We start from the raw sequence: 112,024 nt of genomic DNA, 5'->3' as shown, positions 1-112,024 counted from the left end.
GACGTGCTCGACGGCCTGCGCTTCGAAATCGAAGACCGAAACGCGACGATCGAAGTCGACGATCTGCCGACGGTTTTCGGTATCGATCACCTGCTCCGGCGGCTCTTTCAGAACCTCCTCGCGAACGCCCTCGAGAACGCAGGCGAGACTGCCCCCGACGTGACCGTCTCCGGGGAACGAAACGGCGAGCAGTGGGTGTTCACCGTCAGTGACTCGGGCATCGGCATCGAACCGGAATACGCCGACCGCGTCTTCGATCTCTTCGAGCGTGGGGACAGGACGGGGACCTCCGGCGGAACGGGAATGGGACTGTCCATCTGTGAGAAAATAGTCACGGTACACGGTGGCACGATCGAACTCGATTCGACACCGGGCGTCGAGACGTCGGTGACCGTCTCTATCCCCGTCGACCCGCCGGGCGGATGATCAGTTCCCCGACCGATCGGCGAGTTCGTCCGCGACCGCTTACCCTGCCCGTCTCGAGCGGCCGAACCGGTCATCGGTCGTCGGTCTCGAGGCGATCACACAGGTCGGCGTAGGCCTCGTTCTCCTCGAGTCGGACCTGTGGATACGCCGCTTCGAGCAATTCGCGTCTGGCACTCAGCGACGCTCGTTCGCGGTTCTCGGCGGATTCACCTCGGCGCTGGAGCTGTTCGTCGATAGCCTCACGGACGGTTTCGCTGACGATCGGCTTTCGAAAGAGCGCGTCGCAATCGACGTCGATCAGGTCGAACGCCGGCCGATCGCCTACGAGGAGAATCGTTCGACACGTCGGTGGGACCGATTCCACGAGGTCGGCGGGAGTTACACCCGGGAGATCCTCGTCGAAACAGACGACGTCGACCGACTCGTCGAGTTTCGAGGCGAACTCGTCGTCGTCGTGCGCTCGACGAACGGTGTATCGATCGACAAGCCACTGACTGTACATGTCAGTCATACGATGGTTCGCGTCGGCGAGCAACACCGTCGGCGTCACCGCCTCGAGGTGACGTTCACCCCATTCGCTGAGCGCCGAAAACACCGGCTGAAGATCCTCGCCCGCGTTCGTCAGCGCGTACTCGACTCGGAGCGGGGACTCGCTGACGACCGTCCGCTCGACGAGTTCCGCGTCGGCAAGCCCTTCGAGCGTTTCCGAGAGAACCTTTCCCGAAACGTCGGGGATCGCCGCCAGCAACTCGTTGAATCCAGCTGACCCGCGGTGGTGGAGCGTAAGAACGACCACCGGGTGCCACTTCTTCGATAGCAGTGACAGTGCCTCGAGTGCCACGTGCGAGGAAATCGGTACGTCGGCTACGTGAGTCGGCATGGAATCGATTCCAAGCGACACTTCATAACTGTTCGGTCTATTGATGTCCGAGCTGGCGGTTCCCAGCGCCGAAGTAATCACCGACGACGGGGTAATTCCGTAACACATAGTTTCACTCGGTTCGAGGCGTGTGGTATGGATTCCACGGGTGGCGTCGATCTCCTGCTCGTCGAGGACAACCCCGACGACGCCCGCTTTGTCGAGCGGTTGCTCGTCGAACACCGGGCCGAGTCCGACGCCTCCACCGGCGAAACGGCGCTGACGATCGAAACGATAGAACACGTCGGTTCGCTCGACGGTGGCCTCGAACGAATCGATACGGAGCCGCCTGACGTCGTACTGCTCGATCTCATGCTCCCGGACAGCGGCGGACTCGAGAGCGTCGACGCAGTAGTCGGGCACGCGCCGTCGGTTCCGGTCGTCGTACTCACCGGTCGAGACGACGCCGACGTCGGTGCACGCGCGATTCGCCGCGGCGCACAGGATTACCTCGTCAAAGGAACGATCACGGCCGAATTGCTGCTGCGAACGCTTCGATACGCGATCGAGCGGGCCCGGACCCAGCGTGAGCTGCGCGATCGAAACCACCGCCTCGCGCTGTTGAATCGCCTTCTCAGAACGGGTATCCGTGACGATATGAGCATGATCGTCGGCTGGGGCGACCAACTCCACGAACGGGTCGACGACCGTGAGGCTGCCGTCGTCGACGAACTGCTTTCGGCCGCAGAACACGCCCTCGAACTGACGGATACCGCCGCGGATCTGGTCGACGTCCTCTCGAGCGACGCGGACCTCGCCCGCGGACCGGTCGACCTCTCGTCGATCCTCGATGCGGAGATCGCTCACCTTCGAGAGGATGCCGACGTCGACGTTTCCATCGAACGATACGGTCCGGAAGAGCGGGTTCTCGTCTCCGGGTCGCCGATGCTCGGATCGGTATGCAGACAACTCCTCACAAACGCGACGGCCCACACGGAACGCGAGACGGTACGTATCACCGTCGAAGTCGAGACGGCCGACGATCGGGTCTCCCTTTCGATCACCGACGACGGCGTCGGCGTTCCGGACGCACAGAAACGGTCACTCGCAAACTCCAGCCGGACGACCGACGATCCGATCGTCGGGGCAGGTCTCTTTCTGGTGTCGACGATCGTCGAAGAGCTGGATGGTGAGTTCGAAATCGAGGACAACTATCCCCGCGGAACCGTCGTTACGGTCACGTTGCCGACGGCATCGGCGGGGCGACGAACGTAGCGGCCCCCTCCGGACGCGTCGGCCGTCGGCAGCGACGCCGCCGAACGCGATGGGGATGGCCTACGCTCGTTTGTGGCTCCAAAAGTTTGTGGCTCCAAAATGACGTACCCACGTCCTCGGGTCCGCAGCGGGTCGCGGTCCGACAGTATATAGTCCTCGCCGGCGTTCGGTTACCAACGGAATGCGACTGATCGCTCATCGAGGATTCGCCGCAACCGGTCCCGAAAACACGATCGCTGCCGTCCGATCGGCGGCCGAACGCGCGGACGCCGTCGAGTTCGACGTACGCCGGTGTGGATCGGGGGAACTCGTCGTAATTCACGACGAAACCATCGACCGCGTCACCGGCGGCGTCGGAGCGGTTGCCGACACCAGCCTCGCGGAGTTACAGACACACACCGTTCTCGAGTCGAGCGAGCACATCCCGACCCTCGAGGAGATGCTGACGGTCGTGCCGCCGGACGTCGAAATCAACCTCGAGATGAAGGAACTCGACATCGCGGAGGACGTCCTCGCCGCCATCGACGGCGTCGACAATCGCGTCGTCGCGACGTCGTTTCTCGTTCCGGAACTCCGGCGGATGCGCGAACTCGACGCCTCCCAGCCGACCGGCCTGCTCGCGAGTCGGCGACTCGACTCGCCCGTGACGACTGCGGTCGAACTCGGCTGTGACGTCATCGGGGCGAACTACTGGCGGTGTCTGGGAACGCGACTGGTCCCGCGCGCCAAGACCGTCGGGCTCGAGGTTCACGCGTGGTCGATCGAACGACGCACGACCGCAGCCGCACTCGAGTTGCGAGGAGTCGACTGCATCTCGGCTGATCGACCGATTCCGCTCGGCGACTGATCACGGCGGCCGGCTACTCGACGCGATCGCCGCCCGAACTGTTCGCCACGAGTGTCGAAATCCGTGCGTTTTCCTTGATCCGCAGTCCATCCCCCGCGACCGAAAGCGGAATGAGCGGCAGGTGAGACGCCACCAGCATCGACGGGTGCGATCCGCCACGGGCGAGGAGTTCGTTTCGCGGCTGGAGCTGGAGAGGCTCTTCCAGGTCCGTCAGAAACTCGTTGTGCTGGACGACGTACTGACCGCCGTCGAGGTTCCACCAGCCGAACTCGTCGTCGGGATTTCGAAGCTCCGTCGGGACTGGCTCGAGGTCCGCATCCTCGAGTTCGTCGCCGCCGAAATCGATTCGACCCGGGGCCGCGACCTCGTAGACGGCACTGACCGTCAGATCGACCCCGTGTTCGTGGACCTGTGCCGGTTCGTACACAAGATTGTCGATGTACTCGACGAGAGGGGGTTCGGCGGACATTTCGGGTAAACGAACGGTACGTGGGAGCAAAAAGGATACCGATCGCTCGAGAGCGCTCGCTCACTCGTACTTCGTATCCCGTCGTACTCCGTAACCCGTGTAACTTACGCCGGCGTAACTACACGAGTTACTCCAAACTCATCTATCACTTTTGGTACCCGAATCAGAAGGGGCTCTCCATGGTACTTCACTTCGCCAAAGCCACGAGCATATTCGTCAAGACCCTTCCGTTCGTATTGCTCCGGATCGGAGTCGGGCTCTTGCTGGGAATCGCTGCGGTGTGTTACTTCGGTATCGTCGTCTGGCTGGGGGTCAGGCTCCTGGAGGCGGGAACGATCTCGGGCCCGATCGGCGGGATCGGACTCCTGGTATCGGTACTCGTCTTCGTCGTCGCGTGGCGGCTGTTCAGTAGGTACGTGCTGTACCTGGTGAAAGCGGCCCACATCGCCGTCATCGCACACATCGTCGAAACCGGGGACGTGCCGTCGAACCAGGTCCAGTTCGGCAAATCACAGGTTCGCTCGCGGTTCTCCGAGACGAGCGCGCTGTTCGCCGTCGATCAACTCGTGAAAGCGATCATCAAGCAGTTCAACAACGCGGTCGTCTCGTTTTCGAGCCTGTTTGCGTTCCACTCGGGCCTTCGAAGCGCCGTCAGGCTCGTCGGGCGTGCGATCGCGCTCGCGGCGTCGTACATCGACGAAGCGATCATCGCCTACATGTTCACGGCCGACGAGGAAAACCCCTGGCGAGCAGCCAGAGACGGCGTCGTCCTCTACGGAAAAAACTGGAAGCCGGTTCTCGGCTCGACGCTGGTGATCGTCCTCGGAATGTACGCGGTCGCCTTCGCCTTGCTCCTCGCGATGACCCCGCTTGCGAGCGTTCTCGGGGGTCTGTCCCCCGCCCTCGAGGTGGCCGGCTGGGTCGTCGTCGTCGGGGTTGTACTCTCGGTGTACGCGGGAGTTCTCAAACCCTGGGTGAAGACCGTCGTCATCACGACGTTTCTTATCGAGTCCCGATCGGATACGCCCGACAGCGAGACGGCAGACCGGATCGCGAGCAGATCGAAGAAGTTCCGCGAGTTGACCGACGAGGCCGAAACCCGGGACCGAGAGCCAGCGGTCGCGCCGGCGGATTGATCGATCCCGCGCTTCCGATAGTCGTACGTCGGATAGATATGTTCGAAGATCGGTCGCCCTCCTGCGGCCGTTGCCACGGGAGACGACTGCGAATTCGCGACCGACATCTCACTGACCGCTGTCCCACAGTATCACCACCCCGATCGAAACGCGCCATTCGAATGCACCCGACCCGGCTTATCGCACCGACAGCCGGACGACCCCAATCCGGAGGAAAAGGCGGTTGGCCCCCATTCCTGATCCAAACCCTTTAGCAAGTATCCTTATAAGGGTGGTATGGATAAAGGGAGACGAGTACGCTATCTAATGTTCGACGTATCCGTTTGTGAACGACGGTATTCGTGGTGATCGATCGATGACGAACCGACTCGACGAACCGATGGAAATACTGCTGGTCGAGGACAATCCGGGCGACGTTCGGCTGACCCGAGAAGCGTTCAGAGAGGTGCCGACCGACGTGACGCTTTGTGTCTGTACTGACGGGGACGATGCGCTCGAGGAGTTACGCGACCGATCCACGTCGGATTCGATCCCCGTTCCAGACCTCACCCTTCTGGACCTCAATCTCCCGCGGACGAACGGATTCGAGTTTCTGGAGGAAATTCAGGACGACCCGGTACTCGCTCGAATCCCGGTCCTGGTGTTGACGAGTTCGAACGCCGGCGACGACATCCTCGAGAGTTACGAACTCGCCGCGAACGCATATCTCACGAAGCCCACCGATCCCGCGGAGTTCAGTACGATGGTCGAAGCCGTCGTCGACTTCTGGTTCAGGCAGGCGACGCTCCCGCCGGCGACGGCGTAACGACTGTCGGCTTCTACAGGCGGGGCAGGCCGAGTGCCTCGGGATCGTACGGAAATCAAAGATTTCCGTGACTGAGCGGAGCGAAGCTCCGCGAGGTCCGCGAGACCGCCGGTCTCGCTTGATGACGAGACGTCGACGGCGTCTCGAACCACTTGACCCCGAGGGGGTTTACCCTGGCAATTGATGCAGTCGGCTGTCACAGCTTACGGTATGTCACCACAGACCGCGTTCGACGTCGACTTCGATGGAACCGTCGCAGTGATCACGGGTGCGAGTGGGGCGCTGGGAAGCGCCGCCGTCGAGCGTTTCAACGCGGCCGGCGCGACCGTCTGCGGCGTCGACGTCGTCGCTCCCGACGCCGACGACAGCCTGCTCGAACTCGAGGAGGACTCGGGATTTTCCTTCTACGAGGCCGATCTAACCGACGAAGATGACGTCTCGAGGCTCGTCTCCGAAATCGTCGACGACCAGGGGCGGATCGACCACCTGCTCAACGTTGCCGGCACCTGGCGTGGCGGCGATCCGATCGCGGAGACCGACCTCGAGGAGTTCGAACTCCTAATGGACGTCAACCTGAAGACGGCCTTTCTCGCCTCGAAACACGCCCTTCCCCACCTCCGTGAATCGGATGGAGCCATCGTCAGCGTCAGCGCGCGGTCCTCGCTCGAGGGCGGCGAGGGCGACGGTCCGTATCGGATCACGAAAGCCGGCATCCGGCTGCTGACCGAGACGCTCGCGGAGGAAAATCGCGGTACGGTTCGAGCGAACTGCGTGATGCCGAGCGTGATCGATACGCCGATGAACCGCGAAATGATGCCGGACGCGGACCACGAAAGCTGGGTCGACCCGGCCGAAATCGCCGACGTGATGGCGTTTCTCTGTAGCGACGGCGCGACCGTAACCAGCGGCGCAGCCGTCCCGGTCTACGGCGAGGCGTAAACGCGAGCCTGCGGATGGGGACTTCCGTCCGGACACCCGTACTCGAGCGGTGGTCGCCGTCACTCGAGGGAGCAGGGTAATACTGCCGGACAGAACTATTTGAAGATCGGTCACGCTCCTGCGGCCGTCTTCGATGGCGACGACCGCGAATTCGTGACCGACGTCTCACTGACTTCTGTCCGACAGTATAAGGACCGGGACGGCGAACGGACGTCTATGAGTCTCCCGATCGACCCTGCGACGATCGATCCCGACGACTTCGGCGAGAAACAGGCCGTCCTCGAGATGGACCACGAGGAGGCGATCGAACACGTCCGGTCGGTCTGTGAGGACGTCGGTTTCGGCATTCCGGTCGAGTTCTCGCCGTCGGAGCTGTTAAACGAGAAGGTCGACGCCGACCGCGACCCGTACTACGTCCTCGGGGCCTGTAACCCCGACATCGCCGACCGTGCGCTCGAGGAGACGATGCGGATCGGCGGCTTTTTCCCCTGTAACGTGATCGTCTGGCAGGAAGAGCCGGGCCGCCAGCGCGTCTACCACGTCTCCATCATGAAAGTCGCCCGACTACTGGGAATAGCACCGGACAACGACGCCTGGGCCGACATTCTCGACGCGACCGGCGATCTCACCGAGGACGCCTTCGATCGGCTGGAGTCGATCGAAACCGAGACGACCGATTGATACTGTCGGACAGATCTATTTGGAGATCGGTCGCGCTACTGCGGCCGTCCCCGAAGGTGACGGCCGCGAATCCGCGACCGACTTCTTACTGACTGCTGTCCGACAGTATGGGGCGAACTGCTGGCAGTCATTTCCGGAGACCGGGCGCGGTCCCGTGGTTTCCGGTAGACAGTGACAGCAATCCGTATGAGACTCCGACAGCCGGCTTTGGTCGACGCGAGAACGCGATGGCCGGAGAGATGTCAACGTTTACGTATCGACCGCCGCACAACGGTGTATGGACGTTCGAACCGCCTTTTTCGCCCTCCTGCTCGTCGTCCTCGGTGCTATCGCGACCCTGATGATCGCCCCGCTGTTGCAGTACGTGATGGCCGCCGCGCTCCTCGCGTTCGTGCTCTATCCCGCCTACGAGCGACTCGAGCCGCGGCTCGGATCGAAGCTGGCCGCACTGGCGCTGACCGGCGTCGCCGTCGTTGGAGCCGTGATTCCACTCCTTCTCGTCTCGCTGGTCGTCCTCCAGACGGTCGTCTCGTTTCTCGGGACCGTCGACGGCGAGGTCATCGGCGAACGAGCGCGTGAGATCGCCAGAAACGACCTCGGACTCGGCGACGAGTACGTCCGGGCGCTCGAATCGGCGATCCTCGCGGAGGTCGACTCGTCGCTCTCCGGTGCGCTCGAGATCGCGCTGCTCGAGCTGGTCGGACTCGTCAACACGAGCATCGAAATGGGGCTCGGCCTGATCGTGTTCGTCTTCCTGTTGTACTACCTGCTCGCCGACGGCGAGACGTTTCTCGACTGGTTTCGGGACGTCGTCCCGCTCGAGGAGGGGATTCGATCCGAACTGTTCGCTGAGATCAACGTCGTCACCTGGGCGGTGATCAAGAGCCACGTGCTCGTCGCGGTCGTCGAGGGCATTCTGGGCGGGATCGGCTTTTACCTGCTCGGCATCCCGAACGTCGCGTTCTGGACGATCATCATGGTCATCGTCTCGTTCCTGCCGGCGATCGGCGTCTGGCTCGTCTGGGCCCCGGCGGTAGGGTATCTCGCGATGACCGCCGGACCCGTTCCCGCCGTTGTGCTGTTACTCTACGGGATTTCGGTCCTCTCGCTGGTCGACAACTACCTCCGGGCGCTGTTCGTCGATCGGGGTTCCGGACTCCACCCGGCCGTGGTCATCGTGGGCGTCATCGGCGGGATCTACCTGCTCGGAATCATGGGGCTGTTTCTCGGCCCGGTCCTCCTCGCGGTGTTCAAAGCTGGTCTCAACGTATTCAGCAGGCATAACTTCGAAACGCCAACTCCCGCGGCCCCAGACGGGGAGACGCCGATTGCCGAGGAGACGCCGCCGGCCCCCACGGAGTAGCGTTCACACCGCCTCGAGCGCCATCGTCCCGGTCGATTCTCCCAGTCGCACAGGTTTGGTCGTACCACTGCGCCAGAGTGGGTGCGATTCACTCCAGGGAGAACTCGGGAACGGAAATCCCGACCAACGAGTTACGGATCGACTTCCCGCTCGTCGGACCCAGCCTCCCGAGAACCGTGGTCGTCGCTCTCGATCCGTTCGCTCTCCTCGAGTTCCTCGATGTAGCGTTCGGCGTCGTATCGCACGTAGCCGGTGTACAGCATAACGAGCGAGAAGAGGATCAACGGAACGCCAAACAGCAAGAAGAGCGCAGCCAGAATCGTCAGGAGGTCGGTGGGAAGCGCCATACGCCCGCTCGGTTCCGGTCGACTAAAGGCGTTCCCCTCGAGGACACTCCATCGGCGGCCCTGTACCAGCCGTTTCGCAGTGCAGGGAACGTTCGTGAATGCGACGATCGGCCGTCCCTCACAGGCCCCCGTCCTACGGAGTCTTCGAACCGGAAAAGGCGTCGAGACTCGACTGCAGTCCGGCAGCGAGTTCGGATTTCCGACGCAACCGGTCCAGTGAAACCGGGAGCTGGGTTGTGACCGCCGAGACGGCGTCGTGGAACGTTTCGGCCTCGCCGTACTCGCCGGCGAGCGATTCACGCTGACCGAACTCCCGGCCGCCCGCGCTTCCGGGAGCCTCCTCGAAAGCGTTCCGGACGCTCTCGCGGACCTGCCAGACGCCGACGGGGGCCCAGTAGTCGTCGGACACCTCCCGGAGGACGAGACACTTCGCCTGGCGGCCGATCGACTCGAGGTACTCGAGGACGCCGAGTCGGGCGGCGTAGTACGCACCCGCGGTCTCCTCGACGTAGCTCGAGCGTCCCTCGTACCCCTCGCTGGCGCTCGCCATCCAGACGTCGTCGTGTGGGTCGGGGTTCCAGATACTCCCGGGGGCTTTCATCTCGACGAGTTCGAACTCCCAGCGTCCCGGCGCGAGGACGATCCAGTACCGGTTTCCCACGTACTCGTTCGCCCAGACCTGGACCTCGTCGATGCTGGGTGCGTTTCGAATCCGTCCGCGGAGGTACTGACCGACGGTGTCGTCGACCGCGGTGATCGACCACCGCGTGGGGACGAGACGACGCTGTTTCGCCTCGCCCAGCGCGCCCGCAGAGAGGATCGAGTTGATGTCGTAGACGTCGAACCCGCGCCGGTAGAGGTAGGTCATCGCTCCCTGTGCCTGCCAGTCGTCGTCCTCGAGCGTCTTCTTCACCGGTCGCGGAACGTACGGGTTCTCCCGAAGCTCCGCGTTCCGGGCGCTGGCCCGCGGTCCGCGGGGCGTCGCGACGTCCGTCCCCGCATCGAGACCGAGATCCGGCGCGTCGTCGAGCCCGATCTCGAGGTCGACCGGTCGATCCGCGATGGCGACCTCCCGCTGGACGCCGACGAAGCCGTCCCACGCGTCGTGGACGGACGGCGTCAGCCGACTCGCGATGCTCGGCGAGTCGACGTTCGCCCGCTTGCTCGAGTTCAGCAGACCCGTCCGGCGCTGTAACACGTCGTCGATGGCGTACCCCTGCCGGTACCAGTTTCCGTCGGTGACGTACTCCTCGGCCGACTCCTCGTCGCCGACCGGAGAGAGCAATCCGATCGGAATGTCGGGGTAGTTCGAACGCCCGACGAAGATCGATGGCGACGTGGAGCCGACGAGAGTGTCGCCGCTCAGTGCGTCGTCGAACCGCTGCTCGAACTCCGCCAGGTGATCCGTGATCGCGTACGACTTCTCCTTTGCGAGGCGGCGTCGCTCGGCCTCCTCGTCGGGCTCGAGTTCCTCGATGTAGTCGTCGAGGCGCATTCACTCGAGATTGAACGGGGGACCGTTTGAATGTTGAGTTCCACACAGCGAGAGCGGTGGCGCCTCCGGAGTGATACTGTCGGACAGAAGTCAGTGATACGGTTTACTGTACGTCATTGCCGGTGCACCCGCGACTCAGGCGGCGGGTGCGCCGGTACACAGGTACAGTAATCCGTATGAGACGTCGATCACGAATTCGCGGCCGTCGCCGTCGGAGACGGCCGCAGGAGAGCGACCGATCGTCAAATAGTTCTGTCCGACAGTATGAACGGCCGATGGCCCCCGAGGGACTCCCCACCATTGCAATCCGCTTGTAGGTATGACAGATTTCTTATAGAAGTGCCCGGTCACTTGCAGAGACGACCGATCAGCGCCGGCTACTTTCCCAGTGTGGGAAATCGAAGATCGTGGCGGATCTCGATCCGCACAGACTCGACGAACAATCGAGGGGAAATTTGGCTTGAGTATACGTATCAGTAAATCAGGTGAGAGCGCTCGAGGTCGGCGACGCAGTACGAAACAGAAGTGTCAGAGGCACGGCCCAATCGGCGACCGGGCAGTTCACCGACTCGGTGGGCCGCACCTCGAAGGTCAACCCGAGAGATGAAATAGGTATACCCGTGTTTTCTGATTCAGAAAATACCCGGCTAACACAACGGCGGTACCGGCTCACTGCAGTCCCGTTCGAGAGGGGCGACGCGCTCGGTTCTCAAAAGACAACGGTTAAAAACGACGGGCGGGAAGAGCAGAGTATGAGCACCACCGACGATCGAGAGACGCGATCCTGCGTCTCCTGTGGGATCAACATCGCCGGCACGAACGCCGCCGCGTTCAAGTGCCCGGACTGTGGCACCCAGATCTACCGCTGTGCCAAGTGCCGAAAACAGAGTAACCTCTATGAGTGCCCCGACTGCGGGTTCACCGGTCCGTAATCCACTACCACTATGGGAAAAGTAGCCGCCAAAATCAAGGTCATGCCGAACAGTCCCGAAATCGACCTCGACGCACTCCAGGAGCGTCTCGAGAGCTCCCTCCCCGAAGGTGCGAAGATCAACGGCGTCGAGCGAGAAGAGGTCGCGTTCGGCCTCGTGGCGCTCTACCCGACCGTGATCGTTCCCGACGGATCCGGCGGTACCGAAACCGTCGAAGAGAACTTCACCGGCGTCGACGGCGTCGAAAGCGTCGGCGTCGAGAACGTCGGCCGAATTTAGTCCCGGGTTTCCGTTTCCCTCGGGCCCCCGTTTCTAATCAGCCGCGTTCACCTCGAGCAACGCCGATTCCCGCCGGAAGAGGCGGTGTTCGATCACAATCCTTACCACTCCCACCCCGGAAGAGCGGAGCGTGACCGTCCTCACCGACCCCACGAAACGCCGGTGGTTCGCGTGGGGAGCCCTCGCTATCGTCTTCTTGCTCGTCAATCTCCACCGGCTCTCGACGGCCGTCCTCTCAGAGCAACTCACGGCTGATTTCGGAACGACGGCGGCCCAGCTCGGGACGCTCCACGCGTCGTTTTTCCTGATTTACGCGGCGATTCAGATTCCGACCGGGGTGCTCGCCGACCGGTTCGGTCCCCGGTCGGTCGGATCGATCGGCGGGGTCGTCCTGAGTACCGGGGCGATCGGGTTCGCGATCAGTGACGGCTACGTCGGTGCGGTCGTCTCCCGGTCGCTCATCGGTCTGGGCAGTGGCGTCATCTTCGTCTCGATCCTCCGGTTCTGTGCGAACTGGTATCGAGCCGACGAGTTCGCGACGATGACGGGCCTGACCGCCGGCGTCGCCGGCCTCGGTGCGATCCTCGCGACGACGCCGCTCGCGGTCACCGTCGACGCCGTCGGGTGGCGACCGACCGTCCTCGGGTTAGCCGCCGTCGGCTTTCTCGGCGCGACGGCCGTCTTCGTTCTCGCCCGAAACTCGCCCGCCGACGCCGGACTCGAGCCGATCGAGGGCGTCCCCGAACAGCGCTCGATCACGCTCTCGGAGACGAAAACCCATCTGTACAGACTCGCTCGGGATCCGGACCAGTGGCTCCTGTCGGCGATCTTCTTCGCCGGAAACGGAGCGATACTGACGCTCATCGGACTCTGGGGCGTTCCGTACCTCGTCGTCGTCTACGACCTCGACGTGACGACGGCTTCGTTCTACACGTTGCTCGGATCCGCTGGAATCCTCGTCGGTTCGCCCGTCATCGGCTGGATTTCGGACCGGGTGGAACGGCGGATGCTTCCGCTTTCGATCGGGCTCGGGCTGTTCGCGATCGTGTTGAGCATCGTCCCGGTTTTCGGTCGGCCACCGCTTTTCGTCGTCGCCGGAAGCTACCTGCTCAGCGGCCTGCTTTTGGGCACGGTCATGCTCACCCTGTCGATCGTCAAAGAGCGCTACCCCGCGGATGCAAGCGGCGTCGCGACGGCGACCGTCAACGGGGCCGGTTTCGTCGGCGCGACCGTGTTGCCGACCGCGATGGGCGTCGTCCTCGACGCGTACCGGACCGGCGACACCGTCGGCGGCACCGTCGCCTACACCGAACTCGGCTACCGGATCGCGTTCGGACTCCTTTCGGCCGCCGTCGCCGTCGCGTTCCTGTGTTCGCTGTGGCTGTCCCGTCGAACCGAACGAGAGCGTGGCCGCGCTCATCCTGGTGGTCGTGACGGCTGACGGGCATCGACGACACGCCCGCCACACCGCGTTCACGATCACTACCCGGTATTTCTCGCGCCGATCCGAGACGAGGGCGTCGGTTTCGGTCTCGGTCTCGTGATCCTCGAGCGATTTCCGGTTCGCCAAGACAACTGGAGGTCTTCTCCGACGATCAGCCCGGAGGGATGTGGATCGTCGGTTCGTCGGAGACGGTCAGCGTACTCCTCGGTGGGATTCGTGAACCGGCCGGTCGTGACTCGAGACGTCGATACCGCTCGAGCGTCGCAGTGTTACGCTTTTCGTGCCCGTAGCGCTCGAGCGCGGTACTCGAACAGCGAGCGGTGTTCCTCGGGAACGCCGACCGTTTCGGCGTACGGCTCGAGCGTCCGGCGGACGACCTCGACCTCCTCGAAGCCGGCGTCTCGAGCGATCCCCTCGAGGTCGTCACTCTCGTAGAACTCGAGCCGCGATGCGAGCGGTTCGGGTGCGGCGACGGTCCCCCGCAGTTCGGGGTCACTTCCCTCGACGACGATCCGGCCGCCGGGCTCGAGCACGCGGTGAAGTTCTTCGAGGGCAGCGGCCGGATCCGGGAGGAGGCCAAGTACCTTCGCCATCGTCGCACAGGTGAAGGTGTCGTCGTCGAACGGGAGGGCCTCGGCATCAGCCTCATCTACGCGAAGCCGGCCCTCGTCGACCGCCTCGCGGTTGGTTCGGCGGGCGACCTCGACCATCTCGCGGCTGTGATCGACAGCGGCGGCGTGACAACCAGCCTCGAGGGCTAGTTCGAGGAACGCGCCGCCGCCGCAACCGATCTCGAGCAGGTGGTCGTCGGGCGAAAGGTCGAGTTCGTCGAGCAACAGGTGAAAGGCCGGGTAGTGATACAGGGGTTCGCTGTAGGTCTCGCGGGCGTGCTCGCCGGCAGGAGTCCGCGCCTGTCGGTCGGTCAGCCAGTCGCCAAACGACTCGGGGGCCGTGGCCTCGAGCAGCGGCGCGACGAGTTCGTCGGCACACCAGCCGACGAGGTCGGTCGAGTCGTCGATCAGCCGTCCCCAGCCGCGGTGTTCGACCGTGACCTGCGTCCCGTCCTCGAGTTCTTCGAAATCGACGGCGAGTTCCGTCAACTCCTCGGGCGCCCAGGACGCCCCGCACCACTCGAGGACGATGGACTCCCCGGGTTCCCAGACGGTGACCCGGCCGACGTCGAATCCGTCCTCGGCGATCCGTCCGTCCGGACCCGGTTCGAATCGAAACCCGCGTCGGTGAAGACTCGTCTCGAGTTCCTCGATGGTCGTTTCGAAAACCTCGGCGGGCGCTCCGGGCACCGTGTAGCTCGTCGTGATCGTCGTCTCGGTTCGGTCGCTCGCTCGTGATGGATCGGTCATATGTCGCCAGTTTGACTGCAGTCTCTTTCGTTTCGTCACACGTTAGCACTGCCCGTGACGTGTTCTCGGATGTGAAATCGAGTCCTATCCTACAAGGGTTATTATTGTTGGAGTGGAGTTTAATATACTGGAAGGCGTTTCGGCTCGGACGTTCGATATCCCTCCCCGTCCGGACGAGCGTGAGCCGTCGTGTCGAGATCGGTACGCCGGTTCATTGACTCGGTCCGTCGTCACCGGTCCGCACCCACTCGAGGGCTCTGAAGCGCTCCGACGGGTCGTAGTAGCGCATGGCGCCCGGACTGACGGGGAAGACGGGAGCGACAGCTTTCCATAGGTGATACAAGGCAGATGCCCAGATCGAATTGCCGACCGCCGCATACCGACCGATGTCGAACTTCGGTCCGTATCGCAAGTCGGGAATGAGGCCACGGTAGTGAGACAGAAACGTCGAGACTGTCCAGTTCGGTACCTCTTCGTAGAGGTGAACCGATCCGTGATTAGCAGTCTTCTCGACGAGCAGTTCGTACAGTGCCCGGTACCCGTCGCGAGTCCCGTCGGCCACGCCCACTGCGACCACGTTGTCGTCCGTCGCCTCGAGCAGTTCGAACATCCGGGAGTGCGATCGATCCGTCGTGTCGAACACTGACGGTTCACCTGTCATCGTCGTTCGAGTGGGCGTTTCGGGACCAGTGAGCGTGGCCGGGGGAAGGCGAAACCGCCGACGCCGGTGCAACACAGTTCGCGACCGGACTCGCGCCCATCGGGCGGAATTGGAGTCGGCTGTAATGCGTCAACCTGCTCGGTGGGGTGTTCGCCCAGACTCGTACACAGCATACGAAGTGTCGTACTGCCTACTCGTTTTTCTCCCTGTTCACTTCGAATGTGGTGGTTTTCGAGGGTGATTCTTTGGATTCCAAACCAGTTACCCGTCGGCACGTGGCCGAGGGTGACACAATACGTATAGTAACAACTGAAACGAGTTACACACCGATCGCCGATTCGTCCCGCGATCGGGTGTCCAATGACGTTCAGTGGCTACTATAGTTCACCCTCGAGACAGATCGTCGCCGAGTTCTTCAGTTGTCGCTCCAACACGAATCCGTCCGGTGACCACGTGCCGTCGCGGCGCGTTCAGCCGTCCCGGTTCCGATTCGCACCGAGGTCCGCCTGCGAAACGATCTCGGCTCCCGGTTCGGAGAGTTCGACGGTGACGTCCCCGTGGACGGCCTTGCTGATCTCGTCGACGTTACCGGCCAGTACCGTCAGGATGTCGCGGGGGTTCGAGTACAGGAGCATGTTTCCATCCTGGCCCTCGGCGACGAGTTGCGTGTCGTTCAGGACGATCTGATCGTTCTGGATCGTGGCGGCGACGACCGGCAGCGCCGCGGGTTTTCCGTGTTCGTCGTCGCGTACCTTCCGGATGTGGACTTCCTCGAGGTCGATGACTTCTTTGTACTCTTTGATTCGCTCGGCACAGGCGACCATGTCCTCTAATAGTGCCGACTTTTGTGCCCCTGGCTCGTGGTCGCCGTCGAGACAGTGCTGACAGACGCGCAGTTCGATTCGCATTGTGAGTAGGTTGTCACTCGAGGCCGATGAGGATTCCGTTCTGGAGACCGGACGCCGGAGTCAGCGGGACTGTCGGAAACCAGTCCCGGTGCCACCTCGATCGGACTGGGGGTACACCGGTCAATCGGGACACCAATCCCTATTCGATCGCCCGATTAGCAACGTCCCGGATTGCGTCGGTGCCCCGGTCGACGTAGCCGCCGTGGAAACAGATCGTCCGATCGATCTCGAGGGTCGCGAGTTCGGCGACCGACTCGAGGGCCCGATCCATTTCGGGCGTAAACTCGGGTTTCGGCCCCGAGAGCGGTTCCTCGCCGTCGGCCACGAGCGCGTCGCCGGCGATCAGCAACCCGCCCTCGGGAACGTAAAGCGACACGTGCCCGGGCGCGTGGCCGGGCGTCTCGACGACTTCCATCGGTCCAGAGAGCGTCGGAATACGCACCCCGCCGGTGAGTTCGACGTCGACTGCAGCCGGCGGGTAGCGGTCCCCGCTTCCCTTGATCGGATCGCGTGAACCCGTCACGAACGGCGCTTCCTCCCGGTGTGTCGCGACGACGGCGTCGACTCGCTCGAGCAGTTCCGAGAGTCCGCCCGCGTGATCGCCGTCGTGATGTGTCAGGACGACCAGCCACACGTCGGCCAGTTCGTACCCCAGGCTCTCGAGGTGAACGGAGAGCGGGTCGACGGCTCCCGGTGGCCCGACGTCGATCAGAACGAGTCCGCGGTCGGTCTCGACGGCCGTCGGCGTGATCGTGAGTTCGCGGCCGCCGTACTCGACGCTGATCGGAAGGACGTGAACGCCCGCCTTTTCTTCGCGTGGCATACGGGTACGTTCACAGAATAATCGAGGCGGATGCCACGGGGCTTGACCCCGTGGAGGAAGCTGACACTCCATTCGACAAACCACGTTTGATGACAAGTTCGACTCTCCCTATCCTACACGTAAATTTTTATTAGGCAGTAGGTGTAAATATAAATCACGGATGGACGTCGCGCCACGACGCACCGTCAAAATCAAACTCGACGTACCCAGAGAGCGTCGTGGCGACCTCCATCAAACCAAAGACCAGTTCTTGCACTGCACCAACCGAACCTCGGAGTGGGCGTGGCGCTACGACGACTACTGTGTCACCAGCAAGAACAAAGCCGAAAACGCCCTGTACGACGAGTTGCGCGAGGAAACCGACCTCACTGCCAACCTCGTCCAGAAAGGCATCAGACGCGCCATCGAAGCTGTCCAAGGTGGCGTCGAGAAGTTGAAGAAGGGCGAAAAGACTAGCCAACCCGAGTTCGACTCGTGGAGCGTCGTCTACGACAAACGCTCCGCAACGTTCAACACTGACCACGCCACGCTGTCCACGCCGAACGCCAGAGTCACCTGCGAATACGTATTCCCGCTCAAAGAGGAGCGAGAAGACACGCCATTCGGCAGGTACTACGAGAACGACGATTGGGATGCGTCGAGTGCCACGCTTCAGTACGACGAGCAGGACGACACGTTCTACCTGCACGTTACGCTGAAGAACCCCGACTACGAGGGTGACGGAACGGAACGCCAAGAAGCCAGTCACGATGATGATGGTGCCGAGAACGGAGTGGTTCTCGGCGTGGACTTGAACGTGACTGGCGCGTTTGCCGTCACCAGCACGGGCAAATTCATCGGCAGTGCGGACTACCTCACCCACAAACGCGACCAGTACGAACAACGCCGCGCCAAACTGCAACAGACGGGTACTCGCTCCGCGCATCTCACGATTCAATCCATCGGCAGCAAGTTCAGTGATTGGTCGTTGGACTGGCTCCACAATCGGGCGAACAACCTCATCGTGGAAGCCCAGAGAGCGGATGTGGACGGCATCATTTTCGAGAAGCTTGACCACATCCGCGAGAACATCGCCAACGGCAGTAAGTTCCAGCAGTGGGCGTACGCGAGGTTCGTGGAACTCGTGGAGTACAAAGTTGAATCCACGGCGTTGTTCGTGGATACTGTGAATCCTGCGTACACGTCGCAGCGTTGCTCTTGCTGTGGGTTTACCCACGAGAATAACCGCAACGACAAGCAGTTCGAATGCGTGGATTGTGGGTATGAGGTGAACGCGGATTACAACGCGGCGAAGAACATCGCCAACCGATACTGCGGGTATATCCATCGCGGGCAGAAGTCTCGCGGTGGATGGGCCACCAGTCAACTGGCCCTCAAGTCAGGGACGCTGAACGTGAACGGTGCTTACACACCTGCCGAGTTACTCGGGTAGAACGGGAGTCCACTGACAAGCCTCGGGGCTTGACCCCGAGGCAGTTGACGTGCGCCACGTATGTGTTTACGGGCGTCAGGGGGAGCCCTTAGGGTTCGGAGACGGACTCGAGTCAGTTCGACCGCATTCAGTCGCTGACCCCGGATCGAGAATCAACACTGGATCGGTGCCAGAAACCAGTCCGGCGTCGAGAACCTACGAAAGCGCCGTGTAGATCGCTCCCTCGAGGTCCGCGATCAGGTCGTCGGCGTGCTCGATGCCGACGCTCACCCGGATCAGCCCGTCGGTGAGGCCGGCCTCGAGGCGTTCTTCCCGCGGTATTGCGGCGTGAGTCATCGGTGCGGGCTGTTCGATCAAACTCTCGACGCCGCCCAGACTCTCCGCCAGCGTGAAGACGTCAGTGTTCGAGACGACCGCGCTCGCCTCCTCGAGGCTCGCGTCGAGTTCGAAACTCAACATGCCGCCGAAATCGGCCATCTGCTCGTCGGCGATGTCGTGGCCGGGGTGGGACTCGAGTCCCGGGTAGTACACACGATCGACGTCTGGATGACCCTCGAGCCACGCCGCGAGCACGTTGGCGTTCTCACAGTGGCGATCCATCCGGACGGGGAGCGTCTTGGTGCCTCGCAACACGAGGAAACACTCGAACGGGCCCGGCGTCGCCCCGACCGCGTTCTGGTAGAAGCCGAATTGCTCGTCTAACTCCTCGTCGTTGGTCACGAGCGCACCGCCGACGACGTCGGAGTGGCCTCCGAGGTACTTCGTCAGGGAGTGTGAGACGACGTCCGCACCGAGATCCAGCGGTTGCTGGAGGTACGGCGTCGCGAACGTGTTATCGATCGCACAGAGCGCGTCGTGTCCGTGGGCGATGTCTGCCGCCCCTTCGATATCGACGATCGACATGAGCGGGTTCGTGGGCGTCTCGAGCCAGAGGAGTTCCGTCTCGTCTCGAAACGCGTCCTCGATCGCCGAGAGGTCCGTCATATCGACGAACGAGAACTCGAGGTCGTACTCCTCGTAGACCTGCGTGAAGATGCGGTGGGTGCCGCCGTAGACGTCGTTGCCGGTCACGACGTGATCGCCAGCCGAGAGGAGGTTGAGCACGGTGTTGATCGAAGCCATTCCGCTCGAAAAACACCGGCCGTACTCGGCGTTCTCGAGGCTCGCCAGGTTGGCCTCGAGATCGGTTCGCGTCGGGTTTCCGGTCCGGGAGTACTCGTACCCGCGGTGTTCGCCCGGGGCGTCCTGTTCGTACGTCGAGTTGGCGTGGATCGGCGTCATCAACGCGCCGGTTTCCTCGTCCGGATGCTGTCCGGCGTGGATCGATCGCGTTTCGATCCGGTACTCGTGGCCATCGGCCGGGTCGTCGTCCATATCCACCCCGAGGGGTCCAACCCACGTCACGTTTACCCCGTCCTGCTCGTCGACGCGGGCCCGTGCCGACCGATCCGGAACGTGCGTTTTATAACCGTCACCAAGTAAGAGGGTCGTACGACTATGCCCAACTCTAATGGCCCTCGTCAGGGAACCCGGAAGAAACTCGCGAACGCTCCTCGAGATCGCGGCTCGTCTCCGCCACAGCGTGCGATCCAGCAGTACGAAGCGGGTGAAAAAGTCCACCTGAAGATCGACCCGAGCGTCCCCAAGGGTCGATTCCACCCGCGCTTCGACGGTCGAACCGGCGAAGTGATCGGGAAACAGGGGAACGCGTTCAAAGTCGAGATCACCGACGGAAACAAGAAAAAGACCCTGATCGTCACCGCGCCCCACCTGCGCGCCCAGGACCGCTCCGAAGACCGGGTCTGATCCGAGACTGGTATGACGATCTTCAAAGAGATCGTCGACGAGGAGTTCCTCACGGTTTCGGAAACGAAGGAACTGCTCGCCGACATCGAAGCCGAACGCGCAATGGACGAGGACCGCGAGTTGCCGTACGAACTCGCACGAGCGATCGAGCACGCCAATCGATTCGCAGTCCTCGAGCCGGCAGACGCACAGCAACTCGTCGACGACTTACAGGAGGTAGAGAAAGTCGACGAGCCGACCGCGTACAAGATCGCCAATCTCCTGCCGCGAAACCGGGACGAGTTGCGGTCGGTGTACGCCCAGCAGCGGTACTCGCTGTCAGGGGACGAACTCGACGAGATACTCAACGTCGTCGCACAGTACGCCTGATTCGGTCGGGCTCCAGCGGGCCGAGAGCGGGCCGACTCTTTAAGTATGCCGTCGCCGTATCGGGTGACAATGAGCGAAGCCGACAGCGACGAGACGGACGTTCGACGCGCGGTCGTGTTGGATTACCTCGCACACGGTCTGTCGGACGACGGACGACCGCAGTACGAAAAGTCACCGGCAGGGTACGCTATCGACGTCGACCACTTCGAACTGTACCAGGTCGCCTTCGACGAAGACGAACGGTTGACGATCGGTAGCACCGTCGTCGTCGAACCCCCCGAAGAACGCGACGTCGTCACCCAGTGTCGACGGGTCGAGTACGAGGACCTCTCCTCGGGATCCAAGTCCGAACTCGAGTACGTCGTACAGGACGTGGTCGAGGAGGACGAAGAGCGGTTCGTCGACTTTTACAACGAGGCTCAGCCGATCACCCTGCGGCTCCATCAGCTGAACCTGTTGCCCGGTATCGGGAAGAAACTCCGCAACGGCATCCTCGACGAGCGAAAGCGCAAGCCGTTCGAGAGCTTCGACGAACTGTCCGAACGCGTTTCCGGACTCCACGACCCGGACGAGATTCTCGTCGAGCGCATCTTAGAGGAGCTACGCGACGACGATCTGAAGTATCAGACGTTCGTGGGCCGGGACGAGGACCGATCGTAGCGGCCGGGTCCGGGCACTACCTGCGTTCGAATTCGATTTCGTGCACATTTAAGAGCGCAGACACGAAGGGGAGAGTGATGATCGAAACCGTTTTGCTCGCAGTCGGACCGGGTGACAGCGACCGCGTCGAGGAACTCACGACCCAGACGATAGCCGTCGCCGAACCGACCGGCGCGACGGTCGTACTGGCCCACGTCATCTCTGCCGACGAGTACGAAGACGAACTCCGGAGCTATCACGACGCGATCGACCGGATGGGACTCGATATCGAACACGGAGACGTACCGCCGGAGTCGCTGGCACGGGAGACGGAACCAGTCGGCGAGATTGCGAAGCGACTCGAGGAAGCCGACCTCGAGGTCGACGTCCGCGGTGTCGTCGGCGATCGAGCGGAAGAGATCGTCGCGTTGGCCGAGAAGACGGATGCGGACAACGTCGTCGTGGGCGGCCGGAAGCGATCGCCGACCGGAAAAGCCGTGTTCGGCAGCACCGCCCAACAGGTGTTGCTCACGTCGCCCTGTCCGGTGACGTACGTCCGCGAAGGGACCATCTAACCTCGGTCCGGCTACTGTCGTCGACCCGGTCGGGGTTCGACCGGTCAGTATCTCGATTGGAAGCGACGCACAGACGAGCGAAGACGGTGCGTTTACACGCGACGGCCTCGAAGCGGGGTCAATGAGGGACCCCGATCGACTGCTCGCCAGGGCGGGCGTCCGCGGCGATCCGGACCGCGACCAGCACTTTCTCGTCGACGATCGCGTACTCGACCGACTGCCGACGTATATAACGGAGATCGACGCGGACGCGTCTCACCTCCTCGAGATCGGCGGTGGGACCGGTGCGCTGACGGATCGGTTGCTCGCGTTGGCGGGCGACGACGGCAACGTGACCGTCGTCGAACGCGACCGCGATCTCGCGGCGTTTCTCCGCGAGGAGTTCCGTGAGGAGATCGACGCCGATCGGTTGACGGTGATCGAGGGCGACGCCCTCGAGGTCGACCTCCCCGCGTTCACCGCCTCCGTCTCGAACCTTCCGTACGGCGTCTCGAGTCAGATTGCGTTCCGGCTGTTGCCCGAAAAACGGCCGCTCGTGTTGATGTTTCAACAAGAGTTCGCCGAACGGATGGTCGCCGAACCCGGAACGTCCGAGTACGGACGGCTCTCGGTGTCGACCCAGCACTACGCGGACGTCGAACTCGTCGAGACCGTTCCGAAGGAGGCGTTTTCCCCGCCGCCGGCCGTCGAGAGCGCGGTGATCCGTGCCAGACCTCGCGACCCGGACTACGAGGTCGACGACGAGGAGTTCTTTTTGCGGTTCGTGAAAGCGTTGTTCACCCAGCGTCGGAAGACGATTCGAAACGGGATCCGGAACACGGCACACATATCCGGGCTTGAACGCCCCGATGCGGTCGTCGACGCTGCCGACGAGGACGTCCTTCGGAAGCGACCGGACGCGATGTCACCCTCGGCGTTCGCCGAACTGGCACAGCTCGCACTCGAGGTCGACACCCCCGCTGTCGACGGCTGAAACTGACGGCGTGGCAAGCCACCGACGAATCGCCGACCGACGGATACTCAAAGCTGGACGGACGACAGGCCGAGACAGCGTTCACCATGTCCGAGGTACTGGCGGTGCTCGACTGGATGGCCGAGACCGTCGAGCCGATCGAACTGAAACTCGCCGTTACCTTCGCGGCGGTCGGGATCTTGCTGTTCGTCTTGCTCTCGTATCGGCAGTTGCAGACGGCGATCAGCGACCGAGCGAAACCGCTGTACGGCGACATCGTCTCGACGACGGTCCTTACGACGACGTTTCTTCTCAGCCTCGCCGTCGTCGTCGGCGTCTGGGAGCAAACCGATACGATCCGCGAAGGCTACGCACAACTCGACATCGGCGGGGAAATCGTCGCTCGAGCGATCGTCTCGTTCATCTTGCTCGTCGGAACCGTGATTTTCAGGCGGTTCGTCAAGCGGGCGCTCGACGAAATCCTCGGGTCGGCATCCGCAGTGACCGCCCACCAGCGCGAGATCAGCCATCGGATCGCACAGGTGATAATCTGGTCGATTTCACTCGTCATCGTCCTCGGCGTCTGGATCGACGACCTGAGCGGGCTGCTCGTCGGGGCCGGCTTCCTCGGAATCGTCGTCGGGATGGCAGCCCGCCAGACCCTCGGGACCGTCCTCGCCGGTTTCGTCCTCATGTTCGATCGCCCGTTCGAGATCGGCGACTGGATCGAAGTCGAGGACAGAGAGGGGATCGTCACCGACATATCGATCGTCAACACGCGAATCCGTTCGTTCGACGGAGAGTACGTTATGGTCCCGAACGACGTGATCTCGACGAGTATGGTAACGAATCGGTCGAAACGCGGCAGGTTGCGGATCGAGATCGACGTCGGCGTCGATTACGAGGACGACGCCGAGCACGCAGCGGCGGTCGCCGAACGGACCGTCTCCGATCTCGAGCACTCGCTGTCCGCGCCGGGTCCCCAGGTGGTCACGAAGGAGTTCGGCGACTCCGCGGTCGTCCTCGGTGTGCGGTTTTGGATCGACCGACCGAGTTCGAAACGCCGGTGGCGGGCCCGAACCGCCGCGATCAACGCGATCAAACGCGAGTTCGCGGCGGAGGGGATTGGGATCCCGTTCCCCCAGCGCGAACTCTCGAGTCGACCCGGCGCGGGTGCTCGAGTCGAACCGGGAGACGAAACCCCGGACCGCGGCTCCGAGGGCTCTATCGGCGGAGAAACCGCCGCTCACGACGACTCGCAACCGGACGACGGTGAACAGTATCGGATGACGGGGCCGGAAGAGCGATGACGGATCTCGCGACGAGGCGGGGACTGGAAACCGACGTCTACCAGCCCGCCGAGGACTCGGAACTGCTTGCCGACGCCGCCTGTAGCCGCTTGCCATCCGGCGGAGACGGGGGCGACGAGGATCGGCCGCTCGTCCTCGAGGTCGGAACCGGGTCGGGCTACGTCGCCGCCCGCGTCGCCGAGGAGACCGAGGCCCGCGTGATCGCGTCCGACCTGAACCCACACGCGGTCGGGCAGGCCGCCGATGCGGGTCTCGAGGCCGTCCGGGCCGATCTGGTCTCTCCGTTCGCCGACGGCGCGTTCGACGCCGTCCTGTTCAACCCGCCGTACCTGCCGACCGATCCGGACAACGAGTGGGACGACTGGATGGAACGCGCGCTCTCGGGCGGCGAAGACGGGCGGGCGGTCGTCGATCCGTTCCTCGAGCGCGTTGGCCGCGTGCTCGCGCCCGAGGGCGTCGTTTACCTGCTCGTCAGCAGTCTCGCGGGCGTCGAGGAGATCGTCGACCGTGCGGGGGAGGAAGGATTCAGCGCCGCCGCCGTCGCTGACGAGTCGTTTCCCTTCGAGACGCTGACGGTACTCGAACTGTTTCGCTAACCGCGCCGCCGTGTTGGTTCGGTCTCGAGTGCAGATCCCGAGCCGAAGGCGGATCTAGAGCGTGTAGTCGTGGTCGCCGGCCTCGCTCTCGAGGAACGCCTCGAGCAGGTCGATCGTCGCGGCGACGTCGTCGACGTGAGCCGCTTCGGTGACCGTATGGAGGTACCGCGTCGGGACGGAGATCGCTCCGACCGGTTTCGCGCCGGCGGAGTGTTGAAACCCCGCAGTGTCGGTGCCGCCGGCGGGCAACACCTCGAGTTGGTACTCGATCTCCGCGTCCTCGGCGACGGTCTTCATCCGGCGGTGAACCTTGGGGTTCGTGATGACGCTCGAGTCCTTGAGCTTGATCGCGGTTCCGTCACCCAGTTTCGTGACGTACTCTCCGGCGTCGAACCCGGGGACGTCGTTGGCGACGGTGACGTCCAGCGCGACCGCAAGGTCGGGATCGACGTCGACGCCGAGCGCGCGAGCGCCGCGGATGCCGACCTCCTCCTGGACAGTCGCACAGAAGTGAATCGTCGCCTCTGGCTCCTCGAGGCGACGAGCCGCCTCGAGCATCGCGAACAGACAGACTCGATCGTCGAGCGCCTTGCCGGTGACGGTCTCGCCGACCAGTTCGGTCGTCTGATCCATCGTGACGAGGTCGCCAGGCGAGACGCGTTCCTCGAGTTCGTCCGTCGGGAGACCCACGTCGACGAAGACGTCCTCGACCTTCGGCGTCTTCTCGCGTTCGTCATCGTCGAGCGTGTGCGGCGGCGGCGAGCCGATAACGCCCGGAAGGTCGCCGTCTTCGGTGTGAATCGTCACGCGCTGGGCTTTCAACACGCGGGCGTCCCAGCCGCCGAGCGCGTCGAGTTCGAGAAAGCCGAAGCCATCCTCGTCGCCGCGGACGTGCCGAACCATAAACCCGATTTCGTCCATGTGGGCCGCGACGGCGACCGAGTAGTCGGATTCGCCCTCGAGCGTCCCGACGACGTTTCCCATCGCGTCGGTCCGGACGCGGTCGACGCTCTCCTCGAACTCTCGAACGACGATCTCGCGGATGCGGTCTTCGTATCCCGGAACGCCACTCGTCTCCGTGAGCTCTACAAGTAAGTCGAAATCGAACGGTGTCGACGTCATACGCACACCAGTTCGTCAGTTTTGATAAATCCGTGGTCGTCCATACGCGTCGGACACACCGCCTCAACGTTCGCTGCCCCCGTCGACCCGTTCCGTCACATATCCAACCGCGGACTATTAACCGATCGACCCGTTAGAACACGTCATGAGCGAGGTACGTATCGCAGGAACGGGGCTAACCCCGTTCGGGAACGTCCCCGAACGCACCGGGCGGGACCTCTTCGCCCAGGCGAGCGCCGCGGCATTCGAGGACAGCGGCGTGCCTCGAGACGACGTCGAGGCCGTCTTCTACGGCAACTTCATGGGCGAACTCGCCGAACACCAGGGTCACCAGGGACCGCTGATGGCCGAAGCCGCGGGCGTCAGAGCGCCCGCAACCCGCTACGAGTCGGCGTGTGCCTCGAGCGGAGCCGCAATCAGGGACGCCGTCGTCCGGATCCGCAACGGCGAAACCGACGTTGCACTCGTCGGCGGTGCCGAACGGATGACCAACCTCGGGACTGCTGGGGCGACCGAGGCGCTCGCCATCGCCGCCGACGACCTCTGGGAGGTACGGGCCGGGATGACGTTTCCGGGGGCGTACGCGCTGATGGCGCAGGCGTACTTCTCCGAGTACGGCGGCGGGCGCGAAGAGCTGGCCCACGTGGCGGTCAAGAACCACGAGAACGCGCTCACGAACGAGAAAGCCCAGTACCAAAGCGCGATCACGGTCGAGGACGTCCTCGAGGCTCCACAGGTCTCGAGTCCGCTTGGTCTCTACGACTCCTGTCCGATCTCCGACGGCGCGGCCGCGATCGTTCTCACGAGCGAAACCTACGCCGAAGAACACGACCTCGACGCACCCGTCGCGATCACGGGGAGCGGACAGGGCGGCGATCGCATGGCCCTTCACGACCGCGAGTACCTCGCACGCTCCCCGGCGGCACGCGAGGCGGGCGAGGAAGCGTACGCTGACGCCGGAATCGACGCGACCGACGTCGACCTCGCGGAGGTCCACGACTGCTTTACGATCGCCGAGGTCCTCGCGCTCGAGGCACTCGACATAGAACCGATCGGCGAAGGGATCTCCGCCGCTCGAGACGGTCGGACGACCGCCGACGGCGAGACGCCGATCAACCTCTCGGGCGGCCTGAAGGCGAAGGGCCACCCCGTCGGCGCGACCGGCGCATCACAGATCGCAGAGGTCGCAACCCTCCTGTCCGGCGAGCATCCAAACAGCGAGTACGTCGCCGAGGCGACGACCGGCGTCGCCCACAACGCGGGTGGCACGGTCGCGAGTGCGACGGTCCACGTACTCGAGGAGGTGGGACGGCCATGAGCGACGCCGGAGACGACGTTCAGAACGCGGGCTACGACGGCTGGCTCGATGCCGCCGAATCGGGCGAGGCGTACTATCTCGAGTGTCCAAACGGCCACGGCTCGCTCCCACCGCGGCGAGTCTGTCCCGACTGTGGCGCGACGGACCTCGAGCGAGTCGGGCTTCCGGAGACGGGCGAAGTCGAGACGTACACCGTCACGCACGTTCCGACGCCCGCCTTCGAAGACGACGCCCCCTACGCGACGGCCATCGCGGACTTCGGACCGGTCCGGATCACCGGGCAGATCGTCGGCATCGATCCGGAGACCGTCGAGAGCGGTCTCGAGGTCGAACTCGAGGTCGCGGTCTCGCAGACGACGGACGACCGGATTCTCGGGTTCACGCCAGTTTCGGGCTGAGAGGGGCCATTGTAGTTCGTCCAGTGGCGTTCGCCGAAGCCGTCGCTGAGTGACCCTTCGAAACTGAATCGAACCCCTCGAGCGACCGCCGCCCGTTACTCGCCGCGGTCGGCGTGGATCAGCTGTGCGGTCAGGTACTCGACGAACTGCTCGGGGTGTTCGGCGTGTGGGAGCTGGGTCGCGTAGTCGATGACGACCAGCTCGAGGTCGGCGGCTTCGGCGAGGTCCCGTCCGTTACGCAGCGGGACGAGTTTCGCGTCTCGCCCCCAGACGAGCGTCGTCGGGGTCTCGAGTTCGGCGAGTTCGGTCGCGAGGTCGAAGTCGGGGTCGAGCGTTCCCGAGGCGAACGACGCCGGTGCGTACCGGGCACCGGGTTGATGGGCGCTGTCCCACGCGTAGGCGACTTCTCGCTCGTCGATTCGGTCCGAATCGTAGTAGCCGTCCCGATCGTAGAAGTACCGAATCGAGGGTTTGCTCGCGAGGAGGTTGTAGATCGTCGTCCCGACGATCGGCGTCCGAACGAGGGTCCGCAGCCACGGGCGTTCCGTCGCCGTCTCGTCGGTCGGACAGATCAATACGAGCGCCTCGAACTCCGTTTCAGTCGCTGCGTCGGCTGCGAACGCACCGGTGAGCGAGGAGGCGACGACGATCGGCTCGTCGGTGACTTCCGATGCGAAATCCCGGACGAACTCGGCGTACAGCGTCGGCGAGTAGACCAGCGGCGGCCGTTCCGACCGCGCGAAGCCGGGCAGATCGACCGCGACGACGTGGTAGTGTTCGGCCAGTCGTTCGAACACCGGCTCGAACTCGTGGCTGCTCGCGCCGGCGTGAACCCCGTGTAACAGGAGCATATCCGGATCGCTGGGGTCGCCCGCGACGGTGTAACTCGCTTCGATTCCGCGCCATCGATACGTCCGCTCGACGCCGGGGAGCGGGTTCTCGAGGTCGCCTGCACGCGTGGCGAGGAGGCGGTTGCCGACGACGGCTGCCCCGACGGCACCGACGGCCCCGGCGAGGACGTTTCGGGCTTTCATACGACGACTATTCGACGGCAACGCTCTTAGAAGTGAGGATCGGAGAAGGGACGATCGCTTCCTCGCGGTGTCAAAACGGGTTCTCGCAGTCACCCGGTTCGACGGGGTCAGTTTCGGGTCGGACGCTCCGTCTCGAGGCGTTCGAGGCAGCGTTCGACCGGGGAGAGCAACTCGTTCGCGATCGTGTACGGATCGGTTTCGCCGCGACGGACGTCGTCCGCGAGCTCGTCGACGCCGCCGGATCGCTCGAGTTGCGCCTCGAGCATCGTGTGAACGTCTTCTCTGAGCAGCGTTCGAATTTCCTCGGCGTGGCGCTTCCGACTCCGGGAGGCACGCTCGCCCGATTCGACGAGGTACGTCCGGTGGCCGGCGAGTTCGTCGACGAGGGCCTCGACGCCGTCCCCGGTAGTGGCGACCGTCTCGACGATGGGAACCGTCCATGCGCTGTCGCGCTCGCTTTCCCCCTCTGGCGAACCGTCGTCTCCTCCGTGGTGAGTCGACGCGTCCGGACCGTGGTGGCCGCCCCCGAGTCCGCCGCCGTCGTCGAGCGCGATCATCTCCCGAAGCTCCTGGACCGTTCGGTCCGCTCCGTCGCGGTCCGCCTTGTTGACCACGAACACGTCGGCGATCTCGAGGATACCTGCTTTCAGCGTCTGGATGTCGTCGCCCGACCCCGGCGGGACGAGGACGGCCACGGTGTCTGCGGTGCGGACGATGTCGATCTCGTTCTGGCCCGCGCCCACGGTCTCGATGATGATCTTGTCCTTCCCGAAGGCGTCCATCGCCTTGACGGCGTCTGCGGTAGCGGTCGAGAGGCCACCCAGCGTTCCGCGTGCGCTCATCGATCGAACGAAGACGTCCATGTCCCCGACCGTCGACGCCATCCGGATGCGATCGCCGAGCACCGCACCGCCCGTAAAGGGCGAGGACGGATCGATAGCGATGATGCCGACCGTCTCGCCCCGTTCGCGGTAGGTTTCGGCGAGCTTGTCGACCAGCGTCGACTTCCCCGCGCCGGGACTGCCCGTGATACCGATCACGTCCGCGTCGCCCGTGTGTGCGTACAGTTCGGAGACGAGATCGCGATACCCCGGTGACCTGTTCTCGATTTTCGAGATGGTCCGGGCCAGCGCGCGGTGTTTGCCCGAGAGCAACTCCTCGAGCAGCGTTTCGTCGCCCGTACTCATCGTTCGGGTGCGTTCTCCCGGACGTATTCGACCGTCTCCTCGATCGACGTCCCCGGTCCGAAGATGGCCGCCACACCCTCGTCTTTGAGCCCCTCGCGGTCTTCCTCGGGAATGACGCCGCCGACGAGGACGAGGGTATCGTCCTTGGCGTCGTACTCCTCGAGCCCGTTCATAACCTTCGGGACGAGCGTGTCGTGGGCTCCCGAGAGGATCGAGATGCCGAGAACGTCGACGTCCTCCTGGACCGCCGCCTGCACGATCTCCTCCGGTGCCTTGTGGAGACCGGAGTAGATGACCTCGAAGCCGGCGTCGCGAAACGCCCGTGCGATGACGTGTGCACCGCGATCGTGGCCGTCGAGACCTACTTTCGCGACGAGGCACCTGATCTCTCCTTGCGTGGTGGTCATACACACAGTTCCGGGGCCGTCTGTTTGACTTTAACGGAAATTCAGGCGCGAGTCCGAGGGCGCGTCGAAACCGAACTCGTTTCCCGAACCGGTCACGTATTCGAACAGTCCCGAGAGGAATCAGTCCCACGAACCAAAGGCTAAAGAGCGAAACTACCGAACATTCTCTCAATGACTATCGTTCGTCTATTGCGGAGGGATCTCTCGTGGGCGTCGAAATAAAAGAAAACAGGGTATCCGATGCCGAGTTCGAGGAGATGAAAGGGTTCGTCTTCGAGTACCTCGCGGCCAGCGTCGAGAAAGAAGAAGAAGGTGGCCGTATGCGCTGGTATCCGTGGCACTCCGCGGAGTATCGCCACAACCACATCCTCAACGTGGTCGATCTCGCCGAAGAGATCGCCCGCAAAGAGGGTGCAGACGTCGACGTCACCCGCGTCGCCGCCCTCTTTCACGACGTGGCCAAACTCGAGACCGATCAGGAACTCCACGCCGAAGCCGGCGCTCGCGTCGCCCGCGAGTACCTCGAATCGCGTTCGGAGTACCCCGAATCGTTCATCACACAGGTGTGCCAGGCGATCGAACACCACTCCTACCAGGGCGACCTCGAGGACCTGGGGCTCGAGACCCAGTGTCTCATCGAGGCCGATCTGCTGGACAAAATCGGCGCGAACGGCACCGCGTTGATGCTGTTGCGCATGGGCTACGAGGCTCGCACGCACATGGACGCCGACGAGATGGTCGAACGTGTGCTCGAGCGGGGGTACGACGCCGCCTCGCGCGTCCAAAGCGACACCGCAGAGAGTATCGCCCATCAGCGGCTCAAACGCGTGAAGTGGTTCCGCGAGTGGCTCGAGGACGAAATCGCTGGAATGGGTTGACATCCTCCCCGCCCGCCGGCTGATACGGTTTACTGTAAATCAGTACTGGCGCACCCGTCGCCCGGGTCGCGGGTGCGCCGGTACACAGTGACAGTAATCCGTATGCCGTGTCGGGTTTCTGGGACAGTCCTAACGCGGTGTACAGTGAGCCGTTGACATTCTCCACCACCGTATCAGAAGCTATTTCTTTCGTCGGCATGGTTAGAATACTAACATGTACGCAGTCGACAACCTGGATGACGCTGGCGGGCTGACGAAGCAGTATCTCGGCTCCCTCGGCGCGTCCGGGTGGCTCAAACTCGCCCTCGTCGTCTTCGTCGTCTACGCCCTCGAAGTCAACACGCAACTGTTCAGAACGCCGCCAGACACGGGGACGGCCAGTACTGCGCTTCCGGAGTGGGCTCCGCTCGAACTTCTGGTCCCCCTCGTGGCCCTCGGCGTCTGGCTCGCGTTCAGGTATCTCGCCGCGCTCTTCGAGTTCGTCTTCGTCGAATCGCTTCGCTCGAGGTCGTTTTCGATCCGACGGTACGCTCGAGAAAACCTGTTGCTGGCCCTGTGGCTGCTGTTATTCCGGATCGTGCTGTGGATCGGGTTGCTCCTTCTCGTCGCGGTCCCCGTCGTCGCCGTCGTCGTCTTGGGTGACGTCAGTTCGATAGACGACGTAACGGCTGGGCAGGTGGTTCTGACGGCGTTCGTCGCACTCGGCGGGTTCCTCGCCCTGTGGGTGGTGTCCACCCTCACGAACGCGTTCGTCGTCCCCGTAATGCTTCTCGAAGATCGGAATCCGTTCAGTGCCTGGGTGGTCGTCGGATCGTCGATCCGGTCGAATCTCGCCGGCACGCTCGGGTTTCTCGCCGTGGCGTGGGTAGCCGGCTTCTCTCTCTGGATCGTGTTCGCGTTCGTCGGCTTCTTCGTCACGATGTTCGGCGGCATGGTGTTTCTCGTCTCGAGCATGATGGCGATGGAATCCGATCCGGCGCTCGGGTACATCGTGTTCGCGCTGGGTGTTCTCGCGTACTTCTTCTATCTCTACCTCCGCTCGTTCGTCGAGGCACCGGTCCGAAGCTACGTCCGATACTACGCGCTGTTGATCCTCGGTGACACCGAGGAGCGTCTCGATCTCGTTCCCGACCAGCGTGCGGCGATCCGACCGGGTGGAACCACCTCGACTGCAGGTTCCACACGGGACGATCACGGCCGCTCCAGCCGGACGGACGACTCGTGGGACGGTGGGGGTTCGACGATCACGACGGGTACCGAAGACGCCGCACGCGACGACTCGTCCGATCGCGACGGGGACGAGTCGGCCAGCTGGGAGGGCCCGCCGGCCTGGGACACCCCCGTCGACGATCGTGACTCGAGTGCGTTGGACGGCGGTTCATCCCACTCCAGTGACCAACTCGACCGATAACGCGAGAGAGTCGTCGTTTCGGCGGCCGATCAAAACACTCGAAGCGCTCCCGTCGCCAGAAAGATCAGTCCGAACCCGGCCAGGACGAGCGCGCTGAGCGCCGCGACCGCCGGAGCGAACGCGTCGACGCGGCGGCCGGCCGAGACGAGCACTGCGGGGAAGACGACGATCCAGACGGCGATACCCGCGAAAAAGCCGATCAGGAGCGAGGGGGATCCGGTCTGGACCACCAGGACGCCCGCGAGCGACTCGCTCCCGCCGGGCAGGTACGAGAGGACGTCGAGCCGACCCGACTCGAGCAAGCCGACGCCGACGGTGAGCCAGAAGCCGATCTGGTAGGGGTTCGAAAGCGACAGGGCGAACGTCTTACGAAAGCCCGTGGATTCGCCGCGGTCGTCGTCGGTAAACGACGCCGCGGATCGGGCCTCCGCGACCGCACCGATGGCGAAATACAGCATGAGGACGCCGCCGATCACGTAGAGTGCGGGTCGAACCGGTGGATACTGGTCGACGACCGCCACGACGCCAGCGAGTGCGAGGACGAAAAAGAGGACGTCCGCGAGCATCGCACCGAGGCCGGCTCGAAAGCCGGCCGCCCAGCCACGGAGGACGCTCTCCTCGGCGATGATGGCGTTCATCGGGCCGGGCGGTGCGGCGAGGGCGAGTCCGAAGACGACCCCCGCGAGCGCCGTAATTACCACAGTCACGATCGAACGGGAATCGGTGCAGGGAGGTAACGCTGTCGGACAGAAGCGAGTTCGAACGGCCTAATACGGTCTACTGCAGGGCATAGCGATTGTCGTAGCCTACCGGGGGTTTCGAAACCGGGCCTTCGGCGCTGTGTCTCGGTTCTTCAGCGGGAAACTATGAACTCCGACGATAATCCCTATCAGTACCGATAGGACCGCGACCGAGTGTCGTCCCGCGATCGCTCCGGAACTGACGTACGGCAAACCGTATGAGCTGCTCGGTCGAGGACCCATCCGGCTAATTCAACGTCTGATACGAGTGACCGCGTTTTTAGCGCTGGAGCGCGTAAACGCGGCCGGAGTTGTGGACCCCTGTCACACGCTCCATGACTCCGTCCCCGGTTGTCCGTGCGGGTTTTATCACTGTTCATCGACACGGCCGCGGACGGTATGGGGCCACCCCAGCACCGAGATGGTGTCGACGACGGCCGTCACGGCGACGAGTTACGCCGTCACCGCGGTCAGCAACCCCCTCGAGAGACGGTCGGCCGGTCGGCCCGTACCGGAACGGTTCCAGATCCCTTCTTTCGGGGGTCGTACCAGTGAACCCTTTTATCGTCACACCGTACTGTCGTGTATGACCGGTCGTCGATGTCGAAACTCGCCATGGGGCCGACTTCCGCAGTGCGATCAGGGGAGAGCATCGAAATGAGACGACGAGACCTCGTCGCCGGCGTCGCGAGCGTCGGCGTACTCGCCGGAGCTGGCGCGATTGTCCTGGGCGGATTACCGACCGGTGGGACCGACGGCGATGGCGCGACCGACGACGACGCTGCAGCCGACGGCGACGCCGCAGCCGACGACGAAGCGGACTCGTCGACGGAACCACTCGAGATCCGGACGATCGACGCACAGGGAAGCGAAGCCGGGACCGTCTCCGTCCCGAACGACGGAGTGACCGTCGTGATGTTCTTCGTCACCGGCTGTGGGAACTGTCAGGCCCAGATGCCGCGTCTCGCCGAGGCACGATCACAGCTCGTCGACGAGTACGGGGACGAGCTGACGGTCGTGTCGGTGACGTACCAGACGCCGGAGACGATGCCCGAGGACGAACTCAGAGCGTGGTGGGCCGACCTCGGTGGGGACTGGTACGTCGGGTACGACTCGAGTCCCAGCCTCGCCACGAGGTACGGCGTCGTCGGCTACCCGGTGACGGTCGTCATCGACGAAGCCGGCGAGAAACGCTGGGACGAACTCGGCGTCATCGACGCCCGTGATATCGTCGGGGCCGTCGAATCCGTCTTCGGGGTCGAGACCGGTCTCTAGGCTTCAGCCTGCCAGTTTCGCACTCTGTCTGCACTGATACCGTCGACGCTCTCCGCGACGTCGTCCGGATCGGCATCGGTCAGGTCGTCGATGCTCTCGATTCCGGCGTTGGCGAGTTTCTCGACGGTTTTCGCACCGAGCCCGTCGAGGGCCTCGAGGTCGGAGCCACTGGAACTCTCGCGGGCCTGGAACTCCTGATAGTTACAGATCGGACAGCCGAGCTCCCAGGGCTCGTCGCCGTTGTGGATCACGAGTTCGGGCAAGTCGTGCTCGTCACAGCGCTCGTCGGTGACTTCGATGTCGCCACGACGGGGCAGCGGGAGTGAGTACTCACAGTCGGGATACCGGGTACAGCCGACGAGCCTGGAACCGCTCTGGAGGGTCTTGACGGCGAGTTCGCCGCCGTGTTCGTCGGCGGTTTCACCGCCTTCGTCTCGCGACGTCTCCGACGTCGCGCTGTCACCGCAATCGGGACACTCACCCAGGATCGGCCCCTCGCCGGCCTCCTCGGCCTTGCAGAGCGGACAGCCGTGAACGAACGTCTGGCGACCCGCCAGCATCTTCACCTCGTTCAGCCCGTGGTCGTCACACTCCGCTTCGAGGATGAGCGGCTTGCCGGTCGAGGGCAGCGGGAGCGTGTACTCACAGTCCGGATAGCCGTCGCAGCCGACGAAGTACGAACCGTGGCGGCTTCGGCGAACGAGCAGGTCCTCGCCGCACTCTGGACACGGGCCGAGGCGCTTGTCGTCTTTGAGCGACTTCCGGAGGTGGTCGCCGATCTCCTCGCGCGAGTCGACGAGGCTCTCGAAGATGTCCCCGAGCATCTCGCGGGACTCGTCGGTAACGTCCTCGAGTCCCGCCTCGCCGGAGGCGATTGCGTCCATGTCGGCCTCGAGTTGGGCGGTCATCTCCTCGCTGACGACCCGATCGGCGTAGTTCTCGGCGGCGTCGACGACGGCCATCGCGAGTTGCGTCGGCCGCGGCGGGTCGCTCTCGATGTAGCCCCGATCGTACAACTTTTCCAGCGTATTGTGTCGCGTACTTTTCGTCCCCAGCCCCTGATCCTCCATGGTCTCGATGAGCCGGGACTGGCCGTACCGCCGGGGCGGCTGCGTCTCTTTTTCCTCGAGTTCGATGCCCGACACCGATAGCTGCTCGCCCTCGTCGACGTCGGGAACGTAGTTCTCCGTGGTGCTGAAATACGGATAGACGTCGTGGTAGCCGGGCTCGACGAGCCGCTTCCCGTTTGCTTTGAGCCGGCAGTCGTCGACGTCGGCGACGACCTTGAGGTGTTCCCAGACGGCCGCCTCGGCGACCGTCGCGTAGAAGCGCCGCACCACGAGTTCGAAGACCTCCCACTCGTCGTCGGAGACGTCGCCGCGGCTCGGAATCTCGCCCGTCGGATGGATCGGCGGGTGGTCGGTCGTCTCCTCGTCTCCCTCGGTCGGAGCGATATCGTCGGCCTCGAGCAGCGCCTCCGCGGACTCGCCGAGCGTCGGATGGCCGACGAACTCGTCGAGCAGCGCCTCCGGTTCGAGGTCGTCGGGGTAGACGGTGTTGTCGGTCCGCGGGTAGGTGATGTAGCCGGCGGTGTAGAGGTCCTCGGCGATCGACATCGCCCGCTGGGCGGAGTAGCCGAGCGAACTCGCCGCGCGGATGAACTGCGTCGTGTTGAACGGCGTCGGTGGACTGTCGGTCCGCGTGCGCCGGTTGACGTCGACGACGGTCGCCCCGGACGCACTCGAGAGCGTCTCGTAGACCTCTTCGGCGGCAGCCTCCTCCCAGACGCGTTCGGCCTCGTTGTCGTCCTCGTCGCGATAGAAGTACTGCGATTCGAACGACTCCGCCTCGTCGTCGGTCTTCGTCAGGTCCGCGAACAGCTCCCAGTACTCTTCGGGATCGAACGCCTGAATCTCGCGTTCGCGGTCGACGATCAACTTCAGCGTCGGCGACTGGACACGGCCGACGGAGATGAAGTCGTTGCCGAGCTGGCCGGCCGAAAGCGAGAGAAACCGGGTGAGCGCGGCTCCCCAGACGAGGTCGATGATCTGCCGAGCTTCGCCCGCGGCGGCGAGGTCGAAGTCCAGTTCGTCGGGTTCGGCGAACGCGCTCTGGACCTCGTTTTCCGTGATCGAAGAGAATCGAACCCGCCGGATCGGCACGTCGTCGTTGACGTCGCGAACGATCTCGTAGGCCTCCTTGCCGATGAGTTCGCCCTCGCGGTCGTAGTCGGTCGCGATCGTCACGCGGGTCGCTTTGCGAGCGAGGATCCGCAACGTCGCGACGATGTTCTCTTTCGTCGGCGTCTTCTCGATGTCGGCATCGATGAGTTCGACCGGCTCGACGTTTCGCCAGTCGGAGTACTCCGACGGGAAGTCGACGCCGACGACGTGACCCGACAGTCCCACGCAACGCTTGCCGCCCCACTCGTAGACGTTGACCCCGTTCTCGCGACTCGAGTCGTAGCTACCGCCGCTCAAGATGTCGGCGATTCGTCTCGCAGCGTTGTCCTTCTCGGTGATTATCAACTCCACCGGAGATCACCTCCGTCCTCTCGAGCGATCGGCTCCGAAGCGAGCGGGCGAGTATTCGGCATCGTGGCTCGCTACGATTGAGGATCTGATAACGCTTTCGCCAAAACGCCAGACAGCGCGGGCGTGCATGCGTTCGCGACGCGCGTGAGCCGGTTCGAGCCGTCGGCCAAGCGGCTACGCGTTCGGCCAAACAGCTACGCGTTCGGCCAAGTCGCCATGCGTCCGGTCAACCCGTTACGCGTCCGGTCAACCCGTTACGCGTCCGACCAAACCGTTACGCGTCCGACCAACCCGTTACGCGTCCGATCAAACCACCACGCGTCGGCCGACGCCGTCGCGGATCGAATACGATGGCGTGTTGTCACGTACCGGCGTCGTCCTCGAGTCGCCGGCGACCCATCGGTCGATACGGCCCTCCCGGTGGCGGCAACCCGCGACGTGAGTCGATCCCTTTTCAACGACTCGGGAACGACACTCATCGGAGCACAATACGTGGCAGAGTCGGACACAGGATCTGAGCGAAAGCGAGTGGACATGACGACGGGAGCGATCCCGCCGAAGCTGTTACACCTCGCGTGGCCGCTCGTGCTTGGCAATCTCCTTCAGACGTTCTACAATCTGGCGGACATGTTCTGGGTCGGCCGCATCGGCGACGGCGGCGTCTCGGTCGCGGCCGTCTCGTTGATGTTTCCCCTCTCGTGGATGTTCGTTTCGACGGCGATGGGGCTGACCGCGGCCACGATCGCCCTCGTCTCGCAGTACGTCGGTGCCGACGACGATCGGATGGCAGACAAGGTCGTCGCCCAGACGATCCTGCTGGCGCTTGCGGTCTCGAGCGTGCTCGCGGCAGCTGGACTGTACTTTCGGCGACCGCTAGTGTGGCTGATCGGCGCTCGAGACCAGGTGTACGTCGAGTCGCTCGCGTACATCGAGGTGATCTTCCTCGCATTACCGCTTACCTTCCTGTTTTTCGCGTTTCGGTCGTCACTCCAGGGAGCGGGTGATACGAAGACGGCGATGTGGCTGGTGTTCGTCTCGGCGGGCATCAACGTCGTCATCGATCCGTTTTTCATCCTCGGGTGGGGACCGTTCCCAGCGATGGGAACCCGTGGGGCGGCGATCGCGACGTTCATCGCTCGAGGCGTCGCGGCCGCGGCGGGCATATACATCCTGCTGGACGGTGGGTTCGGCATCCGATTGCGACTCGGTGATCTCGCCCCCGACTTCTCGATCCTGCGGCAGTTGATCCACGTCGGCTATCCGTCGTCGATCGACGGCTGGGCCCGGAGTTTCGCAGCGGTCGCGATGGCCGGGTTCGTCGCCCGGTTCGGGGCCGCACCGACCGCGGCCTACGGGATCGGCGTGCGGCTGATGTCGGTCACGTGGGCGATCTCGGGTGCCGTCGGTAACGCGACGGCGACCGGCGTCGGACAGAACCTCGGCGCGAGGACGCCCGATCGGGCAGCGGCTGTGACGCGGACGGCGACCGCGGGAACGATGATCGCTATCTTCGCCATCGCGGCCGTGTTGGTCGCCTTTCCGGCACAGGCCATGCGAATCTTCGTCGCTGACCCCGAGGTGATCGCGGAGGGAGTCGTCTTCCTTCGAATTATGGCACCCTTCTGGGCGCTGTTTGCCGGCGTGATGGTCATCCAGGGCGCGTTCCGCGGTGCCGGCAACACCCGAGAAGCGATGGTTCTCTCGTTTCTCTCGCGGTGGATCTTCCGGATTCCGGTCGCGCTCGTCCTCGCGTTCGCCTGGACGGTGACCGTTCCCGGAACCGGAATCGCGATCGCCGCGCTCGAGTGGGGTATCGAAGGAATCTGGTGGGCGTACGCCTTCGGTATGACCGTCTCTTTCGTCGTCGCGGTCGTCTGGTTCCGCCTCGGAACGTGGAAAGAAGGCGTCATCGACGAGTCCGAATCCGGGGACGAACCGCCTCGAGACGGGGGGCCGGCCGACGAGTCGTCGACTCACGAACACGCCCCCGAGGGGGACGCGGAGTTCGTCGACGACTGATACGGTTTACTGTAAGTCATAGGGATTATCGTCGGAGTTCATAGTTTCCCGCTGAAGAACCGAGACACAGTGTCGAAGGCCCGGTTTCGAGACCTCCGGGAGGCTACGATAATCCCTATCAGTACCGGTGCAACCGGACGCCGTCCCGCGGTCGCTCCGGTACACAGTTACAGCAATCCGTATGATGGATCGTTGTACCGGTTTGCCGGTGATGACGGGGGCGATTCGAGGTTTCACCGACAAAACTCGTGGCAGTCCTACGAGACGGCCACTGTGTTGCTTACCGGTCGAACGGCCCGACAGGGAGCCACTTCTCGAGTGTCGGGCTGAATTCGGCGGCCATCTGTACGTCCGCGTCGGTAAACGAGTCCGTCACGATCAGCGTGATCGCGTACGTCCCGATGACCACGATCGGAAGTCCCGCGACGACGAGGAGGTCGGACTCGAGGAAGTAGACGACGGGAGCGCCCGCGATCGTCGCCGGAACTCCGGCACCGACGATCTTCGCGAAATCGCGTGTGAACGGGTGGATTCCGTCGAGATAGTACACCTCGAACAGGGTCAATCCACCAACCAGAAACAGCGCCGTCGCCGAGCCGATCGCCGCCCCTTCGATGCCGATGATTGGAACGAGTGCCATCGAGATGAGGAAGTTCGCCCCGAACAGGGTGAGCGTGTTCGCGAAGACGATCCGCGAGTAGCCCATCCCCTGGAGCAGCGAGCCGTCCGGTCCACCGAAAGTCACGTTGAACAGGAACGCGCCGGCGAGCAATGCGACGACGGCGTTCGCTTCGGCGTACTGAGGGGTATAGAGGACGGCGAGGTACGAACTCGCCCCCAGCGAGAGAACGATCGCGATCGGGAGCGTGATCGCGGCGATCCAGCGGGCCATGATCCGGAACCGCCGTTCGACCAGCGCGATGTCGTCTCTGGACTCGGCGATAAGCGGTTTGAACACCGGAGACAGGGAGTTGAAGATGATCATCAACCCGGAGCCGAGCATGTAGCCGACGCGGTAGATGCCGACGTCGTCGGAGGCGAGAAAGTAGCCGAGCACGAAATAATCGACGTGGCCCATCAGGACGAAGACGACGCTGGTCAACGCGAGGGGAAGGGAGTACGTGACCAGCGGCCCGGGTGCGACGAACTCGAGGTTCCGCGAGAGCAGGTCCCAGGCCTTGTAGACGAAGACGGCCGAACCGATCGTGATCGCGACGAACAGTCCGACGACGTAGCCGGCGATGAGTCCGAGCAGTCCGTAGCCGACCAGCAGGAGGCCAGCGGTGACGCCGAACCGGACGATCGGGCGGACAAGATCCCGCATAATCACCCGATACTGGAGTTTCTTGATGCTGTAGTAGGAGGTGAGCAAGACGTTGTATATCGCGAGCATGGGGATCGTCACCGAGAGGAGCAACAGCGCGATCCGCATCGACGGCTCCCGAAAGAGTTGGCCGAACGCCTCCGAACTCATCGCGAGGACGAACGCCACGATCGACGACGTGACGAGGACGGTCGCAGTCACCTGGACGATGACTCCTTTCGCTTTTCCGTACTCGCCTTTATCCAGGTATTGAGGAACGAAATAGTCGATCGCAAGCGGCAGTCCGAGATTCGCGAACACCTGCATAAACAGGATGACGGACGTCGCGAGCACGAACAGCCCGTAGACCGAGGGGCTGACGAACCGCGTCATCAGCATCACGATGGCGAAGCCGAACACGCCGTTGACGACGTTTCCGACGAAGGTGATGCTACCTTGCTTTGCGAGCGTCGAAACGCCCTCGTCCTGATCGGTCATATCCCGTGCTGGTTGTTTCGCTCGCCGGGCGCATCGTCACCGGATCTGGCCCGGCGTCGCCGTCGTCGGATCCGCCGGCGTGTTTGCGAGTCGGCTCGTGGTCCGTGTGTTTCGCCCCTGTGACCCCATCAGACTCCCGTCGCCGGCTCGAGTTCGTACGTCGCGACGGCCGCCGCTCGCTCGCCGAAATCCGGAAACTCCACCTCGAAGGACCACTCCTCGCCGGAGGTGACGTCCTCGTCGACGTTCTCGATGACGCTCTCGAGTTCCTCTCCCTCCTCGTCGTAAAACGTCGCCCGGATCTCGACGTAGTTCAGCGTTCGTTCACCCACGTTTCGAACGACGCCCCACACGTAGACGCGTTCGTCCTCGGTTCCGGGGTCGTCACGCAGGAGATCGGACCAGATGACTTCGACGTCGCCCGGTTCCGTGATCTCCTCTCCGTTTCCATCGATGTACTCGAGACACCCCGGGAACAGGATCGCAAGCGAGAGGAACGCGCGACGATGCATCTGTTCACCGTTCGGTCGGGCGAGTCTTGAGCGTTCTGCACGATCACCGGCGGCGGAGACTCGTGGTGCGCCGACTGGCACTCGGTCGAAAGGTGCTGTCAGCACGTATCCTCGGGTGCTGTCAGTACGCATCTTCGATCGTATTCGTGGGTAGTGTGCGTCCATACTGGTCGATTCATGCAGGCGGCGGTCCATCTGGATCTACAGACGGGGAGCCGTCCGGGGGCGTCCTCGGACAGGTACGCGTATCCTGCACGAGCCCGTACGCACTCGCATGGACCTGCCATCGGAACCGGAAATCCTCCTGACGAACGACGACGGGATCGACGCGCCGGGGATTCGTGGCCTCTTCGACGCACTCTCCTCGGTCGGGTCGGTCACCGTCGTCGCACCGGACCGCGATCGCAGCGCAGTCGGACGGTCGCTGTCTTACGGCCGGGTGGAGTCGGCGAGCCCCGACGAGGATACGGACTCCGCCGAAAACCGAACGTCGTCGATCGACATGGCCGAAGCGGCGTTCACGTCGCCGGTACCGCATACGGATCACGAACTCGGCTACGCGGTCGACGGAACGCCCTGTGACTGCGCGATCGTCGGCGTCAACGCCCTGGATCCCGCGCCTGATCTCGTCGTCTCCGGTTGCAACGACGGGGCCAACCTCGGCGCGTACGTGCTCGCTCGCTCGGGGACGGTAAGCGCCGCGATGGAGGCAGCGTTTCTCGGCGTGCCCTCGATCGCGGTCTCGATGGACACGCTCGGCTACGACGAGACCCTCTCGCCGGCGGAATTCTCCCGAGCGGGGGAGTTAACTGCTTCAATCGTCGACGCCGCACCCGGTACGGGACTGTTCGACCGGATCGACTATCTGAACGTCAACGTCCCGCGCCCCGATCAGTCGTCTCCGAGCCTCGAAATCACCCGGCCGACCGACGTCTACGAGATGGACGCGACCCTCGAGGACGGGCAGTTTCGGCTGACCAACCGTCTCTGGCAGCAGATGGCGAACCGCGACATTCCCGATCCACCGGATACCGATCGACACGCGCTACTCGAGGGCAACGTTTCGATTTCACCCCTGCGGATCCCCTACGAGGTGGTCGACACGCCTCCCGTCAGGAACGTACTCGAGGGGATTCTGTAGCGGCGATCCGACCCTTGAAGGGTCATAGCGCGAGTCGGCACCCGTACCGTCCTCGTCGTGGCGATCGGTTACCCGCTCCCGGATCGAAACGCGTTGGTTTTACAGTTCGGTCGACAATTCCCGGTATGGAGTGTCGTCATTGTGCGTCGCCGCTCGAGAAGCCCGGCGACTTTTGCCTGGTCTGTCGGGAGGCAAACACGGAGACGATCGTTCTCGAAGCGGGACGCGATCGGGCGACGCTGACGATGCTCGCGGACGAGGACGACGAAACGATTCGGGACGACGAGAGCCCGGTGATCGGGGAAACGACGATCACGACGACGCCGGAAGACGGCGAAAACGAGACCGTCGAACTCCGAAACTTCGCAGGGCGGATCGGCGACGAGATACGGCGCAAACGACCCGAAGAGGTCTACGCCGGCGGCACGCGGCCGGTAATCCGAACCGTTCGCGAACAGGTCCACCATCCGTTCTACCGCGTCGACGGCGACGATCCCGTCGAGACCGTCCTCGAACGCCGAGGGAACCGTGCACTGGACGTCGTCGAGACGCCACCGGCCGAGAAGATCGGCGGGAGCCACTCGACGCTCATCGGCGGCCGGACGGGAATTCGGGCGATTCACATCGTCGCCGACCACCCACACGTCAAGAAGGTCATTCCGGGTCCCATCGACGCCGGCGGAACGGGATCCCAATCGGGACTCCGAGCGAAAGTCACGCGTGCCGACGACGGCGGAAACGTTCGCATGCTCCTCCGGGACGGCTCGAGCGTACAGGAGAACCGTGTGGTGACGACGGCCAGAGATCGCGAGATGGGCGAACGGATCCGCGACGATCTCAACGACGTTCTCACGAACGCCGAGTTCCAGTAGTTCACGAACACCGAATTCCAGTGATCCCGCCACCGACGGGGAAACGGTTACCGGCTGGGCCGTCCTCGAGACGCGTATGGCTGACCGGAGCGCTCGAGCCTCGAGCCGGACCGACCGCGAGATCTCTCACCCCGCGTTCGCCGCTGTCTACGACCTGCTGCCGAACGCGCTTCTGTTGCGATCGCACCGTGAGTGGCTCGCGCGGGACCTCTCGGGCCGGGTCCTCGAGATCGGTGCCGGCGACGGCGCGATGTTTCCGTACGTCGCCGGCGAGAACGTCGAGTACCACGCGATCGAACCCGATCCACACATGCGCCGGCGGGCAGTCGAGGCCGCTCGGGACGGCGACTTCGCGGTCGACATCCGGGGTGCTCGCGCCGAGTCGCTTCCGTACCCCGACGGGAGTTTCGACCTCGTCATCGCGTCGCTCGTGTTCTGTACGATCGAGGACCCCGACGCCGCACTCGAGGAGGCTGCGCGCGTGCTGAAGCCCGGGGGCGAGTTTCGATTCCTCGAGCACGTCCGCGCCGGCGGCTGGCGCGGGCGGGGCCAGGACCTGCTGGATCCGCTCTGGACGCGCGCCGCGGGTGGCTGTCACCTGAACCGCGAGACGGTTCCCCGATTCGTTTCCCACGACGCCTTCGCGCTCGAGGAGGTCGAACGCGTCCGATTCGGCGTCTTTCCGGTGACCCCGTTCGTCCGCGGGACGCTGACCAGAACGGGTTCCGGGGCGCGTCTGCTGGGTTGATACGAACCGCTGCCGGCGACGCTCCATCCGAATCGGAACCGACGGAGGCCGGGACGACGCGTCGGGATCGAATTTATCGTCCCGGCGGTCCGCGGTGTAGCCATGGGATCCGAGAGACTGCGGATGACGCCGGGACCGACGGAGATACCGGACGCAATTCGGGATCGAATGGCCGAGCCGATGCCCAACCCCGACGTCGAGCCCGACTACTTCGAGTCGTACCGGGAACTGCTCGACAAACTCGAGCGCATCTTCCGGGCGGACGCGGCCGGCGCGCCGACCGGAACTGGCGACGCGGGGATGGACCTCGTCGTCCTCGGCGGCGAAGGTATCCTCGGCCTCGAGGCGGCCGTCGCCTCGCTGGTCGGGGAGGGAGATCGAGTGCTATGTCTCTCGAACGGCACCTACGGCGACGGGTTCGCCGACTTCGTCGAGTCCAACGGCGGCGAGGCCGTCACCTGTCGCGTCCCGGACGACGAAACGCTCTCGGCCGACGCCGTCGCGGACGAACTCGCCGACGCCGACTACGACGTCGCGACGATGGTCCACTGCGAGACGCCGACGGGGACGCTGAACGGCCTCGAGGAGATCCTCGAACTCCTCGAGGACCGCGGCGTCGTCTCGATCGTCGACGCGGTCTCGTCGCTCGGCGGCGCTCCGGTTCCGACCGAGTCGATCGACGTCTGTATCGGCGGCAGCCAGAAGTGCTTCAGCGCGCCGCCGGGACTGACGATCTGCTCGATCAGCGACCGCGCCTGGAACCGGATGGAGTCCGTCGAGAACGCCACGTTCTACACCGATCTCGAGCCCTGGCGGACCGCCGTCGAGGACGAGTGGTTCCCCTACACCCACCTCACCGCCAACCTCGCCGGTCTCGACGCGGCCGCCGATCTGTTGCTCGAGGAAGGCATGGAATCAGTGTTCGAGCGCCACGAGGCGGCCGCTCGACGCTGTCGCGAACGGGCCGCGGAACTCGGCCTCGAGCCGTTTCCGGCAGACGAGAACGACTGCTCGCCGACGGTGACCGCGCTCGCGGTCGACGACGCGGGCGACCTCCAGCGGACGATCCTCGAGGAACACGGCGTGGCGCTGGCCACCGGGCTCGGCGACCACGAGGACGACGTTCTTCGGATCGGCCACATGGGCCACAACGCGCGCGTCGAACGCGTCGACCGGGCGATGGACGCGCTCGCGGCCGTCCTCGAGTGACGGCCCCGTGATCGATCGCCCAGCCCGGCGACCTCGCGGCCCGGAGTCTGCAGGTGGAACGGTTTCCCTCCCGCCGATCCAAGTACGGGTATGTCCGAACCCGATCGAGAGCCGACCGAGACGCCCACGACTGACAAGCAGGAGGCCGAGAAGGAGGGGCAGCGGATGGCTCGCAACTGGGTCGGGATCGCGGTCGTCTCGATACTCGCGATGCTGTTGGTCGTGATCGCGCTGATGCAGGCGACGGGGCTCGTCGACGTCTTCGCGCCGGTCGCGACGACCGAAACGCAGCAGTGGGGTGCGTTCGTCGTCCTCGCGGTGATCGTCGTCGCGATCGCCGGCTGGAGCTGGAAGGCAATCGCGAGCTAACCGGCGTCACCGACAGTACGACCAGTCGCGTGACCGACGGGACGACTCCTCGCGCTCGAGCGTCGACTCGTCCGGGAAACAGGTCTTGCTGCAGTAGTGAGTCGCGGTCGTCTCGGTTCCGTCCGTCACGATTCTGCTGAGTCGGTACGCTCGAGGACCGATCGCCGCCCCGCAGGTCCCACAGCGAGCGACTCCGGAGCCGTCGCGCGAAGCGCTCGAGGCTGGCGACGGATCGTCGTCGTCCCGCCCCGACTCGTCGGTTTCGGGAACGACCGCGTCGCAGCCGACCGACGCTCGGTCGTCGCGGTCCGGTTCGTCGGGCCGCGGTAGTGGTTTGGCAGTCGGCACGGGATCGGTGTCGGAGCTCATACGACCAACATCCACAGCGGCTTACAAATAAGTCGTGCAGACTGTCACTGTTTGATGACGGTATCGACGAGTAACCGGTTCGGTCTCGTCCGCGAGTCGGCTGATTCGGATCGATGTCGTCTTTTAGCGCTGATTGTCCGGATGAGGTCGGCGATCACCGGTACTGATACTGTCGGACAGAAGTCAGTGAGGTCGCAAATTCGCGGCCGTCGCCATCGGAGACGACCGCAGGAGAGCAACCGATCTTCAAATAGTTCTGTCCGACAGTATGAACGACAACTGTCCGATAAGCCACGTGATCGCACACCAATGTGCCCGCAGACAGTAACCCGTTTAGGCGGGCCATCCCAGAGACGAGTAATGAGTACGGATTTCCGGATCGGACTCGTCGGCAAACCCTCCGTCGGCAAGTCCTCCTTTTTCAACGCGGCGACGATGAACGACGTGCCCGAGGGGGCCTACCCGTTTACGACGATCGATCCGAGCGTCGGCGAGGCGTACGTTCGCGTCGACTGTGCGGCACCCGAGTTCGACGAGGAGTGTACGCCGAACGTCGGCTTCTGTGCCGACGGCACCCGCTTCGTCCCGACGAAACTCGTCGACGTCGCAGGGCTCATCCCCGGCGCCCACGAGGGTAACGGCCTCGGGAATCAGTTTCTCACCGACCTGAACGAAACCGACGTCCTCGTCCACGTCGTCGACTTCTCGGGGACGACCGACCTCGAGGGCGAACCCACCGAAGGCCACGACCCGCGCGAGGACATCGCGTTCTTAGAGGAGGAACTCGACCAGTGGTATCTCGGCGTCTTAGAGAAGGGGATCGAACGCTACGAGTCGGGGTACACCACCGAGGACGACGCTATCGAGGAGGAACTCGCCACTCAGATGAGCGCGTTCAAGACGAACGAAGACGAGATCAAGCGGCTCATCCGCCGGACCGACGTCGGCTTCGATCCCGACGAGTGGGACGAGGCGGACAAACTCGCACTCGCCCGCGAGATCCGGATGGAGACCAAGCCGATGCTGATCGCGGCGAACAAGATGGACACGCCCGAAGCACAGGCGAACTACGAGGAGATCACGGCCGACCCCGACTACGATCACCTCACGATCGTTCCCTGTAGCGCCCACGCCGAGAAAGCGCTCAAATCCGCCGACAAGGCGGGCGTCGTCGACTACCGACCCGGAGACGACGACTTCGCCATCAGCGGCGACGTCTCCGACGAACAGGAGGAGGGCCTCGAGCAGATCCGCGACTTTCTCGACGACTACGGCGCGACGGGCATCCAGGCGGCGCTCGAGGCCGCGCTGTTCGACGTACTCGGCGTCACACCGGTGTTTCCCGGCGGGGCGAACGGTCTCGGAAACGAGCGCGGCGAGGTACTTCCCGACTGTTACCTGATCCCGCCGAACTCGAGTGCGGAGGACTTCGCGTACAGCCTCCACTCCGACATCGGTGACGGGTTCTTGCACGCGATCGACTGTCGGAGCAACCGCCAACTGGGCAAGGACTACGAGGTCCAGCCTCGGGACGTGATCGAAGTCATTACGACCAACTGAATCAAATTTACCAGTTATTATACTATAAACCGTATTTAGAAGGATTTCGACAGTATAGATTCCAGTACTCCCCGCCGCGTGTTCGTTCTCGACTCACGCACAGAAACTGACCGCTACGAGCGATCGCAATCGCTTACCGTCGCTGTCTACCTCGAGTAGTTCCTTCGACGATCACGTCGATGTTTCGGGTGCCGGAGCACGTTCGAACGCGGACCCCGAATTGAACGATTTCGCTATCGAATCGAACCGGCCGTACAGAAGCCACCTACCGCACGACTGGTTCGTCGTGACTCGAGTTTTGTCGGGGTCGAGTTCGATTTCGATCGACAGGTACGACGACTCATACATTCCGATATGACATAGGTGACTCATATAGTCCACACAGATATGTTCCCGGGTCCACACACCGCATGATTCAACTGACGGTCCGACCAATACGCCGCTATGGACCACGGACACGACGAGATGCGTTGGCGCAGCGAGGCGACGGAACTCGTGCTGGAGCGGCGGTCGGCCGTCCTCTCGTCACACAGGGCCGAATCGGTCTCCCTCGACGCGATCGGTGGCCGGACACTCGCGGAACCGATCGTCGCCGACTACGACGTTCCGGCACACGATCGTGCGACGATGGACGGCTACGCCTTCGACGCGACGGACGACTACCCCCTAGCGCTCGTCGACGAAGAGGTGTTTCCGGAGGACGAACCGCCCTCCATCGACTCCGGGGAGGCGGTGGCGATCGCGACCGGCGCACCGCTCCCGCCGGAGGCGAACGCGGTGCTCAAACGCGAAGAATCGTCGGTCGAGGACGGCCTGCTTCGGGGCGTAGAACTCGAGCCAGGAACGTACACCTACGAGCGCGGGAGCAACCTTTCGGCGGGGGAGACGCTGTTCGAACGGGGTGAACGACTGTCGCCCAAGGACGCGATCCTGCTGGGCGACCTGGGACGCGAGACCGTCCCCGTCTACGAGCGGTTTTCGACGGGTGTACTCGCGACCGGTACGGAGATCCACGAGGGCCGGATCGCCGATCTCGATTCGGACATGCTCGCCGGACTGGTGCGCTCGTGGGGCCACGAGGCCACCTACGAGGGAAGCGTCCCCGACGAGTACGACCGCGTCGAGTCCGCCATCGATCGCCTCGCGAGCGAGTACGACGTCGTGGTGACGACCGGCGGGACGAGCGTCGGCCACAAGGATCACGTCGTCCGCGCTCTCGACTCGCTCGGCGAGGTCTCGTTTCACCGCGTTCGCATCCGCCCCGGCAAGCCCATCGCGATGGCGACCATGCCCGACCACGACGCCGTCGCGTTCGCGATTCCGGGCAAACCCATCGGCGCGCACACGATCTCGACGCTCGTGATGCGGCCGTTTTTCAGGGGCGAGACCGCGCTGGCGACGGTCGACGCGACGATGACCCACGACGTCGAACTCGGGCCCGAGGGATTCGAGTACGTCATTCCCGTCCTGCTCGAGGGGGAGGACGACGGCTCTGTGGCCACCGGGCTCGGCCACGCCGACTCGCCGCTTTCCGTCTACGACCGCCAGTTCGATCCGAGCGTCCTCTCTTCGAGCACACGGGCGAGCAACGCCGACGGCGTCGTCGTCACGAAATCCCCCCTCGAGCAGGGGGAAACGGTGTCGGTCATCCCGTATCCCGTCCTCGAGTAACGATCCGGTTTCGATCCCGTCCATCGAACGGCGATCAGCGGGAGCCGTGAGCGAAACGTCGGGAACGGGGGTCCCGGATTGCGAGTAGTGTGCCACCAGTGGCAGCCGGTACTGCCGTTCGTCTGACCGCCGATTCGGACGACCGATTCTTCGCGCAAGCGGCGCACGCTTTAAGTGCTCTTGCTCGAAACCCAACGGCAGCGAGATCGTACCATGACCGACCGACCTGCCGACGGGACCGATACCGAACCGAACGGGAGCGTGGCCGACCGGTTCTCTCGAGAACCGGCCGAAGACGCCGGACCGAGCGAGGGGGTCGACGAACCGGTCTCTACGGATGGAGACGACGTGACCGACGAGGCCAGTCTCGGTGGGGCAGAGGACCTCTCCGACTGGGAGGGTGAGTACGTCGATCGGGTCGCCGACCGCCTGTCTACAAACTACGATCTCGAGAGAGACAGGGTCGTCGGTGCCGAGCGGTTCGATCTCTACGGGAAGTCACAGATCGAGAGTTCGAAACATGTTCTCCACCCCGTGGTGACCGACGCTCACCACGAAGCGTACGAACACCTGTTCGTGACTCGAGAGCCGCGGGTGACCCAGGATCGACTCGAGTCGCTGATCACGCTCGGCCACGAACTCGCCGTCGAGTGGATCGACGCGAACGCGGATCACTACAGCACGACGTTTACGTTCGTCGTGATCGCACCCGATCTTCCCGAAAACGTCACGACGTTCGTCGAGCGGTTCTCCGAGCGACGCCTGTTGAAGCTCGGATACAACGGCAGGTACACGATCCGCGTCGCGGTCGCCGCGCCGGAACGAAAAGCGTTCGTCTCGAGTCCGGGGGCGGAACTCGAACCGGTGTTCGTCCACTGGGAGACGGAAGACGTCGAGCCGTCGGGCGGTCGGTTTCGTCGGTTCGGCGATCGGCTCGGAATCTGATCTGTACTGGCAGTCAACTGTCATCTATAGATGAGCCGATGAGCGAACGCGTCGAGTCCCGACGAGAGACGCCGACGACCGTACTCGTGCTACAGCGCCGCAGGGTCGAAATCGGGAAGGCGTGGATAGCGAGGTCAGCCCGGTCGTACGGGCGGTGCTGTGATCTTCCGAGAGAGCAGGTAACACGACGATATCGGCACGAGCGCCGGTGGTCGTGCTGATTCGACCGGGCGTCATACGGTTTACTGTACGTTAGTACCGGAGCGCCGCGGGGCGACGCTCGGTCACTCCGGCACACAGTAACAGCAATCCGTATCAGTCGATCCGGCACCTGCAGAGCACGTCGAAACAACAGGTACTCAACCGAAGACTGGTTTGGTACGGTATGGACGGACGGTCGCTCGCGACGTATCGGCCTACGAAACCGGAACTCGCGGTGTTCGTCTCCGGGGTCACCAGTATGGGCCTCGAGATTCTGGCCGTCCGGATCGTCGCACCCCAGTTCGGCAGCCACATCTACACGGTCGGCGGCATTCTGACGGTCTTTCTGATCGCACTGAGCCTCGGCTACTGGCAGGGCGGGAAACGCGCGGCGCTGGCAACGAACCGACAGATGAGCTGGATCATGCTCGCGACCGCCGTTTACGTTGGTGTCGTAATCTACGCGAGCGATCTCCTGCTCTCGACCACGTCGACGCTCGCGTTACCCCCACGGTACGCCTCACTGCCGGCAGTCATCGTACTGTTCGGGCCGCCAACCTATTTGCTCGGATTTGTCAGCCCGTACGCGGCCGAACTCTCGGACAAACAGGGAACCGGTGAAGCGTCGGGCCACGTCTACGCCCTCGGCACGATCGGCAGCATCGTCGGCTCCGGAGCGACGACGTTCGTCCTCATTCCCGCGATGACGATCGATACGATCGGACTGTTGTTCGGACTGATCCTCGTCGCGACGGCCCTCGGGCTCATGTTCCCCGCGTTTCCCCGCGGACCGACGGTTGCGAGCGTCCTCGTCGCCGCCATGCTCGTCGTCGCGGCCGGGGCCGGTCCGGTCGCGCTCGATCACCGCGGCGACGTCGTCTACGAGGCCGACACCGCCCACCAGCACCTCGAGATCGTCGACGACGGCGACGTCCGAACGATGTACCTCGACGGCTCTCGCCACAGCGCGACAGACCTCACGAATCCCGACCGACACGTCTTCACGTACACGAAGTACTTTCACCTCTCGATGCTCGCGGTCGACGATCACGAAGACGTAGATCGGGTTCTGTTCGTGGGGGGTGGCGGGTACACCGGTCCCCAGGACTTCGCTCAGCGCTACGACGCGACGGTCGACGTCGTCGAGATCGATCCGGCGGTGACCGACGCCGCCGAGGAGTACTTCGGCCTCGAGCGTGGAGAGGACCTGAACGTTCACGCCGAGGATGGGAGACAGTTTCTCAGAGACAACGACCAGACGTACGACGTGATCGTCCTCGACGCCTACAAACAGGACCAGGTCCCGTTTCACCTCACGACGACGGAGTTCATGGAACTCGCGTCGGATCGACTGAGCGACGACGGCGTCCTGTACGCGAACGTCGTCTCCTCGCCGAGCGGTTCGGGATCGGAGTTCTACCACGCCCAGTACCGGACCATGGAGACGACGTTCCCCGACGTCTACAGTTTCCGCACGTCAGACGCCAACAGCGTCCAGAACGTACAACTCGTCGCGACGAAATCCGAAACCGACTTCACTCGGGCCGATTTCGCGGAACGGAACGCCGAGCGTGACCTCGGGGTCAATCTCGAGGGGGCGGTCGACAACTACATGAGCGATCCCGACACGAGTGACGCGCCGGTTCTTCGCGACGACAGGGGCGGCGTCGACGGACTCCTCGATCCGATGCTCGGCCAGCGGTACGTCATCGAAGAAACCCCCGACGGGGAACCAGCTAGTTCCGACGAACCGGACCCCGAACCGGTGCTCGAGGCGGATTCTGCTCCGGCAACGACTCCCGGACCGGACCGTCCGTCCCTCGCTCGGCGAGCGTAACGATCACCGGTACGTGTTCTCGTACCGTTTTCGGTAGCTCAACAGCGCGATTCTGGCCTGCCGACGGGACGAAAACCCGAACCCGACGGCACGACACGCCTCTCCGGGACACTCCCACCGGAACGTGTCGGTCGAGGGGTCTTTGACGACGTCCACGTCCCTGTTACAGTGCGGACAACACCATCCCCACCGCGTATCACCGACGTTTTCTCGAGTCATACAGTCTCGATGCCGATACTGTACCGTTCTCGAGGGATGTATCTCCCGCTTCATCGATTGGGGCTTTAAATCATACGTGGAGTGAAACGATATACGATTTGATGCTCGGCCATCCACTGTATCCCCAACTGCCCCGACCATCCTTCCATACACCAGGCTGTCGACTCTCCGTTCTCGAGAAGCCGATACGTCGCCGACGTCGGTAACGCCCGACGACGCAGCCGGCCCGGACGATGGCCGCCGAAGAAAAGGTCTAAGAGATCGCAAACCCACTCTCGAGCACCAGATGGACATCTCGTTAGTTCTCCCTCCCGAACCGGACGACCGGTGGGCGCTCGCCAGACAGGCCGGCGTCGACCACGCCGTGTTCCACTCCCTCGAGATCGGAGACGGGACCCGCCCCTCGAGGTTCGACGAACTGCTGGCGTTGACCTCGAGATACCGAGATTACGGCCTCGAACCCGCGGCGTTCGAGGGAAGCGTCCCGCTTACGGACACGACCAGACTCGCACTCGACGGTCGCGACGAGGAGATCGAGGAGTTTTGCCGTCTGCTTCGTAACCTCGGCGAACTGGGCGTCGACGTCGTCTGTTACGACTGGATGGCCGGGATCCGCTGGGCTCGAACGTCGACGACGACGCCTGCTCGGGGCGGATCGCTGACGAGCTCGTACGACGACGACCTGATGCGGCGGGGATCGACCCCAGCTGCGGCCGAGACGACGACCGCGGACGACCTCTGGAAGAACCTGGAGTACTTCCTCGAACGGGTCGTTCCCGTCGCCGAGGAAGCGGGGGTCAAACTCGGTCTTCACCCCGACGATCCACCCCGCGAGGAAGTGCGCGGAATGCCCCGGATCGTCGGCAGCGTCGAGGCGTACGATCGCGTCCTCGAGATCGTCGATTCGCCGTCTAACGGCCTGACGTTCTGTCAGGGAAACTTCGCGGCGATGGGGGTCGATATTCCGGAGACGATTCGCCACTTCGGGGATCGAATCAACTTCGTCCACTTCCGGGACGTCGAGGGCGACGGCGACTCCTTCGTCGAAACGTGGCACGACGACGGGCCGACCGACATGCAGGCCGCGATCGACGCCTACCGCGACGTCGGATTCGACGGCCCCATCCGTCCGGACCACGTTCCCACGATGGAAGGCGAGGACAACTCGATCCCCGGCTACCACATCACTGGAAAACTCTTCGCCGCCGGGTACATGAAGGGATTACTCGAGTGAGACTACCCCGAAGTCCTGAGTGACCAGCAGACATATTTCGCTCACCCGATCCATCAACGGAGCGGTCTTTGTACCCAGACACACAGAGATGCCGCTTCGGTTACGGAAAACGCTGCCAATTCGTCCTCCCTCGAGCCACGATCGCTCCTGTAGTATCGGCGACGATGTCGATGTGTACAGAGACGCTTCACGATCCCTGTCGGAGGTCGCGATCTGTCGACAGCTATAGTTATGTGTTGTGCGTCCGAGAAACCACGCATGTCACGAGACGCCCTCGAGTTCGACCTCGTCGGCCGAGATCCTGACGACCGGATCCAGGTGCTCGACGCCGAGGGAAACGTCGTGTCGCCGGAGCTCGAACCCGACCTCGAGCCGGAGACGCTGCGCTCGATGTACCGCGATATGCGTTTCTCTCGTCGGTTCGACGAGCGGATGATCAGCCTCCAGCGACAGGGTCGGATGGGGACGTACGCCTCTCTCGCGGGTCAGGAGGGATCCCAGATCGGATCGACGTACGCGCTCGCCGACGACGATACGATCTCCTACCAGTACCGCGAGCACGGCGCGGTCGTCTCTCGGGGCCTTCCGTGGGAGTATCTGGCGTACTGGATGGGGCACGAATCGGGAAACGCCGGACTCGCCGACGTCAACGTCTTCCCGCTTAACATCTCGATCGGCAGCCACCTCCCACACGCCGTCGGCTGGTCCTGGGCCGAAAAGCTCGACGGCGGCGAGAACGCGACCGTCGTCCACTTCGGCGACGGCGCGACCTCCGAAGGTGACTTCCACGAGGCGATGAACTTCGCCGGCGTCTTCGACACGCCGACGATCTTCTTCTGTCACAACAACCAGTGGGCGATTTCGGTACCGAGCGAGCGCCAGACCGCGAGCGCGACGTTCGCCCAGAAAGCCCGCGCTTACGGGTTCGAGGGCGTTCAGGTCGATGGCATGGATCCGCTCGCGACGTACGCGGTCACGAAAGGCGCTCGAGCGAAGGCTCTCGATCCCGGCGGCGATCGACTCCGGCCCACGCTCGTCGAGGCGGTCCAGTATCGGTTCGGTGCCCACACGACCGCCGACGATCCGTCGGTCTACCGCGACGAGGCGGAACTCGAGCGCTGGCGCGATCGGGATCCGATCGACCGCTTCGAATCCTACCTCCGTGATCGCTGGATCGTCGACGACGAGTGGATCGAGACGATGGAAGCCGACCTCGAGGAGACGCTCTCGAAACTGATCGAGCGGGCCGAATCGGCCGATCCCGACCCACGGGAGATGTTCGAACACACGTACGATAACCCGACGCCGCGACTCGAGGACCAACGGGCGTACCTGGCGTCGCTCCGGGAGGACCACGGCGACGGAGAACTGCTCGAAGACGACTGATACGGATTGCTTTACGTCGTTGCCGGCGCACCCGCGACCGTCTTGCGATCCCACCGGCAACGACTTCCAACGGTCCGTACGACGACCGCCGGACGCGATCGCCGATCGCTCTCTCTTAAAGGGAACATCTGGACAGGGGAACTTCTACCCCGATCCTGGACTGAACCGCAACGTATGCAACTCGAGCAGCCGTCCCGGGAGACAAACTGGAACGGAACGGTGCCAAACGCGTTCGATATCCGGATTCTCGGATTCGTCGGCGTGATCGCAGCTCTCGCGGCGTCGGTGAACGTTCCCTACGGCGGCGTCGCGTTTGCCGCCGTCGCGTTCGTCGTTCTCGCGGGAGCCGGCGTCGTCGTCCACGCTCTCGGCGAGCGGAAACTGCGCCGGATCACCGACGGACTCCTCGAGCGGTGGATCGAGGCCGGCGTCGAGATCGACGACGTCACGAGAACGTCCGAGGGGATGCGAACCGAGTGGGAGATCCGAACGTCCGCCGGAACGGTCACCGTCGGCGGCGTCGCGCTCGTTCCGATCGCTCGCCTCTCCGTACAGTGGCAGGGCGTCGGCGACTCGATGGACGCGTCCGAAGCGGAGGAGAACCTCGACCACCTCGCCGAGAGTCTGCACGAGGAGATCTTCGAGATCGGAACGCCGTCCTGATACGGATTACTGTCACTGTTTACCGGCGCACCCGCCGCTCTGGTCGCGGATGCGCCGGTAAGGACTGACAGTAAACCGTATGAAGGGGATCACGAATCGACCGTATCACACGGTCCGCTGGCTGTCTTTTCCGATAGAACCCGAGACGAGTCGCGGCCCCACCGGAAATCGGTATACCGATCCGTATCAGAGGTTCGATCCCGCCGCTCCGCCGTCGACCACGACGCTCTCGCCGTTTACGAACCCGGCCGCCGGTGAACAGAGAAACGCCACGGTGTTACCGAGTTCCATCGGGTCGCCGATTCGCCCGAGTGGGTTGTCCACCCAGTCCTCGAGACCCGCCTCGTAGGAGTCGTACTCGCCGCGGTCGACCGCCTGATCGACGAGTTCGCTGATCCGGCTGGTCTCGTGGGAGCCGGGCAACACCGCGTTCGCTCGCACGTCGGGTGCGAACTCTCGAGAAATCGTCTTTTCGAGCCCGATGACGCCCATTCGAACCGAGTTCGACAGTACGAGGCTGTCGACGGCCTCCTTCACGCTCAGGGAGGTGATCGTCACGATCGATCCGCCGTCGCCCTCGCGCAAGTGGGGTTCAGCCTCCCGCGCGAGGCGGACCACGCTCATCACCAGCAGGTCGTACGCGTCGTACCAGTCCTCGTCGTCGGTTTCGAGGAACGGGCCCGACGGCGGACCGCCGGCGCTGGTGACGAGGTGATCGAGGCCGCCGAACTCGTCGACGGTCGTCTCGACCAGTCGTTCGACGTCGTCCGCCTCCGTGATATCGCCTTGCAGGGCGAGTACCTCGCCGGTCGCCACCTTCTCGATATCCGCTTTCGCCGCCGCGAGCCGATCCTCGTCTCTCCCGTTGACGACGACGTTCGCGCCTTCGCGGGCGAGCGCCGTCGCCGCGGCTTTCCCGAGTCCACTCGAGGATGCCGTTACGAGCGCCGCGTTGCCGTCGATTCCGAGATCCATCTCGTCTCTACTCCCGGCTGAATGGTCCAAAAGATCTCCATGGCGGCAATTCGTTCCGGATCGGGCGGATGGGAAAGACGACGATGGCTCACGCCCAGTCGACGCTCACACGGGCTGGTGTACCGGTCTCCCAGCACAATCGCAGACGGTTCGCGGTTTCATCGGCACGACTGACAGCAGACCGCATCAGACCGGGCTGATCGTCTCCTGGTACGTTCCGTGGTGGTCCTCGAGGACCTGCATGATCTCGCCCATCGTGGCGTAGGCTTTCACCGCGTCGACGATCGACGGCATCACGTTTTCCTCCGCCTCGACGGCTGCAGACAGCGCGTCGAGGGCCGCCTCGACCGCGCCGTCGTCGCGTTCGGCCTTGACGCGCTCGAGGCGATCGAGCTGGCGGTCGCGGGTCGTCTCGTCGATCTCGAGGATCTCCGGCGAGGTGTCTTCCTCGATCGTGTACCGGTTGACGCCGACGACGACCTCCTCGCCGCGTTCGACCCGCCGTTGGTACTCGTAGCTCGCGTCCTGGATCTCGCGGTGGAAGTAGCCCTGCTCGATCCCCTCGAGTACGCCGTCGCGGATCGAGCCGTCGCCCATCTCCTCGATTTCCGCGAGGTACTCCATGATCGATGCTTCCATCTCGTTCGTCAGGGACTCGATCGCGAAACTCCCACCCATCGGATCGACGATGTCCGCCGCGCCGGACTCCTCCGCGATGATCTGCTGGGTCCGGAGCGCGACGCGGACCGCCTTCTCGGTCGGGAGCGCGAGCGCCTCGTCGAAGCTGTTGGTGTGAAGCGACTGCGTTCCGCCGAGGACGCCGGCCAGCGCCTGGATGGTGACGCGAACGACGTTGGTAAGCGGCTGCTGGGCGGTCAGCGACTGGCCGGCCGTCTGCGTGTGGAACTTCATCCGTCTCGACTCCGGGGCCGCCGCGTCGTAGCGATCCTCCATGACGGTGGCGTAGACGCGCCGGGCCGCCCGGAACTTCGCGATTTCCTCGAAGATCGAGTTGTGCGAGTTGAAGAAAAACGACAGCAGCGGCGCGAACTCGTCGATCTCGAGGCCGCGCTCGAGGCAGTCCTCGACGTAGGCGAAGCCGTCGGCGAGCGTGAAGGCGGCTTCCTGTGCGGCGGTCGACCCCGCCTCCCGGATGTGGTATCCCGAGATCGAGATCGGGTGGAACTTCGGCGTCTCCTCGACGGCGAACTCGATGGTGTCCGTGACAACGTCGAGGGAGGGGCCGGGCGGAATCACCCACTCCTTCTGGGCGATGAACTCCTTGAGCATATCGTTCTGGAGGGTCCCCCGGATCTCCTCGCGGGGAACCCCTTGCTGGTCGGCCAGCGCGATGTACATCGCGTAGACGACCGGTGCGGAGGGATTGATCGTAAACGACGTCGACACCTCGCCCAGGTCGATGCCCTCGAAGAGGATTTCCATGTCCCGAAGCGTGTCGACGGCGACGCCCTCCTTGCCGACTTCGCCCTCGCTCATCCGGTGATCGGAGTCGATCCCCATCAGCGAGGGCATGTCGAACGCCGTCGAGAGGCCGGTCTGTCCCTGATCGATGAGGTAGTGAAAGCGCTCGTTGGTCTCCTCTGCGGTCCCGAAACCGGCGAACTGGCGCATCGTCCACGTCCGCCCGCGGTACATCGTCGGATACGGCCCCCGCGTGTACGGCGGCTCGCCGGGGAACCCGAGGTCCTCCTCGTACTCGAGGTCCGAGACGTCCTCGGGCGTGTAGAGCCGATCGACCTCGTGGTTCGACACCGTCGCGAACCGCTCTTTGCGCTCGCCGTGGCGCTCCAGAAACGGCTCGAGCGTCTCCGCTTCCCACTGCTCGCGCCGGTTGCGGATCCCCTCGAGGTCGTCCTGATCGAACATGTCACGAGTATCGGCGTCGGCAGTCTAAAGTCTTCGTGCCAGATTCAATATATCAAAGAGAGGGGACAGGAAGACTCCGAGAGGAGACAGGAAGACTCCGTCTCAGGATTTCAGATGCCGCGCGATGACCTCTTTCTGGATCTCCGTGGTTCCCTCGTAGATCGTCGTAATCTTTGCGTCGCGGTAGTAGCGCTCGACGTCGAAGTCGGTCGTGTAGCCGTAGCCGCCGTGGATCTGGACCGCCTCGTTGGCGACGTCGACGGCCGCCTCGCTCGCGAAGTACTTCGCCATGCTCGCGGCCATCGGATCGACGTCGTCCTCGTTCTTTCGGGCGGCGTCCCGGGCGAGCAACCGCGCCGCCTGCACGTTCGTCCCCATGTCGGCGAGTTTGTGCGCGATCGCCTGGTGGTCGCCGATCGGCCGGCCGAACTGCTCGCGCTCCTCGGCGTATGCGAGTGCGTCCTCGAGAGCGGCCCGCGCCACGCCGACTGCCTGACTCGCGATCGCGATCCGGCCGCCAGTCAACGTCGAGAACGCCGCCTTCAGACCGTCGCCGACGTCGGTCAGTCGGTTCTCCTCGGGAATTCGTACCCCCTCGAGGATCAGCGATGTCGTGTCGCTCGCTCGGAGCCCGAGTTTGTCCTCCTTCTTGCCCACCTCGAGGCCGTCGGCGTCTTTCGGAACGAGAAACTGGGTGATGGTGTCTGACTCGTCCCGGTCGACCTTCGCAAAGAGGATCACCACACCCGATCGCTCGCCGTTCGTGATCCACTGTTTTTGCCCGTCGATGACGTACTCGTCGCCCTCGAGGCGGGCCTCCGTGGTCATCTCGGCGGGGTTCGAGCCGGCGTCGGCCTCCGAGAGGGCGAACGCGCCGACCGGTCGGCCCTCGGCCATCGCGGGCAGCCACTCCTCCCGGTGGCGCTCGGAGCCGAACTCCCTGATACACGACGTGGCGAGACAGTGGACCGACAGCGCCGTCGCGACCGAGAGGTGGCCGGCGGCGAGTTCCTCGTTGACGACGCTTTCGGTCACCCGGTCGGCGTCGAAGCCGCCGTACTCCTCGGGAATCGTCAGCCCGGTAATGCCGATTTCGGCGAGTCCGTCCCAGACGTCTTCCGGGAACGTCTGAGTCTCGTCGGCCGCCGAGACGGCGGGTTCGACCTCCCGCTGTACGAACTCGCGGACCGTCTCCCGAACGAGTTCTCGCTCTCCTGACCGTTCCATGGCATAGCTATTCGGACCGGCGTAGTAAATTTGGCGACGGGGTCGTGGCCGACGGCTCGCCACGGGAGATGTCAGAGAAAGAGCTATCGGTCGTTTTCCGAACCGGATCGCTCGTCAGCGGTCGATCCGGACGATTCCGGGATCGGATCGACTTCGGCGTCGGCTCGAGCGCTCGCGTCCTCCGGGTCGACTTCGGCGTCCGTCCGCCCGTCCACATCGTCGGGATGCAGTTCGAACCCGGAGTCGTCCTCGGTCAATTCGGTCGGGTCGCCCTCGAGACCGCGATTCGTGGCCTCGTCGGATGTCGCGTCGTCGATCCGATCGTGGTCGGTCTCGCCCGTTTTCGGATCCGTCTCCGCCCGGTTTCCCGAGAGGTGTTCTCCCTCGAGTCGAACCGTCTCGTCGGTGATCTCGGCGACCCACTCGCGCTCGAGCGGCATCGTCACGTCCGCGTTGCTGTCCCAGCCGAGCGAGGATTTGATCGTGTCGACGATTCCCTCCGCCGGCCGAACGTGGGCAACGTCCTCGTCGACGGCCGTGATCGTTCCGATCAGTTCGCCGGTCGCGTTCACGACGGATTTGCCACGATCCTCCAGTGAAAACCTGGGAGCCATACGCTCCGGTTCCAGCACTCGAGGCAAGCAGCTACTGCCTGCAACAGCCGGGGGCGGATATCGACGTCGACTCCGTCCGACGGTCGTCGTCGACCGGAGGTTTCATAGGGATTATCGTAGCCTCCCGGAGGTCTCGGAACCGGGCCCTCGACACTGTGTCTCGGTTCTTCAGCGGGAAACTATGAACTCCTACGATAATCCCTATCAGTCGAGGGTGGCAACTCACCGACCGAGACGACTTCGGTCGCCCCGACCGCGAATCCGGCAGCGCTGGCGATTGCCGCCATCAGCTCACGACGTCACCGCCTTTGAGTACCGACTCGACCGCGTCGACGTCGTACCTGTAAGGGAGATGCGCGTGCGTCGGCGCGTCGAGAACGACGAGATCGGCCGGTGATCCGACCTCGAGGGTCCCGAGCCCCCCCTCACGATCGAGCGCGGCGGCACCGTGGGCGGTGATCCCGAGGACCGCCTCTGCCGGAGTCATACCGACCCCGACGCAGGCCAGCGTCGCGGCAAAGCCCATGCTCAGCGCGTAGCAGTTCGGGTTGAAGTCAGTCCCGATCGCGGGGACCGCATCGCGCTCGCGGTAGGGCTCGAGATCCGGGTACTCGCCGCCGAGTCCGAAGGCAGTGCCGGGCAGCAGTACCGGTGTGACGTCCTCGGAGAGGAGCGCATCGATATCCGCGTCCGTCGACTGGAGGAGGTGATCGGCGCTCGCGGCCGAGACGTCAGCGGCGAGTCGCGTCCCGCCGAGGTTCGCGAACTCGTCGGTGTGGATCTTCGGCGTCAGTCCGTACTCGGTGCCGGCCTCGAGGATCCGACGGGATTGCTCGACCGAGAACACGTCCTCCTCACAGAAGACGTCGCAGAACTCGGCGATTCCCTGGTCGGCGACTGCTGGCAGTTGCTCCTCGATCACGCGGTCGGTGTAGCGCTCGGCGTCGCTCCCGCCCGGGACCGCGTGAGCACCCATAAACGTCGGGACGACGTCGACGGGGTGGCTCCGATCGGCGCGGTCGATCGCCGAGAGAGTTTTTAGTTCGGTCTCGACGTCGAGGCCGTAGCCCGATTTGACCTCTACCGTCGTCGTTCCGCGTGCGAGCATTGCGTCGAGGCGCTCACACAGGTCCGCGACGAGGTCGTCCTCGGGCGTCTCTCGAACCGCCCGAACCGTCCGCAGAATGCCGCCGCCCTCGGCGAGAATCTTCTGGTAGCTCTTTCCCCTGAGCTTCGCCGCGAACTCGTCCGACCGATCCCCCGCGAATACCGCGTGCGTGTGTGGATCGACGAAGCCGGGGAGGACACAGCCACCGTCCGCGTCGACGGCAGTTTCCGCGTTTTCGGGTGGATACTCCCGGGCGAGTTCGTCGCCGTCCCCGACCGCAACGACGCGCCCGTCCTCGAAGACGACCGCGCCCTCGCCCTCGAGTCGCAGCGGGCCGGGTTCGGTCGCCGCGAGTTCGTCCCTTGGGCCGTCGCCGGAAGTCGTCACCGTCTCGTCCGGCCCGACGACCAGTTCGTTCGCACCGTAGACGATGCCGTACTGCGACTCAGTCATCGCGATCACCCAGATAACCGGCCACTCCGTGTGCGATCGTCCGCGCCGCCGCGTCGACGGTACGTCCGCCCGTCTCGAGCGGCGGTGCACACTCGACGACCTCGAGTCCGGCGAGTCGATCGTTCGCCGCGAGCGCGGATACCAGCGCGAACAGTTCGCGGGTCGAGAGGCCACCAGGCGTGGGGGCGCTGACCCCGGGTGCAGCCGTCGCGTCCAGGACGTCACAGTCGACGCTCAGGTAGAGGTGATCGATATTGCCGACCGCGTCCCTGACGGTTGCCGCAACGTCGTCGACGCCACCCTCGAACGCGTCGGCGGGAACGATCGTCCCGCCCCGCTCCTGGACGAACTCGACGTACGGACTCGAGGTCTCGAAGTGGCGCACACCGACGGGGACGTACGTCTCGAGGCCGGCCTCGAGCAGTTGCCGGTAGGGCGTCCCGCTGGTCGGCCCGTCGCGGAGTTCGCGACAGTCGAGATGTGCGTCGAGGTTGACGACCGCGACGTTCCCCGTCGAGAGCAGCGGCGAGACGTTGGGTGCGGAAAGCGAGTTGTCGCCGCCGAGGAATACCGGAACTGCACTCGAATCGTGAACCCATTTGGCGACGTCGCGGATCCAGTCGTGGACCTCGGAAACGCTCCCGTCGGGCAACTCGAGGTCGCCCAGGTCGCCGATTCGGACTTGCGATGGTTCCCCGTCGCCGTTCGCGTCGAGAGTCGGATCTCCCGCGGTCAGGTGGGCGGTCTTCACGCCGGCGAGCGAGCGACGAATCGCGGCGGGTCCTTCGCGTGCCCCCCGTCGGCCGATCACGGCACCGTCGTAGGGTTCGCCGACGAGGACGACGTCGCAGTCGTCGGCTCTCCCGGGATCGACGGCCTCGATACCGTCGCCGAACTGTCTGTCGTTCGGATCGCTCGAGGAGCCGCGCCACCCCTCCCAGTCGGGACGGCTGAACGCGGGTTCCTCCCCACGCTCGCCGTCGAGTCCGCGGTTGGTGGATGGAGGGTTCATTCTCCGCTCGCCTCCCGCATGGGAATCCGAACGCCCGATCGCTCGGCTTCCTCGAGTGCGTCCTCGTAGCCGGCGTCGGCGTGACGGATTACGCCGCTCCCTGGGTCGGTGGTGAACACCGCGGCCGCCTTCTCGGCTGCGAGGTCGGTCCCGTCCAGCACGACGTGGTTGTTCGCGTGGACCGCGTTACCGATACCGACGCCGCCGCCGTCGTGAACGCTGACGATGTCCGCCCCGGCGGCGCAGTTGAGCAGGGCATTGAGTATCGGCCAGTCCGCGACGGCGTCCGTCCCGTCTTTCATGTCCTCGGTCTCGCGGTTCGGGCTGGCGACGCTTCCCGCATCGAGGTGGTCTCGAGTGACGACGATCGGCGCAGTGATCTCGCCGTCGGCGACGAGGTCGTTGATCCGGAGGGCAAAGCGCGCGCGTTCGGTCAGTTCCCCCCGCTGGTCGTCCGGCCGTTCGTACCGCCCATCGGAGTCGTCCGTTTCGTACCCGAGCCAGCAGACCCGACTCGGCAGCCCCTGGAACTGGACCCGCTCCTGGGCGAGTTCGATCCAGCGGCGAAGGTGATCCTTCTCGGGAAACAGTTCGAGAACCGCCTCGTCGGTCCGGTGGATGTCTTCGGGGTCGCCCGACAGTGCGAGCCACCGGAACGGGCCCTTCCCTCGACAGAACTGCGGGCGGATGTACGCGGGGACGAATCCGGGGAAGTCGAACGCCGACTCCATTCCGCGCTCCTCGCGTACTTGCCCGCGGATGTTGTTGCCGTACTCGAAGGCGATCGCTCCCCGATCCTGCAACGAGAGGATCCCGTCGACGTGGCGCTCCATCGTCTCGAGGGACTCCCCGACGTAGCGCTCGGGGTCTTGCTCACGGAGCCGATCGGCCTCTTCGACTGCGTATCCCGACGGATAGTACCCCTCGAGGGCGTCGTGGGCGCTCGTCTGATCGGTAACCACGTCCGGGACGAACCCGCGTTCGAGCAGCCCCTCGAGCAGATCGGCGGCGTTGATCCGGACGCCGACGCTGTAGGGCTCACTCGCAGCGGCGGCCGCCTGACACCGGTCTATCGCCTCGGCGAGATCGTCGATCCGCTCCATGCAGTAGCCGGTTTCCACCCGCCGATCGATCCGGTCTCCGTCGACTTCGGCGGCGAGACAGACGCCGCGATTCATCGTGACCGCGAGCGGTTGTGCACCCCCCATTCCGCCGAGCCCGCCGGTGACGACGATCCGCCCCTCGAGATCCCCGTCGAACTCCTGGCGAGCCAGTTCCGCGAGCGTCTCGAAGGTCCCCTGGAGGATCCCCTGTGTGCCGATGTACGCCCACGATCCGGCGGTCATCTGCCCGTACATGATCAGCCCCTCGGCTTCGAGTTCGTGGAAGTGCTCCCAGGTGTCCCAGTTGCCGACGAGGTTGGAGTTGGCGATCAGTACCCGCGGTGCGCGTTCGTGGGTTCGAAACCGACCGACGGGCTTGCCCGACTGGACCAGCAACGTTTCGTCGGCGGCGAGTTCCCGAAGCTCCTCGAGGATCGCGTCGTATGCGTCCCACGATCGCGCCGCACGACCGGTGCCACCGTAGACGATCAACTCTTCGGGTTTCTCGGCGACCTCCGGGTCGAGGTTGTTGTTGAGCAGGCGGAACGCGGCTTCCTGTCGCCAGCCCCGACACTCACGATCCGTCCCCGTGGGAGCACCCTGATACTCGCGCCACTGTTCGCTCGGCGCGGTGGAGTCGTCGCGGTTCGATTCGGTTGCCATAGGCAGTAGACGACGTCTCTACTCAAGACGGGGACGGCTCCGTTCGGAGTGGGGTTTATGTGCGATCCCGTCTATCGCTGGCACGTGTACGAGGCCACGTTCAGCATTCGTGACTCGGGGCCGTACACCGAGTCGACGAGAGAGGCGGACTGTCGAATCGAACTGTGGTGTAACGAGCACGCCGACCTCCTCTACGTGAGCGGACCGGCCGTCGACCCCGTCACCGACCGGGTCGAGTCGGAGGTCGGCCTCGAGGAGCGACTCGACGGGACGGACGAAACGTTGCTTGTGACGAGTTCGTGTCTGAAAGCGAACGACGAGGCGACCATCGAAACGTATATGCGACGGAACAATTGCCTCCTTTTACCACCGATCCGATACGAAAACGGCCGGAAGATCTGTCGCATCCTCGCACTCGACTCGCGCGCGCTCACGGACGTCTACGAGGGACTTCACGCCGACGAACTCGACGTCGACGTCCGTTCGAAAGGCGAGATTCGGTTTCCGACGTCGTCCTCACAACTGTTCGGCCTCGAGGACGTCGTTCCAGACCTCACGTCCCGCCAGCGAGAGACGCTTCTTTCGGCCGTCGAAAACGGTTACTACGAACTGCCCAGGGAGACGACGACGGACGCGCTGGCCGCCGAACTCGGTATCAGCCGTCGGACGGCCGAAGACCACCTACGACGAGCGGAACGGAAACTCATCACGTCCCTCGCCACGCACATCTCCTGAGACGGTTTACTGTGAGTTATTTCCGAGGACCGCAGGACGGCACCCGGTCGCCCCGGTACACAGTGACAGCAATCCGTATGAATCGAGGTCAACAATCGCACCCGCCCTGTTCGAGGAGGTCTCTGACAGTGTACTGCTGACGGCAGTCCTTACACGAGACCGTCACGTTGACGAGGACGTCGAATTCGCCGACGTCGAGAACGTCGTTGCGGGCGAGTTGCGCGATCGTGTCCTCGGTAACCACGGCGGTTCGATTTCGAAGGGCACCGAGTTTGTCCCGGCTTCGCTCGAGTCGTTCCTCGTCGCTCGGCGACTCGAGGGACGCCTCGAGACAGTTCGTCAGGTGGTTGTAGACGGTCTGGTGGGAGACGAAGTCGCTTTCGACGTCTTCGACCGGAACGGAATCGCGCTCGAGTTCTTTCCGTGTCTGCACCTGCGTCCCGCTGCTGACGTCTTCGCCGGTGAGCAGCCGGTACGTGTTCTCGACTTCGCCGTCTTTGTACTGTAATCCGGCGTCGTCGAGCGCGGCCTCGAGAACGCGCTGATTGACGTGCTCTGCGAGATCACGAGTACTGTAGCGTTGATCGGTCCTATCGGTCCAGTAGCGGACGAGTTCGCCGTCGAGGTCGGCGAGTTCGTATCGCTGGGAGATCCGGCCGACCTTGCACCCACACGTCATCTCGGACTCTTTGGTGCTTGATTCGCTCACTGATTGACGTAGCCGGTTCGAGCCCAAAAACGTTCCGGACCACCACACGGTCGTCTCACGTGGTGATTGCGGGAGAACAGACGACGCGACTGGACTGCGCTACGCACGAAAGGGGAGCCGTCTGATCCATCAGCACCGTTCGGTTCGTCAACAGGATCGCACCCCGAATTTCGGGTCAGTTGGCCGTAAGGATGCGGGATTCGTTTACAACCATATGAACGTAATCACAGGTGACAACGGTGTTTTTTGCCGATCGGTTGACCGATCGTACGAGGAGAACCCACCGGTCGAACGATCAGTCCAGTGTGGATCTGAGACGCAGTTCTCGACCGTCACCACACTCCCGATCGCCTGTGGCTGTGAGATCAGTATATAGGCTGCGCGATCGGTATATATCTCGTGTTAGTTGTCGCTACAATGGAATCATTCCAAAAGAAACGATATCGTTTCACAGTAGAGAGTTGGCGGGAGATCTGTTTCCTCGAGAGACGGCTATCGATGAACTCAGCCGAGCCCACGCTGATCGCTGATGGGCCAACACGATAACCGTACTCGAGGTCGCAAAACGGTGATGAGGCGGTCGACCGGAACCGAGACCGCCTCGTCGACTCGAGAAACAGGGAGCAGTGGTGTCATCTAACGGCCCGTATGAAACGATCGAACAGTTCGATATGCGGTTATGTATACCACTAGATCAACTTTTAAATCTGATATTTTCGGATTCCACTGCAAAGTTACGGATGCCAGCATCGGGGAGATCTCGAGGCGACGGACACGGCCCCCACCGGATTTCTTTCCGGGTGTCCAGATTTTCGAAATAGTGACGACCACGGCGAAAGTTGATTGTCCGTGGGAGGACGAGGTCGCCGGTTCCTCGCGCTTTCACAAGAAGAGGAGATACGGGAGCGACAGCCGCCACTGAACGTCACTGCACGTCCGTTCGCTCACGGGCCGTTCCTCCCCGCTCGCCATTCCGCGGTTCTCGCTCACTTCGGTCGCTCACGGGTCGTTCCTCCCCGTTCGCTGTTTCGCGGTTCTCGCTCGAGCGAGAACCGCGTACACCTCGTGCGATCAGGTGTGCAGTGACGTCCAGTGGCTACGATAGATATGAAAATAGACGTGTTCGTCCACTACTCAGTGAACTGATCTAACGTCGTATCCAACCCGTTTCGGACCTCGCGTACCAGCGCACCGTCGATATCGAGATCGAGAACGTCGACGGCAGCCCGACCGACGCGCTCGAGCAGTTCCGGCGGTGAGTACACCCCAAGTCGCCACTGGGAGTACTGGGCAGTTCGGAGCGCTTCGACCAGCGGTGATTGCTGCTCGAGGCGTCGGATATCTCCATTGACTACGACGCGTGAGGACGATTCGGTCATCTTCGGTCGTCGTGGGACGTCGAGAATCACGTCGTCGGGACCGACCCCCGCTTCGGCCCCGATCTCTTTTTCGAACTCGCGGATCGACCCGTGGTCGGCTTCGATGATACCACCAGGGACGTCGTCGATTTCGGCCCAGACGGCCCGCTTGAACAGATCCCGATGATCGAGACGCCGCGAGAACTCTGCCGTCTCCTCGGCCGACCGCAACGCGACGAGCAGGTCCGCATCGTCCATCCGCTGGAGAGTGTGTGCATCGATATCGGTCGACTCGAGGAGCTGTTCGGCACCTCGGCGGAGCATCGCCTTGCTGATTCGGGCGACGCTGTGGCTGTAGACTGTCGGGTTCATCAGCGCTCGTGCGACCAGCAAACTCTCGGCGGACTGGACGTTTCCCTCGCCGAGGACCAGTTCGCCGTCGACGAACGTGAGTTCCCGGACGAGCCGGCCGTGGTCGATCGTTCCGTACGGAACGCCAGTGTGGTGGGCGTCCCGAACGAGGTAGTCCATCCGGTCGACGTCGAGTTCCCCGGACACCAGTTGTCCAAACCGCCCCTCTCCGGCGATCAGGTCTGCGATGCGCTCCGGCTCGAGGCCGTGGTCTTCGAGGACCGTTCCGACCGCACCGTCGGTCAGGAGGTCGTGAACGTCGTCGTGGTACCGTCCAGTCCGCCGGTGGGTCAGCGACTCGAGGTTGTGGCTAAACGGCCCGTGACCGACGTCGTGGAGCAACGCGGCCGCCTGGACGCGTTTCGCTTGCCGGCCGTCGACGCCGAGTTGCTCGAGGGCCTTACAGGCGAGATGATAGACGCCCAGGCTGTGTTCGAAGCGGGTGTGATTGGCGGAGGGATAGACGAGCGAGACGGTGCCGAGCTGGCTGATGCGCCGAAGCCGCTGGAGTTCGGGCGTATCGATGAGATCGCGCGCGACACCGTCGACCTGGATGTGGTCGTGGACGCTGTCTTTGATGACTTTCATTGCCGGCGTTTCGACCGGTTCGTACAAAAACCGTCGGACGGCCTACCAGCCGTCGATCCCCGCCGAAAACCGGTATCGACTTTATCGGTGCGTCCGAACGACCGCTATGACCACCCCCTGGCTCATGACGGTTGCGCTGTTCGTGATCGTCATCCTCTGTCTGATCGCCCTGCTGTACATCTCGACCCAGTGGGAGTAATATAAGCCACCGTCACCTGACGCGTCCCCGTTTACTTTCCTCGCGTCCGTCTCGTTGTACGTGACCGAACTCACGATTCCACAGGACACCGACGGGACTCGCGCGGCGGAACTCGTCCAGGAGCACGTCGAGGTCGGCGACAGAGTCGAGATTCGCGAGGCCGAGCGCACCGGAAGCGGCGACCCGGAGATTACCGGCGAGGTGACCGGAATCGAACCCGGCTACCTCGAGCTCGACGGACAGCCGCTCAACGAAGGGAGCGTTCGCTACGACGAGATCCACACCGTCGTCAGGCTCGAGTCCGAGTAACTCCGCCCGAGCGACCGGCTTCGCCGATCGCATTCCAGGGCGTTCGCTCGATTCGACGTCGCTCCCTCGTCGGCGGGAGCGGTCCCCTCGAAAATCCGATTCAGATCACCGATGGCGAAACCCACTCGCCACGGTCGTCGCTCTCCTCGATCGCCGAGAGGACGCGCTGGGCGGCCAGACCGTCCTCGAAGTTCGGTCTGAACTCCCCGTCCTCGCGGTCGCCCGCGACCGCCCGCAGGAACTCGGCGTTCTCGTGGACGAACGTGTGCTCCCAGCCGAGGACGTGCCCCGGCGGCCACCAGTGATCGACGTACGGGTCGTCCTCGTCGGTGACCAGGATCGTCTCGTACCCACGGTCGTCTCCGCGGAGCACCTCGAGTTCGTTCAGCCGCTCGAGGGAGAACCGCAGGCTCCCCTCGGAGCCGTGAATCTCGATCGTGTGATCGTTCTTGTGTCCCGTCGCGAACCGGGAGGCCTCGAGCGTTCCCATCGCGCCGTTTTCGAACGCGAGCTGGGCGGAGTAGGCGTCGTCGACGGTTACTGTTCGAGTTTCGGCGTCGTCGACTCCGCTTTCGCTCCCTTCGACCGGCCGCTCCTCGACGAACGTCCGCAGGTGGCCGCTGATGCGTTCGATCTCGCCGGCCAGCTCGTCGCTTCCGACCAGAAACCGGACGAGATCCACCGTGTGCGAGCCCAGATCGCCGAGCGCCCCCGAGCCGGCCAGTTCCTCGTCGTTGCGCCACGACCACGGCGCGTCTGGATCGACGAGCCAGTCCTGGAGGTATCGCCCCCGAACGTGGTGGATCTCGCCGAGTTCGCCCGCCTCGAGCAGCCCCTTTGCGTACCGGATCGCGGGGACGAACCGGTAGTTGAACGCACAGCCCGCGGGGACGTCGTCGCCGGCTTCGCGCGCCGCCTCGGTCATTTGTTCGGCCTCCTCGAGCGTCGGCGCGAGCGGTTTCTCGCAGAACACTGGCGTCCCCGCCTCGAGGGCGGCTATCGACGGTTCGGCGTGGACGTGGTTCGGGCCGAGGTTGTAGAAGACATCGACTTCGTCGACGACGGACTCCCAGTCAGTCGAGGTCGATTCGAACCCGAGACGGCCGGCCGCTTCCGACAGCGCCTCCTCGTCTCGGCCGACGAGCACGCTCCGTTCGACGTCCGGCGCGTCCGGAAAGAACATCGGGAGCCGCGCCATCGCGTTCGCGTGTGCCTTGCCCATGAACCGGTAGCCGAGAACGCCGACTGACAGCGTCATGTGGACACTCCCAACAGCGATCGATAAAGTACCACCGCCCCGGGACGCACGTCGATATTCTCACACCGGTGCGCTGATACGGATTGCTGTACGATGCTTCCGAAGACCGGGCACCGTCACGCGGTCGCTCCGGTACAGTAATCCGTATCAATCCGTCCAGTAGGCCTCACCCGGCTCGGTTTCGAACACTGCCCGGTGGAGCAGTTCGATCGCCTTCTCGAGGCCCTCGCGGGAACTCGTCAGCGAGTCCTCGTGTTCGATGCTCAGGACGTCGTCGTAGCCGACCATCCGCAGCGTCGAGACGAGGTCCTTCCAGTGGGACTCGTCGTGGCCGTAGCCGACGGAGCGAAACAGCCACGATCGATCGATCTCGTCGTCGTAGGCCGTCGTATCGAGCACCCCCTTCAGCCGCGCTTGCTCCTCGTAGACGCGGGTGTCCTTGGCGTGGAAGTGGTGGATCGCGTCTCGCCCGCCGAGAAACCGGATCGCGTCGGTGACGGAGATTCCCTGCCAGTAGAGATGCGAAGGGTCGAAGTTCGCGCCAATTCGGTCGTTCGTCTCCTCGCGCAGGCGTGCCATCCCGCTTGGCTCGTAGACCAGCATGTTGGGGTGCATCTCGATCGCCACGTCGACGCCGTGATCTGCGGCGAACTCGGCGAGATCCCCCCAGTACTCGAGGGCTACCTCCCACTGGTACTCGAGCGCGTCGGCGTGTTCGGGCGGCCACGGAGCCGTGATCCAGTTCGGAACCTCGTCGTCCGGACCGCCCGCGGGGAGGCCGGAGAAACAGGTGACCGTTCCGATATCGAGCTGGGAGGCGAGTTCGATCGCCTCCCTGAGTTCGGTGTCGGCCGCCGATGCTCGCTCGTCGTCCGGATGAAGGGGGTTGTTGTGCGTCGCGAGCGCGCTGATCCGCATCTCGTAGGTCTCGAGCAGTTCGTGCAGTTCCGCCTGGGCGTCGTCGTCGTCCAGGTACTCCGCCCGGACGAGGTGGTCGTCGCCGGGGTGGCCGCCGACGCCCGGTTCGATCGCGCCGACGCCGTGCTCAGAGAGGTACGAGAGCGCGCCCTCGAGCGATTCGTCCGAAAGCGGTGGCGTGTGAACACCGATCTCCATGGGACGGGCTACACGAGCCATCGACTAAGTGATTCCTTCCGTCGGTTCGACCGACAGTTCGGCGAGTGACAATGCGGCTGGCTCCATACGGTCTACTATGAGTCTGTACCGGTCGGTCGCAGAACGGCGCGCGGTCGACCGGCAATCAGTCGTAGCAGACCGTATCACTCGAGCATCGACTCGAGATCGCTCCTGTCCGGAAGGGCCGTCATCGCTCCGGATGCGGTCGTCGCCGCCGCGCCGACCGCGTTGGCGAACGCGAGCGTCTCCTCGAGGTTCCGGTCCTCGCGCATCCCGGCGATAGCGCCGGCGACGAACGCGTCCCCCGCTCCCGTCGCGTCGACGACGTCGACCTCGTAGCCGGCGTGGAGGGCCTTCGCCTTCGACCACGGTGACTCCGCCGCCGCGACCGCGACCGCGACCGAGCCGGCCGAACCCCGCGTCGCGAACACCGTATGCGGGCCGGCGTCGAGAGCGTCTCGAGCGAGGGAGGCGACTGACTCGCCGTCGAAGCCAAGCGCCTCGAGTTCCGCGCGGGTGGCCTTCAGCACGTCGACGTCCGCAAGCGCGTCGAGAACGAACCGCCGGAACGTCCGCCCGTCCGGCCACAGTTCCGGCCTGGCGTTCGGATCGAACGACGTCGTACAGCCCCGCTTTGTGCCCCGATCGAGCAGATCGAACGTCGCCTCGCGCGACCTGCCGCTCGAGAGCGTGACGCCACCCGCGTGGATCCACTCGAGATCCTCGAGCGTCGAGTCTCCGATCCGACCGGGCTCGAGGCGGGTATCTGCGGTATCGTCGCGGTAAAACGAGAAACTGCGGTCGCCCGAGTCGTCGTGAGTGACGAACGCGAGCGCCGTCTTCGCCTCCTGATCCATCTCGAGAAAGCGATCGGGAAGGCCACGCTCCGCGAGCGTGTCTCGAAGGAATCGCCCGAACGGATCGTCGCCGACTCGAGTCCAGAACGCCGGCGCGTGCTCGAGGCGAGCGAGCGCAACGGCGACGTTCGCCGGCGCACCGCCGGCGCGACGGCGAAAGCCCTCGACCGATGAGATCGGTCCGGGCCGAACGGGAATGAAGTCGACGAGCGCTTCGCCGGCGACGAGGATATCGTGGCTCATCTATCAGGTTCCCGTGATCGCTCGCGTCGCGTCCGGACTCGCGGTCGCGACGTCGCGTGCTCTGGTATTTCCCGCCGGCTCGAGTCGCGCTCTTTCGTTAACTCGAGTCGCGTCCTCTCCGATTCGAGTCGCGTCCTCTCCGGTTCGAGTCGCGTCCTCTCGTCGACTCGATCGTTCCGGGATCAGTCGTCGGCCGGCGTCGGCGCACCGCGCTCGACGTCGATTTCGCCGGCGTCGAGTTTCGCCTCAACGTTGCGAGCGGCCTCGACCATGTTCGCCATCTTGCCGTAGGCGACCTCGCGGTCCAGAAGCTTGACGCCGCAGTCCGGCGAGAGAACCAGCTGTTCCGGGGGAACGACCTCGAGTCCTTTCAGGATGTTCCGCTCGATCTGCTCGACAGACTCGGCCTCGCCGACGTGGACGTCGGTGACGCCGAGCGCAAGGTCTTTGGTGAACTCGGGGTCTTTGAAGACGTCGAGCTGGTCGTAGTCGCCGTTGGCGAGCTCGAGGTCGAACTCGTCGACGGGGAACTCGAGGATTTCGGGGTAGATCCGGGAGTAATCGCCGTAACAAACGTGGAGGCCGATCCTGACGTCCTCGGGGATGTCCGCGACGATGTGCTCGAGCGCTTCGCCGACGATGGCGTGGTCGTCCGGGGTCGTCGCGAGCGCGGGTTCGTCGATCTGGATGTAGCGTGCGCCGGCCTCGACTAGCTTTTCGATCTCCTCGTTGACGAGGTCCGCGAGGTCGTATGCGAGTTCGGCATCGTCCTCGTAGGCTTCGTTGAACGACCAGCTCGCGAGCGTGTACGGTCCCGTGATGGGGACCTTGACCGGCCGATCGGTCGCGGCGGCGGTGAACTCGTACTCGTCGACGAGCCAGCTTTCGTCGTACTCGACGTCGGTGACGACGCTCGGCTTGTCGAAGTAGTTGTGCCCCCAGACCTTGACGGGGCCGTTGAACTCGTAGCCCTCGATCCGGTGAGCGAAGAACTCGACCATCTCGTTGCGGCGCATCTCGCCGTCGACGACGACGTCCAGGCCCGCGCGTTCGTGCTCGTTCGTGATCAGGCGGGCGGCGTCGTCTTTGGCTTCCCGATAGTCGTCCTCGTCGAAGCCGTGGTCGGGGTCCTCGTACAGTTCTTTCGCGCGGTTCAACCACTTCGGCTTCGGGTAGGAGCCGACGACGGTCGTCAGCAGGAAGTGGTCGTTCTCGTGATCGGTCGGTCGGAACTGGTCTTTGTTCTCGTTCGTGGTCATGCTGCTTTCACCTCCGCGAGCTCCGCGGCGTCCGCCAGGACGGCGAGTTTCTCCTCGTATTTCGCGTACGGAAGGTAGAACGTCTCCGTGTTGGTCGTCAGATAGATCGTTTCGAACTCCGAGACCGGAACCCGTTCGGTGACCCAGTCGACCCGATCGCGGACCGCGTCCGCGTCCTCGACGAGCGTGCTCTGCCCATCGACGAGTCCGAGCGAGACGTCGTCGGTCGCGCCGTACTCCTGTACGTTGTAGAGGTTATCCTCCTGATTCGCGACGAAGTCGAAACCGACCGCGTCGATATCGGCGTCGAGCAGGTGAGCGTACACCTTCTCCTCGAGTGCGCCCCAGTAGGGCTGGACGACGACGTCGGCGTCCGTCGCGTTCGCCACGCGGTCGATCGCTTCGCTCGCGCGTTCGTCGAGTCCGTCACCGGGAGCGTCCTCCACGAGAGAGGGCTCGAGAAGGTACAGGGTCTCGTGGGCGGGAAACGCCTCGAGTTCGCCGGCGAGGAAGTCGGCGACCGCGCCGAGGAATTCGACCTCGTCGCCGTAGTGCTCGTCCGTCGCGAGTTCGGCGAGCGAGTACGGGCCGGGAAGGACGGCCTGAAGGTCGTCGTCTACCAGTTCGGTCGTGGCCTCGAGTTCCGATGCGACGTCGCCAGAAAAGTCCAGATCGTCGGTGACGACCGGCTCTCGATAGAAGTTGTTGTTGTCGTAGTACCGAACGATGCCGTGGGTTTCGACGGCGTCGTGGACCGCGAGCGGGTGGGCGAGCATATCGTCCCACCGGAGCTGGCCCTCGACGACGCGATCGAGGCCTGCCTCTCGCTGGACGTCGATTACTTCCTCGCGAGCTTCCTCGTAGGCCGCGGTGATCTCCCCACCTTCGTCGCCGCTGATGAGATCGTGCTTCTGGTGGCCTTTGAGGTCCGAGAGGTCGTCTTTCGCCCAGTCGGGAAGCGGAAAGAGTCCCGTCGTAGTCGACACGTACTCAGTCATCGTAGGTCCGGCTAGGCTATACCGACGCTTAATATTTTCCATCCACTCTCATACGCGCCAGTAATTCTTGCAGGTTCTTTCGCGCTCGTTCGTTCTCATGATTGATGGTGACACGCCACTAACTGCCGGCTATGTCGGAACGCCCTGGTCTCGAGGACGTCGACGAAATCGTCCACGAACCGGACGACCGGTTCGCCGAGTCGACCAACGTCGCCGCGTTCATGCACGAATACGATATCGACGACTACGACGCGTTGATCGAGCGGACGACCACCGACCGCGAGGACCTCGCGGAGTCGGGCCTCGAGTGGTTCTGGGACGAGGTCGTCGACTACCTCGACATCGAGTTCGACGAGCCCTACGACGCCGTCCGGGACGACACCGAGGGGCCCCAGTTCACCGACTGGTACCCCGGCGGAAAACTCAACATCGCTCACAACGTCGTCGATCGCCACGCCGCCGTCGACGACCCCCGCCGCAACGCCGTCGCGACCATCTGGGAGGGCGAAGACGGCGATGTTCGGGAACTCACCTACCACGAACTCGAGCGCAAGTCGAACCGGGTGGCGAACGCACTCGAGGAGCGCGGGATCGAGACCGGCGACACGGTCGGCCTCTACATGCCGATGGTGCCGGAAGTCGTCTCGATTCTCTACGGCTGTTTCGAGGTCGGCGCGATCGCGGTTCCGATCTTCTCCGGGTTCGGCGTCGACGCCGTCGCCACCCGCCTCGAAGACGCCGAGTGCTCCGTACTTTTCACCGGCGACGGTTTCTACCGCCGCGGCGACCCGATCTTCCTCAAATCCTCGGCCGACGAGGCTATCGACCAGGCGGGACACGTCGAGCACACGATCGTCTTCGACCGACTCGGCTCGAGCGATCCGAAGAACGAACACGAGATCCCCTGGACCGACGACCGCGACGAGTGGTGGGCCGATGCCGTCGAGTCCTGCTCAGACCAGTACGAGACGAAATCGCTGCCCTCGAGCCAGGAGTCGATGCTGCTGTACTCGTCGGGGACGACGGGAAAACCGAAGGGAATCGTCCACACCCACGCGGGCGTCCAGATTCAGTGTGCCAAGGAAATCTACTTCGGCTTCGATCTACAGCCCGCGGACCGGTTTTTCTGGGTTTCCGATATCGGCTGGATGATGGGTCCCTGGACCCTGATCGGTACCCACACCTTCGGTGGCACCGTCTTCATGTACGAGGGTGCGCCCGATTATCCAGACCCCGACCGGTTCTGGGAGATGATCGACCGACACGGCCTCACCCAGTTCGGCATCTCCCCGACCGCGATCCGAGCGTTGCGCAAACACGGCGACGAGTGGCTCGAGGGACACGACCTCTCCTCATTGCGGATTCTGGGATCGACCGGCGAGCCCTGGGATCCCGAATCCTGGCGCTGGTTCTACGAGAACGTCGGCGGCGGCGAGTGCCCGATCATCAACATCTCCGGCGGCACCGAAATCTGTGGCTGTTTCCTCATGCCGATGCCCAACCAGCCGATGAAACCCTGTACCCTCGGCGGCCCCGGACTCGGCATGGATATCGATATCGTCGACGCCTCCGGGGACTCCGTCGCCGACGCCAACGAGCGCGGATATCTCGTCGCCCGCGACTCCTGTCCCTCGATGACGAAATCGCTGTGGTCGGGCGACGAACGCTACCTCGAGGAGTACTGGTCGACCTGGGAGAACGTGTGGGACCACGGCGACTGGGCTCAGAAGGACGCCGACGGCTTCTGGTTCCTCCACGGACGGGCCGACGACGCGCTCAACGTCGCCGGCCGCAAGGTCGGGCCCGCCGAAGTCGAGGGCGCGCTCATCGACCACGAGGCGGTCAACCAGGCCGCCGCCGTCGGCGCACCCGACGAAACCACCGGCACCGCCGTCGTCGCCTACGTCGTCCTCGAGCACGATTACGAGGAAAGCGACGACCTCCGCGAGGCGTTGCGTGAGCAGGTGGGCGAAGAACTCGGCAAGCCGTTCCGGCCCCGGGAGCTGATGTTCGTCGACGAGTTCCCCAAGACCCAGTCGGGCAAGATCGTCCGCCGGGTCGTCGAAGCCGCCTACACCGGCGACGAACTCGGCGACCTCTCGAGCATCGAAAACCCCGACGCCATCGAGACCCTCGAGGAGGCCCGGTGAGATTCGATCGGTGAGTACGGGGACGACAGTACCGATCGCTCTCGATTCGTCGGTATCAGTCGTCGGCGGGGGCGCTGACGCCTTTCAACGTAGAGCCGTAATCGGTATCGGCAGTGATCGTTTCGGGCTCCTCGACGACGTACAGCACGATCAACACCGTGACGATGTACTTGGTGATGATGTCGAGGACGCTGTAGCCCCAGGAGGTCATCCAGACCTCGAGCAGGGCGAAGCCCTCGACGCCGAGCGCCCAAAGGATCGGGTAGCCGAACCAGCCGACGACTGTCAGTATCTTCAGCTTCGTGAACAGGTCCGAGGTGCCTGCTCGGTCGGCCTCACGGGACCAGTCGACCAGGATGACGTAGACGATCACCAGGAAGAAACTCGAACTGAGCACGAACCACCACCAGCGCATGAGATACGAGGAGGTCGTTAGTGCAGCGGCCAGGCCGGTGACGCACATCGCGATCGTCATCGCGACTGTGGTCGTGATTTTCGTCAGGTTCGAGCCGGCGATCATCCCGAGAACGATCAGGATGAACGGCGTCGAGAACGTCCAGGTGAGGTAGCGCCCCCACATCGTGAGGACCTCCTCGCCCGCGAGCGGGTGTCCCGCCGGCATCTCGACGAAACTCAACGTCAACCCCGACGCGAGTCCGGTGTAACTCGAGATCGAAACGATCGATATCAGCATCGTCGCGACGACGATGAGTTTCGTGCGCGGATCGGTAATCCCGCGGGCCATCGCGAGGATAAAGAGGATCGTCAGACCCGCGAGGGCGATGTTCGCGACGAACGAGAGTGCGAGTAGCGTGTCCTCGAACACGAATTCGAAAATCTCCCGCTGCGTCTCCGGTGTCTGCAGGACGATGTCGCGTGTGGCGGCTCCCAGGAATCCGGTCGAGTTCATGACTATGGTATTACGTTTGTGTCCGGTGGAGGTGAACGAGAGTCCATACAGGTTAGGACGTCTGCCGGCAACCGTGAGTCCGGAACGTCGCCCGTGCGGCGTCGAACGACCTGATTCGACTCGAGCCGTCCCGTCTTAGCGCAGTTGCAAAACGGTCGCCAGTCGTCGCGCATCCTCACCCGCAATGAGGAGATGGCCGACTGCGGCGGTACCACTCCGCACGTCCAAACGCGTCCCGTCGGTCGTCGAGTCGCTGCTCGAAGAACGGTCGGATCTCTTCGCACCGTTCTGGACGGCGAGCAGGGCGTCGATCCGTCTGTCGGACAGTTATTCATCGAATTCACCGGCCGGACGTTGCTGTCGAAGGGAATAGATCGAATCGCTCTCGACGACAGGTTCGTCGGTCCGTTCACGACGCTCGTGAGAGCCAGAATACCGAGGACGGCTGGGACGACCACGGTCGTCATCTCGAGGCGTGCAGCGACGACTCCGACGGTGGTGCTTCCGAGTTCGATACCGAACGCGGTACCGGCGAAGACGACGCTGAGAACCATCGACAGAGCCGTCAACCCGGCGAGAGCGCCGAGAGGTGCGCTCACGACGGCTGTCCACGTCGGCAGGTTGCGATACCACGCGGAGAACTCCATACTCTACAGACGACGCCGACTGAAGTATTACTTTTTGATCATTTTCGTGTCTTTCCTCGTCGGCTATAGTAGCCACTGGAAGTCAATGCACACCTGATCGCACGATGGTTGTGCGATCAGTGTGTGAATAGTTCCAGTTGTGACTATAACTGTCGAGTGATGGCCGCCTCCCTGACACCGTCGTTCGGATCCCGTTACGTTTTACCCGGCCGGGCCCGAATCGTGGTTCAATGACTGCCCAGACCGTCCAGCAGGGCGACCTCGTGACCGTCATCGGCCTCGAGGTCCACGTCCAGCTGGAGACCGACACGAAGATCTTCTGTGGCTGTTCGACCGAGCAGACCGACGAGCCGAACGAGAACGTCTGTCCAGTCTGTCTCGGCTTGCCGGGTGCGCTGCCGGTGTTGAACGAAGGTGCCGTCGAGGCCGCCGTCAAGATCGGTAAAGCGATCGACGCCGACATTCCCGAAGAGACCCGGTTCCACCGCAAGAACTACTACTACCCCGACCTGCCGAAGAACTTCCAGATCACCCAGTACGACGAACCGATCTGTGCCGACGGCGAACTCGAGGTCGCGGTCGAGGGGAACCGGCGGACGATTACGATCGAACGCGCCCACCTGGAGGAGGATCCGGGCAGCCTCCAGCACGTCGGCGGCGGGATCGACACTGCCGACTACACCCTCGTCGACTACAATCGCGCCGGCACGCCGCTGATGGAGATCGTCACGGCCCCCGACTTCCGCAGCCCCAGCGAGGTCCGAGCGTTCCTCTCGGAACTCGAGGAAGTGCTCGAGTATCTGGGCGTCTTCGATGCCGAACGCGACGGGAGCCTGCGAATCGACGCCAACCTCTCGATCATATCGCACGAAGAGATCGACGGCGACGACGTCGACGAGATCGGTCCCGACGCGCTCGCGGCGGCCAACCGAACCGAGGTCAAAAACATCTCGAGTCACAAGGGGGCCGAAAAGGCCCTGGCTTACGAGGAGACGCGCCAGAAGAACGCGATCCAGCGCGGACGGGCGGTCGAACAGGAGACGCGACACTGGGACGAGGCCCGCGGCATCACGGTCTCGATGCGCTCGAAAGAAGAGGAGAAAGATTACCGCTACTTCGAAGAGGCGGATCTCCCGCCGCTTCGGGTGTCGGGCTGGAAGGAGAAGATCGCGATCCCCGAACTCCCCTCCGCCCGTCGCGAGCGCTTCGGCGACGAGTACGGGCTGGACGAGGAGGCCGCCTCGAAACTCACGTCGACGAAGCAGGTCGCGGACTTCTACGAGGACGTCGCAAGCGAGTTCGATCCCGACCTCGCGGCGACGTGGGTCGCGGACAACCTGCTTGGCGAACTCAACTACCGCGACATCGACATCACCGAGATCGAAGGCCGACTCGAGGAGGTTACCCGGCTCGTCGAACTCGTCGCGACCGACGAGATTACGGCGAAAAACGCCCGCGAGACGGTCCTCCGGTCGATGCTCGACGACGGTCGGACGCCCGACGAGATCGTCAGCGAGGAGGGGCTCGGAAAGACGGACGAAGACGAAGTGAAGCAGGCCGTCATCGAGGCGATCGACGAGAACCCCGACGCAGTCGACGACTACGAGGCCGGCGAGGACGGCGCGATCAACTTCCTCGTCGGACAGGTCATGCAAAAGACCGGTGGCAGCGCCGATCCGGGCGACGTCAACCAGTTGCTGCAGGGCGAACTCGAGGGGTAACGTGGACCGAATCGTACTGGGAAACGAGGAGTTCGAAGGACGCAACAACGCGTACGTCCTCACAGACGAGGAGACAGACGACCTCGCGCTCGTCGACACCGGCGTCTCGACCCCCGACATTCGCTCGGATCTCGAGGAGGGGCTCGCGGCGCGGGGCTACGAGTTCGCGGACGTCGACGACATCGTCCTCACCCACTTTCACGTCGACCACGCGGGGCTTTCCGGCGAGATCCAGGCCGAAAGCGACGCGACGGTCTACGTCCACGAAGCCGACGCGCCGCTGATCGAGGGAGATTCTGACGCCGTCGCTGCACTCGAGCAGCGCCGACGCGACCTCCTCGAGACGTGGGGGGTTCCCGACGAGCCGAAGGACGAACTGCTGACGTTACTCGGAGGTGTGCGGGCGATCGAAGGGGACCCGGCGGACGCGACGCCGATCGAGGACGGAACGGTCCTCGAGGTCGGCGGAACGACGCTCGAGACGATCCACGCGCCGGGACACGCCGCGGGCCTCTGCTGTTTCGAGATTCGAGACGGTGCGGACGACCGGGCGGCCGAGAGTGGGAACGAATCGGGCACGGAGGCGTTCGTGGGCGATGCGATCCTCCCGGTATACACGCCGAACGTGGGCGGGGCGGACGTCCGGGTCGATCGACCGCTCGAGAAGTACCTCGAGACGCTCCGGCTGATCGCCGGGCGCGAGTACGACCGCGTCTGGCCGGGCCACCGCGATCCGATCGACGACCCCGCCGGCCGTGCGATGACGATCCTCGAGCACCACCGCGAGCGGACCGGCAACGTCCTCGACGTTCTCCGGGAACACGGCCCCGCCGACGCCTGGACGGTCAGCGCCCACCTCTTCGGCGACCTCGAGGGGATCCACATCGTCCACGGGCCGGGCGAAGCGTACGCCCACCTCGACCACCTCCGCCACGAGGGAATCGTCGACCTCGAGAACGACGAGTACCGGCTCGTCGTGGACGACGTCGACCTCGAGGAACTCGTGTCCGAGACGGGCTGATACGGCCTACTGTGTTGACTTGCCGGTTTCCCGCGACCCGTCCGCAGTCTCACCGACAACGACGTACAAACGTTCGTACGAGGCAAAAGTTCGTATGGAGCGATAGTTCGTACGAAGCTTCGGCCTGCCCGTCGACCCGGTCCGGAACGCATTCGATCGAGCACCCATCGTGGCCGTTGGTAATGCCGGGCACAACGATACCCGTGGGCCCGTTGACGGATCGATATGGTCAGAGCCTCGACGGTCGTGATCCTCGCAGGAATCGCGTTGTTGTTCGTCCCTATTCCGCCGGTCGCGACGATTCTCGGCGTCCTGACGATCGTCGCCGGTATCGGTCTCAGACTCCTTACCGATCTGTGAGATCGACGTCGGACACGGAAAGGCGGTTTCGGCGTTCGCCAGGTTCGGAAGCAGCTCGTGTCTCGGCCCCGCTCGAGCGGGAAGCAACCGACCCGTAGAGAGTGGGGACCGCCCGCTTTCGAACGCCGTGTGCGGTGTGATCCGACAGCGTGGAGTTCGATACGGACAGTGTGGAGTTCGACATCGACCTTCTGGCGGCAGGAGCCGTCGGGTACCCTGTCAGTGAGTTCGAATTAAAAGTCACTGGGGCCGTCAATCGTGTGGATCCTTTATCAAGTCCGCAGGTGTGGGGAGAACGAACCATGAAGGCCTTCGTCATGGAAGGGGTCGGTGAGACGGGAATCACGGAGAAAACGCGTCCCGAGCCGGGGCCGGCGGATGCGATTTTGAAACCGACGAAGGGGTTGATCTGTACGTCGGATTGTCACACCGTCCACGGTGCGATCGGCGACCGCGAAGACCTCACGCTCGGCCACGAAATCGTCGGCGTCGTGGACGAGGTGGGTGAATCCGTCACCGACTTCGACGCCGGCGACCGCGTCGCGGTCGGCGCGATCACTCCCGACTGGCACTCGAAAGCCGCACAGGACGGCCACCCGTCCCAGTCCAATCAGGCGCTGGGCGGGTGGAAGTTCGCGAACGTCAAAGACGGGACGTTCGCGGAATACGCCCACGTAAACGACGCGGACGGGAACCTCGCACACATCCCAGACGACGTCAGCGACCACGAGGCGGCGTACACCGCTGACATGATGTCCACCGGATTCGCCGCCGCAGAGAACGCGGACGTCCCGGTTGGCGGTCGAGTTGTCGTCTTCGCCCAGGGGCCGGTCGGGTTGATGGCAACCAAGGGTGCGGCGTTGCAGGGTGCCGGCGAGATTATCGCGGTCGAAACCGTCGACGCGCGACAGGAACTCGCCGTGGAGTACGGCGCGGATCACGTGGTCGATTTCCAGGAGGGTGATCCGGTCGAGCAGATCATGGAACTGACCGACGGAGAGGGCGTCGACGCGGCCATCGAGGCGCTGGGCACGGACCGGACGTTACAGGACTGTATCAAGGTCGTGAAACCGGGAGGGACCGTCTCGAACGTCGGCTACCACGGCGACGGCGAGTTTCGTCACATTCCCCGTGAGGAGTGGGGCGTCGGAATGGCCGAGATCGACATCGTGACCGACCTGTGTCCGGGCGGACGGCTGCGCATCGAGCGGCTGTTGCGATTGCTCGAGACCGGCCGCGTCGATCCGACCCATATGACGACCCACGAGTTCGATTTCACAGAGATCGAGGAGGCGTTCGAGATGATGGACGAGAAAGCAAACGGCATCATCAAACCGCTCATCCACTTCGACTGATCGCCACGCGATCGAACTGATTCGAACGTCGAACGCGTCGTGCTGGCTGCCGTTAGGCCCTCGATTTTAACCACATCGGTCCGAACGACCCATCATGACGAAAACGCCGCGAGCCGTCGTCGTCGGCGGCGGACTGGCCGGGCTCGTCGCCGCCCGTCACCTCGCCGCCGCCGGTCTCGAGGTCACGCTTCTTGAGCGCCGAGACGCGGTCGGCGGACGGGTTCAGACGCGCGAACGCGACGGATACCGCTTCGACCGCGGATTTCAGGTTCTGTTCACCGCGTATCCTGCGGTCCGTCGGGAACTCGACCTCGAGTCGCTGGAGCTGTGCCGGTTCGATCCGGGGGCGACGGTCGCCCGGCCGGGACGGCGCTCGGTGCTCGCCGATCCGCTCCGTCGACCGCGAGCGACGCCGGAGACGGTGACATCGTCGGAGGTATCGACGATCGACAAGCTCCGGCTCGCGGCGCTTTGGTGGCGACTCGGTCGGACCGATCCCGAGGCGATCTTCGCCGGCGAGGACGAGTCGATCGAACGGTACCTGCGCGAGCGGGGGTTTTCCGAGCGGTTCCTCGAGAACTTCGCCCGTCCGTTCTACGGAGGGATAACCCTCGATCGGTCGTTATCGACCTCGAGTCGGGTGTTCGAGTACACGTTCCGGGCGCTCGCGACGGGCGACATCGCGGTTCCGGCGGCTGGGATGGGGGCGATCCCGAGGCAGTTGGCCGGCCGGGTCGAGGATGCGGGTGCGACGATCGAAACCGGCGTGGCGGTCGAGTCGGTCTCGAGCGACGGGGGCGACGACGGGAATTCTTCGGCTGTGAGCGTCGTCGCCGAGGATCGAACGATCGACGCGGACGCGGTCGTCGTCGCGACGGACCCGCCGACCGCCCGAGCGCTGACCGGCGTGAGCGACGTACCGACCGACGCCCGGTCGTGTCTCACGCAGTACTACGGGCTGCCGGGGGAATCGGCGCTGGGCGGCGAGAAGCGACTCTTGTTGAACGCGGCCGACGACGAGCCGAACCACGTCGTTCCACACAGCGCCGTCGCGCCCTCGCACGCGCCGGAGGGGCGGACGCTGCTCAGCGCGACGTACCTCGGAACCCCCGCGGAGACGGACGAGGAACTGACCGAGACGACGCGGCAGACGCTCGAGTCGTGGTTCCCCGGTCGACCGTTCGACGGCCTCGAACGACTCCGCACGGATCGCATCGAGTTCGCTCAGTTCGCACAGCCCCCAGGCGTGCACGACGGGCTCCCGAACGTTCGCGATCCAGCCGGGAGCGTCTATCTGGCCGGTGAGTACACCCACTGGTCATCGATACAGGGCGCGATGGAAAGCGGCCGCGACGCGGCGGCAGCGGTCGTCAGAGATCTATCGAAGTGAACGCTGTCACAACAGGTTTCGGCACTCTCCCAGCGGTGGGAACCACAGCGGTTCCCCGCTCGAGGCGTCCCGGACGGCCGGATGGAACGCGTCCGCGTCGGCGACCAGCGGTGACTGGAAGTCGCGGCTACGCATCCCGTTGACGGTCGCACCCGCCGCGGCCCGGGTGAACGCCGGAAGGACCAGCACGTCTGCGCCGTCGTACGCCTCCGGGCCGTAGAGAAAACACGGGCGTTTCCGACCGTCGACCGAGAGCGCCGGGTGGTCGTGACCGACGACGTACCGGGACGCGTCGGTCTCCGGCGGCTCGTGGCCGTGGCAGACGACCGTCTCGTCGTCGGGGAGACGGAACTCGGTGGTCGTCGTGCCGTCGAATACTTCCTCGAGCATCGTATCGTGATTGCCGGGCGTGACGACCAGCGACGCGTCGGCGTCGTCGACGAGCGCCTCGAGTTCGTCCAGATCCTCCTCGACGCCACGGGGAACGTACCTAAAGGAGTGTAACAGATCGCCGGCGACGACGACGGTCGCCGGCTCGGTTCGCTCGAGCAACCCGGCGAGTCGGTGGTGGACGTCCGCGCCGTCGCCGATCGGGGCGTCGACGTTCGAGGCGACTCCGCGTCCGAGGTGGACGTCTGCGACGACCAGGGTGTCGGCCTCGGGGACGACGATCGCCCGCTCCTCGAAGCCGAGGCCGAGGTCGACGTTCGCCGCGGTCACCGTTCCGACTCGGATCCGCCGTCGGCGCGGATCTCCTCTTTTCCGAGCGCTTCGAAGAGGTCGTACTCGTTGCCCGTCAGGACGAACAGGACGTCCTCCAGGGGCTCGAGGACCTCGGGGACGATCTTGATGACCAGGTAGGTGATTCCGACCAGCGCGACGACCGAGAGGAGCTGGGCGATGTAATTGTGCGCCACGAGAAAGGAGACGCGGTTCGGCTGTGCGCCCATGTACGTCGTCATGAACGAGACCAGCCACTCCTGCTGGAACCAGCCCCACGGAGAGGCCAGGCCGATGAAGACGTTGCGAACGAGGTTGAGCAGCCAGATGATCCCCACGGCGAGTGCGATACCGGCGACCTTGCGCTCTATGGGCGCTTTCACGGCGGCGATCAGGCCGCCGAAGATGGCCATGCTGCCGATGCCGGTGCAAGCGAGGACGATGTACGTCGTTCGTCCGGTGACCGTCTCGTCCGGATCGAAGTTAAAGCGGCTCTGGTAGCCGTTTACCCCCTCGTTGATACCTGGGCTGTATCCGAGCAGTTCCATCCCGTAGTGAGTCTGGGCGGCGGTCGTCTCGATGAGCCACTGGCGGACGAACGGAATCGTCTCGGCCGGGAGGTAGATCAGCCCCATGATCGCGACGGCTTTCGAGAGCAATAGCAACGACTCCCGCCCGCCGTACAGGAGGTAGCCGGTGTACGCACAGAGGGGTAACGCGGCGAGAGCCAGCACCGTCTGGAGCGGGCTCTGTGCATCGTAGTAGTAGTACGGCACCATCGTCAGCCAGAAGACGCCGAAGACGAGCCAGGCGGCCGCGGCGAGGACGCGAGCCGGGTCGACGGCACCGCGCCACTGGAGGACGATAGCGAGGAAGAACGCACCGATCGCGACCCACGCGAGCGCGTCCGTCAGGCCCGATTCGAGAAGCGCCGGCACGATCGGTGAGGAGCCAGCGGTCTCGAGGCCGATGGCCGGGATCGACCCGGTCCCGGCTGGTGGGGACGACATATTCACGCTGAACGAAACACTCTCGCGCTATCAACTTGACGCCTCGTCGCAGCCCCCGAGGTGACGCCTCGTCACGCCCCCCGAAGTGTCCTCCGCGTCGCGTGTCCTCCGGCCGAAATCGAGCTGAACGACGAAACGGATAGACTGGACCACGACATTGATACCAATACACACGCCCTTCAGCGATCGACCGGTCGGAGCGGTCCCCGCTCGAGCGACGCGGATCTGACGGGCTGAGTTCGCCCCGACCGGAGTCGCCGTCACGGGGGACGTATCGAAGCCGTTTTCCCCGGTGCGGCCGTTCGATCGCGTATGAACGGCGGCAGCGACATGACCCTGGCGTTCGAACTCGAGGCCCTGAAGGAACTCGCCTCGCCCGAGTCGGTGTTCGAAGACGCCAGAGGGTGGACCGAATACATCGGCGTCGTCTCCGAGAAACCGACGTACGTCGTGACGAACTTCACGCGCAAAAACCGGATTCGCCAGGACTTCTTCTCGGGACCCCGGGGCAAAGCCGAGAGCCTCCAGGGCGTCAAAAACCAATTCGACACCGAGCGGTACGTCTTCGTGGGTGCCGACGACGAGGACGAGACGCTGGCGGACGACGTCGGCTGGGAGTACCTCGCCGTCGAGGACGCCGCCGAGGCGGCTGACTGGGTGCTGGCGACGACCGGCGACCTGGACGAAGAGGACAGCGAACCGGTCCGGGACGACTGGCCGTAGGACCGACCGACGACGGGTTTCCCGCCTTCCCCCGTCTCGGTCTCCCCTTTTCCTCTCCGCTTCGATCCGCCTCTTTTCTCTCCGTTTCGATCCACCACTTCTCTCTTCGGCTCGATTCGCTCCTTCCGATTTCGGTTCGATCCGTCGCCCGCTCTCGAGTCGCCGACCTTATGACTTCGCCCGCCGAACGACGAGTAATGGCAGAACCCCGGGTCCCGGGATCCGACCCCGATCGGCGACTCGAGCTTCCGTGTGGGGAGACGATCGATCCCCACGACGTCGACATCGGGATGCGCGAGTACACCTGTTCTTGTGGAACGCGCCACGCCGTCGTCACCGACGTCCACCCGCCCTCGCGCTTTTTCCCCGAATCGCTCGTCGGCGTCCTCCGGGAGACGATCGACACCGCGGACGAGTTCGAACAGTTCGGAACCCCGCATCTCATGGGCGTCGTGCTCGAGGAGTTCCCCGAGAAGGTGGTCGTCCACGACGCGAGCGACGACGGTGCCGTCGGCTACGCACTGGTGTGGATCACCGACTTCGACGCCCGCCGACTCCACGAGATCGTCGTCGAACTCGTCGTCGAACTGATGGAGCACGCGATCAGCCACGCCGAGGACGAGGAGTCGATCGGCCAGTTCGAGTCACAGATGCTCGAGTTCGACGTCAGCGAGTTCGTCGACCAGTACCGCGCCCAGCGGGACTTCGAGAGCGAACACGACCGGGCGCTGTAGCGTTTTCGCCGCCGAGCGTATCAGACGGTTTACTGTCGGCATCAGACGGTTAACTGTCAGCACCGTACGATTTACTGTAGTCACGTCCGGCGCACCCGCGACCCGGGCGGCGGGTGCGTCGGAAAATCGGTACAGCAATCCGTGTCGATACCGACCCCAGAAGCTATTGATCCGTCGGCCGAACCCCCCTTCACGATGACGACCGACACGGTCGGCCGATTCGAACGCGAACTCGAGAGCCTCGACGTCGGACTGTCACGGGCTCGAGCCGTCGACGCTCGCAGGGCGATCGAAACGGTGCTCGAGAACCCATCGATCGGCGTCGGACTACCCTTCGACGGCGTCTCGTTGCCGGCGGAAGTGGAGACGGAACCGACCCCGGCCGATCTGATCGACGCCCGGACCGGCGTCACGCCCGCCCGGTTCGCGATCGCGGAGTACGGAACCGTCGCCATCGAGTCGAGGACAGCGGGCGACGAACCGGTTAGCCTCTACCCGGAGCGCCACGTCGCCGTCGTCGCCGAGAGCGACGTCGTATCTGACCTGAGCGCCGGCTTCGGCAGGATCGCCGACGCGTTCGCGGCGGGCGAGGACAGTCTCGTCTTCGCGACCGGCCGGAGCGCGACCGCCGACATGGGCGACCTCGTTCACGGCGTCCACGGTCCCGGCGAGGTGCACGTGATCGTCCTGGAGGATCGGTGACGGCGATGGTCGAGCGACACACCGCCGCAACGCGCGAACGGACGGCGGCCCGGCTCCGGCACCTGATGGAAACCGAGGGAACTGCGGTTCACGCACAGGCATCCGCGGACAACGACCACCGGTACCAGGCCTACGCGGGGACGACGGATCTCGAGGATCTGCGAACCGAAGCGCGAGTGATTAAAGAAACCGCGATCGATCGGCTTCCCGGCCTGATCGAGACCGTCCGCGAGGCGGTCGAGGAAAACGGTGGTTCGGTCTACGTCGCGACGGACGCGGCAGACGCGAACGCGTACGTCGCCGACGTCGTTGCCGAGGCCGGTTCCGCGGACGCCGCGAGCGACGCCAGCGGCGATCCGTCGCCGTCGGTCGTCAAGAGCAAGTCGATGACGACCGAGGAGATCGACCTCAACGACGCGCTGGCACGGGAGGGGATCGACGTCTACGAGACCGACCTCGGCGAGTGGGTGCTCCAGGTCGCCGACGACACGCCCTCACACATCGTCGGTCCGGCGATGCACCTCAGCCGCGAGGAGATCGCCAACCTCGTCACCGAACGGTTCGACCCCGAGGAGGAACTCGAGACGGCGACCGATCTCACCAGGTTCGCACGGGACTACCTGGGCGAGCGGATTCGCGAGGCGGACGTGGGGGTGACGGGTGCGAACTTCGTCGTCGCCGAGACGGGAACGATCGCGCTCGTGACGAACGAGGGCAACGCGCGCAAGTGTGCGGTCACTCCCGACACTCACGTCGCCGTCGCCGGCATCGAGAAACTGATTCCGTCCGTGGCGGATCTCGAGCCGTTCGTCGAACTCATCGCGAAGAGTGCGACCGGCCAGCCCATCTCCCAGTACGTCACGATGCTCACGCCGCCGACGGACTCGCCGACGATCGACTTCGATACCCCCGACGAACCGATCGCGGAACGCGGAACTGACGCGAAACCCACTGGCAGCGACTCGGGCGAGCCGGACGAACCCGCGGACTCGAGCGTGGCGAGCGACGACGGCTCGAGCGACCGCGAGTTCCACCTCGTCTTGCTCGACAACGGCCGGACGGCGATGCGCGAGGACGACCAGCTTCGCGAGACGCTGTATTGCATCCGCTGTGGCGCGTGTTCGAACTCCTGTGTGAACTTCCACTCCGTCGGCGGCCACGGTTTCGGCGGCGAAACCTACTCCGGCGGGATCGCGACCGGCTGGGAGGCCGGCGTCCACGGCCGGGACTCTGCGGCCGGGTTCAACGACCTCTGTACCGGCTGTACGCGCTGTGTCGACGCCTGTCCGGTCGAGATCGACGTCCCGTGGATCAACACCGTCGTCAGGGACCGCATCAACCGCGGGGCCGACCCCGAGGCGTACGACTTCCTCGTCGACGGACTCGCGCCGGACGCCGAGGAAGGCGGGTTCGACCTCGGAAAGCGCGCCTTCGGCAACGTGGCAACCCTCGCGAAACTGGGATCAGCGACGGCACCAGTCTCGAACTGGCTCGCCGACGCGTCGCCCGTTCGCGCGTTGCTCGAACGCGCTCTCGGCATCGACCGTCGCCGCGACCTGCCGACGTTCCGACGGGAGACGCTCGTGGACTGGTTCGAAACTCGAGGGGGAGCGGACGCCTCGCGACGACGATCGGAGCGGACCGCCGGTTCCGGCGGCGACGTCGACCGGGAGGCCGTCCTCTACCCCGACGTCTACACGAACTACGTCGACACCGCCCGTGGAAAGGCCGCGGTTCGGACGCTCGAGGCCCTCGGCGTCCCCGTCGTCGTCCCGTCGCTCCCCGAGAGCGGTCGCGCCCCCCTCTCCCAGGGGATGATCGCCACGGCGGATCGACAGGCGAGCCGTGTGTACGCCGGGGTCGCCGAACATCTCGACGCCGGTCGCGATTTGGTGGTCGTCGAGCCGTCCGATCTCGCCGCGTTCCGGCGAGAGTACGAGCGGTTCCTGCCGGAGCGATCGTACCGGCGTCTCCGGGAGAACAGCTACGAAATCTCTGAGTACGTCTACGGATTGCTCGAGAACGGGGCCGATCACGCCGCGCTCTCGACGGGGGCGGGCGAGGAGCCGATCGCGTATCACTCCCACTGCCAGCAGCGGACGCTCGACCTCGAGGCCCCGACGGTCGCGGTGCTCGAGCGCTGTGGATACGCGCCGCGGACCACGAACGCCGAGTGCTGTGGCATGGCCGGCTCGTTCGGCTACAAGCGCGAATATTACGAGTTAAGTATGGACGTGGGCGGACGGCTGGCCGCCGAGTTCGACGAAGACGAGTTCGTCGTCGCCTCCGGTACGTCGTGTGGCGACCAGCTCGAGGCGCTGTTAGAGCGGCCAGTTCCGCACCCGATCGAGGTGCTGGCACCGGACCCGTGACTGGCGGGATGGTAATCTTCGGGCTCCGCCGCCGGCCCCAGTTCCCGCTCCGCCGCCGGCCTCAACTCCCGCTGCGCCGCCGGCCCGGAACCGTTTCGACGCGTTCGCCCCTCGAGAACCGTTTCGGCGGCGAAAAAGCTCCTCGAGGGGTTAATCTATTCGGAGAGGGTCAATCGCGTTCGCGTCGCAAAGAGCGGCGGTCGTCACTCCTCGAACAGGTCGTCGACCGCCTCGCGTGCGGCCAGTGCGGCGTCGTCGGCGACCTGCTCGGGGTCGAGGTCGTCCGTCTCGGGTGCGTTGAGGTAGACGTCGACCTCGAGGACGCCTTCTTCGAACGTGACGGTGACGTCGCAGTCGCGGACGTCAGACTGTTTGTACCGCGAGAAGATCAGTCCCTCCGCGGCGTCGGAAGCGGTCTGGACGACCGCCTCGTCCGTCGGTTCGTCCTGGCTCATCTACGCGCCGCCGGCACCGGGGCCGCCGGGACCGGCCGGGCCGCCCATTCCGCCGCCTCCGCCGAGCAGCCCCTCCAGTTCTTCCTGCAGGCTCTCGAACTGGTCCTGCACGCGGTCTTCCTGTTTCTCGAGCGTCTCGAGGCGAATCTCGAGTGAGTTCACTTTGTCGTCGAGTTCCTCTTCGGCTTCGTCGTACTCCGTCTCGACGAGAAGTTCGCCGACCTGTCGGTACATCGCCGTATCGTCGTCGATGTTCTCGAGTTCCTCGAGGGCGTTTTCGGCCTCTGTGAGGCTCGACTCGGCTTCTTGCTTCTGGACGGCGACCTGCTGTGCGGTCTCCTGAAGGTCCTGAAGCTGTTCGATCTTTTCCTGGGCCTCCGGCGGCAGATTTCCTTGCATATCTCGACCGTCGCCCTCCGGACTGATAAAGCCAAGCTTTGACGTCGGACGGTCGGGCCGTCGACGGCAGGCCACACGCCTTTCTCGGCGATCGATGTGAACGGACGTGATGCGACGGCGCGAGGCGCTCGCAACCGGAGGCGGCCTGCTCGCAGGGGTATCGGCCGGTTGCCTCGAATCGCTCCGGCGGGAGGACGCCTGGCGCGAACTCGTCGTCGACCCGCCCGACGGCGTTTACGTGCCGTCACACGCCGACGAGATGCTGAGTTACGGGACGACGACCGCGGCCGGACGAGAGATTTCGATCGGAGCGACCCGACCCCACTCGTTCTGGACCGTCACCGACGAGGAACTGAGTCGGTCCGACGTTCGCTCGAGACACGCGCTTCACCTGATGGTCGACGTCCGCGACGGGGAGACGGGCACGGTGGTCCCAGCGCCGGTGACGACGACGCTCCGACGGGGAAGCGACGGCGAGCGAGTCGATCGACGGGACCTCTGGCCGATGCTTTCACAGCGAATGGGCGTCCACTACGGGGACAACGTCCCGATCGAGGACGGTGGGACCTATACGGTGACGGTACGGGTCGGACCGACGAGCGCGGATGTGAACACGACCGAAACGCCTGCAGGGAAACTGGCGGAGCCGACGACCGTCGGTCTCGAGTTCGAGTACGAGCCGGCCGCGATCGAGGGGCTCGAACGCCGTCTGATCGACGAGGACGAGGACCGCGGAGACCCCGCTGCCCTCGAGCCGATGGGGTGTTGCGGCGACGGGCGCGACGAACCGGCGTTCGACGGGCCGGATGCGGTGCGAATCGGTTCCGGTACGACCGGCGACGTCGTCTTCGTCGCGGCGCTCTTCGGCGGGGCTGATCGAAGCGGAAGGGAGTCGCCCGTGCTCGCCGTCGCGTTGCTGACGCCGCACAACCGATATCCGCTCCCGTTCGCCGCGGTTTCCGCGGACGTCTTCCGAGAGAACGATCGGATCGCGACCGGCTCCCCTCGGGAGACGATCGATCCACGCCACGGCCACCGCTACGGAACCCGCGTCGAACCCGACGTTCTCGAACGGGGGGACGAACTCGCGATCAGCCTCGATACGCCCCCACAGGTGGCTCGTCACGAGGGGTACGAAACCGCGTTTCTCGAGGGTGAGACGACGTTGTCGCTCGCGAAACGAGAGGCGTGACCGAATCGGACCGATGTGATCGAGGAGCGGACCTCGCTGCGTGATCAGTCGGTCGTGTGCCCGTCGGCCGCCCGGAGGATGACGAGGCCGACCACGAGTAGAAGGGCGCTCACGACGAGCCAGTGGAGGTTCCACGCTTCGGTACCGTGGACGACGTTGTGCAAGTCGAGCACGTAGTGGCTGACGACGCCGTCGACGACGTTGAAGACGGCCATTCCGACGACGATCGAACCGACGAGGTATCGCGTCGAGAACCGATCGTCGGACCCGTTGACGAGCCGCCAGAGGAGTCCGAACCCGACCGCCATAACCGCGAGCATGGCCATGAGGAACAGCCCGTCGAACATGACGTTCGTCCGGTAGCCGTCGAGGCTGTACGGGTCGTAAAACCCGGACAGGAGGTGATGGGTCTGTAACGTCAGGTGGAAGACCACGGTGTCGACGACGGCACCGAACCCGAACCCGATCGTCCCGGCCGAGAGGAGGAGCCGCCGACCCCCGCCGGTGTCTGTCGCCATACGCACTCTTTTCGGCCGGTGTTCAAAAGTCCGGAACCGGCAACTGCCGCGAACGGCATCGGAGCTGCGCAGTCGGTTCGAGCGGACTCGAGCGGGACGGGGGGGACCCGCGACGTGATCCGACCGCTCGAGGGAATTCACACCGTGAGCCGACGGGGCGATCGAATCAGGTCAGCCCTACTCGGGACGCTCCCCACCGACCGCCATCGTTCGTTCGGCGACGTCGATCAACGAGAACCAGGTGTTCAACGCGGCTCGAAGCGCGACGACGTCGTCTGCATCGATCTCGAGACGGACACATCTCCCGTCTCGGTCGATCGTCGTTCGGGATCGCTCGTCGTCGATTTCGCCGATCTCGCGGACGACGCTCTCGGCGACGATGCGCGCGGTCGACGCGGACTCGTAGTCGAACACGAGGGTCGCGTCGTGAGAATTCACGGCCCGTTACTGGACGCCGACTTCCTTGACGTCGCGGCTGCGTTCTTTCAGCAACACGCGGTGTCCGCAGTACGGACAGCGGACGCCGCCGTACTCGTCGAGCTGGACGTCGCGTTTACAGCGAGAGCATTTGTAACTCATTCGTAACGTAGTCGGGATTACTCGTCGTCTTCGGAGAGCGCTGCGCGGATCGAGCGTTTGACGGTCCGGCCGGCTGGCGTCTCCGGGCGGTAGGCCCCGCCCGTGAACACTTCGCCGGTCTCTTCGTTCTTCCAGATGCCGGTTCCGACGCGGGTGACGTCGTCGCCGTCGACCTGAGCGTTTTGCATGTCGTCTTCGATCTCGCTGACGCGGCGTCGTGCGACCCGCCCGTAGCGTGCGCCGAAGCGACCCGCGCTACCGACTTTTCCTTTCTCGGCCATAGTAGTGGTACCTATCGCCAGCGGCTTCATAAAGCTGTTGAGTCACGTCGATCCGCCGTCCGTCCGCTGGGCGACGGGACCGGCGAGCAGTTCCCCGAAGATCAACGCGAGCGCCGAGAGGTACCCAAGCGGTGCGAGCGGAACGGCGAGGAGTCCGGTCGCGAGCCCCGTTGCTGTAATGATCGAGCGAATCACGAGCCCGCTGACCGCGAGCGCGGGAACCGCTGCCAGAACGGCGTCGGGACGGTCGATCATGCTAATTACATCTAATTACTGCGGAGTGGATAAGGAGCGGACAACCAGCAGACAGTGTCACTTCCACCGGATCGTGACGGAAAGGAGTGACGTACAGTCGGCTACCTGATCGTGTCCGGGATTCGCTCGATCACGTCCGTCGCGATGACGCCGGGGCCGTACTCGGCCGTCGCGAGTTCGCCGGTCTTGCCGAGGATCCACGCCCCGAGTTCGGCGGCCTCGCGCCGACTCATCCCCTGGCCGAGCAACGATGCGACGATCCCGACGAGCGTATCGCCCGTTCCGGCGACCGAAAGCGCCGAGGTTCCCGTTTCGTTGTGCAGTCGCTCGCCACCGGCGACGATTTCGTCGACGTCTCCGGTCAGCGTGATGACCGCCCCCGTTTCCGTCGAAAACGACTCGAGCGAGCCGTAGGCGTCGTATATCGGCCCGTCCTCCGAGCCACTCGGGGTGAGTATCGCGTTCGTGAGATCTGCCTCGAGTCCGGGTTCGATCGCGAGCGCGTCGACGACGGTCGGAACGGCGGCGGCGTCGATGGCCTCGCGGACGGCTTCGCCGTCGGCGTCGGTGAGTCCCGGGCCGATCGCGAACGCGTCGGCCCACTCGGCCATCTCGCGGGTACGCTCGAGGGCACTCTCCCCGAACCGTTCGCCGGGGTACCGATCCACCAGCAGGTTCGGCGACTGGCTCGCGACGATACCGTGGATCGGCTCGGAAACGAGCGCCCGGACGTGATCGGATCCCGTCCGGAGTGCAGCACGTCCGACGAGCGCGGGCTGGTTCGGATACGCGATACTTCCGCCGACGATGCCGACGCGTCCGTTGTCCTGTCCCGTTTCCTCGGCGACGTTCGAGAGCGTTCGCTGGAGGCGTGCCATAGGAACCGTCGCGACCGATCGCCGGTAGACGTTCGGCTGGCGTACTCCTGCCCGAGTCGGCGAACCTGACGGAATCCGATAGGCGATATCAGCGCCGTCCGGACTCGAGTGTGCCCGTCCGCCCTCGTCGACTGCCAACAGTATAGTGGCTGGCCGTCGTAGCTCCGTCGGACTATGTTCGCGGACAGATCCGACGCGGGCGAACGACTCGCAGCGGAACTCGAGCGCCGCGGCGTCGCGGCCGACGTCGTCCTCGGTATCCCTCGAGGGGCGTTGCCGGTCGCCCGGCCGGTCGCGGACGCCCTCGGAGCGGAACTCGACGTCGTGGTCGCACGGAAGATGGGCGCGCCGAACAACCCCGAACTCGCGCTGGGCGCGGTCGGAAGCGACGGCACCGTCTGGCTCAACGACGACCTCGTCGATCGGCTGGGAGTCTCCGATTCCTACCTCGAGGATAGCCGGGCAGAAGAGTCCGAAAACGCGCGAAAGAAGGCGGATCGGTATCGCGACTCCGACGGCATGCCCGATCTCGAGGGAACGCGAGTGGTCGTCGTCGACGACGGCGTGGCCACCGGCGCGACTGCGACGGCCTGTCTTCGAGAGGTTCGAGAGAGGGGAGCCGATCACGTGATGCTCGCGGTCCCGGTCGGCTCTCCCGGAACCGTCGACTCGCTCGAGTCCGAGGCGGACGCGGTGATCGCCCTCCGGACGCCGGCGGACTTCCGCGCGGTCGGCCAGTACTACCGCGATTTCGGGCAGGTGAGCGATCGGGAGGCGATCGAATATCTCGACGGCGATCGGTGACTCGCCACGGCCCCTTCCAGTGCTCGAGGGGCGATGTGGCTCGGCTGGCCGAGGGGCGATACTGCTTCGGCTGGCCGAGGGGCGATACTGCTTCGGCTGGCCGAGGTCAGTCGACTAGTATCCGTTCGGGAGAGCCCGAGGGCGAGCGGATCGGGACGGTGACGTCTCGCACGTCCGCCCGGGATTCGAGGCCCTCGAGGCGGCGGCGAATGCCGTCGTGGTGGGCGACGCCGACGACCGCGACGACGTCGTACCCCTCCAGCCGGAGGGCGTGGAGACGCTCGGCCATGGCGCGATCCCGCCGGTCGATCAACACCTCGGCGACGTTGGGGACGAGCCGCCGGAGGCGGTCGATCATCGGCCGAACGTCTTCGCCCGACTCGATCTCACCCGGCGCAAGCAGTGTCGCGTTCGACGGTTCGATCCGCTCGGCCCGCCTCGAGCGCATCAGCCGGCGGAGTATCCGCGGGAGCGTCGTCAGGCTGACTCCACCGACGATCCCGGAAAACGTCTCTTCGATCGGATCGTCCACGAGGGCGACGTTGGCGTCCAGTTCCGCGGCGGTTTCGATCGCGACGCCCATGTCGGTCGTCTCGAGGTCGAACCCGTAGAGGCGGACGACCGTCCGCTGGAGCGCCCGAACGGCGGCATAGGCGGCCGCCGGAGCCGGTGCAACCGCTCGAGCGAGATCGAAAACCACCGGGTCGGCGTCCCGGTCGACGTACTCGTACCGGGACGCGCCGAGTTCGACCGCGACGAGATCGGGGTCCTCGTCGCGGATGGCGGATCGAACGCGGCGGCAGTGGCTCACGGAGAAGTGGACGCTGGGCACGATGGTGATCGATCCGTTCGCGGACACGGCTCCCACCTACGTTCACGACCCTCTTCAACCGAAAGGCACCCTTTCACTCGGTGCAACGTCGAACGGTCGCGAAGCCGACCCTACCGATCGGACGATAATCGGACGAAAGAGAGCGGTTCGGCGATTCCGTGACAGGTCGAGACGGACAGTAACGGACTACAACCGTATCAGGGCCAGAGTCCTCTAATCTCGTGGGCTTCGGCGATTCGGGAGAGCGCGACGACGTACGCACCGTCGCGCCAGGTAATGTCTCGATCTTCGACCTCCTCACGAACCGCATCCCAGGCCGCGATCATCTCTGCCTCGAGTTCCTCGTGGACTCGGTCGAGGGTCCACCGACGGCGGTTGATGTCCTGTAGCCACTCGAAGTAACTCACCGTCACGCCGCCGGCGTTGGCGAGGATGTCGGGAATCACCTCGATCCCTCGTTCCTCGAGGATGGCGTCGGCGGCGAACGTTGTCGGACCGTTGGCTCCCTCGACGATGAGGTCGGCCTCGACCGCGGCCGCGTTGTCCTCGGTGAGGACGTTTCCGACCGCAGCCGGAACGAGCACGTCGACGTCGAGTTCGAGCAGTTCCGCGTTCGACAACCGGTCGACGTCGGTTTCCTCCGCATAGCGGGTGACCGCTTCCGGCTCCTCGTCGTGAGAGGGGATCGCCGCGACCTCGAGACCGTCGGGATCGTAAATTCCGCCGTTGACGTCGCTGACCGCGACGACGGTCGCCCCCCACTTCTCGAGCAGACGGGCCGCGTTGGCTCCGACGCTACCGAAGCCCTGTACCGCGACCGTCGTCTCCGAAAGCGGGTACTCGTAGTACTCACACGTCTCGCGCGTGACGATGGCGACGCTCCGGCCGGGAGCTTCTTCTCTCCCCTGGGAGCCACCGATCGCGGGCGGCTTTCCCGTGACGACGCCGGGCATCGTCTCCCCTTCCTGCATGCTGTAGGCGTCCATCAGCCACGCCATCGTCTGCGGGTCGGTTCCCATGTCCGGGGCAGGGATGTCGACCGTCGGACCGATCACCGCCCGGACTTCCTGGGTAAATCGCCGCGTGAGTCGCTCCTTCTCGTCGGCGCTCAACGATTTTGGATCGACGACGATCCCACCTTTCGCCCCACCGAAGGGGAGATCCATGACCGCACACTTCCAGGTCATCCACATCGCCAGCCCGACGCACTCGTCGCGGGTGACGTCCGGGTGGTATCGAAGGCCACCCTTGTACGGTCCTCGAACGCTGTCGTGGCGGGCGCGAAAGCCGGTGAACACGTCGACCGAACCGTCGTCGCGCTCGAGCGGGACGGTCACCTCGTGGACGGCCGTCGGGTGGCGAAGTCGCTCGAGGATCGCGTCGTCGATCTCGAGGTTCGACCCGGCGCGCACGAGCTGTCGTCGCGCCGTCTCGAGGGCGGTTTCGGGTTCAGTGTTCGACGATGCCGACCGCTCGTCGTGGGATGAAGAACGCTGTTCAGATACCATACTACTCGATCGGTGTCCGTCGATTACGCATGTCAGCGCCACACTTCGGACACGTCCTGGCGGCCACTGCGTCGACGACGGTTCCACAACCGAAACACTCGTAGGTCGATTCCTCCTCGGGATCGAGTTGAACGTCTTTCATAGGTGCGTACGACGAGCGATTCGGAATCGCAGCGGTCGTCGCATCTAGGAATATTAGGGATATTAAGATGAGGTTATTCGTCAGATAACTAGCGTCGACGATCGCAAGGGGTTCACTATTCAACCCCCTGGGAAACGGTCGCCGGACCGTCGGCTTCCTCGAACACCACCGAGAAGAGTTTTCGCTGGACTGCGCGGACGTGTCGGTAGAACGCCGCCGGTGAGATGTCGAGCGTGTCTGCGATCTCTTCGCCTGTCCGGGACCGCGGTGACTCGAAATAGCCACCGTAGTACGCGAGCTGGACGACCTCGAGCTGGCGGTCCGTCAGTCGCTCGAGAATCTCCATCTGAACGTCCCGCGGGGTCGTTCGCTCGACCGTCCGCTTCGATCGGAGTTCGACGTCCTCGAACGCGCTCGAGACGACGTCGACGCTCCCCTGGACGTCGACGGAACTCGGAACGTCCACGACGAGCCGTGCCGACGACGGCGTCGCCTCGACCCGCTGTAACACGATGCCGTGATCGGCGAGTTGAACGGCGAAAAACGGTCGCGTCAGCTGGATCCGAACGGTTCCTTGAACGGCGTCTCCGCCCGCGTCGTGGCCGGTGCTTACGACTTTCGCGTCCTCGACGGCGACGAGACCTGCGGCTGCTGTGACGACGTCGGACGCCGAAGCCCCGTCGACGGTTGCGAACACCGTCGTCCCGTCCTCGTGCTGTCGAACGCCGCCGTCGAACGCGAGCGAACAGTCGGCGCGTCGAGCGAGGCGTGTAAAGACGAACGCTTCGTCCCGAACCGCGAACTCGAGACGGTTGCTCGCGTTCGACAGGAGCGCGCTCTTGCGTTCGACCGCCGCGATCGCGGAGGCGATCGTCTCGGCCAGTTCTTCGAAGACGGTCCGGGTCACGTCGTCGAACGCGTCCGGCCGGTCGGCGTACACCGTCAACACGCCGTACGTAAATTCGTCGTAAGAGAGCGGGACGGCGAGAACCGACTGGTACTCCGCCGCGAGCGCCTCCCCGCGCCAGGCGTGATCGTGCAGTCCGTCGACGACGTTCGGGACGGACACGACCTCGTCTTCAGTCACCGCCCGCATCGCTGGCTCCGCCGATCCGCCGTCGAGTGAAAACGAGATCGTCTCGAGGTACTCCCGTCCCCGCTGTGGGCCGCCGTGGGCACGCAACTCGAGGCGTTCGCCGGCGACGTCGGACGCACCGATCCAGGCGAACGAGAACCGGTCTGCGGCGGTGAGTCGGTCACACACCGCCCGTTCGATCTCCGGACGCGTTTCGGCCCGGACCAGCGCGGCGTCGATCTCGCGGATGAGTTCGTTGATCCCGTTGAGACGGGTGAGCTGCCGGTTCCGTCGTTTGAGTTCACGATCGCGTTCGCGAAGCGTTCGCTCTCGTTCCACCCGATCGAGTGCGGCCTCGACCGTCGCCGCGAGCAGGTCGGCCAGCTCGCGAGCGATTTCGTCGAACGCGTCGGCCGTTGCAGAGCCCGCGACGAACACGCCGTGGTCGCCGAGCGGAACGAACGCCGCGCTCCGTACGTCCGTCGTCGGATTCGAAAGCGCCGGCGAGTCGGCGACATCTCCGACGAATCGGCTCTCTCCCTCGACGAACACGCCAGCGACGGCGCTCTCGTCACCGGCGCGGTGGACCGGCAAGGGGCCGTGTAACTCCGCCATTCCCGGCGAGTGTGTGACCGGCCGAAGGAGGTTCTCGTCCGCGTCGAACCGGTAGACGGCACTCGCCTCGAGATCGAGAACGTCCGCTGTGTCCTCGACGACGAGTTCCGCGATCTCGCGGCCGGTTTCGGCGTAGAGCAGTTTCCGGGTCGTCCGATGCAAAGCGGTGAGTGCCTCTTCGCGCTGTTTTCGTTTCGTGACGTCGCGACAGCTGTACAGCACCGTCCCGCCCTGAATCGACACTTCGCGGACGTTCACGAGCAGCGTGTGTTCCTGCCCGGCCTTGTCGGTCGCCGTACACTCGACGTTGGTCAGGACACCCTCCGCGGCGAGCTCGTCGCGATCGAACAGATCCGGGCCGAGCAGTTCGTCGATCGTCCCCATCTCGTGGATCTCCTCGTCGTCGTAACCGAAGATGAAGTGGACGTTCGGACAGACGTACGTGAACTCGCCGTCGTCGTCCGTCACGAGGACCGTGTCGGTCATGTGATTGAGCGTGACTCGGTGGAGCTCCTCGGACTCGCGCAGTTCCGCCTCGAGCCCGACGCGTTCGGTGACGTCCTCGACGCGTGCGATCAGCGAAACGATCGTCCCCGCGTCGTCGCGAACGGGCCGGATCGTCATCTCGAGGGGACGCGTTCCGGCTCCGTCGACGACGTCGCCTTCGGCGGCTGTTCGCCTCAGTTCCCGGTGGACGACGTCGCCGGCGGCCGCCGTTTCGACCGCGTCGCGAATCGTCGCTCGGCCGCCGTCGATCCCCGCCCACAGCGACAGGGTTTCGAACGGGCGGCCGTCGGCGTCGGCGTCGACCACCTCGAGTGCAGCCTCGTTGGCCCGTCGAACGCACCCGTCGGGTTCGAGGAGCCACGACGGAGCCGCCGACTCGTCGAAGATGGCCTGGAACCCGCGGGCTCGAGAGCGCCGGGCCCGCCGCCGTCGCCCGGCGTCGAGCGCTCGCTCGAGCGCCCCTGCCAGTTCGGACGGTCGCCGGTCTGCGGGGACGTACTCCGTCACACCGGCCGCGATTGCTTCGCTCGCGAGGGATTCGTCCCCGTCGGCGGGCGCGAGAACGACCGGCAGGGTTCGATCCCGTTCTCGGATCGCCTCGAGCAACTCGAGGCCGGTCCCGTCGGCTAGTTCCTGGCCGGTCAGGACGCACACGACCGACCGGTCGTCGAGACACTCGAGCGCCGCGTCCAGACTCGAGACGGTCGTCACGGTTCCCGCGTCAGCGTCGGTATTCGTGGCGTTCGGGGTTCGATCGCTCGAAACCTCGGCCAGCGCAGCGTCCGCGTCCGGCCCGTCGACTCCCGCGACGAGAAGCTGACCGTTTCCGATGGCCGATTCGGAGACCATTCATCGCCCCTACGGGTTCGGCCTGATAGAAAGCATCGGTCCGTCTCGGTGAACGATCCGGTCACGCGTACTTCGACCAGACGTCCCGCATCGGAATCCAGCCCTCTTCGGGATCGACGTGTCCGCCGAGAACGGCGTTCAGGACGGCACCGAGCAGGAGACAGAGACCACCGAGGTAGACCCACGTCAACACGAGCAAGACCGCGCCGAGGATTCCGAAGAGGGCGACGCTCTCGGAGGTCGCCACGTAGATCCGGAATCCGACGGCCAGCACGGTCCAGGAGAGGGCGGCGAAAACCGTCCCCGGAATCACCTCCCGGAGCGAGACGTCGGGCTGGGGAAAGAGGTAGTACATCGGAACGAAAACCACGGTCAGAACCACCACGAGGCCGACGGTGCTGACGATCGCCGCCGGAACGCCGTCGACGAGCACCGAGAAACTCACGCCGACGACGCTGACCAGCGCGACGCCGGCAGCGATCGTCGCCGTCACCAGTACGGTGTTGACGATCGTCACGATCGTGACGGTCGTCGCCGCGCTCACGTACGACACGTCTCGGCGGGAGCCGTACACGTCAGTGAACGCGCTGTTGACCGCCTGAAACAGCCGCGTCGCGCTCCACAGCAACACCACGAGCGCGAGCAGCGCCGCGCGGGTCCGATCGACGCTCCCATCGGCAACTTCGTCCATCCCGCTGTCCGTCACCATCCCCTCGAGCCCGCTCGCCGCCTCGAGCGCCTCGACCAGCGGCTCGAGCGAGTCCAGAAGGGTAACGCCGACGAGCAACAGGATGATCAACGGAACGAGCGTGTTGAACGCGTGGTAGGCGAGTCCCGCGGACTTGACGCTGATCTGGTGTTCGCGCGCGACGGCCGCGACCTCACGCACCAGCGTGAACGGACCCGAGTCGGCCATGACTCGAGGTCGACGCCGTCACGGAAATCGCTTGGGCCGGCACGACTCGGTGAAGCACCCCTGGTGGCTCGCGGTGAGCGTCGTTCAGACGGCGTTTCGATGCAGGGACGTTCTGATGCAGGGACGGTTTGATGCAGGGTAATGGATAGATCGCCGGCCCCCACACATCGAAACCACCATAGTTGTGGAAGACTGCACAGCAGACATGAACAGAGCCGAGAAGGCCGCCCTCCAGTTGCGGGCCGTCGACGTCTTACGGATGCTAAAGGAGACGCGAACCTACGACGAACTGGCCGAGACGACGGGTCTTCCGGCCGGGGACCTCAACCGCTACGTCAACGGTCACGTCCTCCCCGGAATCGACCGTGCACACGAGGTCGTCGAGGACCTCGGTCGGACGGCGCTGGCGGAGGAACTCGACGCACGGATCCGGGTCGACGACGAGGGCTACGTCGACAACACCGCCACCGTCTTCGACCAGCCGTTTCTCGACCTCGTCGCCCCCGTCGTCGCGAACGGATTCGACTTCGGCCGTCCCGACGTCGTCCTCACCGCTGCCACCGACGGCATCACGCTCGCCGCCTCCCTCGCGAGCTACTACGGCACCCGATGTGCCTACGCCAAAAAGCGCAAAGAGACCGCCGTCGAGGAGTTCATCGAAGCCCGCGAGCGCCTCGAGTCGGGGATCCAGCTCACCTACTACCTCCCCGAATCGGCCGTCGACGCCGGCGAGTCGGTGCTGGTCGTCGACGACCTCATCCGCTCGGGCGAAACGCAGGAGCTGCTGCTGGACATCGTCGAGACGGCCGACGCCGACGTCGCCGGCGTCTTCGCGCTCATCGCGGCCGGCGAAGACGGCATCGAGCGCGCTCGAGGGCGAACCGACGCCCCCGTCGGCTCGCTCACGACCGTCTGAATACGGAGTGGCAGTAGTCGCTCTCGGTGGAACCGCTCACTGCTCGAGGGGAGCCTCGAGCGGATCGTTCCTCGTCGTCCGCCTACACTGCTCGGCGATTTGTCATCTACTCGGCGGTTTCGTCGTCCGCTCGCGATTACGTCGACTCGATGACCACGTCCGTCGGGGTCGAATTGCCGATGTTGTCGCCGACCGGACAGCGTTCCTCGACGGCCGCCGTCAGCGCGTCGAGTTCGTCCTCGTCGGCGTTCGACTCGAGTTCGATCGTCACGCGCAGGTCCTGAAACCCGGCTCGGACGCCGTCGGCGTCCTGGAGGAGCTTTCGTGGGTCGAGATCGCCCTCGACGTCGATGTCGACGCCGTCGATATCGATCCCTCGCTCGTCGGCGACGGTGTGGACGACGACGTTCAGACAGCCGGCCCACCCTCCCAGCAGGTACTCGACGGGGTTCGGACCGTCGTCCGTGCCGCCCAGCGATGGGGGTTCGTCGACGACGTATTCGAAGTCTCGCGCCTCGACGACCGTCTTTGTCTCGCTTTCGCTCTCCGCAGAAACCGCGAATCGCTCGGTGTGATCCGTTTGGCTCATCACCTCGTTCGATGGATCGCCGACGTATCAACCGGCCGGTAGCAGACAGATTCTCCGCCCTCTGTGACACTCGCTCGTTTCGGGTTATACGGGAGGGAGCCGTCTCTGGACCGTCTACAACGATATCGGCGGTTTCGGGAGCGTCTCACAGCGACGTCACCCGACCGCCGACACCTACGCTGACTTGGCCATCCGCCTCCAGGTGCAATGCGACGAGTTCGTCGCGGGAAAACGGATCTCGATCGGGGTGACCTACCGACCCGCCGACATATCGCCGCTCGCCGAACCCGGCGGCGACCGATTCGCGAGGACTGGCACTCGAGACAGCCTCGTAGAACGGGGGTACTCGAGGACCACCTTCACCCCAAAAGCGAGCGGAGAACAGCGACGCTGGGGCCCGAGCGTCGCAGTCGATATTCACGAACTCGAGACGACGACTACTCGAGGTGATAGGTGGTCGAACCCCTGCCTACTTGATTCGCTCACCGCAGTGTGGACAGTACTCGTACTCCGAATCGTCGTCGGTTTGTTCCATAAATCCCGCCGCGAGGATCGACGCCGGTAGCGCGAACAGGCCGATTCCGAGTAGCGCGATTACCCCGGTCAGAAACTGTCCCAGAGGCGTGACCGGCGTGACGTCGCCGTAGCCGACGGTCGTCAGCGTGATGAACCCCCAGTAAAACGAGGCGGGGATCGACGAGAAAACCTCCGGCTGATAGGGGTGTTCGACGAAGTACATGACACTCGAGGCGAGTGTCAACAGCAACAGGTTTGCAAACAGTGCGAGAACGAGTTTCTCTTTTTTCTCGTAGAACACCAGGCCAAACGATTGCAGGGCACTCGAGTACCTGACGAGTTTAAGCAACCGGAAGAGACGCACCAGTCGGATCGCTCGGAGAAACCGAAGGTCGGTCTGCATCCCCGCAGCGGAAAGGTAAAACGGCAGAATCGCGATCAGGTCCACGACGAGCAGGGGACGACTCGCAAACCGGACCCGTCCGGAAATCGGTCCCTCGAACGTTGGATCGTCGACGGCAGCCCACACGCGTCCGACGTACTCGAGGGTAAAGACCGCGACCGAGAACAGCTCGAAATAGTAAAAGAACGGACCGTACGCGGTGGCGACGGAGTCGACTGTTTCGAGGATTACCGCCGCGACGTTGGCGGTAATGAGCGCCATGATGAACCAGTCGGTATAGTACCCGATCGTTCCACCCAGTTCCGGTTCGAATAACTCGTGCGTTCGACGACGGGCGTCCGTATACCGGCCGGCACTCATACGACTGGTATTCAAGTAGAGTGATATGAGAGTTCTGATCGGACCGCAAGCGTCCCGTCAGGTTCACTGCCGGCGGTTACGAACTGACTGTCCCTCGAGGAAAGAATGTGCCTGTTACCGGACGATCGTCACGGGCACCGGCGAGCGACGGGCGACGTTCTCGGCGACGCTACCGAGCAGGATGCGACTCGCGCCGGTTCGTCCGTGGCTGCCGATGACGACGTGGTCGACGTCGTGCTCCTCGACGTAAGCGACGATCGATCGGGAGACGCCGCCGATCATCCGCTCGGTCTCGAGGTCGTGTTCGAACTCTTCGGCCCGTTCGCGCGCCCGCTCGAGGATGTCTTCGGCGCGGTTCTCGTGGTGTGTCTGGATCTCGTCGTAGTTCGCCATCGCGCCGCCCTCGATACCCGTTGCCGCGTAGAAGTCACCCGGGTCGATCACGTTCAGGGCAGTGATTTCGGCGTCGGAGTACTCCCGGCAGGCGAACTCGAGGGCGTCAGTCGACCGATTCGAATCGTCGATGGGGACGAGTACGTGCTTGGTCATAGCTCCGACTACGGCAGTTCGTCGCATAAAATCCCACCATAATTCGCTTTAGCCGGGAACTGATACGGGATACTGTCCGTCATTGCCGGCGTACCCACGACCCGGTTGGCGGGTGCGCCGGGACACAGGGACAGTAATCCGTATGAGTAACGTGGAGAAATCGCGGCGCTTACTTCGCGCGGCCCTGACCGCCGGTGTTCGACGGACGGACCTTCTCGGCACCCTTTCCGCGGGTGTTGAGTCCGCGGTTGGCCGTGCCGGCGTTGGTCAGACCGCGGAACGCGCGGTTCGTGTGGGAGTCGTCACAGATCCAGTTTAGATCGTCGTCGTTCTCGATCGCCGGGTGGTTCGGATCGACGAGGATCACTTCGAACCACTTCTGGGAGCCGTCTTCACCGACCCAGTAGCTGTTGAGCACCCGCAGGTTGGGGTACTTCCGGGAGACGCGCTCTTCACCGATGCGCTGGATGTTCTTGCGTCGGCCGATACGGTTGACGCCCTGGCGTTTCGAGCGTCGACCGGCCTTGTGTCGCTGCTTGCGAGCCGTCCCCTTTCGGACGGAGACGCGAGCCACGATGATTCCCTGTTTGGCCTTGTAGCCGAGTTCGCGCGCTTTGTCGAGTCGCGTCGGGCGGTCGATCCGTTCGATCGCACCCTGTTTGCGCCACTCTTGCTTTCGTTGCCACTGTAGTTCCCCGAGTTTACCGTCGTCGGGATCCTTCCATGCCTCCTTGATGTGGGAGTAGAAGCTTTTTGCCATCGTATATCACCGCGGGCGTTTCCTGGTTCAATCCCCAGCGGGGATCACATCCCGACCTGCGGCAAAGCCGTGCAGGTGCCCACTGATGCCCGCGAACCAGCGAGTCTGTCGGTTCTATCCAGCGTTGAGGTATAAGCGCTTCGAACCGTCGACACGAGTGCCGGCGAAATCCGGGATCACGGTCGAACGGCGGGACCAACGTATTTCACTTCGGGGAGTGTACCCGGTATCATGAGATTCGTTATCGTGGGGTACGGTCGAGTCGGCTCGCGGACGGCGCGGATCCTCCTCGAGGAGGGACACGAACCGGTCGTCGTCGACACCGATCCGGACCGGGTCGAACGGGCCGAATCGGCGGGGTTCGACGCGCTCCAGGGGGACGGCTCGGACGAAGACGTCCTCGTCGACGCCGGGATCGACGAGGCCGACGCGATCGGTGCACTCACGCCGGACCTCAACGCCAACTTCGCGGCCTGCATGGTCGGCAAACACTACGGCTGTCGGACCGTGCTCCGGATCGACGAGGACTACCGAGAAGACATCTACGAGAAGTACGCCGAGGACGTCGACGAGATCATCTATCCCGAGCGTCTGGGCGCAGCCGGCGCGAAAACCGCGATGCTCGGGGGCGATTTCAACGTCGTCACCGATCTCGCCGCGAACCTCCATCTGACGGTTCTCGGAATTCAGGATGGATCACCGGCGGTCGGGAAACGGGTGAGTGAACTGGACCTCCCGGAGTCGACCCGGATCTACGCTCACGGCCGGGCGCGTGAGTCGCTGACGATCCCAATCCCCGGAACGGAACTCGAGGCCGGCGACGAAGTCGCGATCATCACCGAAACCAGCCGTCTCGAGGAGGTACGAACCGCCCTGTTGCCGGAAGCCGGCTGATCGACACCGACAGTCACCGACACCGATCGTTTCGGACATACCGGTGACGCCGCTCGAGGCTCGACGGCGACTGTCCGGCTCGACGGCGACTGTCACGACTCGACGGCGACTGTCTCGATTCGGCGGGATTATTCGGGACATCCACCGACCTCCCAGACACAACAGGAAATAGCGTCAGGTGCGATCCGGTCTGTTCCTCCAGCAATCCCGACGACTGATTCGATCCGATATCCAACGGACGCCCTGTATCGAGCGCCCGTTCGATGCAGTCACTCGATCACCAGCGGGGGTGAAATCGGAAGTGACTCGAAACGGCGCGCGACGGGGGGATGGGGGTGATAACACGGTGCGCGCCGGTTGTACCGATACGTCGGGAACCCATAAAACCGCGTCAGACGGCCGAATGACGTCAGTCAGACGCGGTCATCGATCGTCGTCCGGCCGGAAAACGAGCACGTTCTGGTGGACCATCGACGGGACGAACGAGAACGGATAGCCGTAGACGTGGAGATCCTTGCTGGGATCGTACCAGACGAGGTTCGCCGCGAGCGTCACTGGAGCCGTCGACTCGAGCGCCCGCGCGAGATCGGCCGAGAGGAACTCGTAGGACTGTTCGCGATACATGTCGCCGATGAAGACGACCAGGTGACCGTCCGGAGCGACCGCATCGGTAAACCGGTCGAACTTCTCGGCCATCTCCTCGAGCCACTCCGCTTTCGTTCCGGTCGCTCCCGGATCCTCGTCGACGTCGCCATCTCCGCTCTCCCGGCCACCGTCTCCACGCTCCCGGCCGCCGTCTCCGTCTTTCCCACCGCCGTTGTCGGCTTCGTCGCCCCCGTCGTCGAACGAGCCGAGCTTGCTCTCCCGCGTGGCCCGCTCGTTGCGCGTCTGCTCGAGTTCGTCCATGTGCCAGTACGGAACGTCGGTGAGCAGGAGGTCGACCGAGTCGTCGGGGACGTCCTCGATCAACTCGGCGCAGTCGCCGTGGCGCATCTCCTGGTCGGCGAGCGGAGGGTCGCCGCGCTCGAGGCGCTCCCCGTTCTCGCGCTCGAGGACCGTTTCGTAGATGTCGACCCACCGCCCGTTGCGTTCGAATCCGATCGCCTCGCGGAGTCCGGTCCCTTCGTGTTCACAGAAACTCGCCCCGAGCAGCGTCCCGCCGACGCCGGCGAAGGGATCGAGGACGGTGTCTCCGGCCTTGCTGAATCGACCGATCAGTTCCGCACAGAGCCGGGGCGGCTTCTGGCCGCCGTGTTCGCTCCTGAGGTCGTGTTGGACCGCGGGCGGATACCCCTGTGCGATCACCGACTTCGTCGCGTACTTCCACTCCCTCCCGGTGAGGTCGTTGACCCGATTTCGTTCGTCGTAGATTCCCCGGCCCTCGACGTATCGCTGGTGGTCCGCGAGGTCGTCGGTGTCGATCACCTCGCCGTCCTCGACGGGAAGGGATTCTTCGCGTGCGCGTTCCGGATCGAACTCGCCGTCGTCGTCCGTGAACAGGCGACTCTGCCGATGACGCTCCCCGTCGTCTGCCATGTGCCTCGAGTGGTTACCGGGACCGCTTAACAGTTGTTGAAAATCGCCCGGAGTCGAGTGAGTCGAGAGAGCGGCGTACTCTCGTCTCGGCATGCAGTGCGTTCAGTTTTGCTGTCTCGATGTGCTCGGAAACGTTTGAGAGCGTATCACTCACCCGTTCAGGCTCCAGCATCCCCGGAGGGAGTGATGTTCTGGTTGCGGCTGAACACGTTCGTCGGGTCGTATTCGTCCTTGAGCGCAACTAACCGCTCGTAGGCGGCTCCGAAGGTCGTCTCCATGGTTTTATCGTTGTCCTCCAGAAAGCCAGGGAAATTCAGGTAAATCGAACCATCGGAGAACTGTCGCATGTCGTCCAGACAGTCCCGAACCCACGCAATGTTCGCTTCGTCGTTTGAAGGGTCTTCCCAGTTCGCCTCGACGCCGAGCAGTACTGGTGCGTGCCGCCCGGCGAAGGCGCTCTCCTCGAAGCCGACGTCGGTGATTGCACCACCCAGTTGCCACACGTCGACCGTCGATAACGGGGAGGGGGCGCAGCCAGCCCAGTAGGTGATTCGGTCGATCGCCGATTCGGAGAGGCCATCCAGATACAGCGACTTCCAGTAATACCGCATCCCATCCGGGTAGTCACCGTCGAGTATCTGCTGGAACGTCGTGTAGGCCATCGTCCCGCTGAAGTCGGCGATCGGCTCGGCGAGATGCCGAAGGGGCTCTATCGCCGCCTCGCCGTCTTCCGGTGGCCCAGCATAACACCCCATGAAACCGATCTTGAGATCGTCCAGTACGTCTGGGGCAAACAGGTCCTCGTCGCGCATCACACCGGCAGACGAAAACAGGCTGACTTCCACCGGTGCCGAATCGATGTAGTCCCGATAGGCTCGCAGGCACTCGGCCAGCCGGTCTCCCGGATAGATGACAAAACACGTCGCCACCTCCGGCCCGACGGGGTGAAGCTCGAACTCGAATCCGGTGACGATACCGAAGTTTCCGCCGCCACCGCGAAGTCCCCAGAACAACTCCGGATTCTCATCCTCACTCGCGGTCAGGAACTCGCCATCTGCGGTGACAACGTCGGCTGAGACGAGGTTGTCACAGGTCAAGCCGTACTTACAGCGGAGGTGGCCGATCCCGCCACCGAGGGTGAGGCCAGCTACGCCTGTCTTCGAAACGACGCCGCCAGGTGTTGCCAATCCGAACGCCTGGGTTTCGTGATCGACGTCGGCCCACGTGGCACCGCCCTGGACCCATGCTCGCTGTGCGTCGGGATCGACCCACACCCCGCGCATCTTCGACAGGTCGATCACGAGGCCGTCGTCACAGACGGCCGTCCCGGCGACGTTGTGACCTCCGCCCCGGACAGCCACAGGGAGGTCGGTTTCGTGGGCGAATTCGACGGTCCGGATAACGTCCGCCGTGCCTCGACACTGCGCAATCAGCGCTGGATATTTGTCGATCATCCCGTTCCAGACTGCGCGTGCGTCGTCGTAGTCAGCGTCGCCAGGCTGAACGAGGTCGCCGTGCAGCGTTGCCTCGAACTGCTCGATTTGTTCGTCTTCGATGGTCGGTCGTCCCATATACGCTCAGTTGACTGCGGTGTTGTTAGCCTCATTCACAGAGATACATTCGACAGGATACACAGTGTGTCAGGACGTGAGATGCCTCTCGCGTTGCGAACGATAGAATTACTGTCTGTGCCATACTATACCAAACCAGTGAGTTCCATGGAGTTCCACGACGGAAACCATTCGACCGACGACCACCCCCCGCCTGGGTCACCGGTTCTGGAAGCCATCTTGGAGAATGCTCGAAACAAACAGTATCTCGGCCAACGGCTCGACGCTGCCGGCGAGCGTGTTGACACGGACCTACTCGGGGATATCGTGCGGCATGGACCCGTTTTGGAAGCGCTTCGTGACGAACCACTCGACCGGCGAGAAATCGAAGAGCGTCTGGACGTCTCGCGGGCAACCAGTCACCGATTGACCCGGTGGCTCGACGAACAGGGCTTCGTCGAAAAGATAGACGGCCGGTTCCAGCTGACCGGACCCGGTGAGGCCGTCGCCGACGAAGTCCTCCGGTTTGAGGCGAACGTGCGCACCGTCCATCGACTCTCACCGCTGTTGGACGCCGTTTGTGAGGATCACCAGGAGTTCGTCCTCGAACCGTTCGTGGACGCGAATGTCACGCTCGCCGAACCAGACGATCCCTACCGGCCGGTGGAACGGTTTCTCTCGTTGCTCGGGGAGTCCGAATCGTTCCGCGGGTTCAACACGACGCACATGGCACCGCTCGTCCTGGGCGAGTTTCACCAACAGATATTCGAGGGAGACGACAGCGAAATCATCTACCTGCCTCCCATCGTCGAGAAGCTATTCGAGACCCATCCCGAGCGCGCCAGAGAAGCAACCGAGAGCGGACACCTAACGTTGCGAACGCGTGACGAGCTGCCGTATGGGCTGGCTATCTTCGATAATCGTGTGGGGATCGGGGGGTACGACGAGGGTACAGGACACATGCAGGTGTTCGTCGACGCGGATTCACAGATCGCGTGCGAATGGGCGGAACGGGTTTACGCCTCGGTCAGAGCAAGCTCCGAGCCACTTGAGGAGAGCAGCAAAATTGGCTGAAGCTCTCCGAGAACTGTGCGTTTTGAAGGGTGTTTGGTCTACAGTCATCAGTCTTGCCGCGACATATATTCAAATTGGACTGAAAGTCCTGCAACGTTCGCGCTGTGTATTCATCACGACCATTTGAAGAGTTGCGCTGATTGGCAAGAGTTCTATCGGGGCACTGTCTAGTTCAGCACCTCCTCGACCGGTGTTCGACCATTGAGCGCTTGATTCGGTCGATCGTGGTTATAATGGTGTCTGAAGCGTCTGAGCCAGCGTCTTGCGCTGGCCGGACTGCCCCGCCAGAAGGAGTGAAAGCGGTCGATCCGCATTGAGACGGTCTGAAACCACTTTTCGACGTGGTTTCGGTCGCTGTAGTTGAG

General features: G+C 64.1%; 112 protein-coding genes and 1 pseudogene (1 of these 113 cut by a window edge). 56 read left to right on the top strand and 57 right to left on the bottom strand.

All coding sequences use genetic code 11. The features are described 5' to 3' along the window. Nucleotides 1–426, top strand: partial view of a histidine kinase N-terminal 7TM domain-containing protein gene (locus tag EA473_RS15255; RefSeq protein WP_279387667.1) — the final stretch only. It extends 1,494 nt beyond the left edge of the window; 426 of the gene's 1,920 nt are visible here — the last part of the coding sequence; its start codon lies off the left edge, out of view; its stop codon occupies nt 424–426. A 70-nt stretch (nt 427–496) separates the two neighbouring features. Here EA473_RS15255 and EA473_RS15250 read toward each other — a convergent pair whose 3' ends face one another. After that, nucleotides 497–1,306, bottom strand: coding sequence for a winged helix-turn-helix transcriptional regulator (locus EA473_RS15250; protein WP_124196514.1), 810 nt, complete (start codon nt 1,304–1,306; stop codon nt 497–499). 135 nt (nt 1,307–1,441) lie between these two features. On the opposite strand from EA473_RS15250, the gene EA473_RS15245 reads away from it, so the two are divergent. Further along, nucleotides 1,442–2,560 carry a hybrid sensor histidine kinase/response regulator gene (locus EA473_RS15245; RefSeq protein ID WP_124196513.1) on the top strand — a complete coding sequence of 373 codons (1,119 nt, stop codon included), beginning with the start codon at nt 1,442–1,444 and terminating at the stop codon, nt 2,558–2,560. A 181-nt stretch (nt 2,561–2,741) separates the two neighbouring features. Then, complete coding sequence (locus EA473_RS15240) at nt 2,742–3,407, top strand: glycerophosphodiester phosphodiesterase (protein ID WP_124196512.1); 666 nt, start codon at nt 2,742–2,744, stop codon at nt 3,405–3,407. Between the two features lie 13 nt (nt 3,408–3,420). On the opposite strand, the gene EA473_RS15235 is transcribed toward EA473_RS15240, so the two are convergent. Then, nucleotides 3,421–3,876 carry a dCTP deaminase gene (locus EA473_RS15235; protein WP_124196511.1) on the bottom strand — a complete coding sequence of 152 codons (456 nt, stop codon included), beginning with the start codon at nt 3,874–3,876 and terminating at the stop codon, nt 3,421–3,423. A gap of 179 nt (nt 3,877–4,055) precedes the next feature. Between EA473_RS15235 and EA473_RS15230 the strand changes: the two genes are divergently transcribed. The 5 genes from EA473_RS15230 (at nt 4,056) to EA473_RS15210 (ending at nt 8,800) form a co-directional block, all read left to right on the top strand. Next, nucleotides 4,056–5,012 (top strand): hypothetical protein, encoded by a 957-nt coding sequence (locus tag EA473_RS15230; protein WP_124196510.1) that lies wholly within the window; start codon nt 4,056–4,058, stop codon nt 5,010–5,012. Nucleotides 5,013–5,367: 355 nt separating this feature from the next. After that, nucleotides 5,368–5,817, top strand: a complete 450-nt coding sequence (locus tag EA473_RS15225) for a response regulator (RefSeq protein ID WP_124196509.1) — start codon at nt 5,368–5,370, stop codon at nt 5,815–5,817. A gap of 210 nt (nt 5,818–6,027) precedes the next feature. Then, nucleotides 6,028–6,756 (top strand): SDR family oxidoreductase, encoded by a 729-nt coding sequence (locus tag EA473_RS15220; RefSeq protein ID WP_124196508.1) that lies wholly within the window; start codon nt 6,028–6,030, stop codon nt 6,754–6,756. Nucleotides 6,757–6,972: 216 nt separating this feature from the next. Beyond that, nucleotides 6,973–7,437 (top strand): DUF302 domain-containing protein, encoded by a 465-nt coding sequence (locus EA473_RS15215; RefSeq protein WP_124196507.1) that lies wholly within the window; start codon nt 6,973–6,975, stop codon nt 7,435–7,437. A 277-nt stretch (nt 7,438–7,714) separates the two neighbouring features. After that, entirely contained in the window at nt 7,715–8,800 is a 1,086-nt protein-coding gene (locus tag EA473_RS15210; protein ID WP_124196506.1) for an AI-2E family transporter, read from the top strand. Between the two features lie 131 nt (nt 8,801–8,931). Here EA473_RS15210 and EA473_RS15205 read toward each other — a convergent pair whose 3' ends face one another. After that, nucleotides 8,932–9,147, bottom strand: a complete 216-nt coding sequence (locus EA473_RS15205) for a hypothetical protein (RefSeq protein ID WP_124196505.1) — start codon at nt 9,145–9,147, stop codon at nt 8,932–8,934. 133 nt (nt 9,148–9,280) lie between these two features. Beyond that, entirely contained in the window at nt 9,281–10,642 is a 1,362-nt protein-coding gene (locus EA473_RS15200) for an Nre family DNA repair protein (protein ID WP_124196504.1), read from the bottom strand. Nucleotides 10,643–11,394: 752 nt separating this feature from the next. On the opposite strand from EA473_RS15200, the gene EA473_RS15195 reads away from it, so the two are divergent. The 3 genes from EA473_RS15195 (at nt 11,395) to EA473_RS15185 (ending at nt 13,294) form a co-directional block, all read left to right on the top strand. Further along, nucleotides 11,395–11,574: an HVO_2753 family zinc finger protein gene (locus tag EA473_RS15195; RefSeq protein WP_124196503.1), complete on the top strand. Its 180-nt coding sequence runs from the start codon at nt 11,395–11,397 to the stop codon at nt 11,572–11,574. Between the two features lie 12 nt (nt 11,575–11,586). After that, the gene (locus EA473_RS15190) at nt 11,587–11,853 is read left to right on the top strand and encodes an elongation factor 1-beta (protein WP_124196502.1); all 267 of its coding nucleotides are present in this window, start codon (nt 11,587–11,589) and stop codon (nt 11,851–11,853) included. Between the two features lie 130 nt (nt 11,854–11,983). Then, nucleotides 11,984–13,294, top strand: a complete 1,311-nt coding sequence (locus EA473_RS15185) for an MFS transporter (RefSeq protein ID WP_124196501.1) — start codon at nt 11,984–11,986, stop codon at nt 13,292–13,294. Nucleotides 13,295–13,428: 134 nt separating this feature from the next. On the opposite strand, the pseudogene EA473_RS23255 reads toward EA473_RS15185, so the two are convergent. The 5 genes and pseudogenes from EA473_RS23255 to EA473_RS15160 form a co-directional block, all read right to left on the bottom strand. Next, nucleotides 13,429–13,533, bottom strand: a pseudogene (locus tag EA473_RS23255) (restriction endonuclease); the annotation flags it as partial. Between the two features lie 33 nt (nt 13,534–13,566). Continuing rightward, nucleotides 13,567–14,658 carry a methyltransferase domain-containing protein gene (locus tag EA473_RS15175; protein WP_124196500.1) on the bottom strand — a complete coding sequence of 364 codons (1,092 nt, stop codon included), beginning with the start codon at nt 14,656–14,658 and terminating at the stop codon, nt 13,567–13,569. Between the two features lie 211 nt (nt 14,659–14,869). Continuing rightward, a complete protein-coding gene (locus EA473_RS15170; protein ID WP_207890196.1) occupies nt 14,870–15,301 on the bottom strand; it encodes a SpoIIAA family protein in 432 nt (143 codons plus the stop codon). A 488-nt stretch (nt 15,302–15,789) separates the two neighbouring features. Beyond that, a complete protein-coding gene (locus EA473_RS15165) occupies nt 15,790–16,227 on the bottom strand; it encodes a hypothetical protein (RefSeq protein ID WP_124196499.1) in 438 nt (145 codons plus the stop codon). A gap of 139 nt (nt 16,228–16,366) precedes the next feature. After that, on the bottom strand, nt 16,367–17,050 hold the full coding sequence (locus tag EA473_RS15160) for an MBL fold metallo-hydrolase (protein WP_124196498.1): 684 nt from the start codon (nt 17,048–17,050) through the stop codon (nt 16,367–16,369). A 160-nt stretch (nt 17,051–17,210) separates the two neighbouring features. Between EA473_RS15160 and EA473_RS15155 the strand changes: the two genes are divergently transcribed. Then, a complete protein-coding gene (locus EA473_RS15155) occupies nt 17,211–18,482 on the top strand; it encodes an RNA-guided endonuclease InsQ/TnpB family protein (RefSeq protein WP_124196497.1) in 1,272 nt (423 codons plus the stop codon). 195 nt (nt 18,483–18,677) lie between these two features. Here EA473_RS15155 and EA473_RS15150 read toward each other — a convergent pair whose 3' ends face one another. Next, nucleotides 18,678–19,856 carry a cystathionine gamma-synthase gene (locus tag EA473_RS15150; RefSeq protein ID WP_124196496.1) on the bottom strand — a complete coding sequence of 393 codons (1,179 nt, stop codon included), beginning with the start codon at nt 19,854–19,856 and terminating at the stop codon, nt 18,678–18,680. Between the two features lie 123 nt (nt 19,857–19,979). On the opposite strand from EA473_RS15150, the gene EA473_RS15145 reads away from it, so the two are divergent. From EA473_RS15145 to EA473_RS15115, 7 genes are all read left to right on the top strand, one after another. After that, entirely contained in the window at nt 19,980–20,288 is a 309-nt protein-coding gene (locus tag EA473_RS15145; RefSeq protein WP_124196495.1) for a 50S ribosomal protein L21e, read from the top strand. Between the two features lie 12 nt (nt 20,289–20,300). Beyond that, on the top strand, nt 20,301–20,657 hold the full coding sequence (locus EA473_RS15140; protein ID WP_124196494.1) for an RNA polymerase Rpb4 family protein: 357 nt from the start codon (nt 20,301–20,303) through the stop codon (nt 20,655–20,657). A 69-nt stretch (nt 20,658–20,726) separates the two neighbouring features. Then, nucleotides 20,727–21,317: a DUF655 domain-containing protein gene (locus EA473_RS15135; protein WP_124196493.1), complete on the top strand. Its 591-nt coding sequence runs from the start codon at nt 20,727–20,729 to the stop codon at nt 21,315–21,317. A 77-nt stretch (nt 21,318–21,394) separates the two neighbouring features. Beyond that, complete coding sequence (locus EA473_RS15130; protein WP_207890195.1) at nt 21,395–21,871, top strand: universal stress protein; 477 nt, start codon at nt 21,395–21,397, stop codon at nt 21,869–21,871. Between the two features lie 121 nt (nt 21,872–21,992). Beyond that, complete coding sequence (locus EA473_RS15125) at nt 21,993–22,844, top strand: 16S ribosomal RNA methyltransferase A (RefSeq protein WP_124196491.1); 852 nt, start codon at nt 21,993–21,995, stop codon at nt 22,842–22,844. 86 nt (nt 22,845–22,930) lie between these two features. Further along, nucleotides 22,931–24,133 carry a mechanosensitive ion channel family protein gene (locus EA473_RS15120; protein WP_124196490.1) on the top strand — a complete coding sequence of 401 codons (1,203 nt, stop codon included), beginning with the start codon at nt 22,931–22,933 and terminating at the stop codon, nt 24,131–24,133. Then, entirely contained in the window at nt 24,130–24,729 is a 600-nt protein-coding gene (locus EA473_RS15115; protein WP_124196489.1) for a HemK2/MTQ2 family protein methyltransferase, read from the top strand. Before EA473_RS15120 ends, EA473_RS15115 begins: the two co-directional genes overlap by 4 nt. 54 nt (nt 24,730–24,783) lie before the next feature. Here EA473_RS15115 and EA473_RS15110 read toward each other — a convergent pair whose 3' ends face one another. Then, the gene (locus tag EA473_RS15110) at nt 24,784–25,851 is read right to left on the bottom strand and encodes a M42 family metallopeptidase (RefSeq protein WP_124196488.1); all 1,068 of its coding nucleotides are present in this window, start codon (nt 25,849–25,851) and stop codon (nt 24,784–24,786) included. A gap of 145 nt (nt 25,852–25,996) precedes the next feature. On the opposite strand from EA473_RS15110, the gene EA473_RS15105 reads away from it, so the two are divergent. Together EA473_RS15105 and EA473_RS15100 are read left to right on the top strand one after the other, a co-directional pair. Further along, entirely contained in the window at nt 25,997–27,169 is a 1,173-nt protein-coding gene (locus EA473_RS15105; protein WP_124196487.1) for a thiolase C-terminal domain-containing protein, read from the top strand. Continuing rightward, nucleotides 27,166–27,567, top strand: coding sequence for a Zn-ribbon domain-containing OB-fold protein (locus EA473_RS15100; protein WP_124196486.1), 402 nt, complete (start codon nt 27,166–27,168; stop codon nt 27,565–27,567). The genes EA473_RS15105 and EA473_RS15100 overlap by 4 nt, the downstream gene beginning before the upstream one ends. Nucleotides 27,568–27,662: 95 nt before the next feature. Here the strand turns inward: EA473_RS15100 and EA473_RS15095 are convergent, their stop codons facing one another. The 3 genes from EA473_RS15095 to EA473_RS15085 form a co-directional block, all read right to left on the bottom strand. Next, entirely contained in the window at nt 27,663–28,601 is a 939-nt protein-coding gene (locus tag EA473_RS15095; protein WP_124196485.1) for an alpha/beta fold hydrolase, read from the bottom strand. Nucleotides 28,602–28,708: 107 nt separating this feature from the next. After that, complete coding sequence (meaB, locus tag EA473_RS15090) at nt 28,709–29,788, bottom strand: methylmalonyl Co-A mutase-associated GTPase MeaB (protein ID WP_124196484.1); 1,080 nt, start codon at nt 29,786–29,788, stop codon at nt 28,709–28,711. Beyond that, complete coding sequence (locus tag EA473_RS15085; protein ID WP_124196483.1) at nt 29,785–30,195, bottom strand: cobalamin B12-binding domain-containing protein; 411 nt, start codon at nt 30,193–30,195, stop codon at nt 29,785–29,787. Before EA473_RS15085 ends, meaB begins: the two co-directional genes overlap by 4 nt. Before the next feature lie 206 nt (nt 30,196–30,401). On the opposite strand from EA473_RS15085, the gene EA473_RS15080 reads away from it, so the two are divergent. Beyond that, nucleotides 30,402–31,073, top strand: coding sequence for an HD domain-containing protein (locus EA473_RS15080; protein WP_124196482.1), 672 nt, complete (start codon nt 30,402–30,404; stop codon nt 31,071–31,073). Between the two features lie 214 nt (nt 31,074–31,287). Further along, nucleotides 31,288–32,484 (top strand): DUF7544 domain-containing protein, encoded by a 1,197-nt coding sequence (locus EA473_RS15075; protein ID WP_124196481.1) that lies wholly within the window; start codon nt 31,288–31,290, stop codon nt 32,482–32,484. A gap of 29 nt (nt 32,485–32,513) precedes the next feature. Here the strand turns inward: EA473_RS15075 and EA473_RS15070 are convergent, their stop codons facing one another. Beyond that, on the bottom strand, nt 32,514–33,191 hold the full coding sequence (locus tag EA473_RS15070; RefSeq protein ID WP_394341311.1) for a LysE family translocator: 678 nt from the start codon (nt 33,189–33,191) through the stop codon (nt 32,514–32,516). 690 nt (nt 33,192–33,881) lie between these two features. On the opposite strand from EA473_RS15070, the gene EA473_RS15065 reads away from it, so the two are divergent. Further along, entirely contained in the window at nt 33,882–34,499 is a 618-nt protein-coding gene (locus tag EA473_RS15065; protein ID WP_124196480.1) for a TlpA family protein disulfide reductase, read from the top strand. Here EA473_RS15065 and EA473_RS15060 read toward each other — a convergent pair. After that, a complete protein-coding gene (locus EA473_RS15060; RefSeq protein ID WP_124196479.1) occupies nt 34,496–37,033 on the bottom strand; it encodes a DNA topoisomerase I in 2,538 nt (845 codons plus the stop codon). The two genes, EA473_RS15065 and EA473_RS15060, sit on opposite strands and share 4 nt — an antisense overlap. A gap of 534 nt (nt 37,034–37,567) precedes the next feature. Between EA473_RS15060 and EA473_RS15055 the strand changes: the two genes are divergently transcribed. Then, nucleotides 37,568–39,052: an MATE family efflux transporter gene (locus EA473_RS15055; protein WP_124196478.1), complete on the top strand. Its 1,485-nt coding sequence runs from the start codon at nt 37,568–37,570 to the stop codon at nt 39,050–39,052. Between the two features lie 280 nt (nt 39,053–39,332). Here the strand turns inward: EA473_RS15055 and EA473_RS15050 are convergent, their stop codons facing one another. Both EA473_RS15050 and EA473_RS15045 read right to left on the bottom strand, forming a co-directional pair. Further along, the gene (locus EA473_RS15050) at nt 39,333–40,853 is read right to left on the bottom strand and encodes a flippase (protein WP_124196477.1); all 1,521 of its coding nucleotides are present in this window, start codon (nt 40,851–40,853) and stop codon (nt 39,333–39,335) included. Nucleotides 40,854–40,981: 128 nt separating this feature from the next. Further along, nucleotides 40,982–41,365 carry an FxLYD domain-containing protein gene (locus tag EA473_RS15045; RefSeq protein WP_124196476.1) on the bottom strand — a complete coding sequence of 128 codons (384 nt, stop codon included), beginning with the start codon at nt 41,363–41,365 and terminating at the stop codon, nt 40,982–40,984. A 274-nt stretch (nt 41,366–41,639) separates the two neighbouring features. On the opposite strand from EA473_RS15045, the gene surE reads away from it, so the two are divergent. From surE to EA473_RS15020, 5 genes are all read left to right on the top strand, one after another. Further along, the gene (gene surE, locus EA473_RS15040) at nt 41,640–42,506 is read left to right on the top strand and encodes a 5'/3'-nucleotidase SurE (RefSeq protein WP_124196475.1); all 867 of its coding nucleotides are present in this window, start codon (nt 41,640–41,642) and stop codon (nt 42,504–42,506) included. Nucleotides 42,507–42,631: 125 nt separating this feature from the next. Continuing rightward, on the top strand, nt 42,632–43,378 hold the full coding sequence (locus EA473_RS15035; RefSeq protein WP_124196474.1) for a DUF2103 domain-containing protein: 747 nt from the start codon (nt 42,632–42,634) through the stop codon (nt 43,376–43,378). A 76-nt stretch (nt 43,379–43,454) separates the two neighbouring features. Then, a complete protein-coding gene (locus EA473_RS15030; protein ID WP_124196473.1) occupies nt 43,455–44,126 on the top strand; it encodes a class I SAM-dependent methyltransferase in 672 nt (223 codons plus the stop codon). A gap of 102 nt (nt 44,127–44,228) precedes the next feature. Next, entirely contained in the window at nt 44,229–45,335 is a 1,107-nt protein-coding gene (locus EA473_RS15025) for a pyridoxal-phosphate-dependent aminotransferase family protein (RefSeq protein ID WP_124196472.1), read from the top strand. A gap of 90 nt (nt 45,336–45,425) precedes the next feature. Next, nucleotides 45,426–45,704, top strand: coding sequence for a hypothetical protein (locus tag EA473_RS15020; protein ID WP_124196471.1), 279 nt, complete (start codon nt 45,426–45,428; stop codon nt 45,702–45,704). Nucleotides 45,705–45,710: 6 nt separating this feature from the next. Here EA473_RS15020 and EA473_RS15015 read toward each other — a convergent pair whose 3' ends face one another. Further along, nucleotides 45,711–46,073, bottom strand: coding sequence for a hypothetical protein (locus EA473_RS15015; RefSeq protein ID WP_124196470.1), 363 nt, complete (start codon nt 46,071–46,073; stop codon nt 45,711–45,713). Between the two features lie 360 nt (nt 46,074–46,433). On the opposite strand from EA473_RS15015, the gene EA473_RS15010 reads away from it, so the two are divergent. From EA473_RS15010 to EA473_RS14995, 4 genes are all read left to right on the top strand, one after another. After that, nucleotides 46,434–47,633, top strand: coding sequence for a redox-regulated ATPase YchF (locus tag EA473_RS15010; protein WP_124196469.1), 1,200 nt, complete (start codon nt 46,434–46,436; stop codon nt 47,631–47,633). Nucleotides 47,634–48,077: 444 nt separating this feature from the next. Then, complete coding sequence (locus EA473_RS15005; protein ID WP_124196468.1) at nt 48,078–49,304, top strand: molybdopterin molybdotransferase MoeA; 1,227 nt, start codon at nt 48,078–48,080, stop codon at nt 49,302–49,304. 213 nt (nt 49,305–49,517) lie between these two features. Further along, nucleotides 49,518–50,249: a hypothetical protein gene (locus EA473_RS15000; protein WP_124196467.1), complete on the top strand. Its 732-nt coding sequence runs from the start codon at nt 49,518–49,520 to the stop codon at nt 50,247–50,249. Between the two features lie 385 nt (nt 50,250–50,634). Next, entirely contained in the window at nt 50,635–52,287 is a 1,653-nt protein-coding gene (locus tag EA473_RS14995) for a spermidine synthase (protein ID WP_124196466.1), read from the top strand. A 3-nt stretch (nt 52,288–52,290) separates the two neighbouring features. Here the strand turns inward: EA473_RS14995 and EA473_RS14990 are convergent, their stop codons facing one another. Then, the gene (locus EA473_RS14990; RefSeq protein WP_124196465.1) at nt 52,291–52,506 is read right to left on the bottom strand and encodes a hypothetical protein; all 216 of its coding nucleotides are present in this window, start codon (nt 52,504–52,506) and stop codon (nt 52,291–52,293) included. A gap of 286 nt (nt 52,507–52,792) precedes the next feature. Here EA473_RS14990 and EA473_RS14985 point away from each other — a divergent pair, with 286 nt between their 5' ends. The 3 genes from EA473_RS14985 to EA473_RS14975 all read left to right on the top strand — a co-directional run bounded on the left by EA473_RS14985 (nt 52,793) and on the right by EA473_RS14975 (nt 55,789). Further along, the gene (locus EA473_RS14985; RefSeq protein WP_124196464.1) at nt 52,793–53,740 is read left to right on the top strand and encodes a mannonate dehydratase; all 948 of its coding nucleotides are present in this window, start codon (nt 52,793–52,795) and stop codon (nt 53,738–53,740) included. Nucleotides 53,741–53,998: 258 nt separating this feature from the next. Further along, nucleotides 53,999–55,126 (top strand): pyruvate dehydrogenase (acetyl-transferring) E1 component subunit alpha, encoded by a 1,128-nt coding sequence (pdhA, locus tag EA473_RS14980; protein ID WP_124196463.1) that lies wholly within the window; start codon nt 53,999–54,001, stop codon nt 55,124–55,126. A 174-nt stretch (nt 55,127–55,300) separates the two neighbouring features. Beyond that, on the top strand, nt 55,301–55,789 hold the full coding sequence (locus EA473_RS14975; protein ID WP_124196462.1) for a hypothetical protein: 489 nt from the start codon (nt 55,301–55,303) through the stop codon (nt 55,787–55,789). A 186-nt stretch (nt 55,790–55,975) separates the two neighbouring features. Here the strand turns inward: EA473_RS14975 and EA473_RS14970 are convergent, their stop codons facing one another. The 7 genes from EA473_RS14970 to hutU form a co-directional block, all read right to left on the bottom strand. After that, a complete protein-coding gene (locus EA473_RS14970) occupies nt 55,976–56,764 on the bottom strand; it encodes an SDR family oxidoreductase (RefSeq protein ID WP_124196461.1) in 789 nt (262 codons plus the stop codon). Between the two features lie 186 nt (nt 56,765–56,950). Continuing rightward, entirely contained in the window at nt 56,951–58,651 is a 1,701-nt protein-coding gene (locus tag EA473_RS14965) for an acyl-CoA mutase large subunit family protein (protein WP_124196460.1), read from the bottom strand. Between the two features lie 102 nt (nt 58,652–58,753). Continuing rightward, nucleotides 58,754–59,878, bottom strand: a complete 1,125-nt coding sequence (locus EA473_RS14960; protein WP_124196459.1) for an acyl-CoA dehydrogenase family protein — start codon at nt 59,876–59,878, stop codon at nt 58,754–58,756. Between the two features lie 83 nt (nt 59,879–59,961). After that, nucleotides 59,962–60,492, bottom strand: coding sequence for a hypothetical protein (locus EA473_RS14955; RefSeq protein ID WP_124196458.1), 531 nt, complete (start codon nt 60,490–60,492; stop codon nt 59,962–59,964). A 286-nt stretch (nt 60,493–60,778) separates the two neighbouring features. Then, on the bottom strand, nt 60,779–62,053 hold the full coding sequence (gene hutI / locus EA473_RS14950) for an imidazolonepropionase (protein WP_124196457.1): 1,275 nt from the start codon (nt 62,051–62,053) through the stop codon (nt 60,779–60,781). Then, nucleotides 62,046–63,065: a formimidoylglutamase gene (gene hutG, locus EA473_RS14945; RefSeq protein WP_124196456.1), complete on the bottom strand. Its 1,020-nt coding sequence runs from the start codon at nt 63,063–63,065 to the stop codon at nt 62,046–62,048. The genes hutI and hutG overlap by 8 nt, the downstream gene beginning before the upstream one ends. Next, a complete protein-coding gene (hutU, locus tag EA473_RS14940; protein WP_124196455.1) occupies nt 63,062–64,831 on the bottom strand; it encodes a urocanate hydratase in 1,770 nt (589 codons plus the stop codon). The genes hutG and hutU overlap by 4 nt, the downstream gene beginning before the upstream one ends. Before the next feature lie 57 nt (nt 64,832–64,888). Between hutU and EA473_RS14935 the strand changes: the two genes are divergently transcribed. Then, on the top strand, nt 64,889–65,566 hold the full coding sequence (locus EA473_RS14935) for a helix-turn-helix domain-containing protein (protein ID WP_341538995.1): 678 nt from the start codon (nt 64,889–64,891) through the stop codon (nt 65,564–65,566). A gap of 88 nt (nt 65,567–65,654) precedes the next feature. On the opposite strand, the gene rdfA is transcribed toward EA473_RS14935, so the two are convergent. Further along, nucleotides 65,655–66,245: a rod-determining factor RdfA gene (rdfA, locus tag EA473_RS14930; RefSeq protein WP_124196544.1), complete on the bottom strand. Its 591-nt coding sequence runs from the start codon at nt 66,243–66,245 to the stop codon at nt 65,655–65,657. 1,160 nt (nt 66,246–67,405) lie between these two features. Beyond that, on the bottom strand, nt 67,406–68,632 hold the full coding sequence (locus EA473_RS14925) for an HD domain-containing protein (protein ID WP_124196454.1): 1,227 nt from the start codon (nt 68,630–68,632) through the stop codon (nt 67,406–67,408). Here EA473_RS14925 and EA473_RS14920 point away from each other — a divergent pair. Continuing rightward, complete coding sequence (locus tag EA473_RS14920; protein ID WP_124196453.1) at nt 68,622–68,831, top strand: hypothetical protein; 210 nt, start codon at nt 68,622–68,624, stop codon at nt 68,829–68,831. The two genes, EA473_RS14925 and EA473_RS14920, sit on opposite strands and share 11 nt — an antisense overlap. Nucleotides 68,832–68,891: 60 nt before the next feature. Next, entirely contained in the window at nt 68,892–69,140 is a 249-nt protein-coding gene (locus tag EA473_RS14915) for a hypothetical protein (protein WP_124196452.1), read from the top strand. 100 nt (nt 69,141–69,240) lie between these two features. On the opposite strand, the gene EA473_RS14910 is transcribed toward EA473_RS14915, so the two are convergent. From EA473_RS14910 to EA473_RS14890, 5 genes are all read right to left on the bottom strand, one after another. Next, a complete protein-coding gene (locus EA473_RS14910) occupies nt 69,241–70,398 on the bottom strand; it encodes a Gfo/Idh/MocA family protein (protein WP_124196451.1) in 1,158 nt (385 codons plus the stop codon). Between the two features lie 147 nt (nt 70,399–70,545). Beyond that, complete coding sequence (locus tag EA473_RS14905; RefSeq protein WP_124196450.1) at nt 70,546–71,514, bottom strand: sugar phosphate isomerase/epimerase family protein; 969 nt, start codon at nt 71,512–71,514, stop codon at nt 70,546–70,548. A 164-nt stretch (nt 71,515–71,678) separates the two neighbouring features. Then, nucleotides 71,679–72,635: a carbohydrate kinase family protein gene (locus EA473_RS14900; RefSeq protein ID WP_124196449.1), complete on the bottom strand. Its 957-nt coding sequence runs from the start codon at nt 72,633–72,635 to the stop codon at nt 71,679–71,681. A gap of 182 nt (nt 72,636–72,817) precedes the next feature. Continuing rightward, a complete protein-coding gene (locus tag EA473_RS14895) occupies nt 72,818–73,894 on the bottom strand; it encodes a methionine synthase (RefSeq protein WP_124196448.1) in 1,077 nt (358 codons plus the stop codon). After that, nucleotides 73,891–74,892, bottom strand: coding sequence for a 5-methyltetrahydropteroyltriglutamate--homocysteine methyltransferase (locus EA473_RS14890; protein ID WP_124196447.1), 1,002 nt, complete (start codon nt 74,890–74,892; stop codon nt 73,891–73,893). The genes EA473_RS14895 and EA473_RS14890 overlap by 4 nt, the downstream gene beginning before the upstream one ends. A gap of 131 nt (nt 74,893–75,023) precedes the next feature. On the opposite strand from EA473_RS14890, the gene EA473_RS14885 reads away from it, so the two are divergent. Further along, nucleotides 75,024–77,042, top strand: a complete 2,019-nt coding sequence (locus EA473_RS14885; RefSeq protein ID WP_124196446.1) for an AMP-binding protein — start codon at nt 75,024–75,026, stop codon at nt 77,040–77,042. A 55-nt stretch (nt 77,043–77,097) separates the two neighbouring features. Here EA473_RS14885 and EA473_RS14880 read toward each other — a convergent pair whose 3' ends face one another. Further along, the gene (locus tag EA473_RS14880; RefSeq protein ID WP_124196445.1) at nt 77,098–77,952 is read right to left on the bottom strand and encodes a bacteriorhodopsin; all 855 of its coding nucleotides are present in this window, start codon (nt 77,950–77,952) and stop codon (nt 77,098–77,100) included. Nucleotides 77,953–78,306: 354 nt separating this feature from the next. On the opposite strand from EA473_RS14880, the gene EA473_RS14875 reads away from it, so the two are divergent. The 6 genes from EA473_RS14875 to EA473_RS14850 all read left to right on the top strand — a co-directional run bounded on the left by EA473_RS14875 (nt 78,307) and on the right by EA473_RS14850 (nt 84,446). Next, nucleotides 78,307–78,696, top strand: a complete 390-nt coding sequence (locus EA473_RS14875; protein ID WP_124196444.1) for a hypothetical protein — start codon at nt 78,307–78,309, stop codon at nt 78,694–78,696. Between the two features lie 133 nt (nt 78,697–78,829). Then, nucleotides 78,830–80,320, top strand: coding sequence for an Asp-tRNA(Asn)/Glu-tRNA(Gln) amidotransferase subunit GatB (gene gatB / locus EA473_RS14870; RefSeq protein WP_124196443.1), 1,491 nt, complete (start codon nt 78,830–78,832; stop codon nt 80,318–80,320). A gap of 1 nt (nt 80,321) precedes the next feature. Then, nucleotides 80,322–81,341 (top strand): MBL fold metallo-hydrolase, encoded by a 1,020-nt coding sequence (locus EA473_RS14865; protein ID WP_124196442.1) that lies wholly within the window; start codon nt 80,322–80,324, stop codon nt 81,339–81,341. A gap of 225 nt (nt 81,342–81,566) precedes the next feature. Continuing rightward, complete coding sequence (locus EA473_RS14860) at nt 81,567–81,701, top strand: transporter (protein ID WP_124196441.1); 135 nt, start codon at nt 81,567–81,569, stop codon at nt 81,699–81,701. A 302-nt stretch (nt 81,702–82,003) separates the two neighbouring features. Continuing rightward, complete coding sequence (locus EA473_RS14855) at nt 82,004–83,056, top strand: NAD(P)-dependent alcohol dehydrogenase (protein ID WP_124196440.1); 1,053 nt, start codon at nt 82,004–82,006, stop codon at nt 83,054–83,056. A 94-nt stretch (nt 83,057–83,150) separates the two neighbouring features. Beyond that, nucleotides 83,151–84,446 carry an NAD(P)/FAD-dependent oxidoreductase gene (locus EA473_RS14850; protein WP_124196439.1) on the top strand — a complete coding sequence of 432 codons (1,296 nt, stop codon included), beginning with the start codon at nt 83,151–83,153 and terminating at the stop codon, nt 84,444–84,446. Between the two features lie 6 nt (nt 84,447–84,452). Here the strand turns inward: EA473_RS14850 and EA473_RS14845 are convergent, their stop codons facing one another. Together EA473_RS14845 and artA are read right to left on the bottom strand one after the other, a co-directional pair. Next, nucleotides 84,453–85,166: a metallophosphoesterase gene (locus EA473_RS14845; RefSeq protein ID WP_124196438.1), complete on the bottom strand. Its 714-nt coding sequence runs from the start codon at nt 85,164–85,166 to the stop codon at nt 84,453–84,455. Further along, nucleotides 85,163–86,176 carry an archaeosortase A gene (gene artA / locus EA473_RS14840; RefSeq protein ID WP_124196437.1) on the bottom strand — a complete coding sequence of 338 codons (1,014 nt, stop codon included), beginning with the start codon at nt 86,174–86,176 and terminating at the stop codon, nt 85,163–85,165. The genes EA473_RS14845 and artA overlap by 4 nt, the downstream gene beginning before the upstream one ends. A gap of 312 nt (nt 86,177–86,488) precedes the next feature. On the opposite strand from artA, the gene EA473_RS14835 reads away from it, so the two are divergent. From EA473_RS14835 to EA473_RS14820, 4 genes are all read left to right on the top strand, one after another. Next, entirely contained in the window at nt 86,489–86,899 is a 411-nt protein-coding gene (locus EA473_RS14835; protein WP_124196436.1) for a DUF7124 domain-containing protein, read from the top strand. 197 nt (nt 86,900–87,096) lie between these two features. Continuing rightward, nucleotides 87,097–87,633, top strand: coding sequence for a DUF5815 family protein (locus EA473_RS14830; RefSeq protein WP_124196435.1), 537 nt, complete (start codon nt 87,097–87,099; stop codon nt 87,631–87,633). A 195-nt stretch (nt 87,634–87,828) separates the two neighbouring features. Further along, nucleotides 87,829–88,335 (top strand): LUD domain-containing protein, encoded by a 507-nt coding sequence (locus EA473_RS14825; protein ID WP_124196434.1) that lies wholly within the window; start codon nt 87,829–87,831, stop codon nt 88,333–88,335. A gap of 5 nt (nt 88,336–88,340) precedes the next feature. Then, nucleotides 88,341–90,707 carry an LUD domain-containing protein gene (locus EA473_RS14820; protein ID WP_124196433.1) on the top strand — a complete coding sequence of 789 codons (2,367 nt, stop codon included), beginning with the start codon at nt 88,341–88,343 and terminating at the stop codon, nt 90,705–90,707. Nucleotides 90,708–90,910: 203 nt separating this feature from the next. Here the strand turns inward: EA473_RS14820 and EA473_RS14815 are convergent, their stop codons facing one another. Together EA473_RS14815 and EA473_RS14810 are read right to left on the bottom strand one after the other, a co-directional pair. Then, entirely contained in the window at nt 90,911–91,162 is a 252-nt protein-coding gene (locus EA473_RS14815; protein ID WP_124196432.1) for a DUF3194 domain-containing protein, read from the bottom strand. Next, nucleotides 91,163–91,561 (bottom strand): prefoldin subunit beta, encoded by a 399-nt coding sequence (locus tag EA473_RS14810; protein WP_124196431.1) that lies wholly within the window; start codon nt 91,559–91,561, stop codon nt 91,163–91,165. Between the two features lie 109 nt (nt 91,562–91,670). Here EA473_RS14810 and EA473_RS14805 point away from each other — a divergent pair, with 109 nt between their 5' ends. Beyond that, entirely contained in the window at nt 91,671–92,753 is a 1,083-nt protein-coding gene (locus EA473_RS14805) for an iron transporter (RefSeq protein WP_124196430.1), read from the top strand. 44 nt (nt 92,754–92,797) lie between these two features. Here EA473_RS14805 and EA473_RS14800 read toward each other — a convergent pair whose 3' ends face one another. The 6 genes from EA473_RS14800 to EA473_RS14775 form a co-directional block, all read right to left on the bottom strand. Then, nucleotides 92,798–93,271, bottom strand: coding sequence for a DUF2243 domain-containing protein (locus tag EA473_RS14800; RefSeq protein WP_124196429.1), 474 nt, complete (start codon nt 93,269–93,271; stop codon nt 92,798–92,800). A 177-nt stretch (nt 93,272–93,448) separates the two neighbouring features. Continuing rightward, nucleotides 93,449–93,709 carry a KEOPS complex subunit Pcc1 gene (locus EA473_RS14795; RefSeq protein WP_124196428.1) on the bottom strand — a complete coding sequence of 87 codons (261 nt, stop codon included), beginning with the start codon at nt 93,707–93,709 and terminating at the stop codon, nt 93,449–93,451. A 6-nt stretch (nt 93,710–93,715) separates the two neighbouring features. After that, a complete protein-coding gene (locus EA473_RS14790; protein WP_124196427.1) occupies nt 93,716–93,850 on the bottom strand; it encodes a DNA-directed RNA polymerase subunit P in 135 nt (44 codons plus the stop codon). Between the two features lie 17 nt (nt 93,851–93,867). Continuing rightward, nucleotides 93,868–94,131: a 50S ribosomal protein L37ae gene (locus tag EA473_RS14785; protein WP_124196426.1), complete on the bottom strand. Its 264-nt coding sequence runs from the start codon at nt 94,129–94,131 to the stop codon at nt 93,868–93,870. 42 nt (nt 94,132–94,173) lie between these two features. Then, on the bottom strand, nt 94,174–94,386 hold the full coding sequence (locus EA473_RS14780) for a hypothetical protein (protein ID WP_124196425.1): 213 nt from the start codon (nt 94,384–94,386) through the stop codon (nt 94,174–94,176). A gap of 101 nt (nt 94,387–94,487) precedes the next feature. Beyond that, nucleotides 94,488–95,264, bottom strand: coding sequence for an NAD(P)H-hydrate dehydratase (locus EA473_RS14775; protein WP_124196424.1), 777 nt, complete (start codon nt 95,262–95,264; stop codon nt 94,488–94,490). Nucleotides 95,265–95,438: 174 nt separating this feature from the next. On the opposite strand from EA473_RS14775, the gene EA473_RS14770 reads away from it, so the two are divergent. After that, nucleotides 95,439–96,068 (top strand): phosphoribosyltransferase, encoded by a 630-nt coding sequence (locus EA473_RS14770; protein ID WP_124196423.1) that lies wholly within the window; start codon nt 95,439–95,441, stop codon nt 96,066–96,068. A gap of 106 nt (nt 96,069–96,174) precedes the next feature. Here EA473_RS14770 and EA473_RS14765 read toward each other — a convergent pair whose 3' ends face one another. The 5 genes from EA473_RS14765 to EA473_RS14745 form a co-directional block, all read right to left on the bottom strand. Further along, complete coding sequence (locus EA473_RS14765; RefSeq protein ID WP_243645274.1) at nt 96,175–96,936, bottom strand: TraB/GumN family protein; 762 nt, start codon at nt 96,934–96,936, stop codon at nt 96,175–96,177. Nucleotides 96,937–97,097: 161 nt separating this feature from the next. After that, nucleotides 97,098–98,408, bottom strand: coding sequence for a glutamate dehydrogenase GdhB (gene gdhB, locus EA473_RS14760; RefSeq protein ID WP_124196422.1), 1,311 nt, complete (start codon nt 98,406–98,408; stop codon nt 97,098–97,100). A 1-nt stretch (nt 98,409) separates the two neighbouring features. Beyond that, entirely contained in the window at nt 98,410–98,550 is a 141-nt protein-coding gene (locus tag EA473_RS14755) for a rubrerythrin-like domain-containing protein (RefSeq protein ID WP_124196421.1), read from the bottom strand. Between the two features lie 115 nt (nt 98,551–98,665). Continuing rightward, nucleotides 98,666–101,596: a bacterio-opsin activator domain-containing protein gene (locus tag EA473_RS14750; protein ID WP_124196420.1), complete on the bottom strand. Its 2,931-nt coding sequence runs from the start codon at nt 101,594–101,596 to the stop codon at nt 98,666–98,668. Nucleotides 101,597–101,657: 61 nt separating this feature from the next. Beyond that, on the bottom strand, nt 101,658–102,512 hold the full coding sequence (locus EA473_RS14745) for a YihY/virulence factor BrkB family protein (RefSeq protein WP_124196419.1): 855 nt from the start codon (nt 102,510–102,512) through the stop codon (nt 101,658–101,660). 205 nt (nt 102,513–102,717) lie between these two features. Here EA473_RS14745 and EA473_RS14740 point away from each other — a divergent pair, with 205 nt between their 5' ends. After that, a complete protein-coding gene (locus EA473_RS14740; RefSeq protein ID WP_124196418.1) occupies nt 102,718–103,428 on the top strand; it encodes a phosphoribosyltransferase family protein in 711 nt (236 codons plus the stop codon). A 136-nt stretch (nt 103,429–103,564) separates the two neighbouring features. Here EA473_RS14740 and EA473_RS14735 read toward each other — a convergent pair whose 3' ends face one another. The 4 genes from EA473_RS14735 to EA473_RS14720 form a co-directional block, all read right to left on the bottom strand. Continuing rightward, nucleotides 103,565–104,017, bottom strand: a complete 453-nt coding sequence (locus tag EA473_RS14735; RefSeq protein WP_124196417.1) for an OsmC family protein — start codon at nt 104,015–104,017, stop codon at nt 103,565–103,567. A gap of 469 nt (nt 104,018–104,486) precedes the next feature. Then, nucleotides 104,487–105,296 carry an ion transporter gene (locus tag EA473_RS14730; RefSeq protein WP_124196416.1) on the bottom strand — a complete coding sequence of 270 codons (810 nt, stop codon included), beginning with the start codon at nt 105,294–105,296 and terminating at the stop codon, nt 104,487–104,489. A gap of 114 nt (nt 105,297–105,410) precedes the next feature. Further along, a complete protein-coding gene (locus tag EA473_RS14725) occupies nt 105,411–105,845 on the bottom strand; it encodes a universal stress protein (protein ID WP_124196415.1) in 435 nt (144 codons plus the stop codon). A 169-nt stretch (nt 105,846–106,014) separates the two neighbouring features. Further along, nucleotides 106,015–106,605: a 50S ribosomal protein L15e gene (locus EA473_RS14720; protein WP_124196414.1), complete on the bottom strand. Its 591-nt coding sequence runs from the start codon at nt 106,603–106,605 to the stop codon at nt 106,015–106,017. Nucleotides 106,606–106,836: 231 nt separating this feature from the next. Here EA473_RS14720 and EA473_RS14715 point away from each other — a divergent pair, with 231 nt between their 5' ends. Next, on the top strand, nt 106,837–107,499 hold the full coding sequence (locus tag EA473_RS14715) for a potassium channel family protein (RefSeq protein ID WP_124196413.1): 663 nt from the start codon (nt 106,837–106,839) through the stop codon (nt 107,497–107,499). 423 nt (nt 107,500–107,922) lie between these two features. Here EA473_RS14715 and EA473_RS14710 read toward each other — a convergent pair whose 3' ends face one another. After that, the gene (locus EA473_RS14710) at nt 107,923–109,035 is read right to left on the bottom strand and encodes a DNA methyltransferase (protein ID WP_124196412.1); all 1,113 of its coding nucleotides are present in this window, start codon (nt 109,033–109,035) and stop codon (nt 107,923–107,925) included. Nucleotides 109,036–109,193: 158 nt separating this feature from the next. Beyond that, nucleotides 109,194–110,606 (bottom strand): FAD-binding oxidoreductase, encoded by a 1,413-nt coding sequence (locus EA473_RS14705; protein ID WP_124196411.1) that lies wholly within the window; start codon nt 110,604–110,606, stop codon nt 109,194–109,196. 147 nt (nt 110,607–110,753) lie between these two features. Here EA473_RS14705 and EA473_RS14700 point away from each other — a divergent pair, with 147 nt between their 5' ends. Continuing rightward, nucleotides 110,754–111,659, top strand: coding sequence for a helix-turn-helix transcriptional regulator (locus tag EA473_RS14700; protein ID WP_124196542.1), 906 nt, complete (start codon nt 110,754–110,756; stop codon nt 111,657–111,659). A 167-nt stretch (nt 111,660–111,826) separates the two neighbouring features. Here EA473_RS14700 and EA473_RS14695 read toward each other — a convergent pair. Beyond that, nucleotides 111,827–112,024 (bottom strand): integrase core domain-containing protein (locus EA473_RS14695; protein ID WP_165875238.1); only part of this gene is annotated, 198 nt, incomplete at its 5' end.

This window comes from Natrarchaeobius chitinivorans, assembly GCF_003841505.1.
GTDB classification, from domain to species: domain Archaea; phylum Halobacteriota; class Halobacteria; order Halobacteriales; family Natrialbaceae; genus Natrarchaeobius; species Natrarchaeobius chitinivorans.
Note: the sequence above shows the minus strand (reverse complement) of the source record. Positions and strands in the feature narration are given on the sequence as shown.

What these genes read in the sequence shown, in the direction of transcription:
- EA473_RS15245 (WP_124196513.1), top strand. Translation starts at nt 1,442, where the DNA reads ATGGATTCCACGGGTGGCGTCGATCTCCTGCTCGTCGAGGACAACCCC.
- EA473_RS15215 (WP_124196507.1), top strand. Translation starts at nt 6,973, where the DNA reads ATGAGTCTCCCGATCGACCCTGCGACGATCGATCCCGACGACTTCGGC.
- EA473_RS15135 (WP_124196493.1), top strand. Translation starts at nt 20,727, where the DNA reads ATGAGCGAAGCCGACAGCGACGAGACGGACGTTCGACGCGCGGTCGTG.
- EA473_RS15055 (WP_124196478.1), top strand. Translation starts at nt 37,568, where the DNA reads ATGACGACGGGAGCGATCCCGCCGAAGCTGTTACACCTCGCGTGGCCG.
- EA473_RS15015 (WP_124196470.1), bottom strand. Translation starts at nt 46,073, where the DNA reads ATGAGCTCCGACACCGATCCCGTGCCGACTGCCAAACCACTACCGCGG.
- EA473_RS14790 (WP_124196427.1), bottom strand. Translation starts at nt 93,850, where the DNA reads ATGAGTTACAAATGCTCTCGCTGTAAACGCGACGTCCAGCTCGACGAG.
- EA473_RS14805 (WP_124196430.1), top strand. Translation starts at nt 91,671, where the DNA reads ATGCGACGGCGCGAGGCGCTCGCAACCGGAGGCGGCCTGCTCGCAGGG.
- EA473_RS15000 (WP_124196467.1), top strand. Translation starts at nt 49,518, where the DNA reads ATGACCGACCGACCTGCCGACGGGACCGATACCGAACCGAACGGGAGC.
- EA473_RS15205 (WP_124196505.1), bottom strand. Translation starts at nt 9,147, where the DNA reads ATGGCGCTTCCCACCGACCTCCTGACGATTCTGGCTGCGCTCTTCTTG.
- EA473_RS15235 (WP_124196511.1), bottom strand. Translation starts at nt 3,876, where the DNA reads ATGTCCGCCGAACCCCCTCTCGTCGAGTACATCGACAATCTTGTGTAC.
- EA473_RS15065 (WP_124196480.1), top strand. Translation starts at nt 33,882, where the DNA reads ATGAGACGACGAGACCTCGTCGCCGGCGTCGCGAGCGTCGGCGTACTC.
- gdhB (WP_124196422.1), bottom strand. Translation starts at nt 98,408, where the DNA reads ATGGTATCTGAACAGCGTTCTTCATCCCACGACGAGCGGTCGGCATCG.
- EA473_RS15125 (WP_124196491.1), top strand. Translation starts at nt 21,993, where the DNA reads ATGAGGGACCCCGATCGACTGCTCGCCAGGGCGGGCGTCCGCGGCGAT.
- EA473_RS14775 (WP_124196424.1), bottom strand. Translation starts at nt 95,264, where the DNA reads ATGGCACGCCTCCAGCGAACGCTCTCGAACGTCGCCGAGGAAACGGGA.
- EA473_RS15160 (WP_124196498.1), bottom strand. Translation starts at nt 17,050, where the DNA reads ATGCCACGCGAAGAAAAGGCGGGCGTTCACGTCCTTCCGATCAGCGTC.
- EA473_RS14965 (WP_124196460.1), bottom strand. Translation starts at nt 58,651, where the DNA reads ATGTTCGATCAGGACGACCTCGAGGGGATCCGCAACCGGCGCGAGCAG.
- hutU (WP_124196455.1), bottom strand. Translation starts at nt 64,831, where the DNA reads ATGGCAACCGAATCGAACCGCGACGACTCCACCGCGCCGAGCGAACAG.
- EA473_RS14750 (WP_124196420.1), bottom strand. Translation starts at nt 101,596, where the DNA reads ATGGTCTCCGAATCGGCCATCGGAAACGGTCAGCTTCTCGTCGCGGGA.
- EA473_RS15210 (WP_124196506.1), top strand. Translation starts at nt 7,715, where the DNA reads ATGGACGTTCGAACCGCCTTTTTCGCCCTCCTGCTCGTCGTCCTCGGT.
- EA473_RS14780 (WP_124196425.1), bottom strand. Translation starts at nt 94,386, where the DNA reads ATGATCGACCGTCCCGACGCCGTTCTGGCAGCGGTTCCCGCGCTCGCG.
- meaB (WP_124196484.1), bottom strand. Translation starts at nt 29,788, where the DNA reads ATGAGTACGGGCGACGAAACGCTGCTCGAGGAGTTGCTCTCGGGCAAA.
- EA473_RS14900 (WP_124196449.1), bottom strand. Translation starts at nt 72,635, where the DNA reads ATGAGCCACGATATCCTCGTCGCCGGCGAAGCGCTCGTCGACTTCATT.
- EA473_RS14895 (WP_124196448.1), bottom strand. Translation starts at nt 73,894, where the DNA reads ATGACCACGAACGAGAACAAAGACCAGTTCCGACCGACCGATCACGAG.
- EA473_RS15110 (WP_124196488.1), bottom strand. Translation starts at nt 25,851, where the DNA reads ATGACGTCGACACCGTTCGATTTCGACTTACTTGTAGAGCTCACGGAG.
- EA473_RS15030 (WP_124196473.1), top strand. Translation starts at nt 43,455, where the DNA reads ATGGCTGACCGGAGCGCTCGAGCCTCGAGCCGGACCGACCGCGAGATC.
- EA473_RS14815 (WP_124196432.1), bottom strand. Translation starts at nt 91,162, where the DNA reads ATGAGCCAGGACGAACCGACGGACGAGGCGGTCGTCCAGACCGCTTCC.
- EA473_RS15140 (WP_124196494.1), top strand. Translation starts at nt 20,301, where the DNA reads ATGACGATCTTCAAAGAGATCGTCGACGAGGAGTTCCTCACGGTTTCG.
- EA473_RS14955 (WP_124196458.1), bottom strand. Translation starts at nt 60,492, where the DNA reads ATGGCTCCCAGGTTTTCACTGGAGGATCGTGGCAAATCCGTCGTGAAC.
- EA473_RS14755 (WP_124196421.1), bottom strand. Translation starts at nt 98,550, where the DNA reads ATGAAAGACGTTCAACTCGATCCCGAGGAGGAATCGACCTACGAGTGT.
- pdhA (WP_124196463.1), top strand. Translation starts at nt 53,999, where the DNA reads ATGTCACGAGACGCCCTCGAGTTCGACCTCGTCGGCCGAGATCCTGAC.
- surE (WP_124196475.1), top strand. Translation starts at nt 41,640, where the DNA reads ATGGACCTGCCATCGGAACCGGAAATCCTCCTGACGAACGACGACGGG.
- gatB (WP_124196443.1), top strand. Translation starts at nt 78,830, where the DNA reads ATGACTGCCCAGACCGTCCAGCAGGGCGACCTCGTGACCGTCATCGGC.
- EA473_RS14860 (WP_124196441.1), top strand. Translation starts at nt 81,567, where the DNA reads ATGGTCAGAGCCTCGACGGTCGTGATCCTCGCAGGAATCGCGTTGTTG.
- EA473_RS14920 (WP_124196453.1), top strand. Translation starts at nt 68,622, where the DNA reads ATGACTTTCATTGCCGGCGTTTCGACCGGTTCGTACAAAAACCGTCGG.
- EA473_RS14715 (WP_124196413.1), top strand. Translation starts at nt 106,837, where the DNA reads ATGAGATTCGTTATCGTGGGGTACGGTCGAGTCGGCTCGCGGACGGCG.
- EA473_RS15115 (WP_124196489.1), top strand. Translation starts at nt 24,130, where the DNA reads ATGACGGATCTCGCGACGAGGCGGGGACTGGAAACCGACGTCTACCAG.
- EA473_RS15155 (WP_124196497.1), top strand. Translation starts at nt 17,211, where the DNA reads ATGGACGTCGCGCCACGACGCACCGTCAAAATCAAACTCGACGTACCC.
- EA473_RS14830 (WP_124196435.1), top strand. Translation starts at nt 87,097, where the DNA reads ATGGCAGAACCCCGGGTCCCGGGATCCGACCCCGATCGGCGACTCGAG.
- EA473_RS14995 (WP_124196466.1), top strand. Translation starts at nt 50,635, where the DNA reads ATGGACGGACGGTCGCTCGCGACGTATCGGCCTACGAAACCGGAACTC.
- EA473_RS14705 (WP_124196411.1), bottom strand. Translation starts at nt 110,606, where the DNA reads ATGGGACGACCGACCATCGAAGACGAACAAATCGAGCAGTTCGAGGCA.
- EA473_RS15035 (WP_124196474.1), top strand. Translation starts at nt 42,632, where the DNA reads ATGGAGTGTCGTCATTGTGCGTCGCCGCTCGAGAAGCCCGGCGACTTT.
- EA473_RS15020 (WP_124196471.1), top strand. Translation starts at nt 45,426, where the DNA reads ATGTCCGAACCCGATCGAGAGCCGACCGAGACGCCCACGACTGACAAG.
- EA473_RS14985 (WP_124196464.1), top strand. Translation starts at nt 52,793, where the DNA reads ATGGACATCTCGTTAGTTCTCCCTCCCGAACCGGACGACCGGTGGGCG.
- EA473_RS15130 (WP_207890195.1), top strand. Translation starts at nt 21,395, where the DNA reads ATGATCGAAACCGTTTTGCTCGCAGTCGGACCGGGTGACAGCGACCGC.
- EA473_RS14970 (WP_124196461.1), bottom strand. Translation starts at nt 56,764, where the DNA reads ATGGATCTCGGAATCGACGGCAACGCGGCGCTCGTAACGGCATCCTCG.
- EA473_RS15050 (WP_124196477.1), bottom strand. Translation starts at nt 40,853, where the DNA reads ATGACCGATCAGGACGAGGGCGTTTCGACGCTCGCAAAGCAAGGTAGC.
- EA473_RS15045 (WP_124196476.1), bottom strand. Translation starts at nt 41,365, where the DNA reads ATGCATCGTCGCGCGTTCCTCTCGCTTGCGATCCTGTTCCCGGGGTGT.
- EA473_RS15225 (WP_124196509.1), top strand. Translation starts at nt 5,368, where the DNA reads ATGACGAACCGACTCGACGAACCGATGGAAATACTGCTGGTCGAGGAC.
- EA473_RS14820 (WP_124196433.1), top strand. Translation starts at nt 88,341, where the DNA reads ATGGTCGAGCGACACACCGCCGCAACGCGCGAACGGACGGCGGCCCGG.
- EA473_RS14960 (WP_124196459.1), bottom strand. Translation starts at nt 59,878, where the DNA reads ATGGAACGGTCAGGAGAGCGAGAACTCGTTCGGGAGACGGTCCGCGAG.
- EA473_RS14850 (WP_124196439.1), top strand. Translation starts at nt 83,151, where the DNA reads ATGACGAAAACGCCGCGAGCCGTCGTCGTCGGCGGCGGACTGGCCGGG.
- EA473_RS14935 (WP_341538995.1), top strand. Translation starts at nt 64,889, where the DNA reads ATGTGCGATCCCGTCTATCGCTGGCACGTGTACGAGGCCACGTTCAGC.
- EA473_RS14720 (WP_124196414.1), bottom strand. Translation starts at nt 106,605, where the DNA reads ATGGCAAAAAGCTTCTACTCCCACATCAAGGAGGCATGGAAGGATCCC.
- EA473_RS15005 (WP_124196468.1), top strand. Translation starts at nt 48,078, where the DNA reads ATGGACCACGGACACGACGAGATGCGTTGGCGCAGCGAGGCGACGGAA.
- EA473_RS15010 (WP_124196469.1), top strand. Translation starts at nt 46,434, where the DNA reads ATGAGTACGGATTTCCGGATCGGACTCGTCGGCAAACCCTCCGTCGGC.
- EA473_RS14890 (WP_124196447.1), bottom strand. Translation starts at nt 74,892, where the DNA reads ATGACTGAGTACGTGTCGACTACGACGGGACTCTTTCCGCTTCCCGAC.
- EA473_RS15240 (WP_124196512.1), top strand. Translation starts at nt 2,742, where the DNA reads ATGCGACTGATCGCTCATCGAGGATTCGCCGCAACCGGTCCCGAAAAC.
- EA473_RS14835 (WP_124196436.1), top strand. Translation starts at nt 86,489, where the DNA reads ATGAACGGCGGCAGCGACATGACCCTGGCGTTCGAACTCGAGGCCCTG.
- EA473_RS14910 (WP_124196451.1), bottom strand. Translation starts at nt 70,398, where the DNA reads ATGACGCTGTCAGTCGGCGTTCTCGGCTACCGGTTCATGGGCAAGGCA.
- EA473_RS15200 (WP_124196504.1), bottom strand. Translation starts at nt 10,642, where the DNA reads ATGCGCCTCGACGACTACATCGAGGAACTCGAGCCCGACGAGGAGGCC.
- EA473_RS14700 (WP_124196542.1), top strand. Translation starts at nt 110,754, where the DNA reads ATGGAGTTCCACGACGGAAACCATTCGACCGACGACCACCCCCCGCCT.
- EA473_RS15150 (WP_124196496.1), bottom strand. Translation starts at nt 19,856, where the DNA reads ATGGACGACGACCCGGCCGATGGCCACGAGTACCGGATCGAAACGCGA.
- EA473_RS14880 (WP_124196445.1), bottom strand. Translation starts at nt 77,952, where the DNA reads ATGAACTCGACCGGATTCCTGGGAGCCGCCACACGCGACATCGTCCTG.
- EA473_RS15120 (WP_124196490.1), top strand. Translation starts at nt 22,931, where the DNA reads ATGTCCGAGGTACTGGCGGTGCTCGACTGGATGGCCGAGACCGTCGAG.
- hutI (WP_124196457.1), bottom strand. Translation starts at nt 62,053, where the DNA reads ATGACTGAGTCGCAGTACGGCATCGTCTACGGTGCGAACGAACTGGTC.
- EA473_RS15165 (WP_124196499.1), bottom strand. Translation starts at nt 16,227, where the DNA reads ATGCGAATCGAACTGCGCGTCTGTCAGCACTGTCTCGACGGCGACCAC.
- EA473_RS15100 (WP_124196486.1), top strand. Translation starts at nt 27,166, where the DNA reads ATGAGCGACGCCGGAGACGACGTTCAGAACGCGGGCTACGACGGCTGG.
- EA473_RS14990 (WP_124196465.1), bottom strand. Translation starts at nt 52,506, where the DNA reads ATGACTCGAGAAAACGTCGGTGATACGCGGTGGGGATGGTGTTGTCCG.
- EA473_RS15075 (WP_124196481.1), top strand. Translation starts at nt 31,288, where the DNA reads ATGTACGCAGTCGACAACCTGGATGACGCTGGCGGGCTGACGAAGCAG.
- EA473_RS14745 (WP_124196419.1), bottom strand. Translation starts at nt 102,512, where the DNA reads ATGGCCGACTCGGGTCCGTTCACGCTGGTGCGTGAGGTCGCGGCCGTC.
- EA473_RS14725 (WP_124196415.1), bottom strand. Translation starts at nt 105,845, where the DNA reads ATGACCAAGCACGTACTCGTCCCCATCGACGATTCGAATCGGTCGACT.
- EA473_RS14785 (WP_124196426.1), bottom strand. Translation starts at nt 94,131, where the DNA reads ATGGCCGAGAAAGGAAAAGTCGGTAGCGCGGGTCGCTTCGGCGCACGC.
- hutG (WP_124196456.1), bottom strand. Translation starts at nt 63,065, where the DNA reads ATGAACCCTCCATCCACCAACCGCGGACTCGACGGCGAGCGTGGGGAG.
- EA473_RS15175 (WP_124196500.1), bottom strand. Translation starts at nt 14,658, where the DNA reads ATGACCGATCCATCACGAGCGAGCGACCGAACCGAGACGACGATCACG.
- EA473_RS15085 (WP_124196483.1), bottom strand. Translation starts at nt 30,195, where the DNA reads ATGACCACCACGCAAGGAGAGATCAGGTGCCTCGTCGCGAAAGTAGGT.
- EA473_RS14770 (WP_124196423.1), top strand. Translation starts at nt 95,439, where the DNA reads ATGTTCGCGGACAGATCCGACGCGGGCGAACGACTCGCAGCGGAACTC.
- artA (WP_124196437.1), bottom strand. Translation starts at nt 86,176, where the DNA reads ATGTCGTCCCCACCAGCCGGGACCGGGTCGATCCCGGCCATCGGCCTC.
- EA473_RS14905 (WP_124196450.1), bottom strand. Translation starts at nt 71,514, where the DNA reads ATGGAGATCGGTGTTCACACGCCACCGCTTTCGGACGAATCGCTCGAG.
- EA473_RS14730 (WP_124196416.1), bottom strand. Translation starts at nt 105,296, where the DNA reads ATGAGTGCCGGCCGGTATACGGACGCCCGTCGTCGAACGCACGAGTTA.
- EA473_RS14975 (WP_124196462.1), top strand. Translation starts at nt 55,301, where the DNA reads ATGCAACTCGAGCAGCCGTCCCGGGAGACAAACTGGAACGGAACGGTG.
- EA473_RS14800 (WP_124196429.1), bottom strand. Translation starts at nt 93,271, where the DNA reads ATGGCGACAGACACCGGCGGGGGTCGGCGGCTCCTCCTCTCGGCCGGG.
- EA473_RS15230 (WP_124196510.1), top strand. Translation starts at nt 4,056, where the DNA reads ATGGTACTTCACTTCGCCAAAGCCACGAGCATATTCGTCAAGACCCTT.
- EA473_RS14740 (WP_124196418.1), top strand. Translation starts at nt 102,718, where the DNA reads ATGAACAGAGCCGAGAAGGCCGCCCTCCAGTTGCGGGCCGTCGACGTC.
- EA473_RS14825 (WP_124196434.1), top strand. Translation starts at nt 87,829, where the DNA reads ATGACGACCGACACGGTCGGCCGATTCGAACGCGAACTCGAGAGCCTC.
- EA473_RS15145 (WP_124196495.1), top strand. Translation starts at nt 19,980, where the DNA reads ATGCCCAACTCTAATGGCCCTCGTCAGGGAACCCGGAAGAAACTCGCG.
- EA473_RS15220 (WP_124196508.1), top strand. Translation starts at nt 6,028, where the DNA reads ATGTCACCACAGACCGCGTTCGACGTCGACTTCGATGGAACCGTCGCA.
- EA473_RS15105 (WP_124196487.1), top strand. Translation starts at nt 25,997, where the DNA reads ATGAGCGAGGTACGTATCGCAGGAACGGGGCTAACCCCGTTCGGGAAC.
- EA473_RS15025 (WP_124196472.1), top strand. Translation starts at nt 44,229, where the DNA reads ATGGGATCCGAGAGACTGCGGATGACGCCGGGACCGACGGAGATACCG.
- EA473_RS15250 (WP_124196514.1), bottom strand. Translation starts at nt 1,306, where the DNA reads ATGCCGACTCACGTAGCCGACGTACCGATTTCCTCGCACGTGGCACTC.
- EA473_RS15190 (WP_124196502.1), top strand. Translation starts at nt 11,587, where the DNA reads ATGGGAAAAGTAGCCGCCAAAATCAAGGTCATGCCGAACAGTCCCGAA.
- EA473_RS14925 (WP_124196454.1), bottom strand. Translation starts at nt 68,632, where the DNA reads ATGAAAGTCATCAAAGACAGCGTCCACGACCACATCCAGGTCGACGGT.
- EA473_RS14810 (WP_124196431.1), bottom strand. Translation starts at nt 91,561, where the DNA reads ATGCAAGGAAATCTGCCGCCGGAGGCCCAGGAAAAGATCGAACAGCTT.
- rdfA (WP_124196544.1), bottom strand. Translation starts at nt 66,245, where the DNA reads ATGACGTGTGGGTGCAAGGTCGGCCGGATCTCCCAGCGATACGAACTC.
- EA473_RS14710 (WP_124196412.1), bottom strand. Translation starts at nt 109,035, where the DNA reads ATGGCAGACGACGGGGAGCGTCATCGGCAGAGTCGCCTGTTCACGGAC.
- EA473_RS14885 (WP_124196446.1), top strand. Translation starts at nt 75,024, where the DNA reads ATGTCGGAACGCCCTGGTCTCGAGGACGTCGACGAAATCGTCCACGAA.
- EA473_RS15195 (WP_124196503.1), top strand. Translation starts at nt 11,395, where the DNA reads ATGAGCACCACCGACGATCGAGAGACGCGATCCTGCGTCTCCTGTGGG.
- EA473_RS14735 (WP_124196417.1), bottom strand. Translation starts at nt 104,017, where the DNA reads ATGAGCCAAACGGATCACACCGAGCGATTCGCGGTTTCTGCGGAGAGC.
- EA473_RS15095 (WP_124196485.1), bottom strand. Translation starts at nt 28,601, where the DNA reads ATGAAAGCCCGAAACGTCCTCGCCGGGGCCGTCGGTGCCGTCGGGGCA.
- EA473_RS14855 (WP_124196440.1), top strand. Translation starts at nt 82,004, where the DNA reads ATGAAGGCCTTCGTCATGGAAGGGGTCGGTGAGACGGGAATCACGGAG.